100 protein-coding genes, 1 tRNA gene and 1 pseudogene (1 of these 102 running past the window's edge) are annotated in these 115,343 nt (G+C 34.1%); 48 read left to right on the top strand and 54 right to left on the bottom strand.

All coding sequences use genetic code 11. The features are described from left to right. Window positions 1-112: 112 nt before the first annotated feature. The 8 genes from Q0871_RS13640 (at window position 113) to Q0871_RS13675 (ending at window position 5,363) form a co-directional block, all read left to right on the top strand. The gene (locus Q0871_RS13640; RefSeq protein WP_299324793.1) at window positions 113-457 is read left to right on the top strand and encodes a hypothetical protein; all 345 of its coding nucleotides are present in this window, start codon (window positions 113-115) and stop codon (window positions 455-457) included. 151 nt (window positions 458-608) lie between these two features. Then, window positions 609-929 carry a hypothetical protein gene (locus tag Q0871_RS13645; protein WP_299324794.1) on the top strand — a complete coding sequence of 107 codons (321 nt, stop codon included), beginning with the start codon at window positions 609-611 and terminating at the stop codon, window positions 927-929. Window positions 930-1,156: 227 nt separating this feature from the next. Next, the gene (locus Q0871_RS13650; protein ID WP_299324796.1) at window positions 1,157-1,888 is read left to right on the top strand and encodes a YoaK family protein; all 732 of its coding nucleotides are present in this window, start codon (window positions 1,157-1,159) and stop codon (window positions 1,886-1,888) included. 117 nt (window positions 1,889-2,005) lie between these two features. Next, a complete protein-coding gene (locus Q0871_RS13655; protein ID WP_299324799.1) occupies window positions 2,006-2,683 on the top strand; it encodes a hypothetical protein in 678 nt (225 codons plus the stop codon). A 97-nt stretch (window positions 2,684-2,780) separates the two neighbouring features. Continuing rightward, complete coding sequence (locus tag Q0871_RS13660; RefSeq protein WP_299324802.1) at window positions 2,781-3,050, top strand: hypothetical protein; 270 nt, start codon at window positions 2,781-2,783, stop codon at window positions 3,048-3,050. 44 nt (window positions 3,051-3,094) lie between these two features. Beyond that, on the top strand, window positions 3,095-3,874 hold the full coding sequence (locus Q0871_RS13665) for a HipA family kinase (RefSeq protein WP_299324805.1): 780 nt from the start codon (window positions 3,095-3,097) through the stop codon (window positions 3,872-3,874). Next, window positions 3,864-4,247, top strand: a complete 384-nt coding sequence (locus Q0871_RS13670) for a DUF3037 domain-containing protein (protein WP_299324808.1) — start codon at window positions 3,864-3,866, stop codon at window positions 4,245-4,247. Before Q0871_RS13665 ends, Q0871_RS13670 begins: the two co-directional genes overlap by 11 nt. Before the next feature lie 96 nt (window positions 4,248-4,343). Continuing rightward, window positions 4,344-5,363 carry an adenosine deaminase gene (locus tag Q0871_RS13675; protein WP_299324810.1) on the top strand — a complete coding sequence of 340 codons (1,020 nt, stop codon included), beginning with the start codon at window positions 4,344-4,346 and terminating at the stop codon, window positions 5,361-5,363. Here the strand turns inward: Q0871_RS13675 and Q0871_RS13680 are convergent. Then, window positions 5,350-6,681 carry an ATP-binding protein gene (locus Q0871_RS13680; RefSeq protein WP_299324812.1) on the bottom strand — a complete coding sequence of 444 codons (1,332 nt, stop codon included), beginning with the start codon at window positions 6,679-6,681 and terminating at the stop codon, window positions 5,350-5,352. The two genes, Q0871_RS13675 and Q0871_RS13680, sit on opposite strands and share 14 nt — an antisense overlap. A gap of 421 nt (window positions 6,682-7,102) precedes the next feature. Between Q0871_RS13680 and Q0871_RS13685 the strand changes: the two genes are divergently transcribed. The 4 genes and pseudogenes from Q0871_RS13685 to Q0871_RS13700 all read left to right on the top strand — a co-directional run bounded on the left by Q0871_RS13685 (window position 7,103) and on the right by Q0871_RS13700 (window position 9,464). Continuing rightward, window positions 7,103-7,513 carry a 6-carboxytetrahydropterin synthase gene (locus Q0871_RS13685; protein ID WP_299324815.1) on the top strand — a complete coding sequence of 137 codons (411 nt, stop codon included), beginning with the start codon at window positions 7,103-7,105 and terminating at the stop codon, window positions 7,511-7,513. Next, window positions 7,476-8,174, top strand: a pseudogene (folE, locus tag Q0871_RS13690) (GTP cyclohydrolase I FolE). Before Q0871_RS13685 ends, folE begins: the two are co-directional and overlap by 38 nt. A gap of 433 nt (window positions 8,175-8,607) precedes the next feature. Continuing rightward, window positions 8,608-9,057: a glutathione peroxidase gene (locus tag Q0871_RS13695; RefSeq protein WP_367275154.1), complete on the top strand. Its 450-nt coding sequence runs from the start codon at window positions 8,608-8,610 to the stop codon at window positions 9,055-9,057. Further along, the gene (locus Q0871_RS13700) at window positions 9,057-9,464 is read left to right on the top strand and encodes a hypothetical protein (RefSeq protein ID WP_299324818.1); all 408 of its coding nucleotides are present in this window, start codon (window positions 9,057-9,059) and stop codon (window positions 9,462-9,464) included. Before Q0871_RS13695 ends, Q0871_RS13700 begins: the two co-directional genes overlap by 1 nt. A 75-nt stretch (window positions 9,465-9,539) precedes the next feature. On the opposite strand, the gene Q0871_RS13705 is transcribed toward Q0871_RS13700, so the two are convergent. The 3 genes from Q0871_RS13705 to Q0871_RS13715 all read right to left on the bottom strand — a co-directional run bounded on the left by Q0871_RS13705 (window position 9,540) and on the right by Q0871_RS13715 (window position 11,960). Further along, on the bottom strand, window positions 9,540-11,012 hold the full coding sequence (locus Q0871_RS13705; protein ID WP_299324820.1) for a cryptochrome/deoxyribodipyrimidine photo-lyase family protein: 1,473 nt from the start codon (window positions 11,010-11,012) through the stop codon (window positions 9,540-9,542). 139 nt (window positions 11,013-11,151) lie between these two features. Then, entirely contained in the window at window positions 11,152-11,436 is a 285-nt protein-coding gene (locus tag Q0871_RS13710; RefSeq protein WP_282076008.1) for a TIGR03643 family protein, read from the bottom strand. 439 nt (window positions 11,437-11,875) lie between these two features. Then, window positions 11,876-11,960: transfer RNA gene (locus tag Q0871_RS13715), tRNA-Ser, on the bottom strand. A 158-nt stretch (window positions 11,961-12,118) separates the two neighbouring features. On the opposite strand from Q0871_RS13715, the gene Q0871_RS13720 reads away from it, so the two are divergent. The 5 genes from Q0871_RS13720 (at window position 12,119) to Q0871_RS13740 (ending at window position 17,406) form a co-directional block, all read left to right on the top strand. Then, the gene (locus tag Q0871_RS13720) at window positions 12,119-13,126 is read left to right on the top strand and encodes a glycosyltransferase family 2 protein (protein ID WP_299324825.1); all 1,008 of its coding nucleotides are present in this window, start codon (window positions 12,119-12,121) and stop codon (window positions 13,124-13,126) included. Window positions 13,127-13,208: 82 nt separating this feature from the next. Then, window positions 13,209-15,125: a BatA domain-containing protein gene (locus Q0871_RS13725; protein ID WP_299324828.1), complete on the top strand. Its 1,917-nt coding sequence runs from the start codon at window positions 13,209-13,211 to the stop codon at window positions 15,123-15,125. 26 nt (window positions 15,126-15,151) lie between these two features. Continuing rightward, entirely contained in the window at window positions 15,152-16,411 is a 1,260-nt protein-coding gene (locus Q0871_RS13730) for a dihydroorotase family protein (protein ID WP_299324830.1), read from the top strand. Between the two features lies 1 nt (window position 16,412). Beyond that, window positions 16,413-16,742, top strand: coding sequence for a hypothetical protein (locus tag Q0871_RS13735; RefSeq protein WP_299324833.1), 330 nt, complete (start codon window positions 16,413-16,415; stop codon window positions 16,740-16,742). A 4-nt stretch (window positions 16,743-16,746) separates the two neighbouring features. Further along, window positions 16,747-17,406: an alpha/beta fold hydrolase gene (locus tag Q0871_RS13740; RefSeq protein ID WP_299324836.1), complete on the top strand. Its 660-nt coding sequence runs from the start codon at window positions 16,747-16,749 to the stop codon at window positions 17,404-17,406. Here the strand turns inward: Q0871_RS13740 and Q0871_RS13745 are convergent. Next, window positions 17,403-17,897 (bottom strand): hydrolase, encoded by a 495-nt coding sequence (locus tag Q0871_RS13745; protein ID WP_299324839.1) that lies wholly within the window; start codon window positions 17,895-17,897, stop codon window positions 17,403-17,405. The genes Q0871_RS13740 and Q0871_RS13745 overlap by 4 nt on opposite strands. A gap of 2 nt (window positions 17,898-17,899) precedes the next feature. Beyond that, entirely contained in the window at window positions 17,900-18,676 is a 777-nt protein-coding gene (locus Q0871_RS13750) for an MBL fold metallo-hydrolase (RefSeq protein WP_299324841.1), read from the bottom strand. Between the two features lie 170 nt (window positions 18,677-18,846). Between Q0871_RS13750 and Q0871_RS13755 the strand changes: the two genes are divergently transcribed. Beyond that, complete coding sequence (locus Q0871_RS13755; protein ID WP_299324844.1) at window positions 18,847-20,301, top strand: TonB-dependent receptor; 1,455 nt, start codon at window positions 18,847-18,849, stop codon at window positions 20,299-20,301. A 77-nt stretch (window positions 20,302-20,378) separates the two neighbouring features. On the opposite strand, the gene bcp is transcribed toward Q0871_RS13755, so the two are convergent. Next, window positions 20,379-20,831: a thioredoxin-dependent thiol peroxidase gene (gene bcp / locus Q0871_RS13760; protein ID WP_299324847.1), complete on the bottom strand. Its 453-nt coding sequence runs from the start codon at window positions 20,829-20,831 to the stop codon at window positions 20,379-20,381. 55 nt (window positions 20,832-20,886) lie between these two features. On the opposite strand from bcp, the gene nth reads away from it, so the two are divergent. Further along, the gene (gene nth / locus Q0871_RS13765) at window positions 20,887-21,549 is read left to right on the top strand and encodes an endonuclease III (protein WP_299324849.1); all 663 of its coding nucleotides are present in this window, start codon (window positions 20,887-20,889) and stop codon (window positions 21,547-21,549) included. Window positions 21,550-21,564: 15 nt separating this feature from the next. On the opposite strand, the gene Q0871_RS13770 is transcribed toward nth, so the two are convergent. The 4 genes from Q0871_RS13770 to Q0871_RS13785 all read right to left on the bottom strand — a co-directional run bounded on the left by Q0871_RS13770 (window position 21,565) and on the right by Q0871_RS13785 (window position 23,562). Then, a complete protein-coding gene (locus Q0871_RS13770; RefSeq protein WP_166637476.1) occupies window positions 21,565-21,708 on the bottom strand; it encodes a hypothetical protein in 144 nt (47 codons plus the stop codon). Between the two features lie 72 nt (window positions 21,709-21,780). Beyond that, window positions 21,781-22,362, bottom strand: coding sequence for a sigma-70 family RNA polymerase sigma factor (locus tag Q0871_RS13775; RefSeq protein WP_133673739.1), 582 nt, complete (start codon window positions 22,360-22,362; stop codon window positions 21,781-21,783). Between the two features lie 400 nt (window positions 22,363-22,762). Next, window positions 22,763-22,906, bottom strand: coding sequence for a hypothetical protein (locus tag Q0871_RS13780; protein ID WP_299324852.1), 144 nt, complete (start codon window positions 22,904-22,906; stop codon window positions 22,763-22,765). Between the two features lie 74 nt (window positions 22,907-22,980). Next, on the bottom strand, window positions 22,981-23,562 hold the full coding sequence (locus Q0871_RS13785; RefSeq protein WP_299324854.1) for a sigma-70 family RNA polymerase sigma factor: 582 nt from the start codon (window positions 23,560-23,562) through the stop codon (window positions 22,981-22,983). 243 nt (window positions 23,563-23,805) lie between these two features. Between Q0871_RS13785 and uvrA the strand changes: the two genes are divergently transcribed. Together uvrA and Q0871_RS13795 are read left to right on the top strand one after the other, a co-directional pair. Beyond that, window positions 23,806-26,586, top strand: coding sequence for an excinuclease ABC subunit UvrA (gene uvrA / locus Q0871_RS13790; RefSeq protein ID WP_299324857.1), 2,781 nt, complete (start codon window positions 23,806-23,808; stop codon window positions 26,584-26,586). Window positions 26,587-26,749: 163 nt separating this feature from the next. Then, the gene (locus Q0871_RS13795) at window positions 26,750-27,919 is read left to right on the top strand and encodes a hypothetical protein (protein ID WP_299324860.1); all 1,170 of its coding nucleotides are present in this window, start codon (window positions 26,750-26,752) and stop codon (window positions 27,917-27,919) included. Window positions 27,920-28,028: 109 nt separating this feature from the next. On the opposite strand, the gene Q0871_RS13800 is transcribed toward Q0871_RS13795, so the two are convergent. The 6 genes from Q0871_RS13800 to Q0871_RS13825 form a co-directional block, all read right to left on the bottom strand. After that, window positions 28,029-28,898, bottom strand: a complete 870-nt coding sequence (locus Q0871_RS13800; RefSeq protein WP_299324862.1) for an RluA family pseudouridine synthase — start codon at window positions 28,896-28,898, stop codon at window positions 28,029-28,031. 152 nt (window positions 28,899-29,050) lie between these two features. Beyond that, window positions 29,051-30,325, bottom strand: coding sequence for a POTRA domain-containing protein (locus tag Q0871_RS13805; RefSeq protein ID WP_299324864.1), 1,275 nt, complete (start codon window positions 30,323-30,325; stop codon window positions 29,051-29,053). A gap of 202 nt (window positions 30,326-30,527) precedes the next feature. Further along, the gene (locus tag Q0871_RS13810) at window positions 30,528-31,958 is read right to left on the bottom strand and encodes a polysaccharide biosynthesis C-terminal domain-containing protein (RefSeq protein ID WP_367275151.1); all 1,431 of its coding nucleotides are present in this window, start codon (window positions 31,956-31,958) and stop codon (window positions 30,528-30,530) included. A gap of 23 nt (window positions 31,959-31,981) precedes the next feature. Beyond that, window positions 31,982-33,253, bottom strand: a complete 1,272-nt coding sequence (locus Q0871_RS13815; protein WP_299324869.1) for a glycosyltransferase family 4 protein — start codon at window positions 33,251-33,253, stop codon at window positions 31,982-31,984. Further along, the gene (locus Q0871_RS13820; protein ID WP_299324872.1) at window positions 33,253-35,688 is read right to left on the bottom strand and encodes a YfhO family protein; all 2,436 of its coding nucleotides are present in this window, start codon (window positions 35,686-35,688) and stop codon (window positions 33,253-33,255) included. Before Q0871_RS13820 ends, Q0871_RS13815 begins: the two co-directional genes overlap by 1 nt. Before the next feature lie 32 nt (window positions 35,689-35,720). Beyond that, window positions 35,721-35,975 (bottom strand): DUF4834 domain-containing protein, encoded by a 255-nt coding sequence (locus Q0871_RS13825; protein ID WP_073246489.1) that lies wholly within the window; start codon window positions 35,973-35,975, stop codon window positions 35,721-35,723. A gap of 87 nt (window positions 35,976-36,062) precedes the next feature. Here Q0871_RS13825 and Q0871_RS13830 point away from each other — a divergent pair, with 87 nt between their 5' ends. Beyond that, window positions 36,063-37,148, top strand: coding sequence for a transporter (locus tag Q0871_RS13830; RefSeq protein WP_299324880.1), 1,086 nt, complete (start codon window positions 36,063-36,065; stop codon window positions 37,146-37,148). Between the two features lie 88 nt (window positions 37,149-37,236). Then, the gene (locus Q0871_RS13835) at window positions 37,237-38,355 is read left to right on the top strand and encodes a GTP cyclohydrolase (protein WP_299324883.1); all 1,119 of its coding nucleotides are present in this window, start codon (window positions 37,237-37,239) and stop codon (window positions 38,353-38,355) included. Window positions 38,356-38,423: 68 nt separating this feature from the next. On the opposite strand, the gene Q0871_RS13840 is transcribed toward Q0871_RS13835, so the two are convergent. From Q0871_RS13840 to Q0871_RS13850, 3 genes are all read right to left on the bottom strand, one after another. Next, window positions 38,424-39,683 carry an aminotransferase class I/II-fold pyridoxal phosphate-dependent enzyme gene (locus Q0871_RS13840; protein ID WP_299324885.1) on the bottom strand — a complete coding sequence of 420 codons (1,260 nt, stop codon included), beginning with the start codon at window positions 39,681-39,683 and terminating at the stop codon, window positions 38,424-38,426. A gap of 119 nt (window positions 39,684-39,802) precedes the next feature. Further along, window positions 39,803-40,843, bottom strand: coding sequence for a PLP-dependent cysteine synthase family protein (locus Q0871_RS13845; protein WP_299324888.1), 1,041 nt, complete (start codon window positions 40,841-40,843; stop codon window positions 39,803-39,805). A gap of 79 nt (window positions 40,844-40,922) precedes the next feature. Continuing rightward, window positions 40,923-42,980: a S9 family peptidase gene (locus Q0871_RS13850; RefSeq protein ID WP_299324891.1), complete on the bottom strand. Its 2,058-nt coding sequence runs from the start codon at window positions 42,978-42,980 to the stop codon at window positions 40,923-40,925. A 126-nt stretch (window positions 42,981-43,106) separates the two neighbouring features. Here Q0871_RS13850 and Q0871_RS13855 point away from each other — a divergent pair, with 126 nt between their 5' ends. Both Q0871_RS13855 and Q0871_RS13860 read left to right on the top strand, forming a co-directional pair. Then, window positions 43,107-43,433 (top strand): YbaB/EbfC family nucleoid-associated protein, encoded by a 327-nt coding sequence (locus Q0871_RS13855; protein ID WP_299324894.1) that lies wholly within the window; start codon window positions 43,107-43,109, stop codon window positions 43,431-43,433. A 41-nt stretch (window positions 43,434-43,474) separates the two neighbouring features. Then, window positions 43,475-43,927, top strand: a complete 453-nt coding sequence (locus Q0871_RS13860) for a thioredoxin family protein (protein ID WP_299324897.1) — start codon at window positions 43,475-43,477, stop codon at window positions 43,925-43,927. A 446-nt stretch (window positions 43,928-44,373) separates the two neighbouring features. Here the strand turns inward: Q0871_RS13860 and Q0871_RS13865 are convergent, their stop codons facing one another. Beyond that, window positions 44,374-45,474 carry an OmpA family protein gene (locus tag Q0871_RS13865; protein WP_299324900.1) on the bottom strand — a complete coding sequence of 367 codons (1,101 nt, stop codon included), beginning with the start codon at window positions 45,472-45,474 and terminating at the stop codon, window positions 44,374-44,376. 187 nt (window positions 45,475-45,661) lie between these two features. On the opposite strand from Q0871_RS13865, the gene Q0871_RS13870 reads away from it, so the two are divergent. After that, window positions 45,662-45,976 (top strand): YegP family protein, encoded by a 315-nt coding sequence (locus Q0871_RS13870; RefSeq protein ID WP_299324904.1) that lies wholly within the window; start codon window positions 45,662-45,664, stop codon window positions 45,974-45,976. Here Q0871_RS13870 and Q0871_RS13875 read toward each other — a convergent pair. Continuing rightward, entirely contained in the window at window positions 45,969-46,991 is a 1,023-nt protein-coding gene (locus Q0871_RS13875) for a low specificity L-threonine aldolase (protein WP_299324907.1), read from the bottom strand. The two genes, Q0871_RS13870 and Q0871_RS13875, sit on opposite strands and share 8 nt — an antisense overlap. Before the next feature lie 21 nt (window positions 46,992-47,012). Beyond that, window positions 47,013-49,421 (bottom strand): zinc-dependent metalloprotease, encoded by a 2,409-nt coding sequence (locus Q0871_RS13880; protein ID WP_299324910.1) that lies wholly within the window; start codon window positions 49,419-49,421, stop codon window positions 47,013-47,015. 195 nt (window positions 49,422-49,616) lie between these two features. On the opposite strand from Q0871_RS13880, the gene Q0871_RS13885 reads away from it, so the two are divergent. The 7 genes from Q0871_RS13885 (at window position 49,617) to Q0871_RS13915 (ending at window position 57,593) form a co-directional block, all read left to right on the top strand. Next, window positions 49,617-51,080 carry a circularly permuted type 2 ATP-grasp protein gene (locus tag Q0871_RS13885; protein WP_299324911.1) on the top strand — a complete coding sequence of 488 codons (1,464 nt, stop codon included), beginning with the start codon at window positions 49,617-49,619 and terminating at the stop codon, window positions 51,078-51,080. Window positions 51,081-51,090: 10 nt separating this feature from the next. After that, complete coding sequence (locus tag Q0871_RS13890) at window positions 51,091-52,038, top strand: alpha-E domain-containing protein (protein WP_299324912.1); 948 nt, start codon at window positions 51,091-51,093, stop codon at window positions 52,036-52,038. Between the two features lie 30 nt (window positions 52,039-52,068). Next, window positions 52,069-52,923, top strand: coding sequence for a transglutaminase family protein (locus Q0871_RS13895; RefSeq protein WP_299324913.1), 855 nt, complete (start codon window positions 52,069-52,071; stop codon window positions 52,921-52,923). A 62-nt stretch (window positions 52,924-52,985) separates the two neighbouring features. After that, window positions 52,986-54,087 (top strand): peptide chain release factor 2 gene (prfB, locus tag Q0871_RS13900; protein ID WP_299324915.1). Its coding sequence is split into 2 segments (ribosomal slippage): window positions 52,986-53,051 and window positions 53,053-54,087, totalling 1,101 coding nucleotides; the frame shifts between segments, so codons are not numbered across the junction. A 62-nt stretch (window positions 54,088-54,149) separates the two neighbouring features. Then, complete coding sequence (gene arsC / locus Q0871_RS13905) at window positions 54,150-54,494, top strand: arsenate reductase (glutaredoxin) (protein ID WP_299324916.1); 345 nt, start codon at window positions 54,150-54,152, stop codon at window positions 54,492-54,494. Window positions 54,495-54,581: 87 nt separating this feature from the next. Then, window positions 54,582-55,097, top strand: a complete 516-nt coding sequence (locus Q0871_RS13910) for a hypothetical protein (RefSeq protein WP_299324917.1) — start codon at window positions 54,582-54,584, stop codon at window positions 55,095-55,097. Further along, window positions 55,098-57,593 carry a TonB-dependent receptor gene (locus Q0871_RS13915; protein ID WP_299324918.1) on the top strand — a complete coding sequence of 832 codons (2,496 nt, stop codon included), beginning with the start codon at window positions 55,098-55,100 and terminating at the stop codon, window positions 57,591-57,593. Window positions 57,594-57,655: 62 nt separating this feature from the next. Here Q0871_RS13915 and Q0871_RS13920 read toward each other — a convergent pair whose 3' ends face one another. Then, a complete protein-coding gene (locus Q0871_RS13920; RefSeq protein WP_091609002.1) occupies window positions 57,656-57,829 on the bottom strand; it encodes a hypothetical protein in 174 nt (57 codons plus the stop codon). Window positions 57,830-57,999: 170 nt separating this feature from the next. Here Q0871_RS13920 and fumC point away from each other — a divergent pair, with 170 nt between their 5' ends. Beyond that, window positions 58,000-59,400, top strand: a complete 1,401-nt coding sequence (gene fumC / locus Q0871_RS13925) for a class II fumarate hydratase (protein WP_299324931.1) — start codon at window positions 58,000-58,002, stop codon at window positions 59,398-59,400. A 69-nt stretch (window positions 59,401-59,469) separates the two neighbouring features. On the opposite strand, the gene Q0871_RS13930 is transcribed toward fumC, so the two are convergent. After that, window positions 59,470-60,357, bottom strand: a complete 888-nt coding sequence (locus Q0871_RS13930) for a hypothetical protein (RefSeq protein WP_299324933.1) — start codon at window positions 60,355-60,357, stop codon at window positions 59,470-59,472. A 153-nt stretch (window positions 60,358-60,510) separates the two neighbouring features. Here Q0871_RS13930 and Q0871_RS13935 point away from each other — a divergent pair, with 153 nt between their 5' ends. Then, window positions 60,511-60,969: a GNAT family N-acetyltransferase gene (locus tag Q0871_RS13935; protein ID WP_299324935.1), complete on the top strand. Its 459-nt coding sequence runs from the start codon at window positions 60,511-60,513 to the stop codon at window positions 60,967-60,969. 10 nt (window positions 60,970-60,979) lie between these two features. Further along, window positions 60,980-61,801, top strand: a complete 822-nt coding sequence (locus tag Q0871_RS13940) for an MBL fold metallo-hydrolase (RefSeq protein WP_299324936.1) — start codon at window positions 60,980-60,982, stop codon at window positions 61,799-61,801. A gap of 131 nt (window positions 61,802-61,932) precedes the next feature. Here the strand turns inward: Q0871_RS13940 and ettA are convergent, their stop codons facing one another. From ettA to Q0871_RS13955, 3 genes are all read right to left on the bottom strand, one after another. Continuing rightward, the gene (gene ettA, locus Q0871_RS13945) at window positions 61,933-63,624 is read right to left on the bottom strand and encodes an energy-dependent translational throttle protein EttA (protein ID WP_299324939.1); all 1,692 of its coding nucleotides are present in this window, start codon (window positions 63,622-63,624) and stop codon (window positions 61,933-61,935) included. Between the two features lie 65 nt (window positions 63,625-63,689). Then, window positions 63,690-63,866 (bottom strand): CAL67264 family membrane protein, encoded by a 177-nt coding sequence (locus Q0871_RS13950; RefSeq protein ID WP_299324942.1) that lies wholly within the window; start codon window positions 63,864-63,866, stop codon window positions 63,690-63,692. 76 nt (window positions 63,867-63,942) lie between these two features. Continuing rightward, entirely contained in the window at window positions 63,943-64,914 is a 972-nt protein-coding gene (locus tag Q0871_RS13955) for a Gfo/Idh/MocA family oxidoreductase (protein WP_299324944.1), read from the bottom strand. A gap of 72 nt (window positions 64,915-64,986) precedes the next feature. Between Q0871_RS13955 and Q0871_RS13960 the strand changes: the two genes are divergently transcribed. Beyond that, window positions 64,987-66,615 (top strand): acyl-CoA carboxylase subunit beta, encoded by a 1,629-nt coding sequence (locus Q0871_RS13960; protein WP_299325215.1) that lies wholly within the window; start codon window positions 64,987-64,989, stop codon window positions 66,613-66,615. Between the two features lie 14 nt (window positions 66,616-66,629). Here Q0871_RS13960 and Q0871_RS13965 read toward each other — a convergent pair whose 3' ends face one another. From Q0871_RS13965 to Q0871_RS14000, 8 genes are all read right to left on the bottom strand, one after another. After that, a complete protein-coding gene (locus tag Q0871_RS13965; protein WP_299324946.1) occupies window positions 66,630-67,766 on the bottom strand; it encodes a carboxypeptidase-like regulatory domain-containing protein in 1,137 nt (378 codons plus the stop codon). Continuing rightward, a complete protein-coding gene (locus tag Q0871_RS13970; RefSeq protein ID WP_299324948.1) occupies window positions 67,767-69,506 on the bottom strand; it encodes a TonB-dependent receptor plug domain-containing protein in 1,740 nt (579 codons plus the stop codon). Between the two features lie 76 nt (window positions 69,507-69,582). Beyond that, window positions 69,583-71,772 (bottom strand): TonB-dependent receptor plug domain-containing protein, encoded by a 2,190-nt coding sequence (locus Q0871_RS13975; RefSeq protein WP_299324949.1) that lies wholly within the window; start codon window positions 71,770-71,772, stop codon window positions 69,583-69,585. Window positions 71,773-71,903: 131 nt separating this feature from the next. Continuing rightward, the gene (locus Q0871_RS13980; RefSeq protein ID WP_299324950.1) at window positions 71,904-73,250 is read right to left on the bottom strand and encodes a M24 family metallopeptidase; all 1,347 of its coding nucleotides are present in this window, start codon (window positions 73,248-73,250) and stop codon (window positions 71,904-71,906) included. A 97-nt stretch (window positions 73,251-73,347) separates the two neighbouring features. Further along, a complete protein-coding gene (locus Q0871_RS13985) occupies window positions 73,348-75,429 on the bottom strand; it encodes a von Willebrand factor type A domain-containing protein (RefSeq protein ID WP_299324952.1) in 2,082 nt (693 codons plus the stop codon). A gap of 93 nt (window positions 75,430-75,522) precedes the next feature. Continuing rightward, the gene (locus tag Q0871_RS13990) at window positions 75,523-76,593 is read right to left on the bottom strand and encodes an AMP-binding protein (RefSeq protein WP_299324954.1); all 1,071 of its coding nucleotides are present in this window, start codon (window positions 76,591-76,593) and stop codon (window positions 75,523-75,525) included. A gap of 4 nt (window positions 76,594-76,597) precedes the next feature. Further along, a complete protein-coding gene (locus tag Q0871_RS13995) occupies window positions 76,598-77,545 on the bottom strand; it encodes a CPBP family intramembrane glutamic endopeptidase (RefSeq protein ID WP_299324957.1) in 948 nt (315 codons plus the stop codon). Continuing rightward, complete coding sequence (locus Q0871_RS14000; RefSeq protein ID WP_299324959.1) at window positions 77,536-78,588, bottom strand: o-succinylbenzoate synthase; 1,053 nt, start codon at window positions 78,586-78,588, stop codon at window positions 77,536-77,538. Before Q0871_RS14000 ends, Q0871_RS13995 begins: the two co-directional genes overlap by 10 nt. A 45-nt stretch (window positions 78,589-78,633) precedes the next feature. Here Q0871_RS14000 and Q0871_RS14005 point away from each other — a divergent pair, with 45 nt between their 5' ends. Beyond that, the gene (locus Q0871_RS14005) at window positions 78,634-79,428 is read left to right on the top strand and encodes an SDR family oxidoreductase (RefSeq protein WP_299324962.1); all 795 of its coding nucleotides are present in this window, start codon (window positions 78,634-78,636) and stop codon (window positions 79,426-79,428) included. 2 nt (window positions 79,429-79,430) lie between these two features. Here the strand turns inward: Q0871_RS14005 and Q0871_RS14010 are convergent, their stop codons facing one another. The 9 genes from Q0871_RS14010 to Q0871_RS14050 all read right to left on the bottom strand — a co-directional run bounded on the left by Q0871_RS14010 (window position 79,431) and on the right by Q0871_RS14050 (window position 88,932). Beyond that, window positions 79,431-81,401: a histidine kinase dimerization/phosphoacceptor domain -containing protein gene (locus tag Q0871_RS14010; protein WP_299324965.1), complete on the bottom strand. Its 1,971-nt coding sequence runs from the start codon at window positions 81,399-81,401 to the stop codon at window positions 79,431-79,433. Between the two features lie 402 nt (window positions 81,402-81,803). Beyond that, window positions 81,804-82,565: a response regulator gene (locus Q0871_RS14015; RefSeq protein WP_299324967.1), complete on the bottom strand. Its 762-nt coding sequence runs from the start codon at window positions 82,563-82,565 to the stop codon at window positions 81,804-81,806. Window positions 82,566-82,597: 32 nt separating this feature from the next. Further along, window positions 82,598-83,506: a 1,4-dihydroxy-2-naphthoate octaprenyltransferase gene (menA, locus tag Q0871_RS14020; RefSeq protein WP_299324970.1), complete on the bottom strand. Its 909-nt coding sequence runs from the start codon at window positions 83,504-83,506 to the stop codon at window positions 82,598-82,600. Continuing rightward, a complete protein-coding gene (locus tag Q0871_RS14025; protein WP_073246421.1) occupies window positions 83,506-84,114 on the bottom strand; it encodes an SPOR domain-containing protein in 609 nt (202 codons plus the stop codon). The genes menA and Q0871_RS14025 overlap by 1 nt, the downstream gene beginning before the upstream one ends. A 169-nt stretch (window positions 84,115-84,283) precedes the next feature. Continuing rightward, window positions 84,284-85,120: a S1-like domain-containing RNA-binding protein gene (locus Q0871_RS14030; protein WP_299324973.1), complete on the bottom strand. Its 837-nt coding sequence runs from the start codon at window positions 85,118-85,120 to the stop codon at window positions 84,284-84,286. A 95-nt stretch (window positions 85,121-85,215) separates the two neighbouring features. Then, on the bottom strand, window positions 85,216-85,560 hold the full coding sequence (locus Q0871_RS14035) for a DUF2853 family protein (RefSeq protein ID WP_073246886.1): 345 nt from the start codon (window positions 85,558-85,560) through the stop codon (window positions 85,216-85,218). A gap of 34 nt (window positions 85,561-85,594) precedes the next feature. Continuing rightward, complete coding sequence (gene menD / locus Q0871_RS14040; RefSeq protein ID WP_299324976.1) at window positions 85,595-87,346, bottom strand: 2-succinyl-5-enolpyruvyl-6-hydroxy-3-cyclohexene-1-carboxylic-acid synthase; 1,752 nt, start codon at window positions 87,344-87,346, stop codon at window positions 85,595-85,597. Window positions 87,347-87,395: 49 nt separating this feature from the next. Continuing rightward, entirely contained in the window at window positions 87,396-88,508 is a 1,113-nt protein-coding gene (locus Q0871_RS14045) for a chorismate-binding protein (protein ID WP_299324979.1), read from the bottom strand. A gap of 1 nt (window position 88,509) precedes the next feature. Continuing rightward, window positions 88,510-88,932, bottom strand: a complete 423-nt coding sequence (locus Q0871_RS14050) for a PaaI family thioesterase (RefSeq protein ID WP_299324982.1) — start codon at window positions 88,930-88,932, stop codon at window positions 88,510-88,512. 64 nt (window positions 88,933-88,996) lie between these two features. Between Q0871_RS14050 and Q0871_RS14055 the strand changes: the two genes are divergently transcribed. Both Q0871_RS14055 and Q0871_RS14060 read left to right on the top strand, forming a co-directional pair. Next, a complete protein-coding gene (locus tag Q0871_RS14055) occupies window positions 88,997-89,641 on the top strand; it encodes an esterase (protein WP_299324988.1) in 645 nt (214 codons plus the stop codon). After that, window positions 89,638-90,195 carry a GNAT family protein gene (locus Q0871_RS14060; protein WP_299324992.1) on the top strand — a complete coding sequence of 186 codons (558 nt, stop codon included), beginning with the start codon at window positions 89,638-89,640 and terminating at the stop codon, window positions 90,193-90,195. The genes Q0871_RS14055 and Q0871_RS14060 overlap by 4 nt, the downstream gene beginning before the upstream one ends. Before the next feature lie 2 nt (window positions 90,196-90,197). Here Q0871_RS14060 and Q0871_RS14065 read toward each other — a convergent pair whose 3' ends face one another. Further along, window positions 90,198-91,127, bottom strand: a complete 930-nt coding sequence (locus Q0871_RS14065) for a hypothetical protein (RefSeq protein ID WP_299324996.1) — start codon at window positions 91,125-91,127, stop codon at window positions 90,198-90,200. A gap of 102 nt (window positions 91,128-91,229) precedes the next feature. After that, on the bottom strand, window positions 91,230-93,134 hold the full coding sequence (dnaK, locus tag Q0871_RS14070) for a molecular chaperone DnaK (RefSeq protein ID WP_299325002.1): 1,905 nt from the start codon (window positions 93,132-93,134) through the stop codon (window positions 91,230-91,232). A gap of 187 nt (window positions 93,135-93,321) precedes the next feature. Here dnaK and Q0871_RS14075 point away from each other — a divergent pair, with 187 nt between their 5' ends. From Q0871_RS14075 to Q0871_RS14085, 3 genes are all read left to right on the top strand, one after another. Beyond that, a complete protein-coding gene (locus tag Q0871_RS14075; RefSeq protein ID WP_299325216.1) occupies window positions 93,322-94,746 on the top strand; it encodes an L-serine ammonia-lyase in 1,425 nt (474 codons plus the stop codon). 89 nt (window positions 94,747-94,835) lie between these two features. Then, on the top strand, window positions 94,836-96,761 hold the full coding sequence (locus tag Q0871_RS14080) for a DUF294 nucleotidyltransferase-like domain-containing protein (RefSeq protein WP_299325005.1): 1,926 nt from the start codon (window positions 94,836-94,838) through the stop codon (window positions 96,759-96,761). After that, entirely contained in the window at window positions 96,761-97,417 is a 657-nt protein-coding gene (locus Q0871_RS14085; protein ID WP_299325006.1) for a PolC-type DNA polymerase III, read from the top strand. Before Q0871_RS14080 ends, Q0871_RS14085 begins: the two co-directional genes overlap by 1 nt. A gap of 2 nt (window positions 97,418-97,419) precedes the next feature. Here the strand turns inward: Q0871_RS14085 and Q0871_RS14090 are convergent, their stop codons facing one another. Further along, window positions 97,420-98,376 (bottom strand): phosphoribosylaminoimidazolesuccinocarboxamide synthase, encoded by a 957-nt coding sequence (locus Q0871_RS14090; RefSeq protein WP_299325007.1) that lies wholly within the window; start codon window positions 98,374-98,376, stop codon window positions 97,420-97,422. Between the two features lie 8 nt (window positions 98,377-98,384). Then, the gene (locus tag Q0871_RS14095) at window positions 98,385-99,338 is read right to left on the bottom strand and encodes a PhoH family protein (protein ID WP_299325010.1); all 954 of its coding nucleotides are present in this window, start codon (window positions 99,336-99,338) and stop codon (window positions 98,385-98,387) included. Window positions 99,339-99,467: 129 nt separating this feature from the next. Here Q0871_RS14095 and Q0871_RS14100 point away from each other — a divergent pair, with 129 nt between their 5' ends. Together Q0871_RS14100 and dnaN are read left to right on the top strand one after the other, a co-directional pair. Next, window positions 99,468-100,298, top strand: a complete 831-nt coding sequence (locus tag Q0871_RS14100; protein ID WP_299325012.1) for an SAM-dependent chlorinase/fluorinase — start codon at window positions 99,468-99,470, stop codon at window positions 100,296-100,298. A gap of 277 nt (window positions 100,299-100,575) precedes the next feature. Continuing rightward, window positions 100,576-101,694, top strand: a complete 1,119-nt coding sequence (dnaN, locus tag Q0871_RS14105; protein WP_299325015.1) for a DNA polymerase III subunit beta — start codon at window positions 100,576-100,578, stop codon at window positions 101,692-101,694. Between the two features lie 72 nt (window positions 101,695-101,766). Here the strand turns inward: dnaN and Q0871_RS14110 are convergent, their stop codons facing one another. Together Q0871_RS14110 and Q0871_RS14115 are read right to left on the bottom strand one after the other, a co-directional pair. Then, window positions 101,767-102,132, bottom strand: coding sequence for a DUF4870 domain-containing protein (locus Q0871_RS14110; protein WP_299325017.1), 366 nt, complete (start codon window positions 102,130-102,132; stop codon window positions 101,767-101,769). A 73-nt stretch (window positions 102,133-102,205) separates the two neighbouring features. Beyond that, window positions 102,206-102,634, bottom strand: a complete 429-nt coding sequence (locus tag Q0871_RS14115) for a hypothetical protein (RefSeq protein ID WP_299325019.1) — start codon at window positions 102,632-102,634, stop codon at window positions 102,206-102,208. Between the two features lie 111 nt (window positions 102,635-102,745). Here Q0871_RS14115 and mnmE point away from each other — a divergent pair, with 111 nt between their 5' ends. Next, the gene (gene mnmE / locus Q0871_RS14120) at window positions 102,746-104,143 is read left to right on the top strand and encodes a tRNA uridine-5-carboxymethylaminomethyl(34) synthesis GTPase MnmE (RefSeq protein WP_299325022.1); all 1,398 of its coding nucleotides are present in this window, start codon (window positions 102,746-102,748) and stop codon (window positions 104,141-104,143) included. 14 nt (window positions 104,144-104,157) lie between these two features. Here the strand turns inward: mnmE and Q0871_RS14125 are convergent, their stop codons facing one another. Both Q0871_RS14125 and Q0871_RS14130 read right to left on the bottom strand, forming a co-directional pair. Next, window positions 104,158-104,739, bottom strand: coding sequence for a tRNA-(ms[2]io[6]A)-hydroxylase (locus tag Q0871_RS14125; protein ID WP_299325025.1), 582 nt, complete (start codon window positions 104,737-104,739; stop codon window positions 104,158-104,160). Between the two features lie 111 nt (window positions 104,740-104,850). Beyond that, window positions 104,851-108,228: a methylmalonyl-CoA mutase family protein gene (locus Q0871_RS14130; protein WP_299325026.1), complete on the bottom strand. Its 3,378-nt coding sequence runs from the start codon at window positions 108,226-108,228 to the stop codon at window positions 104,851-104,853. A 320-nt stretch (window positions 108,229-108,548) separates the two neighbouring features. Between Q0871_RS14130 and Q0871_RS14135 the strand changes: the two genes are divergently transcribed. Together Q0871_RS14135 and Q0871_RS14140 are read left to right on the top strand one after the other, a co-directional pair. Beyond that, window positions 108,549-109,301, top strand: a complete 753-nt coding sequence (locus Q0871_RS14135; RefSeq protein ID WP_299325027.1) for a helical backbone metal receptor — start codon at window positions 108,549-108,551, stop codon at window positions 109,299-109,301. A gap of 362 nt (window positions 109,302-109,663) precedes the next feature. Then, the gene (locus Q0871_RS14140) at window positions 109,664-110,404 is read left to right on the top strand and encodes a CpsB/CapC family capsule biosynthesis tyrosine phosphatase (RefSeq protein WP_299325028.1); all 741 of its coding nucleotides are present in this window, start codon (window positions 109,664-109,666) and stop codon (window positions 110,402-110,404) included. A gap of 2 nt (window positions 110,405-110,406) precedes the next feature. On the opposite strand, the gene Q0871_RS14145 is transcribed toward Q0871_RS14140, so the two are convergent. Further along, window positions 110,407-115,343 carry the 3' portion of a PKD domain-containing protein gene (locus tag Q0871_RS14145; protein WP_299325029.1) on the bottom strand. 1,522 nt of this gene lie beyond the right edge of the window, so 4,937 of the gene's 6,459 nt are visible here — the last part of the coding sequence; its start codon lies off the right edge, out of view; it ends in the stop codon at window positions 110,407-110,409.

Consider the following 115,343-nt stretch of genomic DNA (forward strand, 5'->3'; position numbering starts at 1 on the left):
TAAATTCTTCATCAAACCTGACCTAAATAATAATTATTTATCGAATTTAGAGGTGTCCTAATAAGGGGAAGCCTACAATAATGCAAAAAAGGCTTCGTTAAAGGAAAGGATTTTGGAAATAAACAAAAATTCTATCGATTCAAAAAAAGTTGTTTTACTTAGAGATTTTGGTGGAGAAATAAAGGGGAGTTTAGATTTTACAATCAATGAGAAAAAATATTCATTGGAAAAAAATTCCAAGCTGGAAGTACTTATTCCTAGCAATTACGAATCAATAATCTGTATATCAAATTCCATTAATAATGCCTGTGGAGTTATCACATCATCACCTAATTATTCTAATTACTACCGCTTGAAATTAAATAAAAAAAATCGGGGAACATTAACTAAGATTAACGGTAACTCATCCTATTATAAAGCACGTATTGATTATTACGAAAAACGTGCAAAAAAATAATACGTTTGCTAAGAAGGCCTAAGCGTTAACACTACAACAACATGTAAGACAATTCTACTAAAAGAAATTACTATTTTGGCTGTAGAATAATTCTAAAAAATAACCACGGTTAGTTAATAAACTAAGCTCAACCAACAATTACTTGAATACCATGAGTGAATCACAACAAAATGACTCTCAAAACAACAATGGTCAAACCATTATAATTAATCAAAATAGTAATAGTAATGGAGTTGGAACCGCTGGTTTTGTATTGTCTATTGTAGCGCTAATTATAGGCTGTATCCCCATTCTGGGTTGGTTTGTATGGTTTTTAGGTCTAGTACTTTCTTTTATAGGTGTTTTTAAAAAGCCAAGAACTCTTGCCATGATAGGTTTATTCATCTCATTAATAGGTATAATTCTACTACTTTTTGTTTTTGCTAATCTTGCATTATTTGGAGCTTCATCTGCAGCTCTTGATGGGTTTTAGAATAAATTTTCAGTAAAGTCATATTAACTTGTTTATAATGAATTGATAAAAGTTGATTTACAGTAAAACAACAGTAATTAACTTTCGATTTAATTACCTTTGTATTCACAGAAATCTTGCTGATTAGTACAATTACTTCATTAAAAGTTCTCCGCTTTTAGTACATGAAGTGAATATAGTTATTGCTATTAGTCTCGTTTTCTAGTACCGATTTAATTATAAACGGAATGTTTAGACATCAAGGCAAAAGCAGAAAATTAAAGCACAATCTGCAAATTGCCACTATTTTATCTTTTGTAGCGGGCATTGTAAATGTAACGGGGTTTTTGGCTTATAACCAACTAACTACCAATGTTACTGGGCATTTTGCACTTTTCATGAACGATGTTGCTAATTTAGAATTCTGGAAAGGCACTGTTTATTTTTTATATATCTTTTCTTTTCTCTCTGGGTCGTTCTTCTCTAGCTTTCTGATTGAAAAATTTAGAAAGAATAAAAAATTAAATGTTTTTGTATTACCTACTATAATTGAATGTCTAATTCTAATAGCCATACCGCTTTATAGTGATGCTTTTGAAATCACTTATCCAGATTTAATTATCTGCGCGCTACTCTTTGCTATGGGGCTCCAAAATTCTTTCGTTACAAGAATTTCAAATGCAGTAGTAAGAACAACACACTTAACGGGACTATTTACAGATTTAGGTATTGAGTTGTCACAATTATTTTTTCCAGAAAGGCACCCAAATAGAGAAAAATTAAAATCTACTATTAAACTCCGTCTTTACATAATTTGCTTCTTCTTTCTTGGCGGAATCATTGGTGGATTTCTGTACCTGCAACTCAACTTAAAATTGAATGCACTCATTGTTGGTGCACTAATTTTATTGGGTAGTTTATTTTATGATGATTTTAGATATCAATTTATACGTACCAGAAGAAAATATACGCAACGTTGAGTTTTAATTACCCTTTTGAAACATTCAGTTATATTTTATAAAAAAGGATTGCGTAATTTTAAAAGTATTCTATAATCCTTTGAATATTAAAAAAGCTTAAACTAAAAACCATAAACTATGAAATATCTACTCTCTACATTCCTTTTCGCTGCATTATTAGTTTCTTGTAATTCATCAGATAAATCTAAATCAACATCTGCAGAAAGCACAGATGTAGACACAACAACAGAAGCCGTTGCGAAAATTGAAAAGCAATTAAAAACCATAGAAACAGATGAAGACCTTATTGCTACGGCATTAATGGCAGCACCTGCAGAAAGTAGAGCTACAAGTAAAGTAATTGGTTATAATATGGCTGGTGAGTTTGTAACTTTAAAAGAAGGTGATAGCGAATATATTGTACTTGCAGATGACCCAAAGAAAGATGGTTTCAACGCTGCTTGTTACCATAAAGATTTAGACGCATTTATGGCAAGAGGTAGGGCTTTACGTGCCGAAGGCAAATCTGCAGATGAAATTTTCGCAATTAGAGAAGCTGAAGTAAAATCTGGTGAAATTAAAATTACTCCCGGTTCTGCATTACACATTTACTACGGGCCAAATGGAGCTTATGATGTAGAAACCTCTAAAGTTGATGGTGCAAAGCTTCGTTATGTGATATACACTCCTTTTGCAACATCAGCATCAATTGGCCTACCAGAAACTCCGTCTGCACCCAATCACCCTTGGATTATGAATCCTGGTACGCACAGAGCACATATAATGATTTCTCCACTTGAAAATGAAGTAGAGTAATACAAAGCGAGTCAAAAAACGTTAACCATATATGGTAAAACGAATACTAAATTACCTCGGCTGGTTTATTGTAGCTATACTTTTAGGGTTTCTGCACATGCGCATAGTTTTGGGTGCGCCACCAAAATCTGACGATGAAAAATTCTCGTTTACAAGTATGATATATGAATGGGCTTTAGTACAAGTTGGTTCAACCGTTGGGCTTATAATAGCACTTATATTCATTCTACTAGATGTTTTTTATTTGAACAACAAACTCAAAGACAATAGCAAAGCAGCTCTTTTTCGTTTAGTAATTATTTCTTTAATGGCTGTAATTGTTGGCGGCACGCATTATATTTTAGAAAAAGTTATAGATGTTATTTAGATAGGCAAGAGTATAGATATCACTACAAACTATATCTTAGCAGTATGAATACACTTGATATTAGAACAGTAGATGTTATTCAATATTTACAGCCCTTGCGAGAGGGCGGCTCTATGCCTGCTATTGTAAAAGCTGATGATGATTTTTTGTATGTACTGAAGTTTAGAGGCTCTGGACAAGGTGAAAAATCACTTATCTCTGAATTCATTGGTGGCGAATTGGCGCGTACAATCGGTTTAAAAGTACCTGAGTTGGTATTTATGAACTTAGAAGATTCTTTTAGACAGACCGAACCCGATGAAGAAATTCAAGATTTATTGAAGTTTAGCGTAGGGCTAAACCTTGGTTTACACTTTTTATCTGGCGCTATAACTTTCGATCCTTTAATTTCTACGGCAGATGCCATGACAGCTTCAAAGGTTGTGGTCTTAGATAGTTTAATAAGCAATATTGACCGTACGGCTAAAAATGCAAATCTATTATATTGGCATAATGAATTATGGGTGATAGATAACGGAGCAAGTTTCTACTTTCACCATAATTGGGAAACTTGGGCGAGTCACCTTACCAGAACATTTCCGTTTATAAAAGACCATGTGCTTTTACAACAAGCCACTGCCCTAGAAGAAGCTGCTGCAGAAATTCAAAAATTAATCACACTAGATAAAATAACAGAGATTGTAAATAACATACCTAAAGATTGGTTGACGAGCGAATCTGATATATTAAACGCAGATGAGAAAAGAGCAGCCTATATTAAATTTATAACCACTAAGCTGTCTATAATCGATGTTTTAGTTAAAGAAGCGGAAGATGCAAGATAGACATACCTTCAAATTTGCGATAGTTAGGATCGTACCCAAAGTAGAACGAGAAGAGTTCTTTAATGTCGGAGTTATTTTATTCTGTAAACGAACAAAATTTTTAGATATTAAATATGATATTAATGAGGATAAATTAAAAGCATTTTCGCCGGAAATAGAATATGAAATACTAAATGATTATCTAAAAGCCTGGAAATTGATTTGCGAAGGAAAGGAAGCTGGCGGACCAATAGGAAAGTTAGATTTACCTGATAGATTTGGTTGGTTAACAGCATGCAGAAGTACAGTCATACAAAGCTCTACTACCCGATCTGGACTCAGTATCGACCCAGAAAAAGAGCTCGAAGATATATTTAATAAGTACGTATTGTAAGGTTAACTACTTTTTACTACTCTTATATTTGGTATATTCTATAAATAATAACATTTAATAAAGTCAAAGGCTTACCTATTTTTAAAAATCAATAATATGCAATCATCAGAACTACAGAGAATAATTCAAGGCATTCCAAAAACAGAACTTCACTTACATTTAGAAGGGAGTTTTGAACCAGAATTAATGTTCGAGATTGCAAAGAGAAACAACATTACGTTACCATACGAATCTATTGAATCGGTTAAAGAAGCATACAAATTCAATAACCTTCAAGAGTTTTTAGATATCTATTATGCAGGTGCGCAAGTACTGTTACATGAGCAAGATTTCTTTGATCTAACCTGGGCATATTTAACCAAAGTACACAGTGAAAATGTAAAACACGTAGAGGTGTTTTTTGACCCACAGACACATACCGAAAGAGGTGTAGCTTTTGATGTTGTGATAAAAGGAATTCACCGCGCTTTAGAAAAAGGAAAAAATGAATTAAATATATCTTACAAACTCATCATGAGCTATTTGCGTCATTTGAGTGAAGAAGACGCTTTTAAAACCTTAGAAGAATCGTTACCGTTTAAAGACATTATCGATGGCGTTGGATTAGATTCCTCAGAAATGGGAAATCCGCCAAGTAAATTTGAAAAAGTATTTAAAGCGTCTGCTGCACAAGGGTATAAACTTGTTGCTCATGCAGGGGAAGAAGGTCCGGCAGATTACATCTGGGAAGCTTTAGATATTTTAAACGTAGAACGTATAGACCATGGTAATCGTTGTTTAACGGACGAAGCTTTGGTTAAAAGATTGGTTGATGACAAAATTGCTTTAACCTTATGCCCTACCAGTAATGTAGCCCTAAAAGTGATACAGAAAATGGAAGAACATCCCGTTGCTAAAATGCTTAATAAGGGAATTGTGGCTACTATACACTCAGACGACCCTGCCTATTTTGGTGGCTATATGAACGAGAACTACTACCAAACTGCGAAAGCGCTTAATTTAAGCTTAGCACAAATAGAGCAACTGGCTATCAATGGTTTTGAAGCGAGTTGGTTGAGCACCGCATCTAAAGAAAAACATATAAAAGAAGTAAAAGAATACTTTAAATCGCTTTAACTGCAAGGGGAATAAATAGTTCAAAAACTGCACCATTACCAAGCGAACTTTCCACAGTAATATGTCCGTTATGTGTAGTAACAATGCGTTTTACAATGGCGAGTCCTATTCCGGTGCCTTGATATTCTTCGTCGCTATGTAATCGTTGAAAAATCTTAAAAACCTTACTTTCATATTTCTGGTCAAAACCAATACCATTGTCAGTTACAATAATATGAGAATATTGCTTGTCGTAATTTAATTGTAAAAGAGGATAATCTTCACCTTGCACAACTTTACCTGATACTTTAATTACAGGCTTCTCTTCGTTTTTGGTAAACTTAATAGCGTTTGTAAATAGATTAAATAACAACTGCTTAAACTGTATTGGTCTAACCGTAACATCACAATCTTTTGAAATTTTAAGTGCTGTTTTATGTTCCTTTAACTCTTCACTTAATACATCTTTTACATCTAAAACCAACTTTTTTAAAGAGACCGTTGTTAAACTGTTATCTATTGTTTCGGTTCCTCCATAAACTAGTAAATCTTGAATTAGATTACGCATACGAGCCGCAGATAAATCAATTCGTTCTAATTTATGTTTACCTGCAGTAGATAAATTATGAAACTCATTATCACTAATTTGAGAAATGAACATTTGTATTTTACGCAGCGGTTCTTGCAAATCGTGACTACAAATATGGTTGAATGAAGCCAAATCATTTATCATCAACTCTAACTTTATAGTCTTGATTTCTAATTGATTGGTACGTTGAAAAACTTTTTTCTCTAATTTTTTAGAGAATTTCTTCAACTTTTTATGTGCCCTTTCAAGCTCTAATTTATTCTTTCTAAGCTCCAACAAGTTAATAACTTGTTCAGACAAAATATTCAGAGATTCTTTTTGACTATCTGTTAATTTTCTAGGCTTGTTATCAATAACACACAAGGTACCTAAAGGCAAACCACTTGCATTCTTTAGAGGAATACCAGCATAAAAAACTATATTAGGATCACCCGTTACTAAAGGGTTATCATGAAAACGTTCATCTTCACGAGCATCTTCAGTCGTAAAAATGGGGTCACTACCCGTAATAGCATGCGCACAAAAGGCATCTTCAATAGGTGTTTCAGAAACTCCTAGACCGTAATTAGATTTAAACCACTGTCTTTTATCATCTAAAAGTGTAATTAATGAAATTGGTGTCTGACAAATTTCAGCCGCTAGTTTGGTAAGGTTATCATAATCTTTTTCAGGCAATGTGTCTAAAATGGAATATGAATTAAGAAGTGCAAGGCGTTCTTTTTCCCTATCATGAATTTTGGCTTTTGTCATAGTCTATCTAAGAGAAGTTGTTTTAACAGCAGCAAATATAAGGCGCATGTTACTTTTGATATGCTAAATATAATATAATAGTGGTAAAATTTTGTTGCGTGGAATATAGCCTTGAAGATTAAATGAGTTTTTATTTTGGATATTAAAGAGCTAAAAAGAATTCACTTTGTACATCCCTCTATCTCTACAATCTACAATAAAGTCCAAATTTTTAAAACAATTCTAATCTTGTTTTCTTCACTTCATTAATCAATACTATGTTTTCAACCCACAAAGATGGTATCAAAAATTTGGCTTCGAACATCACCCAACCTTCATACGTTGCAATAAATATAAATTTTGTTTAATATTTAACACAATTACTTAAACAAAATTAAATACCTTTATCACATTAAATTTTTAAAAAACTTTTCTTTAAAAAATGAATAAACTAGCCTTAGTAAGATGTGAACATTTTAATGCAGCACATAGATTGCACAATGCAAATTGGAGCGATGAAAAAAACAAAGAAGTTTTCGGAAAATGTAACAACCCAAATTATCATGGACACAACTACGAACTTGAAGTAAAAGTAATTGGGTTTTGTAATAAGGATACAGGTTACGTGATAGATACCAAAGTTTTATCTGATTTAATTGAAGAAAAAGTTTTAGATCGATTTGACCATAAAAATCTAAATCTAGACACTGAAGAATTTAAAACCCTTAACCCGACTGTTGAAAATATAGCAATAGTTATTTACGATATTTTAAAAACTGAGATTGAACCAAATTTAGAGTTAAAGATTAAACTCTATGAAACACCAAGAAACTATGTTGAATACCCTTATTAAAGAAAACAAATTAAATGGATTTTCAGAAGAGGAAATCGGTGATGATCATATTTACACAGGTCTTGAAACTCCTATGAAATCAGATGCATTTAAAATATCTGACGAAGAAAAATAGGATAAAATAGCAGATTTATTCTCACAAATAATGGATGTTATGGGACTAGATCTTCAAGACGATTCTTTGAAAGGAACACCTAATCGTGTTGCTAAGATGTATATAGATGAAATCTTTTCAGGTTTAAACCCTGCCAATAAACCTAAAGTAGCCTTATTTGATAATAAATATCAGTACAATCAAATGCTGGTAGAAAAAAATATAACCTTTTATTCGAACTGTGAGCACCACTTTGTACCGATTATAGGTAAAGCCCATATCGCATATATTTCTTCTGGTAAGGTAATCGGACTTTCAAAGCTTAATAGAATTGTTCAATATTATGCCAAGAGACCACAAGTACAAGAGAGATTAACAAATCAAATCGCTGCTGAGCTAAGACAAATTTTAGAAACTGAAGATGTAGCCGTAATAATAGACGCTAAGCATTTATGTGTCTCGTCACGTGGTATTAAAGATGATACTTCTGCTACAGTAACTTCTTTTTATGGAGGTGTATTTAATACATCAAGTAAGATTGCAGAATTACAAAATTATTTAAATTAAAAAAGCTTACTCGAACTTAGAACTATAGTGGCAAGTGCAGAGAAAAAGCTTTTACATAAATAATTAGCGTAAACTGAACAGATGAACTGATATAGCATATAACTTAATACCATTCTTAAAAGAATGGCATTAAGTTATATGCTTTTAAAAAAAAGTTAAAAAGTATAAAAGGAATAGTAACTTATTTATTGATATATTTTTGCATTAAAATGCTTAGTTCATGTTCAAGAAGAGTTTATCAATGTTAATTGGGAAATTCAAAAATAGTAAATACTGTTATTTTAAAATTCATGAATACTAGCTATTCTCAGCACAACTAATAGGGCACTTAGTATCCGATAATTTCTTTTAAAATTAAGTCAATGAAAAAATAGAAAAAGCAAAAACCGCTCCCATCGAAAAAAACATAATAGCCAAAACTTCTATCTACGACATAAAAATAAATTCTCTTGAGGGCAAATCGATTGACCTTTCTAAATTTATTGGCAACTATATTCTATTTGTAAATGTGGCTTCAGAATGTGGCTTCACCAATCAATATAAAGATTTACAAAAACTAAGTGATACCAATAAAAATCTAACCATCATAGGAGTCCCCTGTAATCAATTTGGAGGACAAGAGTCTGGTGATAGTTCTCAAATTAAAACTTTTTGTGAGCGTAATTATGGCGTAAATTTTTTACTCACAGAAAAAATAGATGTAAAAGGTAGCAAACAGCACCCATTATATCAATGGTTGACTGATAAAGAACAGAATGGTAAAACCAATTCTACTGTAAGGTGGAATTTTCAAAAATACTTGATAAACAAAGAAGGGAACTTAGTTGATTATTTTTATTCCATAACGAAACCTTTTAGTTCAAAAATTATCAAGCATTTATAATGTCAATTAATCTACTAGGTATACTTATTGATTTCGGATTAGTAGTACTCATTTGGATAGTGCAATTAATCATTTATCCGAGTTATACGTTTTACAATCATAAGAACCTAGTCTTATGGCATAAAAAATATACTAGGTTAATTGCCTATATCGTTGGTCCGTTGATGGTTGTTCAATTAACACTATCGATATACCATTATATTACAGAAACCGAACCCTATCAGTTACTAAAACTAATTTTAATAATCTTTGTTTGGGTGATTACAATGTTACAATTTGTACCACTACACAACCGTATTACCATTAATCAATTTGACGATAAAGTACTCTTATCACTAGTTCAAAAGAATTGGTCAAGAACTATACTTTGGACGGTTATACTTTTTATAGAATGCCTATTTATTTAGAATGTAAAAAGTGTAAAATTAATAAACAAAATTTAAAACTTAATTACGGCAAAAGTCTGTCAATATTATGCATTTTCACCTTAAATCGGTCTTTGAATTATTTACATGAGTTTTCAGCAGACGGTATTTTTCTTTTTGAACGGCAGGATGGTTTTTATGTTCCCAAATTTTTTCTCTTGCAACCCGTGCACTTTCTTGTAAATCTACAATTGGTAATGGATAATCTTCGCCAATTATAACTTCACAGAACGATTGTTCTAAAACTGTCATTTTCCATGGTTCATGAATGTGCACAATTGGAACGTTTGCAAGTTCTGGAACCCACTTTTTTATAAAAACACCTTCAGCATCATGTTCTTGAGAGTTCTTTACCGGATTATATAAACGTACTGTATTAATGCCAGTTGTACCGGCCTGCATTTGAAATTGAGGATAATGAATACCTGGTTCATAGTCTAAAAATAGTCTAGCCAAATGATAGGTGCCTTCTCTCCAATCTTGATCTAGGTTAAGTGTAAAAAATGAAACTACCATTGCCCTCATTCTAAAATTTATCCACCCAGTCTGTTCTACAGCTCGCATACAAGCATCAATTAAAGGATAACCTGTTACCCCTAACTTCCATGCTTTAATAAAGGAATCATTTTTTTTATGCTTTAAAAGTTCATAACCATTATTGATACACGCTGTTTCATAGCTACATTCTACCTCAAATTTTTGAATAAAATGGCAGTGCCAAAATAATCTAGTTAACATGGCTGAAAATGCTTGATTATTTTTTGTTCCGTTCGGGTGGGTACCTATAAATTGAAATGCTTGTTTTACACTTATATTTCCCCAGGCTAAATATGGCGATAATCTGCTACACCCTTTTCTACTTTCTGTTGGTTTAGAAATATGTTTCTGATAATTACTACCCCTTGTACTTGCAAAAGATTTTAAATATCGTAAAGCATTCTGTTCGCCTCCAGGTTGAAAATTACTATTGGTTTTTTCTAAATTAGTTTTAAACTCTTCTGGTAATAAAAAGGGATGTTTTAATAGCTCTAAATCAGATACCGAATACTTATTTCTAATTATAGGTTGATGCATTTTCAAGTGCCATTGTTTACTCCAATCCTCTCTATTTTTAATACCCCTTAAAATACCGTCACGTTGAAATTCGTGCCAAATTACACTGTATTTACTACAAATTTCTTTTACTTTTTTATCTCGCTGCCATGATAATTTGATTCCACTTTCGCAATAGCTAAAAAGTGAATTAACTTCAAAATGATTGTTAAGGTATTCTAGAACACTTTCGACTTCACCATAAAAGAGCGTAACACTTCTATTATATGGCTTTAAGGTTAAATTTAAAGCTAAGATAGATTTATAAATAAATTGTAAATGCCTTAAACTTGTATCTGGGTATTGAATTAGAGATGGTTCAAATAGATAGATAATTATATATGGAATACCTGCTCTTTCTGCATGAAGTAAAGGTTCATGATCTTGTGAGCGTAAATCACGTTTCAACCATACAATGTTCAGTTTTGTTTTGCGCAAGATTAATTTAATTTTTATTTACTTAAGAAGAAATAGCTACATCCTATTTTTTGTACACCTTAAATATGTAGCGACAATTAATAGTTATAAGAATCTAATAGCTAATTGAAATACTAGTTTAAGAACCTATTAAATAAATTTAACGCTTACTTATTCTATTACCCGAAATAGCTCTTTGCCGTGAACATTTAAATCGTGAGATTTCTGAACTACGCTTTTTTAAATGCTTTTGACTTGTACCACTATTAACCCTTTTACGCCATCGTTTAAAACTAGACTCTTTTAGATTGCCGCGCATTACTTTGATAACATCTTTTTCAGGTAAGTCAAACTGAAACAATATGGCCTCAAAAGGTGTTCTATCTTCCCAAGCCATCTCTATAATACGATCTAATTCTACACTATTGAATGATTTAATATCCATGGACTTTACCTGTAAATTTTATTTGTCTGTTTTCTTTTTAAATAATTTGAAAACTTTTAAAAAGTATAATTTCTTAATAAGGGATAAAATTACAAATTTGTTTAATTAAATGGAAAATATATTAAACAAAATTAAAACCACTGGCTTTCCAATAGATTAAAAACTGAATTATACTTAAATAAGAAAGACTTAATACTAAAGAGAGAAATTAGCTTATTAAGCAATTTTTGAGGATAGCATTTTTTATATAAAGAATACTTAATATCACAAACAGGCATTCACAATATGCATCCCTCAACCTCAGAACCTGATAATAAAGCTCAAATTGCAAAAACAATTTTAGGTCTTTTTTCTTTCACTCCATTTATGAAAACTATGTTTTCAACATGTCGTAAAAGAAAAAAGCTCAATATCAAAAGATATTGAGCTTTGCTCTAAGCGGAGAAAGAGGGATTCGAACCCCCGGAGGTGTGACCCTCAACAGTTTTCAAGACTGCCGCATTCGACCACTCTGCCATTTCTCCTGAGTGCCTCATCAGGTATTCCCTGAATGCGGGTGCAAATATATAAAGGATTTCTTATCTATTAAAGCCTTTTCTTAATTATTTTTCAACTCATTTATTTCTATACTTTTCAAAGGAAATGAAAAGGTTGAAATTCAGTTATTTATTACCTTGCCGCAATGGTAAATTCGCTAGTAAGCATATTGATTCCGTTTAAGAATGTTAAAGATTATTTTGAAGAATGTCTGAAATCCATCCAAAATCAGACCTATAAAAATTGGGAAGTCATTGCAGTAAACGATAATTCTAGTGACAACAGCTTACAAATTGCAAACCGATTTGCTGCTGAAGATAATCGGTTTAAAATATTCTCTAATGAAAAATCAGGCATCATAACAGCCCTTAGAAAAGCATACAGACATAGCAGCGGCAATTTTATATCAAGAATGGATGCCGATGACCATATGACCGAAGACCGCATTAAAGTAATGGTCGATTCTTTATTAAATGAAGGTCTAGGAACTCTCGCAGTTGGAAAGGTGAAGTATTTTTCTAAAGCGGGCGTAAACGATGGTTACGATCGCTATGAGAAATGGCTCAACAAGCTTACCGCTACCGGAGAAAATTTTAAAGAGATATATAAAGAGTGCGTAATACCATCGCCCTGTTGGATGGTACATAAAGAAGACTTTGACAAATGCGGAGCGTTTACGCCAAACCGTTATCCTGAAGATTACGACCTTGCTTTTCGATTTTATGAATACGGTTTAAAATGTATACCCTACTCCACTACCCTGCACTATTGGCGAGATTACTATAACAGAACATCGCGAACTAGCGAACACTATGCACAGAATTACTTTTTAGATATAAAACTGCATTACTTTTTAAAATTAGAATTCAAATCAAATGACAATTTAGTGGTTTGGGGCGCTGGTAAAAAGGGAAAAACTATTGCCAACTCGCTCGTAGAAAAGAATATTCCCTTTCATTGGGTTTGCGATAATGAAAAGAAAATAGGTAAAGATATTTATGGCGTACGACTTGAACACTACTCAGTTCTTCAAAATACAGAAAAAATTAAGTGTATTGTTACCGTAGCCAATGAAGAAGACCAGATAAGCATCAACTCTTTTCTTAAGGAATTGAATTTAAAACCCGCTGTAGATTATTTTTTGTTTTGCTAACAAATCTTCATAAAAATAATAGTTGCATTCTCACAGGCTTCTAATTTCAAAATAATTATCTTTGGCATAAGCAAAATCAGGAATGCAATTTAAATATCCAGAACTTCTTTGGGGTCTTTTACTACTACTCATTCCTATCATTATTCATCTTTTTCAATTACGCCGATTTAAGAAAACACCCTTTACCAACGTAAAGTTCTTAAAACAAGTAGTTTCTGAATCTAGAAAAAGCAGCACATTAAAAAAGTGGTTATTACTTTTTACTAGAATGGGATTATTAGCAGCTTTAGTAATAGCATTTGCTCAGCCGTTTATTGCCAACAATGCAGCACTTCAAGAAAAAGAAACTGTTTTCTACCTAGACGATTCTTTTAGTATGAATGGGCAAATTGAAAACGGCAATCTCTTAAAAAATACGATACAAGATTTCATAAAATATATACCCAACGACCAACAGTTTACCTTATTCACCAACAAGCAGGTGTTTAAAGATGTTGAAGTAAAAGATATTCAAAACGAGTTATTGAATCTTACCGTGGCTGCCGACCAATTGGGTGTTGCCGAAATTATTTTAAAAGGAAATACCTATTTCAGCGATAATGCTGCTTCTCAAAAAAACCTAGTGGTTATTTCAGATTTCCAGCAACGTATGGGAGACCTTAGCAAGGCTGATTCTACAAAAAATATCAATATTCAGTACATAAAACCATCTAACGCATCAATTACTAATACGTCTATTGATTCTGTTTTTATTGCCGAACGTTCTAATGACAATATAACATTGGTAGCCCAACTGTCTACCAATGCTAAAGATGAAACTATACCTGTTTCTTTATTCAACGATAACAACCTAATCGCTAAAACATCAGCAAAATTTGATACTAGTGGTACCGCTGAAGTCGCGTTTACCATCAACGCCAACGATATGGTTTTAGGAAAGGTAACCATCACAGATACCGGCTTGGATTATGACAATCAATTCTTCTTTAACATTGACAAGAAATCAAAAATTAAGGTATTGGCAATTGGCAGTTCTTCGGCAAACTTTTTATCTCGTATTTATACCGAAGATGATTTTGACTTTATTGCAAGTACTTTAGAAAGATTAAACTATAGTACTATAGAGAATCAAGATTTGGTGATACTAAACGAGATTCAAAAAATACCTAGCTCACTTATTACAGCGCTTAAATCATTGAGCGCTAATGGCGGTAGTTTTGTTTTAATTCCGTCAATTGATGGTGACATAGCTTCTTATAACGAATTAGCATCCGCATATTTTAATAGCAAATACTTAAACGCAGTATCACAAGAGATTGCAATTTCAGATGTAAAGACAGCACATCCATTGTTTATGAATGTGTTTGATAAGAAGGTTAACGATTTTCAATTTCCAACTGTAAAAAAATATTTTAAAATAAACTCCAAAGCACCAACAGCACTTTCTTTTCAAAATAAAGAACCATTTTTAATAGGTAATAAAAATGGCTATTTTTTTACAGCAGCAATCAGTAGCGATAATTCAAATTTTAAAAATTCACCCTTAATAGTACCTGCCTTCTACAATATGGGTATGAACAGTTTAAAGCTACCGCCACTGTATGCAACTATTAGCACTGACGTTGAAATAGAATTACCGATTACCCTACAACAAGATGATATCATTAAAATCGCCAACGAAACCAATGAGTTTATACCGCAACAGCGAGTACTACCCAAAAAAGTACAGGTCAATTTTATAGAGAACCCTAAAGAAGCTGGCATCTATAAAATTATGTACAATGAGAAAAATATTAGACACATCAGTTTTAATAATAACAGAAAAGAGAGTGCATTAATTTACACTCCTTTACCAGAAAATAACAGCGATACATCACTCTCAAATTTCTTTTTAGAAAGTCAAAAAAACAATACCATAAACGAGTTTTGGAAATGGTTTGCTATTTTAGCATTGGCATTTGTTTTAATAGAAACGCTACTTCAAAGATTCTTAAAATAAACTAGTAACGAATCAGCCACAACCCTATGAATATACTTTTAAAATCAGTTACGGTAGTAAATGGAAACGCAAAGAGTCTTCATTTAAAGAAAAGGGATATTCTTATTAAAAACGGAGTTATTGATGCCATTGAAACTACTATTGAACCAAGTGGTAAAACAAAGGTTATCAATATAAAGAACTTACATGTTTCTTTAGGATGGTTTGATAGCGGCGTTAGTTTTGGTGAGCCTGGGTATGAAGAGAGAGAAACTATTGAAAACGGATTGTTAACCGCTGCCAAAAGCGGATTTACAGATGTCATCTTAAATACAAGTAGCTATCCTAAACCAGATTCAGCTTCTGATATTGTGTATTTAAAGAGTGCAGCCAAAGATCAATTAACAGGTTTGCACCCTTTAGGCAACCTAACTGTTAAAGGTGATGGCGAAATACTCGCAGAGCTTTATGACATGAAGAATGCAGGTGCATTAGGCTTTTATGACTACAAGCACCCGATGGAAAATGCCAACCTATTAAAAATTGCATTGCAGTACGCTCAGAATTTTGACGGACTCGTATTTTCTTTTCCGTTGGATAAAAGCATATCTGGAAAAGGAATTGTAAATGAAGGTATTACCAGCACCAAATTAGGCTTAAAAGGGATACCCACCTTAGCGGAAGAATTACAGATAGCGAGAGATTTATTTATCTTGGAATATACCGGCGGTAAATTATTTATACCAACCATTTCTACAGCAAGTTCTGTAAAACTGATAGGCGATGCCAAGAAAAAAGGATTACAGGTTTTTTGTAGTGTAGCTGCTCACAACCTTGTTATTACCGATAGTGCCTTAGAAGATTTTGACACTCAATATAAAGTAATGCCGCCACTGAGAACGGCAGCAGATATAAAAGCACTTCAAAAAGGAGTGAAAAATGGCACTATAGATTTTGTAACATCTGATCACACACCATTGAATGTAGAATTGAAGCATGTGGAATTTGACAATGCTGATTTTGGCACCATAGGTCTAGAAAGTACCTTCGGTATGTTGAACGAACTATTAGGTGTTGAAGACTCCATTGAACTGCTTACAAAAGGAAGATCAGTTTTCGGAATGAAAGAGCCAGAATTAAAAGTTGGGCAACCAGCAAACCTTTCTCTTTTTACTACAGATGACGCTTATGAATTTTCAGAAGATCAGATCTTTAGCTCAAGTAAAAACTCCATCGCAATCGGCAAACCAATGAAAGGTAAAGTAATTGGGTCTATTGCAAATAATCAATTAGTATTAAATAAGTAACATGGAGAAAGTTCCCGAAATACCCGGAAAAAAAACCGCCATTGTGGCCTACCTTACAATTGTAGGAGCACTAATTGCGATTAGTATGAATGCCGATCCCAAACACAATTTTGCTCGTTTTCATACAAGACAGGCTTTCGGACTTCATATTGTCTTTCTTGCTTTTGCCATATTAAATGCACAATGGGGTAATGAGTATGGCTTTTATGGACTTTATATATTCTATATCGTACTTTGGTTTTACGCATTTTTAGGCCTATTGGCTAACAAAGAACAAGCGGTTCCCGTTTTGGGACCTTACTTTCAAAAATGGTTCACTTTTATAAAATAATATAATGACAACAGCTCCCCTATCTTTAGAACACATTATTAGACCTTCTAGCTTAACCGATAAAAAACCACCTGTACTTTTTATGCTGCATGGTTACGGTAGTAATGAAGAAGATTTATTTTCTTTCGCACCAGAATTACCAGAAGAATTATGTATAATAGCCGTTCGTGCTCCTTATATTTTACAGCCTTATGGTTATGCATGGTACGCTATTAATTTTGATGATGAAAAAGGAAAATGGAGCGATGATGATCAAGCTATTGAATCTCGTGACAAAATCAAAAATTTCATTGATGAAGCCTGTTCTACTTATGGGTTAGATGAAAATAATGTCAACCTTTTAGGCTTCAGTCAAGGTACCATTCTAAGTTATGCAGTAGCCTTATCATATCCTGACAAAGTAAAGAATATCATCGCTTTAAGCGGATATATTAATGAAGATATATTAATTGATTCTTATAAGGATAATAATTTTGACAACCTTAATTTCTATTGCTCCCATGGCGATATGGATCAAGTGATACCGGTAGATTGGGCAAGAAAAGCACCCGAGTTATTGACAACCTTAGGTATAAAACATGTCTATGAAGAATTTCCTGCAGGTCATGGTATTGCACCGCAGAACTTCTATTCTCTTAAAAAATGGATTTCAGATAAAATCTAGTTGCTTTGGGTATATAATAAGTGATCAATTAAGGTGAAATCTACACCTAGATCATCTTTTAATTCATACTTGATCAATAGCTCACCCCAATATTTACCATCAGAAAAGTCGGTAAGTATCCATTTATGATTTAATACTTTGATTTTATTAATTTTAAAATCGTTCTGCATTCCTTCATAGGGAACTAAAGGATTGTCACCTTTTTGAGCATTGGTTTCCAATAATTTATCGGCAACATAAGCTGCAGGATCGTTCAAATTTAAATGCTCGAAATATGCAAGTGCATCGTCATTGTTCTCTAAAGAGAAATACTGCATATCAAGCACCTTCAAAGAAGATCTTTGAACAGAGTCTTTCAAATTTTCAACCTTACTTTCTAACCTTGTAATTGTTTCAGCATTAGCTTTGGTCATATTACCACTGCTAACCACTAGGTATAAACAGATTAAGGATACAAATAGAAATAAGTAAAGGTATATTTTGCTCTTCATAGTTAAATAGTGATTGTTAGATTATCGAATGCCAAATGTACATTTTTTGGCAGTATTTTTTCTACTTCTTCGTGAAAACCAAGTAAGTGGCTAATATGTGTTAAGTATGCTTTATCTGGGTTAACTTCTTTTATAAAAGCAAGTGCCTCTTCTAAGTTAAAATGAGAAATATGGGGCTCTAGTCTTAATGCATTAACCACAATAACTTTAGAGCCTTTTATTTTCTCTACTTCTTTCGGTTCAATCGATTTTACATCTGTGAGATACGTAAAATCTCCCAATCTGAAGCCAAAGACCTGAAGTTCGTTATGCAAGACATTAATAGGCGTAACCTCGCTATTACCAATCTTAAATGGCTCGTTATTATTTACTAGATTGATATCAACTGTTGGTGCGCCAGGATATTTGTTCTTTTCCTGAAATATATAGGCAAAACGGGTTTTTAAAGACTCCACTACTCTTTTATGAGCATAAATAGGAATATTACCTTGTCTAAAGAAAAAAGGACGGATATCATCTAAACCAGCAGTATGATCAGAATGTTCATGAGTGTATATGATACCATCAAGATGTCTAACATTATGGGTAAGCATTTGCTGACGAAAATCTGGACCGCAATCAATAACATAGTTATAATCATCCCAAGAAAGTAAAACTGACACCCGCAGTCTTTTATCCTTTGGGTTATCACTCAAACAAACCGGATGCGTACTTCCAATTATCGGAATACCTTGAGAAGTTCCCGTTCCTAAAAATGTTACACGTAATTTGTTCATCATGTGTTACAAATTTAATTCCTTTTTAATAAAATTGGTAGTTCTAAATTATAAGATCGCTGTATTTAAAAGGGAATAAAAACAATAACCGAAACTTATACCTTTTTTTTACCGCTATTGCCCTTTGTCACAACCATTCTTTATAACTTTGTTAAAAGCTAAACAGGTAAAAAATGGCATCGGTATTAAAAAGAGATAGTGTTTTTGAAAATATTCCCTCTATTAAAGCAAAAACCCTACGTATAAATCTGAATCCGGATATATACGGAACCTTCGCAGAAATTGGCGCCGGACAAGAAACCGCACGTCATTTCTTTAGATCTGGTGGTGCCTCGGGTACTATTGCGAAAGCAATGAGTGCTTATGACAAAGATTTTAGTGATGCAATTTATGGTATTGAGACAGATGGGCGATATGTAACCCAAGCTAGATTAAAAACCATGCTTGATTATGAAATGCAATTGATGGAAGAGCGTATTAGTCGTGAAAACCACCCAGACAGATTGTTCTTTTCATATGCAAATACAGTAGCAACGATTGATTTCTCTAAACGCTACAAAGGTCACGGTTGGATCGGTATTAGATATCAATTAGACCCAACACAGAAAGAATTTGACGAAATTATTCTTCATATTCGTTTTAAGCAAAACGAAGCACGATTACAACAAGAAACTTTAGGCATTCTTGGTGTTAACTTAATATATGGTGCATTTTACAAGTACCATAAGCCAAAGAAAATGTTGAAATATCTATATGATCATATAGATAAGGATACCCTAGAAATTGATATGATTAACTTCTCTGGACCTAATTTCAAAGATGTTGACAACCGCTTAATGAGTTTACAGCTTATTAAAAATGACATGACAGATGCTGTAATGTTCGGTCCTGATGGTAATAACCTATTGCCTGCAGCCGTACTTTACAAAAAGAATATTTTAGCCTTACGTGGAAGTTTTAGACCTGTTACCAGGGTAAACTTAGATATGTTTGAAAAGTCTTATGACATTTTCATTCGTGATAAAGGTGTTGATCAAAACAATACCATCGTTATTTTTGAGATAACGCTTTCTAACTTAAAAGCATCTGGTGAAATTGACGAACAAGATTTTATGGATAGAGCAGAATTGCTTTGTTCTCTTGGCCATTCTGTTATGATTTCTAAATTTCAAGAATATTATAAATTAGTAGAGTACTTTAATAATTATACCAAAAACAGAATTGGTTTGACCATGGGTGTAAATAACCTGGTAGACATATTCGACGAAAAATACTACCGTCATTTAAGTGGTGGTATACTAGAAGCATTCGGTAAATTATTCTTTAAAGATTTACAGGTGTATCTATACCCAATGAAGAATCCAGATACTGGTCAGATAATGACAAGTAATAATGTTAAGGTTCACCCACGTATGAAAGAATTATACAAGTTCTTTAAATACAATGGCAAGGTTATGGACATCATAGATTACGAACCAGAAGTAATGCACATTTTCTCTAGAGATGTTCTTAAGAAATTAATGAACAATGACGAAGGATGGGAAAAAATGCTACCGGAAGGAATTGCTGAAATTATTAAAAAAAGACAATTGTTTACTAGAAAAACAGATGATCAAGAAACCGAATAAGTATTTGGTTATTAATACTGTAGCATCAAAAAACGCCCATTTTAAATGGGCGTTTTTATTTTATAAAATACTAGACATCAATCTAATAACTGAGCTGCATGATCTTTAGTCTTCACCTTGTCAATAACTTTGGCAACAATACCATCACCATCTACAACAAAGGTTTTTCTATGAATGCCATCGTACTCACGCCCCATAAACTTCTTTAGTCCCCATACGCCAAAAGCATTAATAACGGTATGGTCTTCATCTGCCAATAATGGAAATGGGAATTCATATTTCTCTTTAAATTTTGCCTGTCTCTTTTCAGAATCTGCACTAACTCCTAAAAGTTCATAGCCCTCAGATTGTAATTCTTTATAATTATCCCTTAAATTACATGCTTCAGCCGTACAACCAGGTGTACTTGCTTTTGGATAGAAAAAAACAACAAGTTTTTTACCAGCATAATCTTCTAATTTAATAGTATTGCCATCTTGATCTTTAGCAGAAAATGAAGGAACTTTATCACCAACTTTTAACGTATTCATAAATGAAGTTTTATAAATTTGTGTTTAAATATTTTCAATCAAAATTAAACAATTAATGACGAAAGCCGAAAAAATAGCATTTACAATTTCTACGCTTCAAGAGCTTTATCCAGAAATTCCTGTGCCTTTAGATCACAAAGACCCTTATACCTTATTAATTGCAGTTTTGATGTCAGCACAAAGTACCGATGTGAGGGTAAATAAAATTACTCCCCTCCTATTTGCAAAGGCTGACAACCCGTATGACATGATTAAATTAAGCGTGGAAGAAATACGTGAAATTATTAAGCCTGTTGGTTTATCGCCCATGAAAGCAAAAGGTATTCATGGATTATCTCATATTTTAATTGATAAACATAATGGTCAAGTACCAAAAGAACTTGAATATTTAGAAGAATTACCGGCTGTAGGTCATAAAACAGCAAGTGTTGTAGTATCGCAAGCTTTTGGTATACCTGCATTTCCTGTAGATACTCATATTCATAGATTGCTATATCGTTGGGGATTCACAAACGGAAAAAATGTGGTACAGACAGAGAAAGATGCAAAACGATTATTTCCTGAAGAAATTTGGAACGATCTTCATTTACAAATAATATGGTATGGTCGTGAATATTCACCAGCAAGAGGCTGGGATATGGAAAAAGATATCATTACAAAAACAATAGGGAGAAAAACAGTACTAAATGACTATTATAAAAATAAAAAAGCCCGCTAATTGCGGGCTTTTTTATTAATTCAAAAATGTTTCGAATTCTAAATCTTCGTATTCAAATTCAAATAAAGCTTGTGAATAGCTTAATAAGAAGTTGATTGTCTTCGGACAAACTTTGTTAAATCCGGTCTGTTCTTGGTAATTAGAGTAAATTTTTTCCATACTTCCTACGTTGTTACAATAAAATAACGCCGCAAATTTGGAAATATTGTTTATTCTAATTTCTACACCATCTTAATTGGTAAGAACTATATTGTTTTTTTCAATGATTTTTCTAAGATTAATTAAAGCATAACGCATTCTACCAAGAGCAGTATTAATGCTAACCCCAGTGTTTTCAGAGATTTCTTTGAAACTCATATCTTTATAGATACGCATTAAAAGAACTTCTTTTTGATCATCTGGCAACTCTTCAACTAATTGCCTTAGGTCAGAATCTATTTGATTTTTTATTAATTGTTTTTCAGCATTTAACTTATCATCCCCAATTACAGAGAAAATATTGAAGTCATCACTACCTTCAAACATTGGCATTCTTTTGTTTCTTCTAAAGTGATCGATAATTAGGTTGTGAGAAATTCTCATTACCCAAGGTAAAAATTTACCTTCTTCACTATACTTACCTCTTTTTAAAGTTTTAATAACCTTAATAAAAGTATCTTGAAAAATGTCTTCTGTGATATCCCTATCTAAAACCTTAGAATAGATAAAACTAGTAATACGTTGATTGTGTCTGTTAATTAAAATTTCAAGGGCACCTTCGTTACCGCTGATATAATCTTTAACTAATTCTGAGTCTTCAATTTGTAGTTTCATACGAGTTACTTTCTTTAATTGGTTAAGCGGGGGAAATCTTTTAGTTAATTGGTTTGTTTCTTATTTCTGATATAAAACTAGAGAAAAGGGTCGCTGTAGGAAAAAGTATGTTGTCAAAACACGTATTTATGATGTGAAACATCGAAAAAGTATATTTCTACACAATAAATACAATTTCAGATAGTTCGGCAGAGAAATGTAGGAAAGGTAAAAATGACCTTAAAGCCCTTTATTATTAGCCCGGCATTACTATACCTATATATAAGGTAGTATAGAAAACCTAGTTCTCTTACGAGTAATAAGTTGGCTACAAGCAGTAAATAACAGAACTAAACCCATTTAAAACCAAAAAACCCCTTAGGCAATGCCTAAGGGGTTTATATATATTTGTAGGATTATTCTAGTTCAAATTACTTTCAAACTGCAATCCGTCTACTTCAGTAATATTTAAAGACTTAGAATAAGAAAGCAAAAACTGAATTGTTTCTGGCTTAGCTTTTACCAATTTGGTCTTATTCTGGTCTTTCGTGTATAATTTTTCCATGTTACGTCTTGTTTAGGTTCATCTAAAGAACGACACATGTATGAAGATAGTAGATCCACTCGACCTGCGACCTATTAATTCGTTAAAACTATATTATTGGCCTCTACTAGCTTTCTTAGGTTAATTAATGCGTAGCGCATTCTACCTAGTGCAGTATTAATACTAACACCTGTGTTATCAGAAATTTCTTTAAAACTCATATCTTTATAAATACGCATCTCTAAAACTTCTTGCTGATCTTCTGGCAACTCTTTGATCATTCGAAGTAAATCAGAATCTATTTGTTCTTTGATCAATCGCTTTTCTGCATTCAACTTATCATCACCTAATAATGAAAATATATTATAGCTCTCTTTGCTATTATACATTGGCATTCTATTATGCTTTCTAAAATGATCGATAACTAGGTTATGTGCAATACGCATTACCCAAGGTAAAAATTTACCTTCTTCATTATATGCACCTCTTTTTAGGGTACGTATAACTTTCATGAATGTGTCTTGAAAAATATCTTCGGTTAGTTCGCGGTCACCTACTTTAGAATAGATAAAGCCCGTAAGACGAGAATTATGACGATTAATTAGAGCCTCGATGGCTCTTTCGTCTCCTTGAATGTATTTTTTTACTAATTGGGAATCTTCAATTTGTACTACCATAACGTTACTTGTAGGGTTAAAAAGCAGCCCCAGATTCTAATGAATAAGGGTCTAATGGTTAAATTCTAACTTTTAAAAGTAATGTTGCGTTATAGGCTAATTGAATTTTTATAAGATCCCAAAGATATAAAAAAATAAATACTCTTATAATAATGTGAAAATTTCTTCTACTATTTTTAGATAAACGGCATTTTTTAGTTCAGAAAAAAGGCAAAGCGTATCTTTGTTTCCTTAGATATTTGTATGCCTACACTCACCGAAGTAAATCCGAAAGAAAACATCATAATTAAGGGTGCAAAACTGCATAACCTTAAAAATATTGATGTCGTAATCCCTAGAAATAAACTTGTTGTAATTACAGGTTTGTCTGGTTCTGGTAAATCTAGTTTAGCTTTTGACACCTTGTATGCCGAAGGTCAAAGACGATATGTAGAAAGTCTTTCTTCATACGCAAGACAGTTTTTAGGCAAATTAGACAAGCCAAAGGTCGATTATATAAAGGGAATAGCCCCTGCAATTGCCATAGAGCAAAAGGTAAACTCCACCAACCCAAGATCTACGGTAGGTACAACTACTGAGATTTATGATTACATAAAGCTATTATATGCACGTATTGGTAAAACCTTCTCTCCTATTTCAGGCAAAGAAGTAAAAAAGCATACCGTTACAGATGTCGTAAATCATGTTAAAACATATGATGAGGGAACCAAACTTTTATTATTAGCACCAATAGTTATTCGCGAAGACCGAGATGCTCTAAAATCTTTAGAGTTATTTTCTAAACAAGGTTATGCCCGAATAAAGTATAATGATAAGGTTCTTCGTATTGATCAAGCTCCTGAAGATATCAGTAAAAAGTTCGACTTAGTAATTGATAGAATCATCACCAAAGACGACGAAGATTTTTATAATCGTTTGGCAAATGCTGTAGATACTGCATTCTTTGAAGGAAAGGGCGAATGTATCATTGAAGAATTGGCAGATGGCAAACAAAGACCTTTCAGCAATAAGTTTGAGTTGGATGGCATGACTTTTCTTGAGCCTAATGTTCACCTTTTTAGTTTTAACAATCCCTATGGTGCATGTCGTAAATGTGAAGGCTATGGTGATGTTATAGGTATAGATGAAGATTTGGTTGTACCTAATACTGCTTTATCTGTTTTTGAAAATGCCATTTTCCCTTGGCGAGGTGAAAGCATGAGTTTTTATCGTGATCAATTAGTAAACTCTGCTTACAAGTATGATTTTCCTATTCATAAACCTTGGTTTGAACTTTCTGAAGCCCAACGGCAATTAGTATGGGATGGTAATGCGCATTTTATAGGTCTTCATAAGTTCTTCGGCATGTTGGAAGAGAAAAGTTATAAAATTCAGAACAGGGTGATGCTCTCTAGATATAGAGGTAAAACAAAATGTAATGTTTGTAATGGGAAACGTCTACGCCAAGAAACCGATTACGTTAAAGTTGGCGGAGCATCTATTTCATCATTAGTAGGTTTGTCTATTGAAAAATTGATTGTTTTCTTTAATGAGCTAAAGCTAAATGAAAATGATGCTACAATTGCGAAGAGACTTTTAGTTGAAATAAATACAAGATTGGGATTTTTAAATAAGGTAGGATTAAACTACTTGACCATCAATAGAAAATCGAATACCCTATCTGGTGGCGAAAGTCAGCGAATAAACCTGGCAACCTCATTAGGTAGTAGTTTAGTGGGTTCTATGTACATATTAGATGAACCTAGTATTGGTCTTCACCCAAGAGATACCGAAAATTTAATAGAAGTTTTAATATCGCTACGAAACTTAGGCAACACCGTAATTGTAGTAGAGCATGATGAAGATATCATGAAAGCTGCAGATATGGTCATTGATATAGGTCCTGAGGCTGGTACACATGGTGGTGAAGTTGTGGCGCAGGGAACATTGAAAGAAATTCTAAAATCTAAATCTCTTACCGCACAGTATTTGAATGGTAAGATGGAGATTAAAGTTCCAAAAGAACGTAGAACTTCTAAAAACCATATTACTATTAAAGGTGTTCGAGAGCATAACCTTAAAAATATCAATGTCACTTTTCCGTTAGATATGCTTACCGTGGTTACAGGAGTATCTGGTAGTGGTAAAAGTACCTTGGTAAAGAAACTGCTATATCCTATTATATTAAAAGAAACAGGAGGTTATGGTGAAAAAGCTGGCCAGCATACATCTGTAGAAGGTAAATTCAAACATATTAAGCATGTAGAATTTGTTGATCAAAACCCAATAGGTAGATCTTCGCGTTCTAATCCTGTTACCTATATTAAAGCATATGATGATATCAGAAGTTTATATGCTGGACAAAAACTAAGTAAAATTAGAAACTACCAACCAAAACATTTCTCTTTTAATGTAGATGGCGGTCGTTGTGAGAAATGTAAAGGAGAAGGTGAAATTACTGTAGAAATGCAGTTTATGGCGGACGTACACTTAGAGTGTGAAACTTGTGGTGGTAAAAGGTTTAAGAAAGAAGTATTAGAAGTTACTTTCAATAATACCAATATAGATGATGTTCTTAATATGACCATCGACGATGCTATTCAGTTTTTTGAAACCGGAGAACAGACTAAAATTGTTACCAAACTAAAACCATTACAAGATGTAGGTTTAGGTTATGTAACCTTAGGGCAGTCATCATCCACCCTATCTGGTGGTGAAGCGCAACGTATTAAATTGGCATCGTTCTTAATAAAAGGAAGCACAAAAGATAAAGCACTCTTTATTTTTGATGAGCCAACCACCGGATTGCACTTTCATGATATTCAGAAATTATTGAAATCATTTAATGCCCTTATTAAAAAAGGACACTCAATTGTAGTCATCGAGCATAATATAGAATTAATAAAATGTGCCGATTACATTATTGATCTCGGACCAGGTGGTGGTGAAAATGGCGGCCAGCTATTAGCCGAAGGCACACCAGAAGAGGTGGTAAAAAGCAAAAAATCATATACAGCTAGCTACCTAAAAGAAAAATTAAAATAAAATATTTCCATAAACGAAATATTTAATTTATACATAAACCCTTGATTATCATTAGTATAATTAAGGGTTTCATTTTTTGGCACGCTGTTTGTAATACACTAAGAGAATGTAAATAATTACATTTAGAACAACTGCCTAAGGGGGCAGATCTAAACCTTATATTATGAAAAACTTAGTACTACTATTAACAGCGGTTATTTTTAGCACCACAGGTGTATTCGCTACAGGTATTATTGAAGATAAGGTTGCAAACAGCAATACTTATACATACAACAACTCATTTATTTTTATAGAAAACGGAATTACATTTTCTGTTTATCCAGATGGTGAATTCGATTTTTATATCGAAAACCAAGTATCGGGAAGAAAAAACGGAGTAACATTTAACTCTGGTTACGATTATAGTCCATTTGCTCAGTACGATGATTATGGTGCAGTAATTCAGGTAGAGAATGTACCTATCTTTTATGACTACTATGGTCGTGTAAGCGAAATTGGTGATGTAAATATCAATTATGCGAACAACAGAGTTCGTAGTGTAGGTAACATGAATGTTTATTATAACAATCGTGGTTTCTATGACTACCACACAGGGTATATCAATATATATAACAGAAGTTATGTTTACCGTCCATTTCATAGATGGTTTGTAAGACCTGCAGTTGGTTTTAGCTTTGTATTTAATAGCCCATACAGAAGATATTATACTCCTGTAAGATATTCTTACTATAGTCCTTACAGAAATAACTATAGAAAAGCATATGTAAATGTTGGTAATCAACATAGATACAATAAGGTTAGAAATAACAGATCTACTATTTATAGAAATGATAAGCGTGTTGCGGTAAGAAACAATAACTATAGAAGTAACAGAACTGTTGCTAAAAGAGATAACGGTTTAAGAACTAACAGAACGTTGGCATCTAATAATACATCAAAAGCAAATAGAAACGCTACTGTAAACAGATCAACTACTGTTAAACGTAACAACACAAATAGTGGTAGAACAACTCAAAGTAGAACAGCTACAAGAAGTTCATCTAATAATGGTACGGTAAAAAGAAGTAATAGTTCTGCAATGCGTAGCACACCAAATAGAACGGTTACTACAAGAGAAGTTTCTCGTACACCTAGAAGTACAACTGTAAAAAGAAGTACTACTACATATAAAAAACCTGTTAGCAGAAGTGCAAATACTAGAACTGCAACAAATACAAGAACTCAACGTAGTACTGTATCTAGAAAAGCGACTAGTAGTCCGTCTAGAAGTACTGTAAATAGAAGCTCTAGTTCAAGATCAGTAAGTAAAGCTCCTGCTAGAAGCTCAAGTTAAAAAACAAGTTCAGCGACTAGAAGTAGCAGAAGAAATTAAAATAAGTTTTTAGGTTGGTTAGTTGTAAAGCGCCGTAGTGATTTAATTCATTACGGCGCTTTTTCTATTCCTATAAATTTAATTGACCAGGAAAAAGTTTAGTGAATTTTTTAGGCAGTTTAGATTCAATATACATTTCTTCATTTATAACAGGGTGCTGAAACCGAAGTGACTTCGAATGTAAATACAATCCTTTCCCTTTTAATTTGAGTCCGGTTAAAAAATATGTGGCATCACCTAAAATAGGATTTTCTATAGATAATAAATGTTTTCTTAATTGATGTCTTCTACCGGTATGCGGACTAAGTTTTACCAAGTTAAGATATGAAAATCGTTCAGAGACAATTGATTCTAAAACCTCAAAAGAAGACTTAGCCGGTTTATTATCTATATTACTATGTATACTTCCTACAAGTTCCATACCTCCAATAGTTACCGCAAAATATTCTTTTTCAATTTTCTTATGTTCAAATAACTGATTCAACTTCGTTATTGCACTACTTGTTTTGCCTACCAAAAGCAAACCTGTAGTAGCATAATCTAAACGATGACAAGGTTGCGGACTAACAGCATCTACAGCTGAACTATTCTTTAAATTTTGGGCTAGTGCATTGGCTACGGTTTTAAATCCGTTACCGCTTACTAAAATTCCTGCCTGCTTATTGATTACTGCCAAGAATTCATCTTCATAAACAACCTCAAGATTCAAAACAAGTCTATTGTTACAGTTCTTTTTAATAGATTGATATTCTATAAGCTCACCACCTACTATTAACGTTGCCGTACTTGCAATTTTTCCATCTACAGAAAGCAGGTTTTTCTTTAGCGCCTTTTTCAATGCTGATTTTGTAGAAATTTGTTGAAATACCCCTACACCATATTCCTGTAATCGTTGAGGATTTGAAATGTTTTCTACTTTATGTATTTCTTTTTGGCTCATAATTATACTTCAAAGTTACAGTAGTATCCAAAGCAAATATAATTTTTATGCTTTTCCTTTTTAATACTATAATTTCTGGAGACATTTACACAAAACATGTACATAAAAAGTAAATCAAATGCAAAAAAACTATATGTAATAGTAATCAAACATTAAAAGAACTGTCCGATTCCAAAGACAAGACCACTAGTTTTAGCATTTGCAATTCCGAAACCGTAATCTATTCTTATAACGGTATTAAAAATACGCTTATGAATAAATCGTAATCCGAGACCTGGACTTACACGCACCGAACTACCGTCAAACAATTGACTGATATCGTTGCCCGGATTACGCCAAGTTCCTGCATCTAAAAAGGTATTTCCCTGTACTACAAACCATCCTTTTTCGAAAAGTGTATGCCTATATTCTGTATTCAATACAATAGAAGCCGTGCCCCTATCAACAGTATTACCAACACCTCTAATATTAATTTGATTGTCTAAAGTAAATGGTGCAAATGGAGAATCTCTATTGGTTGTATACGATAGTTTTAATCTATTTGCGAAATTTCCTTTTTTACCAACTCTTTTAAAATACTCTAAATTGTTTATTCCTATAAAAGCATTTGGTATAAACTCTGAAGCACCTGAATTAAATAAATACTCAATATTGGTTTGATTTCTAAAACCTGAGAGATATTGGTATTCAATTAAAAGGTCATTGAACTCATATTCACCAATTATTCCAATAGTACTTGCTTTTATCTGGTCTGGTACTTCTGTATTCGGTTGGTCAGGTTGTAAATTATATTCTTGATTACCAAACGAGAATCCTAATTCTGCCCTATTATGAAAGTCATGTTCGTATAACAAACTTGCCTGAAACGCTTGCTTTCTATATCTAAAATCTTCTGAAACTCCATTATTTTCTGCAAAAATAGGTTCAAAAGTTATATTGCTTTGGTAGTTGACACCTACACCTAATTTATTTGAGAATAAGAACGGAGCCTCCCAAAATACTCCGTAAGAATTAAAAACATCTTTAGAATAAAAGCCTCCTAATAATTGTCCTTGTCCAAAAAGGTTAAACTCAAAGGCAGAAACCCTAAAAGCTGATTCTTCTCCATTATTGGCTTGAGAAACTCGTAAACCCGGAATTATAGTGAAATTTTCTACTATGGTATAGGTAACTGAATATTTAGTTGCTGAGTTTTCAATGATTTTAGAATTGGCATTCGCTACACCTGGCAGTCTATTTAAACGCTCAATATCTGTAGCTATTTTCAAAGAGTCATAAACTGAGCCAGGTTTTACTTTGATCAACCTTCTTATAAAGCTTTCTTTAGTTCGCTTAAGCCCCTCTATTTCAATATTTTCAATTATAGGTTCTTGTGAAAACCCTATAAAAGATACCATTAGTGCTATTAATAAAAGAGAACTGCGCATAACATGTTAAATTTTCAAAGTCAGATTTTTTTAGACGAAGTACTATACTCATAATTACAAAAACTGCACAAATGAAAATTTTAAGTGAATAAATCTTATAAAGCTAAACTGAACATTACAAGAGCTTTAGATACAACCTTGTAGAAAAGGTTTGCAACCGTTACAGGTTAAAATTTTGTCTAAAAATGAAATGACGAGTAAATTAACGATTTAAAAATTTATGTAGAACTCCATAAACATCTTCCGATATTTTAAATTTATATAATACACCAACATAAAGTAATATCATCAATATACTTTTTATAGCAATGTTCACCAATGGATGAAACGATAATGAAAAAGATGAGAAAATTACCCCGATTACTAACAGTAAGGCAAGCACCTTTAAAGTTTCATTGGTAAAAGGTAGCATTTTAAATTTAGATTTTACATACCCTAATTTTAGCGTATTGTAAATAAAGAAAGCACTAAAACTAGCAATGGCAGCACCGTCAATACCATATTTCGGAATCAACCAAAGATTGAATACTATAGCCAATACCGCCAATAACACTCCAAAAAATAAAATAGAACGGTAGTAATCTGAATTGAATAAGATAGCATTATTATTACCTAAAAGTGCATCATATACTTTTACCAAACCTACCCAAAAGACAATCATGAATCCACCAGCATACTTGTCTGGTAGCAACTCATACAGTTCATTTAAATTTAATAATATCAGCAAAAAAAGAAGACCAGAGACTATAAATAAGGTTAATGAACTTTTTTGATATAATTGCGAAAGTGCAGAGGTATCCTTATTGTTCAAATAAGTAGCTGTTAATGGATACGTTATCTGATGCATAGATTTTGAAGGTACCGCAATGGTTGATGCTATAAAACCTGCAACTGCATAAAAAGCAACATTCTCCAATTCTAGAAAATTGTTCAGCATTACCTTATCCACCTCCATAAGTACAATTGCAGTAGATCCGCCTAATATTATTAAAGCACTATATTTTACAATAGTTTTCCAATTTTGTAGCGGGGTGAAGTTTAATTTTGGTTTGCGTAAAGAATAAGCATACAGTTTCATAATTACGGTACGCACTAAGTAAAAACCGACCAAGGCATTGATAAAAAATTCAAAATCAATAAATTTAAAATATAACAGGAGCAACAAAATGGTTTGACCAATTCTACAAAAAATCTCTTTCATAAAATTGCCGAACATAGATTTCATTCTAATTCTCGCCCAAGCATAAAAAACCTCAAAGTATGCCATTGCCATACCCGTTAAAAAGATATGCCAAACATAATCTCGAACGATACCGTTCTGTCTTGAAAGTAAATTACCGATAGCATCATTAGCTAGATAACTTATTAAAGCAACTGGTATAATTAATACTAAGGGCAGTAACAACATTAAGGTTAAAAAGGAATCTTGAGTTTTTTCGCTTTTAAAACTAGAATAGAATTTAACTAAGCTATTGGGTACACCAAATGCCAATATGTGTGTTAGCACAGCAGATACAGATAAGATTACTTGTATTAATCCGTAATTACTTGGCTGCATAAAATTGGTATACAAAAATAAGGTATTCGCTGCCCCAATTGCGAAACCAAAATAGGTTACAATTGTATTATTCAACGATTGTTTTAGTACGATACCCATTAAATATATTCGACTAATTTTCGGGTGAGTTCCCTTCTACTGTATTGCTCAATACTACCAGAACTTATCTGTAATTCTCCTTTCTGAAAATCTTGAAACCAACTTAAAAGTACATTTTTCAACGCAATATCATCAGCATAGTCAAATATTCTACCTGTTTCGGTTTCATTAACGATACCCGCAACTTCCCAATTTATAGGTCCCACACCTAAAATAGGACGCTTTGCCGCCATATATTCAAATAACTTACCAGGTATGATACCAATGGTATCTTGAGAGTCTATTTCTACCAATAATAAAACCTGCGAAGACTTTTGGTAAGCCAGCGCTTCTTGATGCGAAACATAACCTACAATTTCAATAAAATCTTGCAAACCTAATTCAGCGAGTGATGCAAGTATTTCTTCACTGACTACACCTATAAAGTGTAATTGCAAAGCATTCTTGAAATCAATATTTTCATTCACTAAATCTGACAATACCTTCCAAAGGTTCTTAGGGTTTCTACCACTTAACAATGACCCTATGTGAGAAATGCTAAATTTGGTATCTAGTGTATCACTTACTACTATATCACCGTCAAATCCGTTCGTAATGACCTTGATTGGTTTATTTGTAAGTTGTTCAAACTCTTGTTTCGTAGTATTACTGGTTACAATAATTTTATCCGCTGTATTTAAAACATCAGACTCTAGCTGCTTATGCTTCTTTTCTGCAGATGATGTCAATTTTAGTTTTTTATGATACCCTATAGTTGTCCATGGATCACGAAAATCTGCAATCCAATTTAATGTTATGGTTTGTTTTAAATAGTAACCAATTAGGTGCACACTATGCGGAGGACCAGTAGTAATTATAGTATCTATACCCTCTTTTTCTAAAACATATTTTAAAAAAGTAACAGAAGGTTTTACCCAAAATTTTCTTGCATCAGGTATAAACAGATTACCCCTAATCCACAAAAGAGCTTTCTCTAAAAAAGATTGATTCTTAGTTTGAATAATTCCAGAACTAATACGCTTTGTTTTCTTACTACTAAATATGGCCGCAATGCGATATGGTTCTTTTATAGGATGCTTATAGATTTTTAAATCATCGGGAATATCTTGTAAAAAAGATTCATCTAAAAGTGGATAATGAGGATTCTCAGGAATATACAGTACCGGCTCGACACCAAAGTCTCTAAAGTATTTTACAAACTTTAGCCAACGTTGAACTCCCGGTCCGCCAGCAGGTGGCCAATAATAAGTAATGACCAGCACCTTTCTCATTATGCTTCCTCTTCTTTTTTAGATCTCCAAAAAGAAAAACCAAATCCACCAACAATAACCAGTCCTAATAAAATAGTACTCGCTAAAGTGATTTTACTTCCTGTTACGACAACATCTGGCTCAAATTTAAATTCTACCTTATGTTCGCCTGAAGGAATTTTAAGTGCTCTTAGTACGTAATCAACTTTGAAGTAATCACTTTCTTTTCCGTCGATATAAGCATTCCATCCGTTTTCGTAATACATCTCAGAAAATACTGCAACACCTTCATTACTATTCTTAGATGTATATGTCAAATGATTAGGCTCATTATCAATTAAAGCAATTGACGCCGTAGAATCTACTTGATAAGTCAATGGATAAATGTCAGAAAACTTAGAAGAATTAACAACCGCCACATTCTTAGTATCTAAACTATCTAAAGCCATTATCTCTTCATTGGCATTTGCAACAGATTGTAATTGAGAAACAAACCAAGCATTACCATTAGCATTGGGGTTTTCAATAGGAAAAGCATTACCCTCTTGATCTTGCCTGATAACATATTTAATGTTCATCATATTTAAAACCGACAAGTTGCCATTGTACACATGAAAATTAAACAAGTCTTGCATACCGGCAGGTTTGGCTGCGTGGTAGCCCGTTATACTTTGGTGAAAATATGCTGTTTTCGCAGAATCGAATCCGTCGGTTTGATCAAAAACACGGAATACTCCGTCATCCTTAGCAATTATTTTATCTGCTGTAGTTTCTTTAAAAGGTTCTAACATTTTACGTTTAGACACAAAATTGTCATTATTTACATATCGTAAATCAACACCTACTAAATCAACCACAACCAACAAACCAATGGCAATTATCAAGAGGTTCATTTTCAATTTCTCTTTTAAATACAACCAAATCAATAACGCTGTACCTAGTGCAAAACCTAATGAGCGTAACAAATCGCTCGTATAAACACTCTTACGATCTAAACGAAGCATTTCTGGCAACTCTTCTAGACCTGTCATTCTCAAATTATCATCATTGACACCTACAAAGTGGAAAGCACCTTTAAACATGAATAAAACAACGCCTAGACCTAAAACAATTGCTGCTGCAATAGTTAAAGATTTCATTTTATCCGCTTGCGGAACTTTGTCCTTAAATAATTTATTTAAAGCTAAAATTGCCAATACCGGAACACAAAGTTCTAATACGATTTGTATGGACGATACCGCCCTAAATTTATCATATAAAGGAAAATAATCTATCATGAAATCAGTTAACGAACTAAAGTTTTTACCCCATGATAATACTAAAGACATAAGTGAACCAAAAAGTAGCCACCATTTATGCTTCCCTTTAACCAAGAATAATCCTAAAATAAATAGAAAGAATATAACAGCACCTAAATATGCCGGACCCGATGTACCGGGTTGTACACCCCAATACAATGGTAAACCACTAACAAAATCTAATGCACTTGATCTAGCCAAGCCCTTATCAATTAAATAATTATAAGATTTTGAGTTCTCACCCAAATTCTCTTGACTTGCGCCACCAAAAAGTCTTGGCACAAATAAGTTTAAAGATTCTGTAATACCATAACTCCAATTTGTAATATAGGCTTTGCTTAATCCGCCAGTATCTTCTTTTGGCGAACCATCTGGGTTTATAGTCAATTCACTTTTACCCCGTGTACTCCAATCGGCATACTCTTTAGTAGCCATTAACCCTGTAGCATTGGCAGCAATACCTAATGTAACTGCTAATACTAATAAACCAACAGATGCGAAGAAGTGTTTTAACTGCTTGTCTCTTATCGCATACACCAAATACACTACGCCCAAAATAAGCACCAGTAACATAAAATAATATGTCATTTGATAGTGGTTGGCAGTAATTTCAAGAGCCATAGCCAGCGCTGTCAAAACAAAGCCCCAGAGATATTTTTTTCTAAACACCAGAACTATACCTGCTAATAACACAGGTAAATATGCAACAGCATGTGCCTTTGCATTATGCCCTGCACCTAATATAATAATGAGGTATGTTGAAAAACCAAAGGCCAACGCACCTACAATAGCTAGTCTATAATCTACTTTTAGACAACAAAGAAGAATATAAAAACCTATAAAATACAGAAATAGGTAATCTGCAGGTCTTGGTAAAAACCGAATTAAACGGTCTAGTTTTTTAATATAGTTGTGTGGATAATTTGCTCCTAGTTGATATGTTGGCATACCACCGAATGCACTATTTGTCCAATACGGTTCTTGATCATTAGATTTTCTAAAATCGTTCTGTTCCTTTGCCATACCCGTATATTGGGCTATATCATGCTGGTACATTACTTTACCCTGTAGTACCGGGCTGAAATATGCTAATGCAGCAATTATAAAAAATACGACAACAAAAAAATGGATGAAAAAGAATTTTAAGCCTTGCTTCATTTGCTAAATAAGTAGTGTTTTGACAAAGATAACTAGTCTAGCTCTTCAAAGTCAATGTATTCACCTACTTTTTCAGAATCGTTCTTTTTCCGAGATGGTTTTTTATTGATAATAACACTTTCTTCTTCCTCTTGATTAAAAGGGCGTTGATTATCAAAAGCTTCTCTAAAATGAGATTCGGTTTTCTTAGCGGCGTAGTTCAATATTTTCGGTGCAAATAACTTCGCCAAAAATTTTAGCAAGTAATACACCAAAAGAATAATTAATATAGTTTTTAAAAAAGCCATTTATTCTTACTTAAGATATATCAAAAATACAATTATCACGTTGTATATAAAGAATCATACTATTAAAATAATTATAAAATCGTGTTCATGAATAGTCTTTTTGCCTACTCTAAATCATATCAATACGTATTAAGCTTCATTTTTCTTCTACCATTTGTAGGTATTTCACAATACACAGATGTTATTAATTCTAATAGACCTGGAGTTTCAGTAAGTGCCTATGCTGTTGGTAAAAACGTGATACAAGCAGAAATGGGCTTGTTTTACGAACAGAAAGACCATACACTATTAAATACGGAATCTAATATTTGGGGAACCGATATTTCTTTGAGATACGGATTACTATTTGAAAAACTAGAACTGAATTACGAAGGTACTTTTCAAGACCAAAACCTTACTTACTTAAATTTCGACTTGGTTGCTAAGCGTAGAGATTTTTCTAGAAATAGATTAGGATTAAAGTTTCTTGTTTATGATCCATTTAAAAACCCTGAAGCAAATAAGCCAAATCTGTATAGCTGGAGAGCAAATAACAAATTTCAATTAAAGAACCTTTTACCTGCTGTTTCACTTTACGGTGTTGCAAACTTCGTACTAGGCGACAATCCGTTTTACATTGGCGAACCTACAATATCTTACCGAGGTATGATAGCTACTCAAAGTAGATTAACACCTAGGTTTGTACTGATTACTAATACGGCGTATGACCGTATCACCACCGATGATCCAGAATTAAGTTATACAATTTCATTATCGCACGCCTTTAGAAACCCTAAATGGAGTGTGTTTGTTGAGCACCAAGGTATAGATAGTGATCGTTATTCAGATCTATTGATTCGTGGTGGTATCGCACATTTACTTAAAGAAAATCTTCAGTTAGATTTTAATATGGGTGCTAGTTTAAAAAATACACCAACTCGCATATTCTTTGGAATAGGAGGTTCGTATAGAATGGATTTTCATAAAGACAAGCTTAAACCAATTGAAGATCAAGACGCTGACCAAAATGGCGGAGCTATTGATAAGAAAGCGATGAAAAAGAAAAAGAAGGAAAACAAAGAAAAAGGAAGCGGTGCAGAAGATATCGACCTTGGACCTTCTAAAAAGCAACTAAAAAAATTAAAGAAAGCAGAAAAGAAGAAAAAGAAAGATAGTAGCGAGATAGACTTTTAACGAACCACTACTCTGCCCCATTTTTCATTCTCAACCACTTTAATTTGTTGATTAATATCACTAATATTGGCACTTCTAAAGAAGTTCAATGATCACACTACATGAAGCTAAAACAAAGCAAGACTTAAAACGCTTTGTAACTTTTCCGTTTTCGCTATATAAAAACAATACATATTGGGTGCCACCCATTATCAATGATGAGCTGGAAAGCTTTGATAAAGATAAAAATCCGGTTTTTAAAGATGCAGAAGCATGGTTCTTTCTTGCGAAGGACGGAGATAAAATTGTAGGTCGTGTAGCTGCAGTGATCAATCACCTAGAAATCAATCAACAAAACGTAAAAAAAATGCGATTTGGCTGGTTCGATTTTATTGATGACCCAGCAGTTTCAAAAGCACTTTTAGACAAAGTTGCCGAAATAGGGACAGAACACAATTTAGAATACATGGAAGGCCCTGTTGGATTCTCAAACTTGGATAAGGTTGGAGTTCTAGTAGAAGGTTTTGACCATATTGGCACCATGATTACTTGGTACAACCATTCTTACTATCAAAGTCATTACGAAAATTTAGGCTTTGTAAAAGAAAAGGAATACATGGAAAATAAGTTTCCCGCTAAAAATGCAGATCCGGCTTTGTTTACCAGACTGAATGACTTAGTAAAAAAACGCTACGGATTAAAAGAAGTAAATTTTACCAAGACAAAAGAGGTGATGCCTATGGCAGACGAAATGTTCGACCTCTTTAATGCAACGTACGCCAACCTTTCTTCATTTGTACCAATTACAGAAATACAGAAAGCATACTTCAAGAAAAAATACATCAGCTTTATAAATCCTGAATATATAAAATTTGTTAAAGATAAAGATGATAAATTAATTGCCTTTGCGATTGTAATGCCATCATTTTCAGAAGCACTACAAAAAGCGAAGGGAAAGTTATTTCCGTTTGGCTTGTTCCATTTACTAAAGGCTAAGAAGAACAGTAAAGACGTTATTTTCTATTTAATAGGCATAGATCCCGAATATCAAAACAAAGGGGTTACAGCTGTTATATTCAACGAATATCACAAAACATTTAATGAGAAAGGTATTGATATGTGCTACAGAACTCCCGAATTGGAAGAAAACTTGGCTATCAAGCAAATGTGGAAACATTTTGATCCAGTAGTGTATAAACGTAGAAGAACGTATAGAAAATCTCTCTAAAAATAGACAAAAGTAAAAAGCCCGAAATCAAATGATTTCGGGCTTTTTTAATATAATTTAATGAGCTATTATTCTCCCATTGCGGCAGCTACTGCTGCAGACAATCTTTTGTAAGTACCATTTTCTAAACGCTCACGAATTGCAGAGAAAGCTGTTAGCGTCTCTTCTACATCTTGTAATGTATGTGAAGCTGTTGGTATTAAACGTAAAAGAATTAATCCTTTAGGTATTACCGGGTAAACAACAATGGAACAGAAGATACCGTGATTTTCACGTAAATCTTTGACTAACGCCATTGCTTCAGGAATACTTCCATTAAGGTAAACTGGTGTTACACAACTAGTAGTTGAACCAATATCAAAACCATTTTCTTTTAATCCGTTTTGTAATGCATTTACATTTTCCCAAAGTTTAGTTTTAAGCTCTGGTTGCGTACGTAGCATATCTAATCGCTTTAATGCTCCTTTTACATAAACCATTGGTAATGATTTAGCGAACATTTGTGAACGCAAATTATATTTCAAATAATCAATTATACCTTGATCTGCCGCTAAGAAAGCACCAATACTTGCCATTGATTTAGCAAACGTTGCAAAATACACATCAATATCATCTTGAACACCTTGCTCCTCGCCTGCTCCTGCACCTGTCTTACCTAAAGTACCAAAACCATGTGCATCATCAACCAATAATCGGAAATTGTACTTTTTCTTAAGTGCAACAATTTCTTTTAATTTTCCTTGCTCCCCACGCATTCCAAAAACACCTTCGGAAATAACTAAAATCCCTCCACCTGTTTGTTCTGCCATTTTAGTAGCGCGTACCAAGTTCAACTCTAAACTCTCAACATCGTTATGTTTAAACGTAAAACGTTTTCCCATATGAAGACGTACACCATCAATAATACATGCATGAGAATCTACGTCATAAACGATAATATCATCTTTACCCACCAAAGCATCAATACACGACATGATCCCCTGATAACCGAAGTTTAATAAATATGCAGCCTCTTTTTGAACAAATGCAGCACATTCTTGCTCTAGTTGCTCATGAAACTCGGTATGACCACTCATCATCCTAGCTCCCATTGGGTAAGCAGCACCATATTCGGCAGCAGCCTCGCCATCAATTTTTTTAATTTCAGGAAGATTTGCCAAGCCTAAATAATCATTGATACTCCAGGTGATAACATCTTTCCCCTGAAATTTCATTCTATTAGAAATAGGACCTTCTAATTTTGGAAAAACAAAGTATCCCTCTGCTTGTGAAGCCCATTTACCTAAAGGGCCTTTATTCGCTAAAATTCTTTCAAATAAGTCTTTCATTGTTTAATTTGGATCTGTCTGTAAAAGTAAATAATTTTGATAAAAATTCATAAATTATTTATAATGCAAAAAAGTGGGCTATAAACCCACTTTTTATTTAATACTCTATTGTATAAAATTTACTTTATATATTGAATCTCTTGTGCCTCTTCAACTGTTTCAGTATTCAAGAATCCTTGATCTTCCATCCACTGATCACTATATATTTTACTCATATAGCGAGAACCATGATCAGGAAAAATACAAACTACGTTGCTATTTTCGTCAAATGTATTTAGTTCATCAAGTTGCTTAATAGCTTGCATTACCGCACCGCTAGTATACCCAACAAAAATACCTTCTGTTCTAGAAATTTCTCTAGCCGTATGTGCACTTTCAGCATCGGTTACTTTAATAAATTCATCTATAGCAGTAAAATCTGTAGCACCGGGAATAAGATTTTTACCCAAACCTTCTATTCTATACGGATAGATTTCGTTAGTATCTAATTTACCTGTTTCGTGATATTTCTTTAATACAGAACCAAAAGCATCAACACCTATAACTTTGATATTCGGATTTTGTTCTTTTAAGAAACGAGCTGTACCAGAAATAGTACCACCTGTACCGCTACACGCAATAAGGTGCGTTATTTGTCCGCCAGTTTGTTCCCAAATCTCAGGGCCAGTAGATTTATAATGCGCTTCCATATTCAGTTTATTAAAATACTGATTAATGTATATGGACCCTTTAGTTTCTTTGTGCAATCTTTTAGCCACTTCGTAGTACGACCTCGGATCATCTGCACTAACATGCGCCGGACATACATATACCTTTGCGCCCATAGAACGAAGCATATCTATTTTATCTGGAGATGATTTAGAACTAACTGCTAGTATACAATCGTACCCTTTAATGATACTTGCCATTGCAATACTAAAACCAGTATTACCTGAAGTTGTCTCTATTATTGTACTGCCTTCGGTAAGTATACCTGCCTTCTCTGCCTGCTCAATAATATGAATCGCAATTCTATCTTTAGAAGAGTGACCTGGATTGAATGCTTCTACCTTCGCGTAAAAATTACCGGTAAGATTTTCTGCTATTCTATTTAATTTAACTAGTGGTGTATTACCTACAAGTTCTAAAATATTGTTGTAAGCCCTGATCTCATTTTTCATAAGGGGGATATCAATGTTTAATTAATATATGAACGAAATTTGTTAAAATTTCTGAGGCAAATTTACTGATTTTTTTCCACTATGCGATTTTTCCCTCTAAATCTAAAAGAAATGCATATTCCTTAGCCACCTCACGTAAAGACTCAAACCTACCTGATGCACCGCCATGACCTGCTTCCATGTTGGTATTCATTAACAATATATGGTTATCAGTTTTTAACTCTCTTAGCTTAGCAACCCATTTTGCAGGTTCAAAATACTGAACTTGAGAATCATGCAACCCTGTTGTCACCAACATATTCGGGTATTCTTGAGCAATAACATTATCATAAGGAGAATACGATTTCATATAATCGTAATAGTCCTTTTCGTTCGGGTTACCCCACTCATCATATTCGCCCGTAGTAAGTGGTATAGAATCATCTAACATAGTTGTCACAACATCTACAAAAGGTACAGCGGCAATAACCCCGTTATAAATATCTGGTTGCCTATTTATGATTGCCCCCATTAATAAACCACCAGCAGAACCGCCCATAGCATATAAATGACTGGCACTTGTCATTTTTTTCGCAATTAAAAATTTAGAACAATCGATAAAATCTGTGAACGTGTTTTTCTTTTGCAACAACTTCCCAGTCTCATACCATCTGCGCCCTAAATATTCTCCTCCTCTAATATGAGCAATGGCAAATACAAATCCGCGATCTAGCAAACTCAACCTAACGGTAGAAAAATAAGGGTCAATGGTTGAACCGTACGATCCATATGCATATTGCAAAATAGGTGTGTTTTCATCTAAAACAATATCTTTTCTGTACACAAGTGACATTGGTACTTTTACACCATCTCTTGCGGTTGCCCATAAACGCTCTTCTTTATAATTATCTTTATCGAACAGACCACCAAGCACCTCTTGTTCTTTTTTGATTTCCTTTGCCTTAGTTCTCATATTAAAATCAATAACAGAACTTGGTGTTGACATAGAGTTATAGGAGTATCTCAAAATCTCCGTATCAAAATCAGGATTACTACCTACATAAGCTGTGTATGTTTCACTTTTAAAAGGTAAAAAGTACTCTCCAGTACCGTCCCACTTAATAATTCGAATTTTATTAAGTCCGTTTTCACGTTCAGAAAGCACATAGTATTCTTTAAAAATATCGATGTCCTCTAAGAGAACCTCTTCACGGTGGGCAATAAATTCTTGCCAATGCTCAGAACTAGTTTTCTCTTCAGAAGTACGCATCAGCTTAAAATTCTCTGCTTTATCCTTATTCGTTAAAATATAGAAGCTATCCTCATAATGAAAAATAGTATATTCTAACCCTCTTTCTCTAGGTGAGAATACTTCAAACTCCCCATCAGGATTATCCGTAGAAAGAATTTGAAATTCAGAAGTCAAAGTACTAAATGAGCCTATTACCAAATACTTTTTAGATTTGGTTCGGTATACGAATGTGCTAAACGTATCGTCCTCTTCATGAAAAATTAAAACATCTTCAGATGTAGGTGTACCTAGTTTATGTTTGTAAATTTTATCAGAACGCAGCGTAACAGGGTCTTTACGCGTATAAAACAGCGTTTGGTTATCATTTGTCCAAACACCACCACCAGTTGTATTCTCTATTTTATCATCTAAAATCAGCCCTGTTTCAAGATTTTTTATCTGAAGTGTATACTGCCTTCTAGATACCGTATCTACCCCAAAAGCCGCCATTTTATTATCAGGACTAATAGCTATACCCCCAAGACTAAAATAATCATGACCTTTTGCCATATCATTACAGTTGAATATAATTTCTTCGGCAGCCTCTAAATTTTCCTTAAATCTAGAATACAAAGGGTATTCCCCTCCTATTACGTAACGGGTGCTGTACCAATATTCATTTAGTTTATAAGGCACGGAAGAATCGTCTTCTTTAATTCTACCCTTCATTTCTTGAAATAGAGACTCTTGAAAATCTTTGGTATGCTTTGTTAAAGAATCGTAATACGTATTCTCTGCCTCTAAATATGAAATAACATCTTTATTCTCCTTATCATTTAGCCAATAATAATTATCTAAACGAACATCATCATGTTTAACTAATTCTTTGGGAATTTTTTTCGCCTTTGGCGGATGCTTAAGAGTCATATGAACTTCTTTATTAAATAAGATGGCAAAAATAAGACTAATTCATAGACCCCCGTTTTATTAGCTTGAAAAACTGAAATACTCCTATTTTTAGTACTTTTACAACCTAAATCTAATAATGATATTATGTTTGGAGATATGATGGGTATGATGGGAAAACTTAAAGAGACCCAAAAAAAAGTAGAAGAAACTAAAAAAAGATTAGACACCGTAACATTAGAAGAAAAATCTAGTGACGGTACAATATCAGTTATCATAACTGCGAACCGAGAAATTAAGAAAATCGTAATAGATGACAGTCTTTTGCAAGACAAAGAGCAATTAGAAGATTATTTAATACTAACTTTAAACAAGGCTATAAAAAATGCAACTAACGTTAACGAAACCGAATTAGCAGCTGTTGCTAAGGACGGAATGCCCAATATTCCTGGCATGGATTCGTTATTTAAGTAAGATTGGCAAGTTATTTGTAGTTAACCTTTTAAATATTAATTATGAAGTATATAATATTATTATTCATGATTCCACTAGTGGCTTCTGCACAAGCAGATTTTAATAGTGTAGATGATTCTAAATGGCTTACCAATTATGATTCTGCTATTTCAAAAGCGAAAAAGCAACATAAAAATGTACTAGTATATTTTACAGGTAGCGACTGGTGCCCGCCTTGCAAAATGTTAAAGACCGATTTATTCGATACTAACGAATTTCAAGAATTATCAAATAATTACATACTTCTATATATTGATGTTCCTAGAAATAGAGATTTAATATCAGAGAAGCAAATGGTTCACAACAAAGAATTGTTGACCAAATTAAATAAGAAAAAAGTATTTCCGATGTTTAAGGTTATAGATGCCAAAGGAAATGAATTAGATAAATTATCTGGTTATAGCATGAACGGTGTTATAGATTCTCATCTTAAGCTTTTAGAAAAGAACAAATAATTTTAAATAATTACCAATATATAAAAAGGGCTTACATCATGTAAGCCCTTTTTATTTTTATATACTTATGTGTAATTAAAATTAAATAATACATGGTATTTACATAACTAACATCTACAGTTAAATAGATAACCTCAGCAGTAATACCCATACTCTTTAACAACTACCTTCATTAGCACCCGTAACACTTTACCCCATTTAAAGCTAAATTCATATAAGGTTAAAAGCAAGATCAGCAATTGCTTAGTAGAAATTAGAAGAAGAATAGTTTATCTCTCTATAAGATTAGCAACAACCCCTATTATATCTTGTAGCATCAATATTAAACATAGCTACGCAAGATATATACTCTTAACAGAACTGATTAGATATAAAAAGCAGTAAGTTTTAAGCATAAAAAAAGGGCTTACTTTACGTAAGCCCTTTTTCACTAAATAACCTATTTACTAGTTATTAATTAATCTAAATTGAGTTCTTCTGTTAGCTGCGTGCTCTCTTGCAGTACAAGAAACACCATCGCTACATCTGTTTAATAATTTAGTTTCACCGTAACCATTAGCTACTAAAAGACTAGAGTTAACACCTTTAGTGATTAAGTAATCTGCAACCGCCTTAGCTCTTCTTTCAGAAAGGTTTTGGTTAGATGCAGCTCCACCTTGAGAATCTGTATGAGAAGCTAATTCAACTTTAACACCAGGGTTTTGAGCTAATACAGGTAATAATCTGTTATCGATAATACTTTTTGCTTCAGAAGTTAATGTTGCGCTACCAGATTCCCAGTTAATAGGTAAAGCTTGGTACTCAACTAATGCACATTCTACTTCTTTCCAAGTAGTCAATCCACCTTTTTCTTTTAAAACCTCTTTAGAGATAGTAGTAGTCTTAGCAGGAATCAATTCTTCAACTGTATAAGCATCTTTATCTAAAACTGTTTTAGTAATTTCTCTGTACTCTGCAGGAATAATTTTCTCAACAACTTGTGCAGGAGAAATTAATACTGATTTAGTATAAGATCCATTTTTAGAACCTAATGGAGAACTTGTAGTAGAAGCAGCATTTGCAAGAACTTGAGTTGAAACTGTCTCAAATTGTGCAGGATACCCTTTGTAACACCAGTATCTACAATCATCAGGATTACCTGACTCACAATCAGGAGCAGCAACTCCTAATTCCCATTGTGCATAGGCTGGCTTTATTTCTAATGTTTGTGTGCTAGGAGAAAAAGAAGCAGGGATCACCTGTAAAGAATTTCCACCTCCTTTAGATACATACGTTACAGTTTCTGTTCCCCACTTAGCAGGAACTACTGTTAGTACTTTTTCTTCTTCTCTCACTAATACACGTTCTGTAATTGTTTTGAATGTAGCAGGAACCGTTTTTAAAATCTTGTAAGACGGATTTGTTGTAATTGTTGATGACTCGTTTACATAAACATCTGGAGTTGTACAACGAACATAACATTTACCAGGTTCTGGATTTGACGGCAAATCTTGTGCCATTGCAAAAGAAGCTGAAAATGCAACTGCTAGAAATAATACTTTTTTCATTTTGATAGTGTTTAAAATTAATAATTGGTTATTTGAAATTATTTATCTGAGGTTTCCTGTTTAGTCGTTTCATTTTAGTGTCGAACTCTAATTTGAAACCGACTGGGTTAACGCCTCAATAATTAAGACACACTATTATTTAGAAAGTCACTAAAAAGCAGAGAAAATATTATTTATCTTTAGTCATATGATTAAAATTAACAAAAAGGAAGACGGGTTTTATCAGTTCATTTTAAAGTCTGATAATGGTAACACCCTATTAAAGAGTGTATCGTTCTATACTGAGAACGAATTAGATAACACTTTAAAAGATATAAAAGCGCTGAAAAACGCGAACGGTAAATTTTTTGAACGCAGAACAAATACCGATGGGAAATTTTTGGTGGAATTAAAAAATTCTACAGGAAAAATAATCGGCTCCAGCGGACTTTACTCCTCTGAAGCCGGTATGGAAAATGGAATATTGAATATTTCTAACAGTATTGACTTAGGTATTAAATAGTAGCCAATTGCTTTAATAATTCATCGTGCATGTTATCTGTGTAATCTAAATGGGTCACCATTCTCAATTTACCTTGACCCATGCCAATGATTAAAATATCTTTTTCTTTTAAGGTATTTACAAATTGATCACTGGTCATATAAGATTCATCTATTTCAAAAATGACAATATTTGTCTCTATAGGCTCAACCTTTTTTATGAAAGATTTTGATGCTAATACATTTCCAATCTCTTTTGCCTTTTTATGATCTTCTGCCAATCTATCGACATTATTATCTAAAGCATATATTGCTGCGGCAGCCAAAAAGCCAGACTGGCGCATACCACCACCAAAAATTTTACGAATTCGTAGCGCCTTATGCATATGTTCTTTTGTGCCCAACAACAAAGATCCGACCGGGCAACCCAAGCCTTTACTTAAGCAGACACTTATAGTATCGAATAACCGACCATATTGTAATGCCGTTTCATTCTTTTCTACCATGGCATTCCATAAACGGGCACCATCTAAGTGATATCCTAATTTATAATCATCGCAGACTTTTCTTATTTTCTGAAGCTCTTGAAAATCCCAACAAGTACCACCACCTTTATTTGCGGTATTCTCAACACATACTAATGTTGAAAGCGGACTATGATAAAAATCTGGCGGATTAATAACCGACTCAACCTGAGCAGCCGTCATGGTACCTCTATCACCATCGACCAACCTACATGAGACACCACTATTAAAACTTACACCGCCACCTTCATAATTATACACATGAGCATATTTGTCACATATCAATTGTTCGCCTGGTTGTGTATGTAATTTTATGGCAGTCTGGTTCGTCATAGTACCACTAGGAAAAAACAACGCAGATTCCATTCCAAAAAGTTTAGCAGCTTTTTCCTCCAAAGCGTTTACAGTTGGGTCTTCTTTAAATACATCGTCACCAACTGCTGCAGACATCATAGCATCTAACATACCTTGCGTAGGCTTAGTTACCGTATCACTGATAAGATTAATTATCATAAATAAACTATAAAAATTGAATTAATGAAAACAACTCATTCCAATAGGCGAACCATCAGGAATCTTAAGCGAAGGTATCACTTTGAACAATTCTGGATGCTCACTAAATGTTTTAATTCTCTTGACCATTTCTGCACTAATTGCATTTGACTCAGAATCTTTAACAAATTGAAAACTCAACTCTTTTAATTTTTGAGCTGCTATCGCATTTACTTGTGGATGCACATTTGCATGACCCGCCAAATTCATAAGATGAAATAACACTCTAAAATTAATGGTGGTCTGGGCTTCGCTCAAATAAGCATCTTTCTGCTTCTTATTAATAGTCGCTGCAATCAATTTATCTAAAACCTCATCTAAACCAACATTATCTGTATCAATTGCTTTTTGCTGAATTAGTCTTGATGCTTTCTCTGGATGTAACAAAAACTTCAGTGTCATATCCGATGCAGTTTCAACAGCTGACAATGCATCAAAAGAAACACCCGTTTTACCATTAATAGATTCTCTTGTTCTTGGCGTACCAAAGGCACGTGGCGGAAACAAGCTTAACTTATCTTTAGGTATAGAGATCTCACTGGCATCTAAAGTTTTTAAAACAACTTTCAATGCTTCTTCTTGCATTGCTTTATCTGCAATAGCAACAACTTCTTGTCCGTCACCTTTTATAGCATAGTTATATTCTAATCCGCCAATAACTTTAGCAACACCTTCCGTTTGGTATCTATGAAAAAAGTATAACGGCACAAATACATCTTCTAAAACTGAATATGGAGTACCATCTTGAATATTATCCGCAGAAAAATTAGCTATAGCCACTTTTCGCAGCTTCAACATATCATCTAATTCTTTACTAACATCAGTTCCATTATCCCATAAATGAGCCAATACATGAGCACTACCTTGTGGTCGTGCATCTTGATCGGTAATATAACGGAGTCCGTCTGCCTTGGCTTTATCTAAAATTTTGTTTAGACCATCTTTTTCATTTTCATCTTCATTAAAGTTCTGATACGAATAAGCTACTGTTACCTTATCCCAATCCCCTATTCCAACTTCATAGGCTTTTGCAAAATCAACTTTACCATCAATTAATGAAAACTGCGGATGAGGATAATCCATAACAGATGCCTTGTTAGTTGTACTTGCCGCATAATTATGCGCAAATCCTAAAGTATGACCAATTTCATGAGCTGACAGCTGACGAATACGCGCAATGGCCATTTCTAACATTGGCTGGTAGTTATCATCTCGCTCAGCAAAAGGCTTGTTCATTAATGCTTGGGCAATTAAGAAATCTTGACGAATTCTTAAACTTCCTAAACTTACATGACCTTTCATGATCTCGCCAGTTCTAGGATCTGTAATACTACTACCATAGCTCCACCCTCTGGTTGAACGGTGCACCCATTGAATAACATTATATCGAACATCTAAAGGATCAGCATCGCCTGGTAACATTTTTAATTGAAAGGCATCTTTATAGCCTATTGCCTCAAAAGCTTGGTTCCACCAACGACCACCTTCTAAAAGTGCAGAACGTACGGGTTCTGGCGTACCATTATCTAAATAATAAATAATTGGCTCAACCGCTTCACTAACTGAAGCTGTAGGATCTTTTTTCTCTAAACGGTGTCTTCTTATAAATTGCTTTAAAATGTTTGACTCAACGGGAGTCGCATAATCATAATAATTAAAAGGAGAAGAACCTGATCTTGGGTCAAACACACGTTTTTCATATTTATCATCTGGCAACTCTATAAAAGAATGGTGTTCTGCCACGGTAACCAAATTAGCATTTGGGGCTACACTTCTTATATAAGCTCCTTTTGCTTCACCCTTAAAAGTCATGGTAACATCAAACTCCACATTTTTAGGAAAAGCTTTGGTTCTATCAAGAGCAAATGCACTTTTAGATTTATCTAGGCTATACGAACCTTGCTCTGTTCTTTTTAAACGGTTAGAAACACCGTGAGCATCTTGCATTAGAAAATCGGTAATATCAATAACATACGTACCGCCTTTCTCTTCTACAATAGGAAAACCGAATAAAACTGATTTAGCAAATGCCTGTTCTACAGATTTACGCTCTAATTCATTATCGGTAATCGCCCTATATTTCATATTCGGCTGAACCAACAATAGTTTGTTACCAGCTTTCTTAAAAAATACTACTTGCTCATCTCCTAATTGACCACGATCTAAACCAATATCATTACTACCGATACCACTACTTAATGAGTAGACATATAAAAATTCTTCATCTAAATTATCGACTTCTAAATAAATTTTGTCGCTATCGCCATCATAATAAAAATCATAAAGACCTTCGTACTTGACAAATTTTTTCTTTTGATCACTAAACTGTGCTGATAACATATTAAAGGATAGTATTATCAACCCAAACAGAAGCATATAATTCTTTCTCATTCTCTTATTAGTTTTGTTTAAAAGTATAGAAAAACTTACGAATGAAAAACATGTAGAGTAAACTAAATTATAAATACTGTACTTGTTAAAAAAGCTGTCGAATTATTACAGAATAAAGAAAAAAACTATCGATTATTATAAAAATGTCATTTGTTTATTGTGTTTTATCATGTACCTTTTACAAAAACAATATCTATGGCCAACATTGAAAATCAAATATTCTCTTCTTATCAAAGAAACCCAGATTTGTATGATGAAATATATGATAAACAAGGAAAAGTAAAAGAAATCTACCAAAAGCTTTTCGAAATTTATGGAGAACATACGATAAGTGATTATGTCAATTTAAATTCTAAGGCAAAATCTTCTTTTTTTAATCAAGGAATTACATTTCAAGTTTATGGCGATAACGATGTACAAGAGAAAATATTCCCCTTTGATTTATTTCCTCGTATAATTGATCATAAAGAATGGGATATTATAGAGCGTGGATCCATACAAAGAAGTAAGGCCTTAAATTTGTTTTTATGGGATATCTATCATGATAAAAAAATACTAAAAGATAAAATTGTTCCATTAGAATTAATTACTTCATCTGCTAACTACTTAGATCAGATGAACGGCATAAATCCTCCAGGTGGTATTTATAATCATATTTCTGGTATTGATATAATTAAACATAATGATGGCAAATATTATGTATTAGAAGATAATATTAGATGCCCATCTGGTGTTAGTTATGTAATATGTAACCGTACAGCCCTTAAAAAAGCTCTTTTTGGAGTTTTTAATCACTACCAAACCCATTCAGTTACTAATTACGCAGAAAATCTATTAGACCTTCTTGAATCAGTAAAACCAAAAGGTGTAGATGTACCAAATGTTGTTGTAATTACACCTGGCATGTACAACTCTGCATTTTATGAGCATTCGTACTTAGCAAAAACAATGGGTGTTGAATTAGTAGAAGGTCGTGATTTATTTGTAGAGAACGATTTTGTTTATATGAAAACCATAAAAGGACCTGAGAAGGTTGATGTCATCTACAGACGAATAGATGACCAATTTATTGACCCTTTAGAATTTAGACCAGATTCAGCTCTTGGTGTACCAGGATTGTTTGCTGCTTATAAAAAAGGAAACGTCACCTTAGCAAATGCCCCAGGAACTGGTGTCGCCGATGACAAAGCTGTGTATACGTACATGCCACAAATTATTAAATATTACTTAGACGAAGAACCAATACTTAATAATGTTCACACCTATCATTGCAGTAGACCAGATGAGTTGAAATATGTACTAGAACATATTCATGAACTAGTTATAAAGCCAGTTGATGAGGCAGGTGGTTACGGTATATCTATAGGTAATAAATTAACAAAAGCAGAGATTGAAAAAGTAAAAGTAGAAATAAAGGAGAACCCTAGAAAGTATGTGGCACAGCCAATTATGTCATTAAGCGTTCACCCTACTTACATAGATGAAACTGAATCTTTTGAACAACGCCATGTAGATTTACGAACATATACCGTTATGGGTAAGGACAAAGAATTTGTTTTAAAAGGAGGATTAACTAGAGTAGCATTAAAAAGAGGAAATTTAATAGTAAATTCTTCTCAAGGTGGTGGTTCAAAAGATACATGGGTATTAAAAAAATAATTAAATAAATATGCTAGCAAGAGTAGCCAATAATTTATTCTGGATGGGACGTTATATTGAACGTTCAGAACATGTAGCACGTTATTTAAACGTGAACTATTTTTCATCATTAGACGCGCCTAATATAAAATCACAAGATAGACAGTTTGTTTTAAGATCAATGCTGTTCATGCTCGGCGACCCCGAGGAAGATGAAAGTAAATTTTTGAAAGAACAAGATGTGTTATACAGTATCGGTTTAGACCCTAATAATCCTTTTTCGATTATAAGCACAGTAAAACTAGCTAGGGAAAATGCAAATAGTGCTCGAGATTTAATATCTACAGAGCTATACGAGGCAATTAATAAATTTTATCATTTTGTACTTAATTACCCAAAAGAAGTTTTTGTAAAGAATGGGCTTCATGACTTTACAAGTAATATAGCAGAAATGACAGCAATATTACGTGGTAAAATAAGAGGGACGTTATTGCATGATTCTGTCTATGCAATTATTATGATGGGCGTAAATATTGAGCGGGCTACGCAAATTACCCGAATGATAAATTCTAAATACAACGATGCTCTTTTATCTCAAGGAAGTCATGGTGATAAATTCAGTAAAAGTTTTGAATGGACAACACTCTTAAAATGTGCAGAATCATATGATATGATGCGTAGATTTTATAAAAAAACACCTACTAGTATAACTACCCTAGAATTTTTGATTTTAAATCCTAATTGCCCTCGGTCAGTTATGAATTCATTAAATCAAGTAAACGAGCATGTAAGAATGCTTAACCCTGAAAAACGATATAACAATGATTCAACCGCATTCTTAATTGGCAGGGTCAGAGCAGAATATGAGTTTAAATATGTTGAAGAAATAGAAAAGGATATTAAATCATTTATTGAAGATATTTTAGATAGCCTAGTCCAAATAAGCAACAAAGTTGATGAAGAGTTTTTTAGCTATTAAGACCATTTATTAGGGGTATCTTTGATTACTATGCCAAACCAATATAAAATAACTTATAGTACAGAAAATACGTATGAGAATTGGGTAAATAATGCCTATTGGCAATTTCTGATCATTCCTATGGAAAATAATACCCAGCATCATATCGATGTTGAATTTTCTAATTCATTATTTGCTGTAAATGACTTTTCAATAAACGGATATGGTTTTAAAACTATACGTGTTCATCCTAAGAAAAAATTCAAAAAAATAAATTTTGAAGCACAGTTTAGTTTTATAAAAGACCATATAGATCCCTTTAATTTTCCTTTAGACATAAATGATTCTTTGGCATATAAAGAAATCAAAGAGTTAACCTTTAAAATTAATTTCGAAGCATTTTTAAGAAGTACAGTACTAACCAAGTTACCAAACGACTTAGACTCGATATTTCATTTTAATTTATCGAATACGATTTTCGAAAATCTACAAGAGTTAAACAAATGGACGTTTAACAATTTTCAATTCAAAGCTGGTGTTACTAAAGTTGATTCAAAATTGACTGACATAATATCAACCAAGCAAGGGGTTTGCCAAGATTTTACACATTTATTCTGTGCTATAGCAAGACAGAATGGTATACCAACAAGATATGTGTCTGGATACTTGAATCAAGCACATGGCCTTTTAGGTGATTCTCAAATGCATGCTTGGGCAGAGTGTTATATTCCACAGATTGGATGGAAAGGTTTTGACCCCACTAATAATGTTTTGGCAAACACAAACCATATTAAAGTTTGTCATGGTAAAGACTATAACGATTGTTCGCCTTTAAGAGGAATAATTTATTCTCATGGAAAAAACAAAACTACACATACTGTAAAGGTTCACAGTCAAGAACAGTAATTCCAAAAAATCGTTGTTTACAATCAACAAAAGAGTATTATTTTTACCCAAAATAAAATTTTATGAACGTAAGTATAGACCACTATAAAGGTCTTATAGATCGCCTTGGTGCGTTAAGGAGGTATCTTTGACATTGATGCCAAATTAATAGAAATAGAGAACGAGCAAGAAAAAACATTAGCACCTGATTTTTGGGATAATCCTCAAGAAGCGCAGGCACATATGAAGTTTATCCAATCTAAAAAACAATGGGTAGACGATTATAATGCGGCAGAGGTTTTGATTGCAGATTTAGAAGTACTCATTGAATTTCAACAAGAAGGAGAAGTTACAGAAGCTGAGGTTGAAAGCCAATATCAAAAGGCTTTGAACACCTTAGAGAAGATGGAATTCAAGAATATGCTTTCTGAAGAAGGTGATGAATTACCAGCAGTACTTCAAATTACCGCAGGAGCAGGTGGTACTGAAAGTTGCGATTGGGCTGCTATGCTTATGCGCATGTACATGATGTGGGCAGAAAAGAACGGTTATAAGATTAAAGAACTTAACTATCAGGAAGGTGATGTTGCCGGCATTAAAACGGTTACATTAGAAATTGATGGCGAGTATGCCTTCGGATGGTTAAAAGGTGAAAACGGCGTACATAGATTAGTACGAATATCTCCGTTCGATAGTAATGCCAAAAGACACACATCTTTTGCATCGGTATACGTTTACCCTCTGGTAGATGATAGTATAGAAGTAGATGTGAATCCTGCTGACATAACTATTACCACCGCTAGATCTAGTGGCGCTGGTGGACAGAATGTGAACAAGGTAGAAACCAAGGTGCAATTAACCCACCACCCTACAGGTATTCAAATTTCTTGTTCAGATAGTAGAAGTCAACACGACAATAGGGCTACGGCAATGAAAATGCTAAAATCGCAATTGTATGAGATAGAACTGCGTAAGAAAATGGAAGCACGACAAGAAATTGAGTCTTCTAAAATGAAAATTGAATGGGGCTCACAAATTAGAAACTATGTCATGCATCCTTACAAATTAGTAAAAGATGTAAGAACAGGTGAAGAAACAGGAAATGTAGATAACGTAATGAACGGCGATATTGATCAGTTTCTTAAAGCTTTTCTAATGATGATGGGTCAGAGAGATGAAGAATAACATTAAATATCCCAATTCATTTATTTAATGAATTGGGATTTCTAGTATTAAAATTAAATAGAATGATTAAAATATACCATAATTCTAGATGTAGTAAATCTAGAGAAGGACTTAAATTACTTGAAGATTCTGGCAAGACTTTTGAAGTAGTAAAGTATTTGGAAGATATACCAACAAAAGAAGAACTAAGAAATGTAATCAGTTGTTTAGAAATTAAACCTATAAATCTGGTTCGAAAATCTGAAGCAATCTGGAAAGAGAAGTTTAAAAACTTACCCTTATCTGACGAAGAATTAATAGACGCCATGATTACATATCCTAAATTAATAGAACGACCAATTGTAATAAATGGCAATAGGGCCGTTATTGGCAGACCGGCATCGAACATAGATTCTTTAATTAATTAGAATTCACTATAATTGCTTAGAGAATTTTCTTAACAAACAATTAACCATTTTCAGTTAAACCATAGTATAACTTTATAATCTAATTATATGAAAAAAGTAATAAAATGTAGCAATATAAAAGTATTAGTGTTGCTATTAATTCTATTAGGAAGTTCTGAAATTTGCGCACAATACGGTTATGGAAATAACGGTTATGGATCACGTGGCGGCTACGGTTATGGTAATCAAAGAAGTTCAATACCTCAAGCCCAAACACCTGCCGAACCACCAAAACCTAAAACTGCCGAAGAACTGGTTGATGATGAAATGCCAAGAATTTCTGAAGCGATTGCACTAAATGAGTTTGAACAGGCTGTATTAAGCTCTGTTTTAAAGAAATATGTACAAGAGCGTATAGAAGCCCAAATATTAAAGCTTCCGCCAGAAAAAATGGCTGAAGTATATGAGAATATTACTAAAAGGCAAGATGAAGAATTAAAAGCTGGCTTGCCATTAGAAAAGTATGAAGCTTTTGTTGCACTACAAAAAGATGGTGTTTCAAAAACTATCAAGAAGAATAAAAAGAAGAAAAAAGACAAACGAAAGAAAACTAAAACTAACTAAATGAAACAACTTTTCCCTTTACTCCTACTCCTAGTACTATCATTCAATTACACATATAGTCAAAGACCGGGAGGAGACCGGGAAAGAGGTCCAATTATTATTACAGGTAAGGTTATAGACAAAGATGACAACTTACCTCTAGAATATGCTACACTAGTACTACAAAGTGTAAATAACCCAGATCAAATTACTGGTGGCATAACAGATATAGATGGAAACTTCAAGGTAGAAACTACGCCTGGTAAGTATAATATATCCATCGAATATATTTCATACAAAACATATAAACTACCTAACCAAACACTAACTGCCTCTAAAGATTTAGGCACTATTAAACTTGCTTTAGACGTTGCTCAACTAGAAGCTGTTGAGGTCGTGGGCGAAAAAACCACCGTAGAGGTTCGCTTAGATAAAAAGATATACAATATTGGTAAGGATTTAACCAATAGTGGCGCTACTATTACAGACGCCTTAAATAATGTACCTTCTGTTGATGTTGATGTTGAAGGAGCAATTAGCTTACGAGGAAATGAAAATGTTAGAATATTAATCAACGGTAAACCATCTGCACTTGCTGGTTTTGGCTCTACCGATGCCTTAACACAATTACCTGCAGATGCTATTGAAAAGGTTGAGGTCATTACGAGTCCGTCTGCACGATATGACGCTGAAGGTACCGCTGGTATTTTAAATATCGTTCTTAAAAAAGAGAAAACACTTGGTTTTAATGGTTCAGTAAATACTACCATAGGCTACCCAGTAAATAGCGGTATTTCTGTAAATGCAAATTTACGTACAGATAAGTTCAATTTATTTAACACTACCGGCTACAACTACAGAGATGCACCGGGTAATGCTTTTTATGACAACACATATTCTTCTGGCACATATGATAGAATAATTGAAGACAGAGAGTATAATAGACTTCGCAAAAGTTTCAATACAAATTTAGGTTTAGAGTATTTCTTAACCGAATCGTCTTCTCTTACTGGTAGCGTATTTTATAGAACATCTGATAGTGAAGATGAAACTGGTAATACTAACCAAAGGTTTATCAATAATGCTTTAAATAGTGAAACATTTAGAACTGAAGATGAAAATGAAGATGACGAAAACTATCAATTCTCATTAAATTATGTAAATGACCTTGACGAAGACGGTCAAAAATTAACGGTAGATCTTCAGTACTCTAAAGGTAACGAGGATAAATTTTCTATCATTCAAGAAAATAATACATTACCGAACGATGATTTAATAGTATTAGAAAATGTTTACGAAAAAGAAACTGATAATGAATATTTAGTACAGGCAGATTACGTACTTCCTATGGGCGATGCGCAGTTTGAGGTTGGTTACAGAGGCACTTTTGAAGAAACAGGAACCGATTACCGTTTAGACTCTTTAAATCAAGTAACAGGACAGTTTGATATCAATGAAGATCTTACCAATTTATTCACCTATACTGAAAATGTAAATGCACTATATACCCAATATGGAAATAAATTTGGAAAATTCTCTTTTTTATTAGGACTTCGATTAGAGAACACGCAATTAAAGGGTGAACTGACTTCTCTTTATGACACTAGCGAATTAGAGGATCAATTAGGTGTTGATGTAGAAGCCAATTTCGACAAAAACTATTTAGGTCTTTTCCCTACTGTGAACTTCATTTATGAACTGGCAGAAAATGAAAACATTTCTTTAGGCTACAACAGAAGAATAAACAGACCTAGAGGTAGATTTGTTAATCCTTTTCCTTCTAGATCTAGTAGAACTAATATTTTTCAAGGTAATCCTGATTTGAATCCAGCATTTTCAAATGCTTTTGATGTGGGTTATTTAAAAAGATGGGATAAGATAACTTTAACTTCCTCTATTTATTACCAAAGGGAAACAGACTCGTTTGAGAGAGTTCAAGAAGAAACCGGACAAACAACCACTGATGGTATAGAAATCATCAGATCAATTCCTATAAACCTATCTACTAACGACAGAATAGGGGTAGAAGCAGGTGTGTTATATAGTGCTGCTAAATGGTTGCGTTTAAATTCTAGTTTTAATTTCTTCCAATTCTCTACAGAAGGTGACTTTAACGGTGTTGATTATGGTACAACCAATACTAGTTGGTTCGCAAGATTTAGCTCTAAAGTTTCATTACCTGCAAAGGTAGATTGGCAAACGAATGCTTTTTACAGAGGTCCATCTTCTACAGCACAAACAGAAAATGGAGGAATATTCTCATTAAACTTAGCATTCAGTAAAGATATTTTGAATGATAACGGCACGCTATCTCTAAATGTAAGTGATTTATTAAATTCTAGAAAAAGAAGCTCTTATACAGAAACAGAGTTCTTTACATCTGATAGTGAGTTTCAATGGAGAAGACGACAAATAACAATGGGCTTTGTATATCGTTTTAACCAACCTAAAGAAAGAAATAGAAAAGGTAGAGGTGATGGTAATAACGAAGATAACGGAGAAGAAATTGAAGGATAGATAACAGGTACAATAAGACATAAAAAAGGAGCCAATAGGCTCCTTTTTTTATACTTTATTATTTATGCTTCTCTTGCGGCTTTCTTCTTGTCTCGTCTTTCTTTCAATAACTCTATAATGTTACCTCCTAACCAGTAAGGAACAACAAATAATAACAAAAACATCATTAGCCAAAAACCAATGGTTAATATGGTTAAAAAAGCTAAAAATCCTAAATATTGGTCAAAATCAAACATATCTTATTACTTATATATTGCAAAGATACCATAAACGAATTATTTTTTGCAAACGTTCTGCAAAATTAATTTCAATAATCTCAACAATGTTGGTACAATTAAAATAAATGTAAACCTTATTTTTGAAGTTATAAAATAAGTTAACTTAAGATTCATTAAAATATACTATTATGAAATTTAGAATCGAGAAAGATACTATGGGTAATGTCGAAGTTCCCAAAGACAAATATTGGGGAGCGCAAACAGAACGTTCTCGTAACAATTTTAAAATAGGTCCAGTAGCCTCAATGCCATTAGACATTGTTTATGGTTTCGCCTATTTGAAGAAATCAGCAGCTTATGCTAACTGTGAGCTTGGTGTTTTAGCAGCGGAGAAAAGAGATTTAATTGCGCAGGTTTGCGAAGAGATTTTAGAAGGTAAGCTTGATGACCAATTTCCATTAGTAATATGGCAAACAGGTTCTGGCACACAAAGCAACATGAACGTTAATGAAGTTGTTGCAAACAGAGCTCATGAAATTGCAGGTAAGGTAATCGGTGAAGGCGAAAAAACGATTCAGCCAAATGATGATGTAAATAAATCGCAATCATCAAATGACACCTTTCCAACAGGTATGCATATTGCAGCTTACAAAAAAATTGTAGAAGTGACGATACCTGGAGTTACTCAATTAAGAGATACATTACATAAAAAGTCTATCGAATTTAAAAATGTAGTTAAGATAGGTCGTACCCATTTAATGGATGCCACTCCCCTAACCTTAGGTCAAGAATTTTCTGGCTACGTTTCGCAATTAGATCACGGTCTAAAAGCTTTGAACAATACGCTTGCTCATTTAAGTGAATTAGCACTTGGCGGAACTGCAGTAGGTACCGGATTGAATACTCCAGAAGGATATGATGTTTTAGTAGCAAAGTATATTGCAGAATTTACAGGCTTACCTTTTATTACTGCAGAAAATAAGTTTGAAGCACTTGCTGCACATGATGCAATAGTTGAAAGTCACGGTGCATTAAAGCAATTAGCTGTTTCTTTAAATAAGATAGCCAATGATATTAGAATGATGGCATCAGGACCACGTTCAGGTATCGGTGAAATCATTATTCCTGCAAATGAACCAGGTAGTTCTATTATGCCAGGAAAAGTGAATCCTACGCAATGTGAGGCGCTTACCATGGTATGTGCTCAAGTTATGGGTAATGATGTCGCTATAAGCGTTGGTGGTACACAGGGTCATTATGAATTAAATGTATTTAAACCAATGATGGCTGCCAACATTTTACAATCGGCACAGTTAATTGGTGATGCTTGTGCTAGTTTTGAAGAGCACTGTGCTGCTGGCATTGAACCAAACCATGAAGTTATAAAGCAATTATTGAACAACTCACTGATGTTGGTTACCGCTTTAAATACTAAAATAGGGTATTACAAAGCTGCAGAAATAGCAAACACTGCACATAAAAATGGTACAACCTTAAAAGTAGAAGCAATCAATTTAGGTTATGTTTCTGCAGAAGATTATGACGAATGGGTAAAACCAGAAAATATGGTCGGTAGTTTAAAAGACTAAAACCAAACTAATAGAAATAAAAAATGGCGACCCAATTGGTCGCCATTTTTTATATGTAATAAGGTAGTCTTACTTCAACATGAATTTAGAAGTACCCAATAATTTTAATTGATCGTCATAAACGTTCACCATGTAGTTACCATCTTTAAAATCACCAGAAGGCTTACTAATATAATCACATACATCTAAAGACTTGTTCTCAAAGTAAAAACCAGTTTGCTTACTATAAGTAATAGAAGCTCCGTTATCGTTAGTCATAGAATTACTACCACCAAGAACATTACCTTGAGGATCTAAAACCTCTATAAAAAATTCTCTATCTCCAGCTTGTGCAATTACGTTATCAGCAACAGTAAAGCAGATTTTAAACTTGTCAGTTGCTTTAGCTCTTTGTGTAGAAACTAATTTACCACTGTTACGTTCTTTTACTGCATCAACATTGAATTTAGATAAGTTCAACGCAGAACCTTTCTCAACAACTTGTGCCAAGTTTGTGTTTTGCACTACTAAAGAATCATTAAAAACAGTTTGCTTTTCTAATTCAACATACGTACTATCACGTTGCATAGAAATCATAGAGTTAGAACGAGTCAACGAATCAACTTGCTTCAATAATTGTTGTCTTTCAGCTTTAAGAACACCAACTTGTCTTCTGTACCTAGATAAAGATCCAATATCAGCTTTCATTGTTTTTACAGAGTCAATATACTTTGCAATATTATCTCTTGCACTTACCAACTCTTCGTTAGTTGCATTGCTTTCTAAAATAGCCTTATCATATTCAGATTTTAAGCTATTTAAATCTTCTACTACCAATTCTTTCTCTTTCGAAAGAACAACTTCGGTCTTCTTTTTATCTTGGTAAAGACTTACTGTGTAAATGATAGTTCCTAAAAGCACAACACCTAAAAGAGCGGTCAAAACTTTTAAGCCATTGTTGTTTTTTGTTTCAGTCATAATTGTAAATTTAATAAAGTGTCTGTTTGTTCAGTTTATATACGTGGTAATTCAAATTTTAGATTTTTTAATGTTAAAATAATTTCTAAACCTTGGCAAGGACCATATAATATGATATAACTTAGATGACATCTATAACATTAACTAGAAATCATGCTTAGCATAGTACCTTACGAGGCTAAATATACTCAAAAGTTTAAAGACTTGAATATCGCTTGGATTACTGAGTATTTCAAGGTTGAAGCGAAAGATAAGAAGTTATTAGAACATAGTCAATCTACTATTATTGATAAAGGCGGATATATCTTCATAGGATTATGGAATAATGAACCTGTAGGATGCTTTGCTTTAATAAAAAAGACCCATAACCGTTTTGAATTAGGTAAGATGGCGGTTGACAAAACTCATCAAGGATTACAGATAGGGCAAAAAATGTTAGCCCATGCTATTAATTTTTCTAAAAATAAAAACTGGGAAACACTTGAATTATACTCTAGCACTAAATTAGACACTGCGCTGCATATATATAAGAAATTCGGATTTATAAATGTTCCTCTAGAAGATAATTTAGAGTACCTTCGATCCGATATTAAAATGGAACTAACACTTTAAACATAACATAATGAGAATAAAAGAATTGCTTGTTTTACTATTCGTTGTAACAATGGCTTTTTCATGCAAAGAGGTGAAAAAATCTGATACCGTAATTGACACTTCTGAAGAATTGGAAGAAAATAAGTCAGTAACTGATATCATCAAAGAGCGCAAAGCTGATGAAATTGAGATAATACCTATAGAACATGCAACTGCAGTAATCGAATGGAACGATGTTGTTATATACATTGACCCTACCGGAGGAGCTACCGCTTTTGAAGGTCAAAAAAATCCGACTTTAATACTGATTACAGATATACACGGTGATCATTTAAATGCGGAAACGCTAGATGCTTTAGATACTTCAAATACCACATTTGTAGTACCACAAGCCGTTGCCGATGAATTACCCGAAAAATATGCATCGCAATTAGAAATTATGGAAAACGGTACTAGCAAAAAATTAGCCGAAATTACGATTGAAGCTATACCTATGTATAACCTAAGAAAAGAAGCGCTTAAATTTCACACAAAAGGTCGTGGCAATGGTTATGTTTTAAATATCGATAATGAGCGAATCTATTTTTCTGGTGATACTGAAGATATTCCTGAAATGCGTTCTTTAAAAAATATTGACAAAGCTTTTGTAACTATGAATTTACCATATACCATGACGGTTGAAAGCGCTGCTTCTGCAGTATTAGACTTTAAACCGAAACAAGTATACCCATATCATTACAGAGGTAAACCAGATGTTAGCGATGTTGCAAAATTTAAACAACTTGTAGATGCCGGAAATCAAGATATTGAGGTAGTACAATTAGATTGGTACCCTAATGACGAATATTAATGTTAGCTGTTAGCTGTTAGCTGTTAGCTGTTAGCTGTTAGCTGTTAGCTGTTAGCTGTTAGCTGTTAGCTGTTAGCTGAAAATAAAAAAGCCCGCAATTGCGGGCTTTTTCTATATAAATACTTTATTAATTATCTAATTAATTTTTTATACTTGATTCGTTTCGGCATTAAATCTCCGCCTAGTCGTTTCTTCTTATTCTCTTCATAATCAGAGAAAGAACCTTCAAAGAAGTATACCTGAGAATCACCCTCAAAAGCTAAAATATGTGTACAAATACGATCTAAGAACCATCTATCATGCGATATTACTACTGCACAACCTGCAAAGTTCTCTAAACCTTCTTCTAAGGCACGTAATGTATTTACATCTAAATCATTGGTAGGCTCATCTAATAGAAGAACGTTTCCTTCTTCTTTTAATGTCATTGCTAGGTGTAAACGGTTACGCTCACCACCAGATAACATATTTACCTTTTTATTTTGCTCACTACCCGTAAAATTAAATCTACTTAGATAGGCTCTAGAATTCACCTGCTTACCGCCCATCATTACCATCTCTTGCTCATCACTGAAATTCTGCCAGATGGTTTTTTCAGGATCTATATTAGAGTGACTTTGATCCACATAAGCGATTTTAGCAGTTTCACCGGTTTCAAATTCTCCTTTATCGGGAGTCTCTTCACCCATGATCATTCTAAAAATAGTGGTCTTACCAGCACCATTCGGACCAATAATACCAACAATACCAGCTTGTGGTAATTTAAAGTTCAAATCTTCGTAAAGTAATTTATCATCAAAAGCTTTACTTACGCCCTTTGCCTCAATTACATTAGTACCCAAACGAGGTCCGTTCGGAATATAGATTTCTAGTTTTTCATCAAGTTGCTTTTGATCTTGACTCATTAACTTATCATAATTATTAAGACGAGCTTTCTGTTTTGTCTGTCTTCCTTTTGCACCTTGACGTACCCATTCAAGCTCTCGCTCTAACGTTTTCTGTCTTTTAGAAGCCGTTTTACTCTCTTGAGCCATTCGTTTAGATTTCTGATCTAACCAAGAAGAATAGTTTCCTTTCCAAGGAATACCTTCTCCCCTGTCCAATTCAAGAATCCAACCGGCAACATTATCTAAGAAATATCTATCGTGGGTTACGGCAATTACAGTTCCTTTATATTGCGCTAAATGATGCTCTAACCAATGTACAGATTCTGCATCTAAGTGGTTGGTAGGTTCATCTAATAATAAAATTTCTGGTTCTTGAAGTAATAGTCTACACAATGCAACCCTTCTTCTTTCACCACCAGACAATACTGAAATTTTCTTGTCAGGATCTGGCGTACGCAACGCATCCATCGCAATTTCTAACTTGGTATCTAATTCCCAAGCATTTGCAGCATCAATTTTATCTTGTAACACAGCTTGTTGATCCATCAACTTCTGCATTTTATCAGGATTCTCATAAACCTCTGGAAGACCAAACATGTCGTTTATCTTATTGTACTCGTCAAGAATAGCTACAGTCTCCGCTACACCTTCCTTTACAATCTCTAAAACGGTTTTGTTTTCATCTAGTTCAGGTTCTTGCTCTAAATACCCAACATTATACCCTGGTGAAAAAACAACATCTCCTTGAAAGTTTTTATCAACACCCGCAATGATTTTAAGTAAAGTAGATTTACCAGAACCGTTTAAACCTAAGATACCGATCTTGGCACCGTAGAAAAAACTTAGGTATATGTTCTTTAAAACTGGGGTATTCGCATTTTTATAGGTTTTCGTAACTCCTGACATGGAGAAGATTACCTTCTTATCGTCTGACATAAAATTATAGTGTTTATTGAAAATTAAAGCCGATCAGAAGAATTCACTGCCGGTTCTAAAACATATTATACTCTACCTTTTAAAGCATTAAACACCCAAGCAATAGCAAAAAAGCCAATACCTACAGATGCAAAACCCCAACCAGCAACATCATCATAGCGAAAAGCACCTAATGCAATTAGGGCAAGACCTACAAATATCATAATAATAGTAGCCCAAGAGAGCACAGTATTCTTATTCATTTTCGATTCAATTAAAATTTAAGCGAACGTCAAATATCGTAAATTTTAAGACATTTATCCAGTATAAACCTTGCTATTATTCAAAAGGAAACACAATTCCCGTCAATTTACGAACAGAATCCATTATCTCAATTAAATCTAAACTATTTTGATGGCTCCATATTTCGCTCTCTTTCTTACCCAAATTCAAACAATTTTGTACCTCCTTAATTTCATGAACATAGCCTTTTCCCAACTTACCAACTTCATTAGAAGTTGATTCACCATCTTTTTCTATAGTATACCCTGTAGTTTCATGCCATCTTGGATGTATAAATATAGAACCCTTATTTCCTGCTATTTCAGCTTTCTTTTCAGAATCAGAATTGAGTCCGCTATATAGAATTGTCTGAGCATTATCATAATTAAAAATCATACTACACTGTATCTCTACACCTGTTTTATAAAAATTGGCAGAGGCCTTTATATCCTTTGGCATACCTAACATTAAATAAGCTAAAAATATGGGATAGATTCCAATATCCAACAAAGAACCACCTGCAAGATCCGGATTCAATAATCTTCCTTTTTCATCCCTATCCAGGCCATAAAAAGCAAAATCTGCATGTAAATAAGCTACTTCACCTATAGCTCCATTATCAACTAATTCTTTAACCTTTTTAATAGTGGGGTTAAAACGTGTCCATAATGCTTCCATCAGAAAAACATTATTTTCTTTGGCTACAGTAACCATTTGCTCTACTTCGCTTTTATTGACACCCATTGGCTTTTCACAAAGTACAGCATTACCTGCTTTCATTGCAGCAATACTTAAATCTGCATGAGAAGTGTGTGGTGTAGCTAAATAAATAACATCTACGGTATTACTATTAAACAACTCTTCATAACTGCCATATGCATTTGGCGCACCATATTCACCTGCAAAATCTTGTGCTTTCTCTAAGCTTCTTGAAGCTACAGAAACTAATTTACCGCCATTTACCAAGGCTAAATCTTTTGAAAAACTATGAGCAATGTTTCCTGCCCCTACAATACCCCACTTAATCATACTTTTTGTTTTTGTTGCATGAACACCAAAATTAACTCCTTATCTTTATCAAAAGAAAAGAAATTATACAGAATGGATTTAAAATTCAATCAAAACGAAGATAGGAATAAGTTGTTATTATCAGACCTTAGAAGAAAGCTTAATGAGGTTTATTTAGGCGGAGGAAAGGCCAAAATAGCCAAGCAGCACGACCAAGGTAAAATGACAGCTAGAGAACGTGTTGATTATCTTTTAGACCCAAAATCCGAACAAATAGAAGTTGGTGCTTTTGTAGGTGACGGCATGTACAAAGAGCATGGTGGATGCCCTTCTGGCGGCGTCGTTATTAAAATTGGATATGTACAAGGCAAGCAATGTATCGTTGTTGCCAATGATGCAACAGTAAAAGCCGGAGCATGGTTTCCTATTACCGCAAAGAAGAATTTAAGAGCACAAGAAATAGCTATTGAGAACAAACTTCCAATCATTTACTTAGTAGATAGCGCGGGAGTTTACTTGCCGTTACAAGATGAGATTTTTCCTGATAAAGAACATTTTGGTCGCATATTTAGAAACAATGCCATCATGAGCAGTATGGGTATTACCCAAATATCTGCGGTTATGGGCAGTTGTGTTGCCGGTGGTGCTTACTTACCTATAATGAGCGATGAAGCGCTTATTGTAGATAAAACCGCTAGTATATTTTTAGCTGGTAGCTACTTAGTAAAAGCTGCTATTGGTGAAAGTATCGATAATGAAACGTTAGGCGGAGCAACCACTCATTGTGAAATTAGCGGAGTAACGGATTATAAAGCGAAGGATGATGCAGCTGCTTTAGATACCATAAAGAATATTATGGATAAAATTGGTGATTTCCCTAAAGCAGGATACAACCGTAAGAAAAGTTTGAAGCCAAAAGAAAATCCGGATGATATTTACGGAATACTACCGAGTTCTAGAGCTGAGCAATACGATATGATGGAAATCATTAAGCGATTGGTAGATGAATCTGATTTTGAAGAATATAAAGCTGGCTACGGTCAAACCATTCTTACTGGTTATGCACGTATAGATGGATGGGCGGTTGGTATCGTTGCCAACCAAAGAAAAGTTGTGAAAACTGCAAAAGGTGAAATGCAATTTGGCGGAGTAATTTATTCTGACTCTGCAGATAAGGCAACCCGTTTTATAGCGAATTGTAACCAGAAAAAAATTCCTTTGGTTTTCTTGCAAGATGTTACCGGATTTATGGTAGGTAGTAAAAGTGAACATGGTGGTATCATTAAAGATGGTGCAAAAATGGTAAATGCGGTTAGTAACTCCGTAGTACCAAAATTCACTATTATTATAGGTAATAGTTACGGTGCTGGAAATTATGCCATGTGCGGTAAAGCCTATGACCCAAGATTAATCGTTGCTTGGCCAAGTGCTGAACTTGCCGTAATGGGTGGTAACTCTGCTGCAAAGGTATTATTACAGATTGAAAAGGCATCTTTAAAAAAGAAGGGTGAAACCATTACCAAAGAAAAAGAGAAGGAACTTTATGATAAGATCAAGCAACGATATGACGATCAAGTATCTCCATATTACGCAGCCTCTAGATTATGGACAGATGCCATTATAGACCCAAAAGACACCCGTAAATGGATATCAATGGGTATAGAGGCTGCCGACCATGCACCTATTGAAAAGCCTTTTAATATGGGGGTTTTGCAGGTATAAGCATAAAAAAGAAATTATTCTAATTGCAATATCGCATTGGCAAACTGCTGTTTACCTATTTCTACTAATACTTTTTTATACCTACTTTTTGAAAAAATAAGTATGTCGTTCTTTATTGCATGAATGGTATACCTTCCAGAATGATCAGAAGAAGTGACTTCTTTGGTTCTTTTATTATATACAGCAACATTAGAAATCATTTTACCTCCTGAAATGGTAAAGCCTGAAACCGTTCTTTTTTTTAACTTAGCCTTTTCTATTTTAGTTTCATACTTTCTTGCCTTTTCTTGGCTTACCAAATAAGTGGTTTCAACGTAAAATGCCATATTCACATCTGAAACTTTTTCCCATTTCCCTTGACTAGCATATCTACGAAAAGAACCAGAATTACCATCAGATGCTGCTAAAGCCAACGCAAAAGGCTCATTACCAAAACGTTTTACCAATTCTAAGGAAACATAAAAATCATTTTCAATATAAATTTCGTAGGGTTCTAAATCAATTTTTACCAATAATTCATTTCTAAGAAGCGTGTGAAGTATATTTTTAGTAGATGTGTTCAAGTTCTTGCCAGGTTCATCTCGATTATAGTTAACGTCATAAATATTAGCGCGAAGCAGTAAACTATCTGAGTTATTATTCAAAACCTCAAATTCTATCGATTTTAATTTTCTTGATACTTTATTGGCAACAATTCGGGTAGCGAGTTCCCCACCCAACGCATCATCATCTTTCCAATAACCTAAATATCCATTTCCATTACTACGATATCCTATCGATTCTACAATTGGCACTAATTCCTTGTCTGATACCACCACTTCATTCAAAATAATATTAGCAGGCGGCATTTCTATTGTTGAATTTTTATTCCATACAAACTTTGCATTCGCAACGCTTATTTCAATTGTTTGATAACCCAAAGACGAGATTTGGATAATATCAGTACTTAGTATTTTAGTATCATTCAAATACAAATAGAATAAACCTTGTTCATCAGAAACTGTTCCCATTCCTTTACCAACCACACCAATATTTACAAAGGGTAAAGGCTGTTTTGTGGTTTTATCTACTATTAGACCTTTATGGGTATCCTGACCAAGGGCGGAGCAAATAAATAAAATAAAAAAAAAGAATTGAAAGAATATTCTCATTTAGTTGGATACAATACTGCTCGCATTAGAAACCGTGAACAACTGTTGGTTTACATTTCTTATATTCAATTTAAATACCTTAACCTCTTTACGTTGAGAAGCACTACCGTAATTATGGTAAATAGTAGCTTTTAAGTAGGACGGTGTTAAGCTTTTATTACCAAGATACTTAGCATTTATTTGCCAAGTTCCACGTAATGAATCATCAATAAGATATTCTTCTGTTGAAAATCCTGATATTTTTTCATTCTTTATTCGGTTAGCATCAGCAAATAGAGAATGTTCACTTTTAAAATAGTTACCCTCTGGATTAACAAATTCAAGCTCAAATTCAGCTTCACTATCGTTCCATTCAAAAACCAAGCGAGTACCATCGAACTCATCATCTAAAACAATATTTTTTAATTCTTTGTTAGATAAAAGTTCTTTCCCTTTTAAGGCAATTAAGTTATTGAGTTCGCGCTCCATAATAATACCTAAGTCCTCCTCGGCTCTTAAGAAACCTTGCTCTAACAAATAACCATATCGCGCGTAAATACTAGCTGCTTTTTGGAATTCATTGATTTCTATATAACTTTCTGCCATATTTAAATAAGACTGTGCATAGTTAGCTCTCAAAGTAAAAACCTCTTTGTATATTTCATTAGCTTTTTCTAATCTACCTTCTGCTTGATAGATATAAGCCAAAGACTTTAACGCTAACGGATTTTCATTAAATAACCCCCTATTATCTTGAATAATTTCATCTGCAAAATCACTATTTTTCCAACGTTGAGAAAAATAATCATAAGCATCTAAAACATAATTATAAGAGCTGCCATACATCTTTACTTGATCCTTATATAATTCAATAGCCTCACTTTCGGTAGTACTACTTAACAATATATTTAAATAAGTAGGCTTATCTAACTTAAGATCAGAACTGCTTAAAGCAGAATTATCATATTTATTATTTCTAAGCTTAGCTTGATCGTACGGTTTATCTGAACCTGGTTCTGGAAAATAGTTTGCACCTTTTGTATTAATAACTACAACACCACCATTGGCAGCCCCGCCGTACTTAGTTACTGCTCCTAAACCACTTATGACAGCAATTCGTTCAATATTCTCTACTGCAATAAAATCAGGATAATCTTGCATAATTAAACCATCTACATCATAAATTACAGGAAAAAAACCAACGGAAGACCCCCTTAAATAGATTGCAGAAACATTCGGATAGACACCTTCTACTCGAATGCCCGGCACCCTATAACGTATAGCACTTGCTAAATCTATAGAAACAACGTTCAATTCTTTACCATCTATTATTCTTACTGCAAAACTGGTTATATCCTTATCAAGGATACCAAATGCAGTATTAATTAAGTTTTTATTTGTAGCATACTCCCCTCTTAATTGTTCTTGGCTTTTTATGACCGTTTTCTCAACGGTAACCTCATCTAACATATTAACTTCAGGATTTAATTCAATATTTAAAATACGGGTTACATCTTCCACCAAAATTTCCACAGTACTCATACTAGGGTAGCTAAATGTTAAAGATTGCCCAGGTAATGCTTTAACCTGATATGTACCATTTACATCAGATTTTACCGTTTCATTAGTTTCTACAACTTTGACGACTGCATTGACCAATGGAGTTTCTAGATAGGTTATTTTACCTGTTATACTGTTTTTCTTTTCTTGAGCGGAAGAAAATGTACATGCTAAAACAAAAAGAACGATAATTTTTTTCATAAGAGTCCGGATTTATTTTCAATAATATTTTAAGAAAAATACTACAAACAATATGCCAAAAATGTTATTTACACTATCAGATTTTTAACGAAACAACTTTTTTATTATCATTTTCATTGGTAAGATGTAAAATAATTTTCTCTTCTGATTGTGATGGATATCCAAAATTGGTATATACGGTACATAAAAGAACAAGAGGCATAGTACTTTCCTGATCAAGATTACCAATGTACGTGGCATTTATAATCCACTCTCCCTTTATATCTTCATAAAGTTCAAATTCTTCCATAGCAAAACCAAGCTCTACTTCATCTTGTATTCTTTTGGCATCTGCAGAGGTAGTATGCTCCCAATTAAAAAAACGATTTTGAGGATTTACAAATTGAATTTGAAATTCAGATTTTGGGTTACTCCATTCCACTAAAAGCCTCACGTTCATTTTAGAATTGGAAAAATATTTTTCTTTTACTTTGGTAACATCTAACTGTGATCTATCTCTAAAAATTAAATTCTTCAACTCACGTTCTATTGACTTTTGAATCGGTTGAACATTTAAATTTCCATAGGCTCCGCCATTCTCTAAATTAATGAGCATATCAAGTGCTTCTTGCTTTTCACTTTTTGCAAGTTTTAATTTAGCTTCAGTAAAAAATGGTTGCAGTGCTAAAGGCTTTAGCTCGTTCAATTGGCGATTTAATAAAACTGACACCTCATCAAAACCTAAATATCGCATTGCTAATTCCGTAATTCTTAAATAAGCTTCATTCTTTGGGTCCTTCTCCCAAAAATTGGAAATAATCTTTGCCGCTATATCTTTATCAGTATCCTTAAAAAAAGAAAAAGCGTCTAAATAAAATGAATCGTCGGTTTCATTGAAGTTTCGAAGTATTAAATATTGATCATACGCATTTTCTAAATTAGTCACATTACTTAACGCCTTTAAAATTGGAGATTTTTCAGTAGTTAAGTTTACGTTAGGGTCATAAATATTGTTGGTTGCCAATGCGGAATTAGAGCTTCCATTATTTCGTTTTCCCGCTGATTTTGTTGTAATTAAAATTACACCATTAATGCCTAGAGACCCATATCTATTGGTAGCCGACAAACCTTTTAACACAGTTATATCTGCTACGTTCTCTGGGTTAATAAAAGATGCATCTGCTCTGAATCCGTTAGAAGAATTTGATTGTTGAATTGGCATACCATCTACCACTACCAAACCATACTTGTTACCCAATAGTGTATTATTATTTCTTCCTGTAAATTGAGTCAGATCTTGGTCAGGACCAACATTAACATTTGAAAACCTACCTTGAATCGATTGATTTAAATCTGTTTGGATTGGTGTAATTTCTTCATCTCCCATAGATTGAACCGCGTAACCGATACTCTCACTATTTTGTAGACCAGTAGCTATATTTATAATATTTTCAGAAAATGTATCTAAACGTCTTTCTGATACAACAACTTCATCTAGAGTCATTACATTAGAATCTAAAAAAACATCTACATTCGAATTAAAATAGCCTATGGGAACTGTCTTCATAGTTCTATCAACTCTGCTGGTAATTAATATAGAATCACCAGGTACGCCAACAATAGTAAACTGTCCATTTTTATTTGTACGAAAAACCTCTGTAGCACCTTTGACCCTTAATTCAATATCACCTGACGGTATATTATCTATGTAAACTGTACCATTTACATCTTTGGCAGAAGAAGTACTCTGTATGCTATCTTTGTTAATATTGGTTGGTAAAATAGCCGCTAAATCCATCAACCTGCCTTTACCGATTAGAGCCGAGCTCTCTAAAAATTTCTTATTTCTATTAGCAACCGTATTAATAATTATATTCCCTTTTTTTATTGGTAGAATTGACCCTGGATCAAGTGTATTGCCATCAGTAAAATAATAAACGGTTTCATTAGATATTCTATTCTTAAGACCAGCATAAATAGTTGCTCCATCTGCTTTAATATTAGAAAGTTGTTCTTTTAACTCTAACCAATCGCCATTGGTAATAACAATTTTTTGCTCTGTTACGTTAATATTAAAGACTAATAATTGTACGGTTAAGTTGGGGGTACGCTGAAAAATTTTATCTAGAATTTCAAATTCTTTTTCTAAATCTCGTTCAATCATCGAAAAAGAGGAATCCCAACAAATAGTAATATTATTTGAATTGTTCTGCGACCAACTTCTTATATTGATTAATATGAAAAATAGAAAAAATAGAAATTTAGAAGGTTTTAAATTTAAAATCATGATTAAATCTTATTTACAAAATATCGTTGTACATTCTAAAGATATAAATAACAGTTAATTAACAAACACCTTCCAAAATAAAAAATAAGAATTTTATTACATAGGTAATTAACAACCCTACAAATCAAAGATTAATTACCTTGATGCTCTTTTACTCTTGGTATCAACAAAAGTTCTGTCTGTCTACCATTAATATACCTAAAACCTTCTTCACCATAAAAACCGGCTTCTTCAAGCATAATTCTAATATCTCTGTTCCATTCTGGTATGTTAACCGTGGTATTTAATTCAATAGCATACACAGTGTTTGGATTCAAACCATAATTTTCACCGTCGTCACGCATAACACCGCCTTGGGAATCCCACATACCAATTGTTGTACCTGCAGAATGACCATATAAGCCAAGTGGATGCGTATATATTGATGGTTTTAATCCTGCTGTTTTAGCCTCCTTCAATGATTTTGCTAGAATATCATTACCAGACCTACCTTTAATCATATTACTTGTCAAAAAATCTTGTACCCTATTACCATCTTTTAATCCGTTTACTAAATAACTTGGCGCAGAAATTTCTTCAGGCTTCAGCACATATGCCAATTCTTGGCAATCAGTGTTTAGACGTAAGTACGTAATTCCGAAATCGCAATGCACTAAGTCTCCAGGTAAAATGACCATATCATCTGGCTTATCTGCAAAGGAGTAGAATTTGCTCGCATTATCCTTTTCACTTCTTTGTACATCTACAGTTGGGTGAAACCAAGTTTCCAATCCTAAATTCGTCACTTTTTGACGCATCCACCATACCACATCTGAGGTTGTAGTAACACCAGGCGTAATTACTTTCTCAGAAAAAGCTTCTGCTATAATATCGTGAGTAATATCTACTAATTGGTCGTAAATAACCATTTCACGCTCAGACCTTGTTTCGATCCAACGAACAGCTAGTTGCTCTGCTGAAGTCACTTTTGAAGTATATTTTTTAGGAAGATTTGCCATGAACTCTTCATAATCTGTCTTTACCAAGCCATCTGCAATATTGTGGTCTGTAGAATAATTGAGTCCGATTTTCTTCGGATTTCTTTCCTCTATTAATTGCATTAATCGTGTCCACTGATTTGGCTCTTTCTCCTTATCCCAGGCAGAAACAATATTCTTACCTACATTATAACGGGCTACAGCCAACTTCTCAATAGTATTCTTCGCTTTATCTCTGTAAAACAATAAAATAGTTCTTCTACGAGCATTCAACCACGTAGCCGGAAGCATTGTCTTAATTACAGGGTCTTCATTGTATTCCCTTGAGATAACCACCCACATATCTAAATCTGCGGCATCCATAAGTTCAGGCAGCAAATTATTAAAACGGTCGTCTAAAATTTCATCAATTACCTGTGCTCTTTCTTTTTCATTTAGAATTTGCTGAGCGTAAATTTCCCCTATAAAAATTAGGCATACAAAAAGGAATAGTTTTTTCATGAGTGTTGTTTGGTTTAAGCCCTGAAAATACAAAATAACACACATTAGAAATAAACTATTCCTCTAAAATCAATTGATTTTTACAATCTGAATGATATCAATAGTTGTCTGTTACCAATTTCTCATCAATGCTTTTAACCAACCTAATAAATTCTGCTCTATATCCATTTTTATCTTCACCTCTACCGTTCTCTGCCAAAACAATGACGTCATTAAAAGACGCTTTATTTATAAACGCGGACTTTCTTAATTGCTGACCGAATAAAGCAACGGCTGCAGAAAATTGAAAGTCTTTAGACATTTCTTGAGTATTCGAATTTTGAACATGAACCAATTCAATACTTTTATTGCCATCTGGCTTTTTATATCTAAATTTTACCGTGAACAACTCATCAGAAAACCTAGTATTGCTAGTAGCATTGGTATACTTTAATTCTGGTATTTCTTTATCATATTCTGATGTTACTCCTATCTCTATTATCTCATACAAAGCGGTCACCTTATGCCCACTTCCTAATTCACCGGCATCTTTAGTATCATCAATAAAATCTTCATCTGCCAATAATCTATTTTCATAACCTATTAATCTATACGATTTTACTTTAGCAGGATTAAACTCTACCTGTAATTTTACATCTTTTGCAATGGTAAATAAAGTACCACCAAACTCCTTACCAAATAATTTTTGCGCTTCTTGCATAGTATCTATGTACCCGTGATTTCCGTTCCCCTTATCTGCTAAAGTTTCCAACTTAGAATCCATATAATTACCCATTCCGAAACCTAGCACAGAAAGAAACACTCCCGATTCACGTTTTTCAACAATCAAATCTTCCATGTCTTTGTCGCTAGACAGCCCAACATTAAAATCTCCATCTGTTGCCAATATCACTCTATTGTTACCATTCTTCTTAAAATATTTCTCTGCCAATTTGTAGGCTAATTGAATACCTTCTCCACCAGCTGTAGAACCGCCAGCCTCTAAATTATTTAAAGCGCTCATAATTTTCACTTTATTGTTACCAGATGTAGGCTCTAATACAACACCGGCTGCACCAGCATAAACAACAATAGATACCCTATCTTTTTCTCTTAACTGATTTACTAATAGTTTAAATGCGGATTTTAATAGTGGCAATTTGTTATCTGATGACATAGAGCCAGAAACATCTATTAGAAAAGTAAGATTAGATGCCGGTAATTCTTCATTCAAGTATTCTTTACCTTGCAAACCAATACGCACTAATTTGGTGTCTACATTCCAAGGAGTCTGTGCTACCTCGGTGTTTACAGAAAAAGGATGCTCATTTGTTGGTTGTGGATAGTCATAATCAAAATAGTTAATCAATTCTTCAATCTTAACTGCATCTACAGGAACCTCTTTTCCATTATTTATGAACCTTCTAATGTTACTATACGCTGCTTTATCAACATCGATTGAAAAAGTGGATAGCGGGTTTACAACAACATTATGAAACTGATTTTCAGTAATTTGTGCATAATTCTCATCTTCTTCAATAACATAATTACCATTTACGGTTTGTATTACAATACAGCCATATTTGGCATCAGCCCCATACAAACTCTTCGCTTCAGAAGCTTTAAGTTCTTTTCTACTATCAACATCTTCACCTTTAAGACTTTGAACAATTGAATTGTATTGCCTTTCAATTTGAATACCATCAACTATATATAAAGGGCTTTTCTCTTTAATTCCAACTCTTTTATTTTCAACAGCACGTACTCCACCTATTTGAACGCCGCTTACGCTACCTTGCAAGGTTCTACTAATATTGGATTTAGGAGATTGCATATTAATCATTGCAACTGAACCCGTAACATGACTAATCTTTTGAATACCATAGCCAGTTACCACCACTTCTTCTAACATTTGAAGATCTTCTTCAAGTGACACATTAACAACCACTGAATCTCTGATCTTTACAATCATATTTTTACATCCGATATAACTAAAAACCAGTTCATCATTTTTTGTGGCAATTATAGTATAAGCACCATCAAAATCGGTTTGAGTACCATTTGCAGTTCCTTTTACAATAACATTTACACCAGGCATAGGATTCCCTGCATAATCAGAAACAGTACCACTAATTTTAACTTGTTGCGAAGACAACAGCATACTACTGAGCAGAAAGAATAGGAAAGTTGCATTTTTCATAATAATTGGTTTAAAGTTTGAGCAATAAACCTATTAAGAAGGAAGCTTTTTAAAAACGAAGAATGAGTGAACTCTACTTTAGAATGAGGGAAGTTATGACTTCAATAAGGTCATGGTTTCTTTCCGCTTAACCTTTCCGCTATCGGTACGTAAGAATACCGGAATGGTTTTAATTTGACGTGGCACTTCGTACTTAGACAAAAGAGTACTTGAAGTAATTTTATTCAACACATCGTTTTCATTCACTACACCTTCAATAACCAGCACTAATTGCTCCCCTAGTTTTGCATCTGGTAAAGAAGTTATGAAAAAAGGTTGATCAATACTATTCGAAAGTTTAGCCTCTATTTGCTCTGGGCTAAGTTTAATTCCGCCAGAATTAATTACATTATCAAATCTGCCCAACCATTTGAACTCCCTCTTAGAGACCAATTCAACGACATCATTCGTAGTAACCGTATCATCTGAAATCTTTGGAGCATTAATTACCAAACACCCTCTGTCATCTTTAAATATTTCTATATCTGGTAAGACAGAAAAAGGCATATCATTACTTACGCCCTTATTCAAAGGTTTAACTGCAATATGCGTTATAGTCTCTGTCATACCATAGGTCTCATAACTAGCATTGGCAATAACTTTTATTTCCTTTCTTAAAGAAGTAGAAATAGGAGCGCCACCAATAATCAACTTAGGTAGCAATGAAAGCCTCTGCAAAGAATTTGCAACTTGCAAGGGAACCATTGCTCCAAAATCAAAAGACCTATTAATTCCTTCTAACGGATTTGAAGTAGGTTCCACAAAATAAATATCTAACCCTAACACCATAGCTCTAACTAACATCATTTTACCAGCAATATAAGTTGCAGGTAAGCACAACAATGCAGAAGACCTAGGTAATAAATTAAAATAGATGCCTGTTGCCAAAGCACTATTCTCCATATGGTTCTTCTTTAAAACAATTGTTTTTGGAGTACCCGTAGAACCTGAGGTTCGTACAGAAATGGTAGGTGAATCATCTATCCAATCTATAATGAATTCGCCAATCTGCTTTTCAAATTCTTCCCCTTCCTTAATTAGACTATAGCTTACCTCTGATAAATCATCAAAAGAAATAAATCTACCATGAATGGAAAAACTTGGGTGTACTGAAGCTTTATACATTGTACTAATTCTCTAGCTTTAAAAACTCCTCTTGAGACAATACCTTTCCGGCTAATTTTTCTTTCCAGTTGGTCCAGTCATACTTTTTTGAAAAGATTAATAATAGAACAGGGAATACCACAAAAACGGGCACTAACATATCCCAACCAAGCACTGGCTCTGAGATATCTCTATATAAAGAATCTACACTAAATGCCGTCCAATCTGCAGTAACTAAAAGCGCAGCAGTTAAATTATTAGCAGCATGAAAACCTATAGCTAATTCTAAACCTTCGTCCATTAAGGTTATAATACCTAAGAAAAAACCGGTACCAATATAAAACACTAATATTCCGTAACCTAACTTATCAACTTCGGGGTTCATTATATGCATTAACCCAAAAAGCAATGAAGTAAATACCAACGGAAACCATCTATTCTTTGTGATTATACCTAAACCTTGCATCATATAACCACGCATTAAATATTCTTCCATACTTGTCTGTAACGGAATCAATGCTATTGAAATAATCGCCAAGGTTATAAAAGGAACCAATTGAAAGTTATATTCATAATTTTCAGGAGAAAAATAAATATCAACAAAAACAAAAATTACGGATATCGAAGCCCAGAGAAGAAATGAAAAAGCAACTCTTTTCCAATCTACTTTTGATCTTGATGTAGTTAAACTTTTAATTGATTGTTTATGTAAATACTTTACTACAAGAAAAATTGCTATTAATGCAAATACAAAAGTTATGAGCATTAAAAAAAGAAAAGTATTTGACCCCACTAACTCTGACATTAAGCCCATGTCACTTTTCATTAAAGCAGACATTCCGCCCTCTTTCATTGCAACAGCTGCAACTAAAGGAATAGGACCTAAAGCTTGCCACACTATAAAAATCGCCAAAATACCCACAATATATCTCCAACTATCAACTAAACCTTTATACGCCTGTTCTATATACATAAACTTTCAATTAATTTTGTATTCCATTTTTTAGAGCTGTTATAAAACAAACCTCCATTATTAACCTCTAACGGGCTCTCAATATTATTCGTAAAAAGAGAACCAGTGCCTAACCCTTGTGGCATTTCATTATGTAGCGTTGCCGTCCACTGCGCAATAGCATTTAAACCAATATTACTTTCTAACGCGCTGGTTACCCACCACCCTATATTATTCTTTTCTGCAATAGAAATCCATTCACTGCTTCCTGCAAAACCACCAACCAAACTTGGTTTCAAAATTATATATTGTGGTTGTATAATTTGTAGTAAAGCTGCCTTTTTTGTTACATCAACCACACCAATTAATTCTTCATCTAAAGCAATTGGCAAAGGCGTATTACTACAAAGCCTTTTCATTTCTTCAGCTTGCCCTTGTTTAATAGGTTGTTCTATAGAGTGTAAATCAAGTTTAGATAAAATATCTAGTTTAAATAAAGCTTCCTGTGGTGTAAATGCCCCGTTGGCATCTACCCGTAATTCAATCGCTTCTTTTGAATAACGTTCTCTAATAGATTTTAGCAATGCTATTTCAGTATCAAAATCAATAGCACCAATTTTCATTTTTATACAAGAAAAGCCATTCTTTAGTTTTTCTTCTATTTGTTGATGCATAAACTCCTTATCACCCATCCAAACCAATCCGTTAATGGATATTGGTTTTTGGTTATTAAAAAAAGTAGAATCAAAAAGATGAAAAGAATTTTTAGAACGGAGTGACGTAAAAGCCTGCTCTATCCCGAATTGAAGACTTGGAAAATCCTGTAACTGCTTTAGCAATTCGGTTTCTCCTAAATTAATGTTTTGTGCTACCCAAGCACATTTTTCTTCGTATTCAGGAACATCATCAAAACTAAGACCTCTAAAAAGTCCGCATTCACCAACACCCCATTTTCCTTCTTTTTGTAAAAAAAGAAACCAAGTTTCTTTGGTTCGTAGAATTCCTCTAGAAGTTCCGCTAGGGTTTTTAAAATTTAAGAGATACTTTTTAAATGTTGCCTTCATATAATCATTCAAATTTAACTATATTTTAAGTTTAAATACGACGGAATGGCTAGTATAGAAAATAAGGTGATTTGGGTAACAGGAGCATCTTCTGGAATTGGAGAGGCATTGGTATATCAATTAAACGAACTTGGAGCAAAAATTATACTTTCAGCAAGAAGAGCAGATGTTCTTTTAGAAGTAAAAGGTAAATGTAAATTTCCTGAAAATGCAGCTATACTTTCTTTAGATTTAATAGCATTCGACTCACTAGAAAGCATAACCGAAACGGCTATATCAATCTACTGTAAAATAGATATTTTGATTAATAATGGCGGACTAAGTCAACGTTCACTTATCATTGACACAAAATTTGAAGTGTATCAACAAATGGTAGATGTTAATTATCTGGGTACTATTAAGCTTACAAAACATTTACTTCCCTATTTTATAGCTCAAAAAAGCGGTCATTTCGTTACTGTTACCAGCTTAATGGGCAAATTTTCCTCTCCGTATCGTTCGGGTTATTGTGGTGCAAAACATGCACTACATGGCTTCTTTGATGCCTTACGTATGGAACATGAGAAAGATAATGTAGACGTATCAATAATTTGCCCAGGATTCATACAAACAAATGTTGCAAAAAACGCATTAACAGGTGATGGATCTGCTTTACAAAAAGAAGATAACGCCACAGAAAATGGAATGCCAGTTAATGATTGTGCAAAAGAAATTATCTCTGCAATTGAAAAGAAAAGATTTGAAACCTATATTGGTGGAAAAGAGAAATTCGGAATTTATCTTAAAAGATTCTTCCCTAAACTACTACATAAAGTGGTTATGAAAAGTAAGGTTAGATAATCTTATTTAAAATTAAACCAAAAACGAACTCCGTCTTGTGTTTTATCAGTATTCATTGAAGTCTGAAGCTGGTTAGCCAATCTACTCATTAAACGAATACCCATAGAAGAACTTGCTCGTTCATCTGAATCTTCAGGTAAACCAATACCATTATCAGTGTACTCAAAGAAACCTTCTTGACCAGCTATTTTTCGTAGATGGATGTATATTTTACCATCGCTATCATCATTCGGAAAAGCATATTTAAATGAATTAGAAACCAACTCGTTTAATATAAGTCCGAACGGAATTGCCCTATCAATATCCAATTCTACACCTTCGGCGTCGATAGTAATATTAATGCTATGTCCACCTTTTTTATAAACCGACTGAATGCTATTGATCAAACTTTCAATATACCCTTGCATCTCAATAACAGATAGGTCATCATTTTGATACAGTTTCTGATGTATTAACGCCATTGCTTTCACACGACTCTTACCTTCTTCCAATGCAGCAATTGCCGCCTTGCTACGGGTATTTTTAGTTTGTAAACTCAACAAACTAGAAACCATTTGCAGGTTGTTTTTAACCCTATGGTGAATTTCTTTTAATAAAGAATCTTTCTCTACTAATGAGTTTTCAATGATGAATTTCTGTTCTGCAATCAAACGCTGGTTTTTGATACTCTTTAAGTAAGCGTATACTAAACCTGCAAAACCAATTAGTGTAAATATCAAGGATACGAACACCAAACTAATTTTATCATCTCTTGCCTTAATATCTTTTCTAGATTCTTCTAACTGAGCTTTCTGTTGCTCCATCGTTTTTCTAGAATTCTCTAAATCTTGTGCAACGACAGAAGTTAGTTGTTGATTTTTGATATTAGATGCCAATGCATCAATAGAATCTCTAATTCTGATATTCTTTTTAAGGTAAACGGTAGAATTTTTAAAATCGCCAGTCTTAAAATAGTAGTCGGCATAAATTCTATTACGCTTTAAAATATTATCGGACTTTATAGGATTAAGATCATCGCTTAAATAATCTGTTGCTTTGGCGTAATCATCTAATTTCAAATAACATTCTGCTAAGGCAAGTGTATTCTCAATAATATCTGAAGAAAATTTACTTTTATTATATTTTTTGATGATGTCTCTACTCTCTTCTAAAAACGGAATAGCCTTTTCATATTCACCTAGCTGCACGTGACTTTTACCAATATTACCTATAATCAATCCGTTTAGAATTCTGCCATCTGCAATTTCCTTATCAGAATGTTGGTTGGTAACATCACTTAGAAAAACCTTTATAAGTCCTTCTGCTTTCTTAAAATAACTTAATGCAGTTGATGTAGACTTATCTAATCTTAAATAATTACCAATGGTGTTGTTATAAATAGCCTGACCATAGTAATCATCATCTTTAAGCACTTTTTTCTCTTCGACCATGTAATCACGCATAGCCTTTCTATACTGACCTAGACTCGCGTAAATATCATAAAAGGCAACGTTATCAGTTAATCCTAACTCACGTTTTACCCTTCTAATCTCAATTTGCTTGTCGTATAACTCAAGCATAGCATAATTGTTATCTAATATGCTTAAAATAGTCTGCTTGGACTCTACATCTAACTTTAATATATTATCATAAAGTGGTCTTGCAATTGCTAGACTTCTCTCGTAGTTACCCAAATCATAATAAATTTGAGATTCTATTAGTTGATAGTTTCGTATAGAAGTCGAATCTTTTGTTTTTTCAGAACTGTTTAAATAAACCTTTACAGTATCTAACCAATCGTACGGAGAATTATGATTGTAGCGGTTGGGAGTATTAAAAAAGAAAAACGAACGTAGTTCACCGTTTTCTAAATCTTGAAATTGTTTGTAATAATCCTCATTCTGAGTTTCTACATCATCTTGCGCAAAAACAAGGCACGTAAATACACTAAAAATTAAAGTGCACATTAATCTCAAAATAAAAGGTTTTTTCATATCTCAATAAAAGCAGAATCAAACTTATTACTTATACTCGATTCTACTAAATTTTTGTTGTGAGCCATCATTATATGATTATCAAATAACCTAAAGCCCAAAAAGCGTGTTCTACGTACTTTTTACTATTTAATTAAAAATTGAAGCTTAATTTGGTTTAAAATTCAGATTCTAGACAAAAGCGCTTTAATTTCTAATATTTCAAAATTATAAATAAGCCATACGTATTAGGATTATTTGTTGTGTAACCCTCTATAATTGTTGTGAAACGAATTTAGAGCCTATCACTATGTATTTCATCGGTAAAAAGATACACTTTATCGATGAATAAATGCATTTCATCTGAGGTAAAAGCAAAAAAAAACACCTTAAAAAGGTGTTTTTTTAATATGATAACTCGGATTAAGAATTCATAGCCGAGATAATAAATTCTTTAAAATCTTTAGAAATTGGTATCAATGTATTATTGATCATAATATCTTTTGAATTGATGGCATCAATATGATCAACATTTACAATGTATGATTTATGTGCTCTATAAAACTTGTTCTGTGGTAACTTCTCTAAATAATCTTTTAACGGAGAACGCACCAAAAACTTTTTATCTACAGTATTTACTTCTAAATAGACATTGTCAGCTTTGATAAATTGAATATCACCAAATTGTATTCTGTAATAAAGATGCTGCTTCTTAACGAAAATGGAATCCTTTAAAATCGAATTTGATAATGGCGCATCTTCGGTATTACTTTCAGGTGCTACACCCTGGCTGGCATTTTGCTTTCCGTAAATAAAATTTGATAAAGCAATTTCAATAGACGTATAAAGATCTTGTTGCTCAAAAGGCTTAACCAAATAACCGTTAGGTTTTACTGTTTTAGCATTTTCTACCGTTGCACGATCAGAGTTTGATGTTACGAAAATAAAAGGAATATCGTAATTCTCTCTAATATGTTTACCCAAATCTATACCCGTTTTATCTGAAGCTAAAATGATGTCGATAAGAACTAAATCTACCTGTTGGGTTTTTAAAACTTCAACAGCCTGTTCGTAAACAATTACGTTGTCGACTATTTCATATCCTATTTCCTCTAGCATAGATTGCATATCATCAGCGATGATTACATTATCCTCAACAATTAGAATTTTTATGGGTTGTTCCAAGGTTTAAATTGGTTTGTGGGTTATACTCAAAATTACAAAAAATAATAATAACTAATAAAAAACAACAAGGCGATAAAAAAGGTACTTAAAGCCAATTTTTTCAGCTCTGGATCAAGTTCTGCCTCGTTATTTATGCTAGCTACTTTTCTTAAATGAATAAACACCAGAAGGTAGCCTGCAAGACATACATAACGTATTTGTAATCCATTTGTTGTAAGTAAAAAACAAAACAGACTCAAAAACGAAATAATTAACAGTGCATAGTGATATTTTTTCGCCTTAGCCAAACCCATTTTAACCACCATTGTATTCTTACCAACTACAGCATCAGATTTTATGTCTCTCATATTATTAAGATTAAGAACACCTACACTTAATAACCCTACAGAAACTGCGGGTAGCACTGTCATAAAAGATATTGCTTTGAGATACAAGAACATAGACCCTAAAACACTGACCAATCCAAAAAATATAAAAACAAAAATATCCCCAAGTCCGTTATACCCGTAAGCAGATTTACCTACGGTATACTTAATAGCTGCCCAAATTGCGAAGGCACCCAATAATAAGAATAAAACAGGATATAGAATATCTTTTAAACCGAAAGAAGTTATTATTAAAGCTACAATAAGAATTGTATTTATTACAATACTGATATAAATACCAGATTTTAATTGCGCTGCGGTTAAAAGTCCGCTTTGCAGAGCTCGTTTTGGTCCTACCCTATCATCACCATCAGTACCTTTAACACCGTCACCATAGTCATTTGCAAAATTAGAAGTAACCTGCAATCCAATGGTAGTTAAGATTGCCAGAACAAAAATACTGACATTCGTTACCCCATGATAAGCTGCCATAGCAGTACCTACAAGTATACCTGAAATTGATAATGGAAGCGTTCTAAGTCTTGCAGCGTTGAGCCAAGCTTTAACTTTTGTCACTAAAAAGGATCTTCTATTTGAATTCTTTTACCGTCTTGGTAAGAAGCTACGAAAGCATCACCAAAACCTATATCAACCAATTGTTTTCTAAAAGATTGAGCTTCTTCTAAAGTCTCAAAATTACCTAATGAATAAGAGTAAAAAGGATTGGTTTTAACAAAGAGTGTATTTGTCAAAGCTTCAGAAGCCAAAGTAACATTATTATCTACGAAAGATTTTACTTGTACCGAATATATTTTTTCTTTCTGTAAGAACTCTTTAGCCAAGTAAAATTCTTTAACAAGGCTTAGCTCTTCATTCTGTTCCTTTAAACTTTCTAAGCGGGTTCTAATAGCATCAACACTATCTATAGAAGTTAGCACTAAATCATTAGAAGCCTTTCTATTAAAACCGCCTGAACTTGAAAGACCTGCTGTAAATGAGGTAAATGCCAAACCACCAATTAAAAAAAGACCTGTGATTCCTGCCAAAATATTACGCTGAATCTTACTCTTCTTTAATTCTTTGTTCTTAAATTTTATTTGGTCTAATAAACGTTCATTGATAATTTGTGCTTTATCAACGTCTTTATGTAATTCTAGTAAATCGCTTTCTTCTATAAAGGGCATATACAGGGGTAATTTTTACGCTTAAAACCTAAATGTAAGTTAAAAATTGTTAATAACTTTTTAATTGACACAAAAATAAAATTAAAAGTAACTTATCACAATAAACACGATGATTATTTGAGATATTCTGTTGAAAATCAAATAACAAAGAATTTTCCTACAAATTTATTTAGTCATCTAAAAGACTGATACCGTCAGATTCAATTTTTATTTTTCTGTCTTTATATAAGGTACCTAAACCTTTTTTAAATGTTTTCTTACTCATTTGAAAAACATCTCTAATTTCTTCTGGTGCAGATTTATCATGTAGCCCTAAAAAACCACCACTTTCAACTAACACTTCATATATTTTCTTAGCAGCAGGTTCCAAAACCTTTGTTCCTAATGGCTGAAGAGAAATATCTAATTTATTGTCTTTTCTAATGGTCTTAATACAACCAGGTATAACATCGCCAATATTAATTGGTTTGAAAACTTCGTTAAAATAAACTAGCCCTTTGTGCTTTTCATTTACGATAACCTCCCAACCTAAATCGGTTTGTCTAGTAACTACTAAATCTACCTTATCCCATTCTTTAAGGTCGATAGTATCATTACTTAAAAATCTGTCCAGCTTATTTGAAGCAACCAATCTACCAGAACGTTCGTCTAAATAACAGTGAACCACATACCATTGCCCTTCTTTCATCTTAACACGTTGCTCACGAAAAGGAACTAAAAGATGTTTCTCAAGACCCCATTGCATAAACGCACCGAACTCATTAACCTCAGCTACTTGTAATAACCTAAATTCACCAAGCATAATGTCCGGCGCTAAAGTAGTTGCAACAGGTCTTTCATCATAATCCAAATAACAGAAAACTTTAATTTTCTCTCCTATTTCATATTCAGTTGGCACATATTTATTTGGTAACAATACATCATTTCCTTCTTCATCACCCAAAAAGAGCCCAACACTAGTGTCTCTTAAAATCTCAAGGTTGTTTATACGTCCTAATTCTATCATATTGCAAAATTACATTTTATATATTAAAAATCTTAACGTAAAAAAAAAGACCGTCACCAAAAATGGTAACGGTCTTTAATTTATTTGACATCTGACTATTTATCGTAAACAGATGCTTTTTTGAAATGTTGACAAAGCTTGTAATAGATAACAGCTCTATGCTTGTTTCTGTTAGAAGAACCGTATTTGTCCATAACAGTTGCAAGTGCTTCATCTAATTTAGCATTATCAGGAAGACCTAACTTTTTGATTAAGTAATTGTTCTTTACAGTATCCAATTCTTTTTGATCACTACCAGATACTTTAGAAGCATCGATGTTGTAAATAGATGGTCCTAGACCAACAGTTACTTTTTTAAGCAAGTCCATATCTGCATCTTCACCAAATTTATCTTTGATGTCTGCAGCATACTTTTCGATTAAATCGTCTCTTTTACTCATGTTAAATGTGTTATAATTAATGGTTAATACACTACTAAGATATGAAACGAAAATAATCAATCAAAATTTTATCGTTTTTTAATGTAGGCGTAGTAATTTCCAGTAATTGCGGATGACCGGTTTCATTAAAAAACGTACTTAATTCTTCTTCAAGTTCTTCGGATGAATTTGCCGTTCTATAATTGAAACCATACATAGTACAAAGATGCTCTGCAGATAAGGAGTGTCTTGTTTCAAAATAAGTTTCAAAAACATCAGAATTCTCCTTCCCCGGAAGTATTCTAAAAATTCCACCGCCATTATTATTAACAATAATAATTCTAAAATTAGGCTTTAAGTAACTATTCCACAATGCATTACTATCATAGAAAAAGCTAAGATCACCTGTTATAAAAAGTGTAGGTGAGCTACTTACCAAAGATGCGCCTATTGCAGTAGATGTACTACCATCAATACCACTTGTACCTCTATTACAAAACACTTTTAGTGTAGGGTTAACATTAAATAACTGCGTATATCTTATAGTAGAACTATTTGCTAACTGCAACATATAATCATTAGGCACAGCTGCTAAAATATGATTAAAAGCTAAAAAGTCTGAAAACGGAATCTCTTTTAAATAATCATCTCTTTTGAGCTCATATTTCTCTTTTACCATATTCCAATGAGAAAAATACTCACTTTTTAGACTTGTATCGCCTAAATACATTTCACTAAAAAAATCATTAACTGAAATTTTAATATGTTCTTCTAAACAGAAAAAAGTATCGTTTGCAAATTGACCACCAATATGCCAATGATGTTCTGGTGTGTAATTTCTTAAAAAGGCTTTTACTTTTTTAGAAACTATGAGTCCGCCAAAAGTGATCAATACCTCTGGCTTCAATTTTTCGAATTCCAATTCAGTATCGGCATGCATTTCTATGGGTGCAACTAGCGAATCTATACTATTAAAAAAATTAGGATGATGAATATTCGATGTAGTTTCTGTTAACACTATAACACTAGGATCATTAGCTAGCTTTTCTAAAACCATATCTTTAATAGCATTAGATGCATTCACCCCTACCAATACCATTTTATGAACAGAAGTATTCCAAATATTTCTGTGCTGCTCTAAATCAACAACATTAACTACCTCAGCAGGTATCGCACTAATTTGCGGAGATATTGTAGGTGCAGATACTGTTTCATACAAAGGCTCTTCAAAAGGTGCATTTATATGAATAGGAGTATTAGACCTCAGTGAAATTTCAAGAGCCAGGTTCAATTGACCATCATTATAATTCTGCACTTCTTGTTGCACATCATTTACGGCTCTATCTGAAAGCCACTCAGGTTTGTATTGTAAAACCTTTTTAGTAGCATGATTGACATCTTGTTTTAGATTGGCTGAATATCCTATATGATTTTCAAATACATTTCGCTGGTTAATGGTTTGTCCATCTCCTATTCCTAATTTATACACAGGTCTGTCAGCAGAAATAACAATTAACGGAATATTACTAAAATATGCCTCGGCAACCGCTGGGTAATAATTTAAAAGCGCACTACCAGATGTACAAAGCACTACCACTGGCTTTTGCAATTGTTGCGCCATACCTAAAGCAAAAAAAGCGGCACAACGTTCGTCTACTATGCTGTAACAAGTAAAAAAAGGATTCTCTGCAAAGGCTATAGTAAGCGGCGCATTTCTAGACCCCGGCGATATCACTATATTAGAAATATTCTTTGCCTGGCAATGTTGAACAATAGATTGTGCGGTAGGTATTGCGGAGTATTTCATGTAATTCAAAAATACGACCAAAGCGGGTTATTACCCAAAAGTTACTAATCTATTTACTGCCTAGAACACGAAACATCGTGTTACTTTTTAAAGCAGTTTCTTCCCATTCCTTCTCAGGAATAGATTCAGCGGTAATACCGCCGCCCACATATATTTCGGCTTTATCTTTAAACAATTGCATACAGCGCAGGTTTACATAAAGTTCTGAAGTTTTCATCACACTTCTGTAGGCACTGTTCTCTTGATTTTTTCGGTTTCTATTTCTAGATAGCTCTGATTTCATATTTAGTTCCCCAAGAAATCCCGAATAAAAAGTTCTATTATAGAGTTCGTTTTCTAAAATAAACTTCTTTGCATTTTTCAACGGACTTCCGCAAACAGCAGGCGTTGGGTGGAGCGCCTTTAATACATTACCAAATTTATTCGGGGCAAAAGTACCTTTCATTTCTGTACGAAGATGCCAAAGTTGACCTGCCTTAACAGACTCGCGTTCAGAACTATTTAGAGATATAACTTTATCCTTTAAAGTATCAAAAATATAATCGGTAACTAATTGTTGCTCGTGTAATTCTTTTTCCTCCCAATTGGGAGCATCATTACCTACAGAATTCTGAGTACCTGCCAAAGACATTGTTGTAAATTTAGAACCACTGCTTTTTACTAAAATTTCTGGCGTAGCACCCATCCAAGTTCCTATTTTTGGGTGATACCAGAAATAACAAAATGCCTTTTCATATACACTAAGAATTCGCTGGTATACTTCAAAGTAATCGTCTTTACAATCAACTTCGATTTTTCTTGACAATACTACTTTATTGAAATTGCCTTTATCGATTTCATCAATAGCATTCGAGATCAACTTAGTATATCTCGATCTTTCTTCGGAATTGTTTTTAAGTGAATTATTCTCTGCAGACAGAGCTTCATGAGATAAATTCAAAGGCACCTTTTCTACAGCATCCATTTTCAATAATATAGCATCTGAATTCAAATCGAACGGAGCAAAAATGAATCCGGTTTCAGTGAAATCAATAACCTTATGAACGGCATCGTTGTTTTGAAAAACGCCGACCAATTCATTCTCATTAGGTTTGCTATACAATACAAACGGCAACTGCTCTTTCAAGCAATTTGCAGCCCGATCAAAGAGTTCTTCTACCATATTATGCTTTTGGTAATGTAATAGTGGTTAATTTACAAAGAGAAACCAATTGATCATCTTCATTAGTCACCCTAATTTCCCATAATTGGGTAGTTCTACCTTTGTGTAAGATGGTAGCTCTTGCATAAACAAACCCTTCTTTTACACTTTTAACATGATTTGCAGAGATTTCTAAACCTCTAACAAAGAATTTATTACCATCTAAAAAAACATAAGATGCCGCACTACCCACACTTTCTGCCAATGCAGCAGTAGCCCCACCATGCAAAACGCCGTCTGGTTGATGCACTTTAGGTGTTACTGGCATTTTGGCTAACAAAAAATCTTCTCCTACATCTATGTATTCAATATCCAAGGTTTCCATCAAGGTATTCTTAGAAGTTTCGTTACAAATCTTCAGAATTTTTTCTTTGTAGTCGTTCATCCTTTTTTTTGTAAAATTAAGCATTACATTACCAAAAGAAAAGCAGAACCGAAATCATAGATTAATGGAGCAACAAATAAAAAATGTCACTTATAAAACTACCAACACCTATGAGACTTTAAATGAATTAACTAACCAAACAAAACGAGTTTGGATTGTTTTTCATGGCATAGGTTTCTTAAGTCGATTCTTTCTTAAATATTTCAACGAGTTACCTAAGAATGAAAATTACATCATTGCACCACAAGCTCCTTCTAAATACTATTTAAAAAATGAATATAAGCATGTAGGTGCAAGTTGGTTGACAAAAGAAAACACGGCACTTGAAACAACTAACCTTTACAATTATTTAGATGCTGTTATAGAGCATGAAAACCTACCTCTGGATTGTGAAATTGTTTTCTTCGGATTTTCGCAAGGCATTTCAATAGCGTTAAGGTATTTGGCTTATTCTAAAATGACCTGCTCAAAATTGATTCTCTATGCAGGCGGAATACCCACAGAATTAAAAAAATCAGATTTCACCCATTTAAAAAAGAATACTGAGATTATTTCAGTTTTTGGAAACAAGGATCAATACCTTACACCAGATAAATCAACAGTAGAGAACAACAAGCTTAAAATTCTTTTTGGGGATAATGTTCAATATATCACTTTTGATGGCGGACATGAGGTTAAAAAAGAAATTATAAATCAACTGGCAGAATGAGCAACACACCAACTTTAGAAAATGAACGGGTTATATTGAGTCCGCTGACAATAGACAATTATGAAAAGCTTATTTCTATTGCATCACAAGAAAAACTAGTTCAATACTCCCCTTCTGACATTGCAACACCTGCAAGTTTAAAAAATTATGTAGAAACTGCATTAAAACAGCAAAAAGCTGGCACTAGCATACCCTTTATTATTTATGATAGAAAGAATAACGCATTTGCAGGGTGCACCCGTTTAATGCATATAAATTTTAAAAATAAAGTCCTACATATTGGCTCTACTTGGATTGGACGAGAATTTCAAGGCACTGGATTAAACACCCAAATGAAAGAATTAATGCTAGCATATGCTTTTACCACCATGAATTTTGAAAAAGTAGAATTTCGTGTAGATGAAAGAAATGTTGCTTCAAGAAAAGCAGTTGAAAAATTAGGCTGCATCTTAGAAGGTATTCTACGTAAAGATGTTTACTTGCTAAATGGTTTTAAAAGAAATACCTGTTGCTATGGTCTTTTGCGGGAAGAGTGGCAAAGCAATCAGAAATAGCCTTATTCATCAATCCCTTTAGTCTCAATTGGGTAGTATATAATTTTTCTAGTGGTATATGTATTATCAGGCGTTACAATCTGCTTGATCCAATTACCAACTTCAGAATTATCATATTGATAAATGTATTCTTTCTTAATAATACCAGCACCTCTTTTTGCAATTTCAGAAACTAGCATTCCCTTTTCGTCATATTGGTAACTAGTACGTGTGGTTGGCTCAAATTTCTTCAATTGCGAATTGTATTCAAATTCTTGTTGTGCCATTAGTTTACCATCCATGCTATACACTTCTTCATAAGCATCATTCTCTTCACCATTTAAATACTCTTTTGTTAAAACAATTCTTTGAGCAGCTTTATTAATCGGTTTTAGCGTAGATGTGCGAATAGATTTCACTGGAGCATCGTTCAATAGATAGGTAACGGTATTCTCGCCTTTAAACTTCTTGTGCTCTATAAGCGTAACGTCTGTACCGTTATTATTGGTTCTTTGAATGCTTATTAAATCTCCAAACTCATCATAGCCATATATGTACTCATCTAAAAACGCTTTTTCATATGAGAAGATACGTTCTTGTATTTTTAAATTATCGGTAGAATCAATTTCGTAAAAATGTGCGATAGAAGTACTGGCATCAAAAACACCATTTCTATAAGATTCTGATCGTTTTTCCAAAAGATCATCATTACTATACTTATAATAAACAGCATCATAGTCTTGTTCATTATATCTTGTAACTGATTTTGTTAAGAAACCCTTTTTATCAAAGTCATATTCTTCTTTACCATAATCAGTACTGACCAAGCAAGATTTCACATCTCCCATTAAGTCAAAATCCTCAAGAGTGAAGATTTGAATTTCTTGTCCTCTGACGGTAGAAAAAGCTATTATAAAAACCGTTAAAAAAATAAAATGGTATTTCTTAGTCATACTGCGAAATTACTTTATTAATAATAGGGACAAAAGAATATCATATAAAAGTAAAAAGGGACGGTATAAACCGTCCCTTTAATCTAACAATTTAAAGTTATATTACTTAACCTCTTCGAAGTCTACGTCTTCAACGTTATCACCTTCAGAAGCACCACCGTCAGCAGTTGGTTCTCCTTGAGGAGCTCCACCACCTTGTGCATCAGCTTGCGCTTTGTACATTTCTTCAGATGCTACTTTCCAAGCTTCATTGATTTTATCTAAAGCTGGAGAGATAACTGCAAGGTCTTTACTTTCATAAGCAGTCTTTAACTCTGTCAAAGCATCTTCAATTGGTTTTTTCTTATCATCAGATAATTTATCACCAAATTCAGTTAATTGCTTTTCAGTCTGGAAAATCATTCCATCTGCCTCATTCAACTTATCAGCAGTTTCTTTCGCTTTTTTGTCAGACTCAGCATTAGCTTCCGCCTCTGCTTTCATCTTCTTGATTTCCTCATCAGTTAAACCTGAAGAAGCTTCAATACGAATATCTTGCGTCTTGTTAGTTGCTTTATCTGTAGCAGATACTTTAATTATACCATTTGCATCAATATCAAAAGTAACTTCAATTTGTGGAGTACCTCTTTGTGCTGGTGGAATACCATCTAAATGGAATCTACCAATAGTTTTATTATCGTTTGCCATTGGTCTTTCTCCTTGCAATACGTGAATTTCAACCGATGGTTGGTTATCAGCAGCAGTAGAGAATACCTGAGACTTTTTAGTTGGTATTGTTGTGTTAGACTCTATTAATTTAGTCATAACACTACCCATAGTTTCAATACCTAAAGAAAGAGGTGTAACATCTAATAACAATACATCTTTTACATCTCCAGTTAATACACCACCTTGTATTGCAGCACCTATAGCTACAACCTCATCTGGGTTAACTCCTTTTGAAGGCTTTTTACCGAAAAATTTCTCAACAGCTTCTTGTACCGCTGGTATTCTAGTAGAACCACCAACTAAGATAATCTCATCAATATCACTATTTTTAAGACCTGCAGCTTTCATTGCGCTTGCACATGGCTCAATTGTTCTTTTTACCAAATCAGCAATTAATTGCTCAAATTTTGATCTTGTCAAAGTTCTTACTAAGTGCTTTGGTCCAGAAGCAGTTGCAGTTACATACGGCAAGTTAATTTCTGTTTGAGCTGAAGATGACAATTCAATTTTGGCTTTTTCAGCAGCTTCACGTAAACGTTGAAGAGCCATAGCATCTTTTCTAAGATCCATATCTTCCTCAGATTTGAACTCATCAGCTAACCAATCAATAATTTTTTGATCAACATCATCACCACCTAAGTGAGTATCACCATCAGTAGCTAGTACTTCAAATACACCATCACCTAATTCTAAGATAGAAACATCATGTGTACCTCCACCAAAATCAAATACTACAATTTTTTGCTCGGTATCTTTCTTATCCATACCGTACGCCAAAGATGCAGATGTAGGCTCGTTGATAATACGCTCAACAGTTAAACCTGCAATCTCACCAGCTTCTTTAGTCGCTTGTCTTTGAGAATCATTAAAGTAAGCAGGTACAGTAATTACCGCACGAGTTACTTCTTGTCCTAAATAATCTTCAGCCGTTTTCTTCATTTTCTGAAGAATCATTGCTGATAATTCTTGTGGAGAATATAAACGACCATCAATATCTACTCTTGGTGTATCATTATCTCCTTTAACTACTTTATAAGGTACTCTATCTGCCTCTTTACTTGACTCAGAATACTTGTTACCCATAAACCTTTTAATAGAATAAATGGTTTTTGTTGGGTTAGTAACCGCTTGCCTTTTTGCAGGGTCACCTACTTTGATCTCACCACCTTCAACGAAAGCAATCACTGATGGCGTTGTTCTTTTTCCTTCTGCATTCGGAATTACTACTGGCTCGTTACCTTCCATAACAGAAACACAGGAGTTGGTAGTACCCAAATCTATTCCTATAATCTTACTCATTATTATATGTTTTAAATTAAGTGCTTTATTTTACAATCGTTTTGTAAATGACAAACAATATGCCAAGCAAGAAAAACTGACATGATGTCATTATTATCTTTAACTCCTGCTTAAATATGCCAATTTTGTTTCATAAAAGGTTCTTTAAACATTGTACCTTAGCCTACAAAATACATCAGGTTTGGAGATAGAAAGTATTAGTGTTTTTGATATGTTAAAGATTGGCGTGGGTCCTTCTAGTTCACATACTCTTGGGCCATGGCGTGCTGCCGAAAGATGGCTGGCTCGTTTGAATTCTAAAAATAATCTTGAAAAAGTTGAAGAAGTAGAAGTACACTTATATGGCTCGCTATCTTTAACTGGTAAAGGTCATGCCACTGACTATGCTGTTATGTTAGGTTTATTAGGTACCGATCCAGAATTAGTGCCAATAGACTCCATTGATTCTTTAATCAACACTATAAAGAATGAGCATGTGCTACATTTAGATGGTACTTATAAAATTACTTTCGATCCGAAAAAACATATTGTTTTCAATAGAAAATTTCTTCCCTTCCATGCCAACGGATTAAAGTTTCAAGCAAAACTAAAATCTGGTAAAAAGATTTCTAAAACTTATTATTCCATTGGTGGCGGATTTGTTATTAGTGAAGAACGAAAAAATGCCAAACGCAAAGTTGACATGTTCAATAAGTTTCCTTTTCCAGTACAAAAAGGAACCGAGCTACTCGATTTTTGTAATAAGGAGGGATTAAAAATATCAGAACTAGTATTACAAAATGAAAGGTCATTACGAGATAATGAGAAAATAGATTACGAACTAAATCGCATTTGGTGTACCATGTTAGAATGCATGTATACCGGATGCCACACAGAAGGTACGTTACCTGGTGGATTAAATGTGAAGCGACGTGCTTTTGAAATGCACGCTAAGCTAAAAAGTGACTTACCCTACTCCACACACGAAGAATGGCTGCAGACCATACGACAGACAGAAGTAAAATTTCGCCAAATATTACAATGGGTAAGTTGTTTTGCATTAAGTGTAAATGAGGTAAATGCATCTTTAGGTCGTGTTGTTACTGCGCCTACAAATGGCAGCGCGGGAGTGATACCTGCTGTATTAATGTATTATATGGTCATTGAAAACCATGCAGGTAATTTTGAACATGTAAAACAATTTTTATTAGTTGCAGGCGAAATAGGTAGTATTTTCAAAAAAGGAGCTACCATATCGGCAGCAATGGGTGGCTGCCAAGCAGAAATAGGCGTATCGTCAGCCATGGCTGCAGGTGCACTTACAGAACTATTAGGTGGCACGCCCGAACAGGTACTTATGGCTGCAGAAATTGCCATGGAACATCATTTAGGACTCACCTGCGATCCCATCGGCGGTTTAGTTCAAATACCTTGTATAGAACGAAACTCTATGGGTGCCATAAAAGCTATTAATGCTGCAGAGCTTGCATTGGGTTCTGACCCTTCAGCAGCAAAGGTTCCATTAGATAAGGTAGTGCAGACCATGTGGGAAACCGCAAAAGACATGAGTTCTAAATACAAAGAAACCTCTGAAGGCGGATTAGCGGTTGGTGTTTTCTTGAGTGATTGTTAATTTTTTTTCAAAACGAAGCTGCTTTTTATCTGTAGTTGTATAAATGGATGTCTTTTTTTTTATAAGCAATATTCCGCTAACTTTAATTTATGAAAAACCTGATTTCTGAAAGGGTAGCCGATTTTATAAAAAATTACCCTCCTTTTAATGTTCTTGATAGTAAATCATTATTTCAGTTAGCTGAACAAGTACTTATTGTTTATAAGGAGAAGAACAGTGTAATCTTTACGGTAGACGAACCTCAGCATTCACATTTTTATTTAGTTCATAAAGGCGCTGTTACTTTAAACAACCCTGCTACTTCGAATATTCTTGACTATTGCGATGAAGGCGACATATTTGGATTACGCCCTCTTTTTGCCAATGAAAATTATAAGCTTGAGGCTAGAGCTCATGAAGAATGCATTCTCTACGGAATTCCTATTGACATATTTAAACCTATTGCAAAGCAGAACGAAGAAGTAACTATTTTTCTAATGGAGAGTTTTGCCTCCAACACCCGTAATCCTTATGCTAAAAGCCAAAAAGGACAACTCTTTGATCATGAAGGTGATGGGGAAGAAGAAATCAATAAAGAAGTCGTATTACCAGATTTACAATTAGCCAGCTATTCTAAAAAATTAGTGACCTGTTCAACAAGAACCACTATAAAAAAGGCTGCTGATATCATGTCTAAAAAGAAAATTGGTTCTATTATAGTGGTAAGCAAAGATTTACCTGTAGGTATTATAACTGATAAAGATTTTAGAAATAAAGTGATATCAGGTGAACAACCTATTACCGCTTCGGTAAAATCAATAATGACAACGCCCGTTATAACTTACCCAAAAAACCTTACTATTACCCAGGCACAAATGGCCATGATGAAGAGTAACATCAGCCATTTGATTATAACTGAAGACGGTACACCTAATTCAACTGCATTAGGTATTTTATCTAAGCATGACGTAATGGTATCCTTGGGCGATAATCCCGCTGTATTGGTAAAAGCGATAAAACGTACCTCTCGTATTAAAAAAATAAAGCAGATTAGAAAGAGCGTGATGGTACTGTTATCTGGATATTTAGAACAAAATATTCCTTTAGGATTAATTGCTAAGATTATTGCAGAACTAAATGATACATGCATTAAACAAATAGTGGAAATTTCTATTGCTAAGATGGATACACCACCACCGGTGAAATTTGCATGGTTGGCTTTAGGAAGTCAAGGTAGAAGTGAGCAGCTCTTGCATACAGACCAAGATAATGCTTTAGTATTTGAAGATGTACCAGAAGAAGATTTACCAAAAACCACCACTTACTTTCTAGAACTTTCAAAACTTATAACCAAAGGATTAAATACTATAGGTTATGAATACTGCCCAGCAGATATGATGGCTTCTAACCCTAAGTGGTGCTTAAGTCTAGAGGAATGGAAAAACAAACTATCGTACTGGATCGGTAATCCAGGACCGAATGAGGTATTGATGTCCTCCATATTTTTCGATTATAGTTTAGCATTTGGTGAGCGCAGTTTGCTAGACAAGATGTCTGACCATATTTTTAGAACCGTTCAGAATTATCCTATTTTCTTAGTGCATTTGGCAAATGGAGCATTACAGAGTCCGTCACCAACAGGATTCTTTAGACAATTTGTTGTAGAACAAGACGGACAACACAAAGATTTTTTCGACCTAAAAAGTAGAGCATTAAGACCATTAATAGATGCTGCTCGCGTTTTAATACTATCGCATTCTGTAAAAGCTATAAGCAACACTTGGGAACGTTATGAGAAATTAGCAGAACTTGAACCCAATAATAAAGAGTTGTACTTGGCGTGCTCTTATGCCACCAAGGCATTATTGAAATTTAGAACAAGACAAGGATTGGCTAACCATGATTCTGGACGCTTTATCAAACTAGAGCAATTGACCAAACAAGAAAAAATGAAATTAAAGCGCACCTTCAAAGCAATTAAAGAAATTCAAGAATTGATCACACTCCGTTTTAAGGTCACTAATTTTTTAGGATAATGGGATTATTCAAAAGAACACCTAAAAATTTACCAGATTACTGGATAAAATATGCCGAACTTTTTAAAGAGTCTCTGAGTAAAAATTTTAATGATTTAGTATTTGTAGTATTAGATACAGAGACAACAGGTTTTAGTTTTGAAGATGACCGTATACTATCAATTGGCGCTGTAAAAATTAATAAAGAAACCATTTCAGTACAAGAAGTATTTGATATCTATTTAGAACAAGAAAAATTTAATAAGGAAACTGTTCATGTACACGGACTCTTAAAAAACGGACAACGAGAATGCATTAGTGAAGTTTTAGCTTTAGAGAAATTTCTTGAATATGTTGGCAATGCTATCATTGTAGCACATCATGCTGGTTTTGATATGGGAATGCTCAATACCGCTTTGCAAAGAAATGGTTTACCTAAACTAAAAAACACAATATTAGATACGGGAGTTATCTATAAAAAAACGCTGATTAAATCTTACTTAGTGCAACCAAAATCTAATTATACATTAGATGAACTTGCCGAAAAATTTTCTATTTCAAAAAAAGACAGGCATACAGCATTAGGCGACGCCTATATTACAGCCGTCGCCTTTTTAAAAATCATTTCTCGCTTAAAGGAAAAGAAAAATTTCTCGCTTAAATATTTACTTAGATAGTCTTAAAGACTCTCCAAATAATTCAAAACATTTCTATTGATACGGTCATTAATATGGGTAGTATCAGCCTTTATAAATGGCTCACCTGTTATGTGCTCGTAAAGTTCAATGTAGCGCTCAGAAACCGATTCGATATACTCATCAGTCATCTCAGGTACAGTTTGCCCTTCTAAACCTTGAAAGTCATTAGCAATCAACCACTGCCTTACAAACTCTTTAGAAAGTTGTTTTTGAGGTTCGTCAGCATCTTGTCTGTTCTGATATCCTTCAGAATAAAAATATCTTGAAGAATCGGGAGTGTGTATTTCATCTATCAATACAATTTTGCCCTCTTTAGTTTTTCCGAATTCATATTTAGTATCTACTAAGATCAATCCTCTATCTGCAGCAATTTCTGTTCCTCTTTGAAAGAGTGCATAAGTGTACTTTTCCAATACGGCATAATCTTCAGCAGAAACTATTCCTTTACTTAAAATATCTTCCTTAGAAATATCTTCATCATGATCTCCCATTTCTGCCTTAGTTGCAGGGGTGATAATCGGACTCGGGAATTTATCATTCTCCTTCATACCGTCGGGCATTGCAACGCCACAAAGTATTCTTTTGCCTAGTTTATACTCTCTAGCTGCATGACCAGATAAATACCCACGAATGACCATTTCAATTTTAAATGGTTCACAAGCTACACCAACAGCAACATTAGGATCAGGAGTAGCAGTTAACCAATTAGGAACAATATCTTCGGTAGAAGCCATCATTTGAGTCGCAATTTGATTTAGAATTTGTCCTTTATAAGGTATACCTTTTGGCATCACTACATCAAAAGCAGACAACCTATCAGTCGCTACCATGACCAACATATCATTATCTAAAGTATATACAGATCTCACTTTGCCTTTATAGACATTCTTCTGACCTGGAAAATTGAATTCTGTTTCGTAAATAGTATTATTTGACATGTATAATTTTAATTGTGGTGTTCAATAGTTTTATAAGCTTCTATCACTTTCTTAACAAGTTTATGGCGAATTACATCTTTATCATCAAGATAGATTACTTCTATACCTTCAACATTCTGTAAAATCAACAAAGCTTCTTTCAATCCTGAAACTGTTCTTCGTGGTAAATCAATTTGCCCAGGATCTCCAGTTATTAAAAACCTTGCATTTCTACCCATCCTGGTTAAAAACATTTTCATTTGAGCATGAGTGGTATTCTGAGCTTCATCTAAAATAACAAAGGCATTATCTAAAGTTCTACCGCGCATAAATGCCATTGGTGCAATTTGTATTGTTCCATTCTCTATATAATGCACCAACTTTTCTGCGGGTATCATATCCCTTAGAGCATCATACAAAGGTTGCATATAAGGATCGAGCTTCTCTTTTAGATCACCTGGTAAAAACCCTAAGTTCTCGCCAGCTTCTACAGCAGGTCTTGTTAATATAATTTTCTTTACTTGCTTTTCTTTTAAAGCCTTTACGGCAAGAGCTACACCTGTATATGTTTTGCCTGTACCAGCTGGTCCAATGACAAAAACCATATCGTTATTTTTGGAAGCATCAACCAAACGCCTTTGGTTGGCAGTTTGGGCTTTAATTAACCTACCGCTTACACCGTGAACTAAAGTTTCTCCACTGTTCTTTGATGATTTAGATTCATCACCCTCGGAACTTGTTAAAATTCTTTCAATGCTGTTTTCGTCTAGTTTATTATACTTTATGAAATGTTGGGTTAGTAAATCGAACCGTTTTTCAAACTCTTCTAAAAGTTCTTCATCTCCAAAGACTTTGATCTTATTACCACGGGCAACAATTTTCAATTTCGGAAAGTACTTTTTTAATAAATCAATATGTTCATTTTGCTGCCCAAAAAACTCTCTCGGGCTAATTTCGGTAAGTTCTAGAATTATCTCGTTCAAACAGTCAGTTTTATTATGATTTATAGTTAGCGAAGATTAGTTTCTAATCGCTGTTTTTTGTTTAATTTTGTATATCAAATTTAAGCAAATTTTAAGTTCGACTAACCAAAAACATATCAACATTGCTGTATGGCAATAATCACCCTAACAACAGATTTCGGATTAAAAGATCACTTTGTAGCCGTATTAAAAGGCTCCATATATACAGAATTGCCCGATGCCAAAATTGTTGATATTTCGCATGACATCATGCCTTTCAACATTCAAGAATGTGCATACATTCTATCTAACTCTTACAATAGCTTTCCAAAAGGGACTATTCATATTGTAGGTATTGATTCTGAAGAGACACCAGATAACAAGCATATTGTAGCACTTGTAAACGGGCATTACTTTATTAGCGCAAATACCGGTGTCATTGGGCTCATTACCTCTGAAATGACTCCAGAAAAAGTATTTGAAATAAATTTACCAGACTCTATTGCTAACTCATTTCCCGTATTAAATGTTTTCATACAAGTTGCGTGTCATATAGCTCGTGGCGGCACATTAGAACTAGTAGGCAAACCATTTACAGAATTAAACGATCTTAGAGAATTTGCTCCAAGAATAGTAGAAGACGGCAAAAAGATTATTGGCAGTGTTATCTATATTGATAACTATGGTAACGTTATCACAAATATTCGTAAAAATTTATTTGACGCCTATCGTAAAGATCGTAATTATACCCTTATTGCACGTAACCATAAATTAAACAAAATTCATAAAGCTTATAATGACTTTATAGATTATAGCTTAGAAAAAAACCAACGTAAAAGTGCAGGTGACCTTTTGGCTATATTTAATTCATCAGAATATATTGAATTGGCAATCTATAAAAGTAATCTTACCACAGTTGGTGGTGCCTCTACCTTATTAGGCCTAGGTTATAGAGATACCATTATGGTAGATTTTGAATAGTGAAGGCAAATTGAATTTCATTAAAATTTAAGCGTATTTTTAAATGATACGAAATCAGCAAAAGTTAATAACTAATGGTCAATTACAAATATTAAAAGCTTAAGTTAGTAATACTTAGTGTTATACACTACCTTGACCGACAACAAACTGTTAATAAGTTTGTTTCCTTAAAAAGGGCAATTAAAATATCTTTGTTGGTAACGAAAACTGCCAACAATAAGGAGTTTAAACCTATTTTTCTTGTGAATTCAAGATTAATATCAATAAAATTTAAAGAATGAAATTTATAGTTTCAAGTACCTATTTGCTAAAGCAACTTCAAATATTAGGAGGTGTAATCAACAACAGTAACACGTTACCAATTTTGGATAATTTTCTGTTCGATTTGCAGAAGGACAAACTGACCGTGTCAGCTTCCGATTTGGAAACCACCATGAGTTCGGTTATAAAAGTAGATTCTGATAATGAAGGTACTATTGCAGTACCGGCAAGATTGCTTTTAGAAACTTTAAAAACTTTCCCTGAGCAACCACTTACTTTTGTTGTTGAGGATAACAATACAGTAGAAATTAGTTCTAACCACGGTAAATATGCCTTAGCATACGCTGATGGTGCAGAATTCCCTAAAGCGGTTGAATTAACTAGTCCAAGTTCTACTACATTACTTGGAGACATTTTAGCAACTGCTATCAACAAAACAATTTTTGCTGCTGGTAATGATGATTTAAGACCTGTAATGAGCGGAGTCTTTTTTCAGTTCTCTCCAGAGAGCTTAACATTCGTTGCTACAGATGCACATAAATTGGTAAAATATCAACGTACAGATGTAAGAGCTTCTCAAGTAGCTGAGTTTATTATGCCTAAAAAACCTTTGACTTTATTAAAAGGTATATTAGCAGGTAGTGAGTCTGATGTACTTATCGAGTACAATGATAGCAATGCAAAGTTCATCTTTGAAGAAACCGAACTAATCTGTAGGTTAATCGATGGTAAATACCCTAATTATGAAGCGGTAATACCAAAAGAGAATCCGAATAAACTTACTATAGCTAGAAATCAATTCTTAAGTTCAGTAAAAAGGGTTTCAATTTTCTCTAATAAAACTACACACCAAATACGTTTAAAAATAGCTGGTGCAGAATTAAATATCTCTGCAGAAGATCTTGATTACTCGAATAAAGCAGAAGAAAGACTAACCTGTTCGTACCAAGGTGATGACATGCAAATAGGGTTTAACTCTAGATTTTTAACTGAAATGTTGAACAATTTAGGGTCTGATGAAGTTTCTCTAGAAATGAGCCTACCAAATCGTGCAGGTATTCTTACCCCAACCGATGGTTTGGATGAAGGTGAATTTGTAACTATGCTAGTAATGCCTGTTATGCTTAACAGCTAGTAATTAAAATCTATTAACTAAAAAGGGTCAGTTATTAAACTGACCCTTTTTTTATTGTTTATTGTGTAATTACTATATAAACCGTATAGTTCCAAAATAGCTTGGCAATTCGCCATTACTAGCTTTTATTGCATTTACTGCAGGCATTACAATTGATAAAATTCCTGCGAATATTAATAATAAGATTCCGAGTCCGAATAATAAGATTCCGGGAATTCCGATTACAAGATATAAGATTAAGGTTAACTGAAAGTTAATTACCGATTTACCGTGCTCATCCATACCTATAACAGAATCTTTAGTCGTTAGCCAAATTACTAGCGGTACTATGAGTCCGCCAAATCCTGTTACAAAATCTAAATATTGAGATAAATGAGTAATGACCAACAAATTACGGTCTTCACGAACAACTACTGCGTTTTTATTAACTAGTTCCATTTTTGATTGATTTAGTGATGAATACTACAAATAAGACGCATAAAGTCGCGAATTGTTACAACTTTTAAAGAAATTATAGTTTTCTATTCAATTTTGTAAGCTTCTCTTGTTCCTTCATAATCCTCATTTGACTCTTTGCAACCTTATCTTCTATTTTCTGAATATTTACAGGAGAAAGCGTTCCTTTTAGTTTTCCTTTTTCAAGCTGACCTTTCAATTTTGTAACTTTATTTTCTTCTTTAGAAATAGATTTTGCTTTAGAATCAATTTGCTTTTGAAGCTTATCTTCCTTCTTTTTAGCTGCATCTTTTTTCTTTTGTTCAGCAGCTTCCTTCTTTTCTTTCTTAGCTTCGGCTTTTGCTTTATCTACTTTCTCTTTCACTTGTTCCATTTCTTTTTCCTGAGCTACAGTAATTTCACCAGTAGTTTCAGGGGCGTCATCTTGAGCAACAGCTAATGAACTAACCAATACAAACGCCAACAATACAAATACTTTTTTCATTTTTTAATTACATTTTATACTATGTAAAATTACTATATAATTATACACTGAAAACAAAATCCAATTAAATTAAGAAAACTACAACAGTTAATAATTGATTATTTTTGCAGCATGATTCAAAACGATACCATAATAGCATTAGCAACTCCGGCAGGTGCAGGAGCCATTGCAATTATTAGACTTTCAGGCGCAGATGCAATTACTATTGCTTCCAAGCATTTTGAATCAGTTTCAGGTAAAATTCTTGTAAACCAAAAAAGCCATACCATTCATTTAGGATATATTAAGGACGGAAAAAATGTATTAGATCAAGCACTAATATCCATTTTTAAGGATCCACATTCGTATACTGGAGAAAATGTGATAGAAATATCTTGCCATGGTTCACCATATATACAACAACAAATTATTCAGCTATTTCTTAGAAATGGATGTAGAACAGCAGATGCAGGTGAATTTACCCTAAGAGCCTTTTTAAATGGTAAAATGGATTTGAGTCAGGCTGAAGCAGTTGCAGATTTAATTTCTAGTGATAATGCCGCTAGCCATCAAATAGCTGTGCAACAAATGCGTGGCGGATTCAGTAATGAAATTAAACAACTTCGAACAGAGTTATTAAATTTCGCATCTTTAATTGAACTAGAACTCGATTTTTCTGAAGAAGATGTAGAATTCGCGGATCGTACTCAGTTTAAAGAACTACTTACACGTATTCAAAAAGTATTGCAGAGCTTAATAGATTCTTTTGCAGTAGGAAATGTAATTAAAAACGGAATTCCAGTTGCTATTGTCGGCGAACCTAACGTGGGCAAATCAACACTTTTAAATGCATTTTTAAATGAAGAGCGCGCATTAGTATCAGATATTGCAGGTACCACACGTGATACCATAGAAGATGAAATTTCTATAGGCGGAATAGGGTTTCGATTTATAGACACCGCAGGAATTCGCGAAACACAAGATGTCGTGGAAGGCATGGGTATTAAGCGGACTTTTGAAAAGATAGAACAAGCCCAAGTAGTTTTGTTATTGGTTGATGGCTCAAAACTATTAGCCGATGACAAAAAACTGAAGAATATCGTCATCGATTTTGAGAAGATAAAAAATCAGAATCCGCTAAAACCATTAGTCTTATTGGTTAATAAAGCAGATACCCTTTCTGAAGATGATAAGAATAAAATTGGCGCATATTTAGACGACGTAAAATATTTATCTGCAAAAACAGGCGAAGGCGTTGAAGAGTTACAGAACAGCCTTTTAGAATTTGTAAATACCGGAGCACTTCGCAATAATGAAACTATTGTAACCAACACCCGTCATTACAATTCATTACTTAAATCACTTGAAGAAATAGAAAAGGTACAGTTCGGAATGAAAGCAAATCTTTCAAGCGACCTTATGGCAATTGACGTTAAAGAAGCATTGTATCATTTGGGAGAAATTACCGGTCAAGTAACCAATGATGAATTGCTAGGAAACATTTTTGCTAATTTTTGTATCGGCAAATAACCACTGTAAAAATATCAACCATGAATGGTCTCATCTTTTCCATAGTTTTTAATCACTTCTGCTTCAAACTCAACTAACTCTTGCCAGCGTTTGTCGACATCAACATCTTGACCATATTTACGAGCAAAGCCAATGAAAGTAGTATAATGACCCGCTTCGCTTACCATTAAATCATAATAAAACTTAGATAATTCTGGATCTTTAATTTCCTCTGAAAGTAGTTTGAAACGTTCGCAGCTTCTGGCTTCTATCATAGCAGAAAATAATAGCCGATCTACCATAGACTGTAATCGACTACCACCTTTATTCATGAATTTGTAAAGCTCATTTACATAACTATCCTTACGTTCTCGACCTAATGTATAACCGCGCTCTTTAATAATATCATGAACCATTTGAAAATGCACCAATTCTTCTTGCGCTAACAAAAGTAAATCAGTAACTAAATCTGGGTATTCAGAATTTAGCGTAATAATAGTAATTGCATTCGTAGCCGCCTTTTGTTCGCACCATGCATGGTCCGTTAAAATCTCTTCTATATTCTTTTCTACAATATTGACCCAACGAGGGTCAGTTGCTAATTTTAAATGAAGCATGGGCTATTTATTTTTGTAAAAATAGGAGTCAATGAAGGATATGCAACCATCAACATCCTATATATTTCAGAAATCAGAAATTATAGCCTGATTTTTATCCTTAAAAAACAACTACATATTTCTACGATACTGCCCTCCAACTTCAAACATGGCGTGTGTAATTTGACCTAATGAACAATATTTAGTTGCTTCCATTAATTGCTCAAAAGTATTCTCATTATTCAGTGCAATATCCTGCAAAGATTTCAAAGATTCTTCTGCGATAGCTGCATTTCTTTTCTGTAAATCTTCAAGATTATGAATCTGTGCTTTCTTTTCATCTTCGGTTGCACGAATAACCTCTTCTGGTATTATAGTAGGAGACCCGTTAGATGACAAGAAAGTATTCACCCCAATTATTGGCAACTCCCCAGTATGCTTCTTCGTTTCATAATACAAACTCTCTTCTTGAATTTTACTGCGTTGGTACATACTTTCCATTGCTCCAAGCACTCCGCCACGATTTGTAATTCTATCAAACTCAACCATAACGGATTCTTCAACCAAATCGGTCAATTCTTCGGTAATAAATGATCCTTGCATCGGATTCTCATTTCTTGCCAACCCAAGCTCTTTATTAATTATCAATTGTATAGCCATTGCCCTTCTTACAGAATGTTCTGTAGGCGTGGTAATTGCTTCATCATATGCATTAGTATGCAAAGAATTACAATTATCATAGATGGCATAAAGCGCTTGTAATGTGGTTCTAATATCATTGAAATCAATCTCTTGCGCATGTAAAGAGCGCCCTGAAGTTTGAATATGATATTTCAGCTTTTGAGAACGTTCATTCCCGTTATATTTCAACTTCATCGCTTTTGCCCAAATTCTTCTTGCGACCCTACCAATTACCGCATATTCGGGATCAAGTCCGTTACTAAAGAAAAAAGAAAGGTTGGGTGCAAATTCATCAATATGCATTCCTCTAGAAAGGTAATATTCTACAAAAGTGAAGCCATTGGCAAGTGTAAAGGCCAACTGACTAATCGGGTTCGCCCCTGCTTCTGCAATGTGATAACCAGAAATAGAGACCGAATAAAAATTACGGACTTTCTGATCTATAAAATACTGTTGTACATCACCCATTAAACGCAAAGAAAATTCCGTAGAAAAAATACAGGTGTTCTGTGCTTGATCTTCTTTTAGTATATCTGCTTGTACCGTACCTCTTACTTTCGATAATGCATCTGCCTTTAGTTTAGCATATACATCTGCTTTTAAAACCTGATCACCAGTCACCCCTAACAGAAATAAACCAAGACCATCATTACCTTCTGGCAACTCACCAGCATAGGTTGGGCGCTTAGCTCCTAACTTCTTATAGATGGCATCAATCTTTTTATTAACTTCAGTAGTTAGTCCGTTCGCCTTAATATACTTCTCACATTGCTGATCAATAGCGGCATTCATAAAAAATGCGGCAATAGTCGCCGCAGGACCATTTATAGTCATAGAAACCGAGGTCGTCGGTGCACATAGATCGAACCCTGAATATAATTTTTTGGCATCGTCCAAACAGCAAATACTAACTCCGGAATTACCAATTTTTCCGTAAATATCTGGTCGATAACCTGGGTCTTCACCATAAAGTGTCACCGAATCAAATGCTGTAGACAAGCGAGCTGCCGGTAATCCTTTAGAAACATAATGAAAACGTTTATTCGTTCTTTCTGGTCCGCCCTCACCAGCAAACATTCTGGTAGGGTCTTCCCCCCGCCTTTTAAAAGGAAATACACCTGCCGTAAAAGGAAATTCCCCTGGTACGTTTTCCTGTAAAGACCATTTCAATATATCTCCCCAGCCTTCGTACTTAGGCAAAATTACTTTTGGTATTTGTGTTTGCGATAAAGATTTGGTCGTTGTTTCTACCTTCACCTCTTTACCCCTAACAATGTAGGTGAAAAAATCTCCTTCATAATTAGCCTTCTTCTCATTCCACCCATCAATTATTTTTTGATTATGTGGATCAAGATCTAATTGCAATTCTTGCTTCGCGGCTTCAATAGCACTTAACACATCTTCCTTATCTCTTAATATTTCAGAAGATTCTTTAAGACTGAATAGTTTTTGGGCGACCGCTTTTTGATATTCAGCCCTTTCATTATAATCACGAATAGTATCAGTTATTTCAGAAAGGTATCTTGTTCTTTTTGGCGGAATGATGTAAATCTTCTCAGACATTTCTCGAGAACTTTCAAAAGTTGATTTGAAGTCCTCAGCGGCAGTTTTATCTACTAAAGTATCAATAACCGCCCTGTACAACTGATTCATGCCCGGGTCATTAAACTGGGATGCAATAGTGCCATAAGCTGGAAGTTCTTCTGCAGGAGTATCCCACAACAGATGATTACGCTGGTATTGCTTTTTCACATCTCGCAATGCATCTAAAGCCCCTCTTTTATCAAACTTGTTTAACGCAATTAAATCGGCAAAATCGAGCATATCAATTTTTTCTAATTGTGTTGCCGCACCGTATTCCGGAGTCATGACATATAAGGACACATCTGAATGCTCTGTAATTTCAGTGTCAGACTGACCTATACCCGAGGTTTCTAGAATAATTAGATTAAAACCGGCAGCTTTAGTAATATCTACGGCATCTTTCACATATTTTGATAAGGCTAAGTTTGACTGGCGTGTAGCCAAAGAACGCATGTATACCCTATCATTAAAAATAGCGTTCATTCTAATACGATCTCCTAATAGTGCTCCACCCGTTTTACGTTTAGATGGATCTACAGAAATTACTGCAATCTTTTTATCCTCAAAATCAACAAGAAAACGACGCACCAATTCATCTACTAACGATGATTTACCAGAGCCACCTGTTCCTGTAATTCCTAATACGGGAGCTACTTTTTTCGTTTCAACCTTTTTTCTGATAGTATTTAAAACCCCTTCATACTTTTCAGAAAAGTTCTCTGCAGCAGAAATCAATCTTGCAATATCGGCGTAACTAAGTTGTTGTAATTCGCTTAATTCTACATTAAGCTGCTCTCCAACTGGAAAATCACTTTTTTGAATCAAGTCATTGATCATACCTTGAAGTCCCATGGCACGACCGTCATCCGGAGAATATATTTTCTCAATACCGTAGGCATGTAATTCTTCTATCTCTTCAGGTAGAATTGTTCCACCACCACCACCGAACAACTTAATTTGCGATGCTCCTCTCTCCTGCAACAAATCATACATATACTTAAAGTATTCTACATGTCCGCCTTGATATGAAGTAATTGCGATTGCCTGCACATCTTCTTGAATTGCACAATCAACAATTTCTTGCACAGATCGGTTATGACCTAAATGAATAACCTCACAACCTGTAGATTGTATAATTCTCCGCATAATATTAATGGCAGCATCGTGACCGTCGAAAAGGGAAGCCGCTGTAACAATACGTATATGGTTTTGAGGTTTATAAGGAGTTTGTGTGATATCGTTCATTTCAAATGCTCAATTTAATCTTTAGTAACCTGATTTTTTCCACGTGATGAATTAATTACGCTTCAATTAATAGTCGTTAAGTACATTAATGACCTTATAAATATTGATGTTACAACAACAATTTTCGGTTGATACGAAAATAAAGATTTTAATTATCATTATTTCAATTTTCTTCAATTCTGAGCTTAAAATTTGATTGATTAACAAATATTTATCTGAAATTTACCGAATTGATATTTTTAAAATCATGTATTGATTTTGTTTACTAAAACTTCACCTAAAAAAAGGGCAGATGTACGACTCTTATTACTGCTGTAATCATGATATATAATGTTCAACTAGGAAATCAAATCAGAATTAATTCTACACCCTCTAGAATAGTTTCTGTTGTTCCCTCTATTACAGAATTATTGTTCGATCTAGGATTAGGCGATAAAGTAATTGGTTGTACCAAATTCTGTGTACATCCCAATAAACCTTATCTCACGAAAAGTATGATTGGTGGCACAAAGGATTTGAATATGGAAAAGATTCTAAAATTAAATCCTGATTTAATACTGGCTAACAAAGAAGAAAACAACAGAGATCAAATTGAATCTCTAGGTGCATCTGCTCCCGTCTGGATTAGTGATGTCAAAACATTTGATGACTGTCTTAAAATGATAGAACAAATTGGGCAAATAACTTCGAGCTCTAAACGAGCGACGGAAATCATTAATCATCTAAATAATACATTAAAACCAAAAAGACCATCAATAAAAGTGGGCTATCTTATTTGGAAAGACCCCTATATGACCGTGGGTGGCGATACCTATATTAGTGAAATGCTAAACAGGTGTGGGTATATAAACGTATTTGCTAACCAAAATCGATACCCGATTGTTACCTTAGAGGAAATAAATGATTATAACCCCGATGTAGTCTTATTATCATCTGAGCCCTACCCTTTTAATGAAGAACATCTAAAAACCATTAAGAGCGTTTTAAAGAATATAGAAGTTAGACTAGCTGACGGAGAATTCTTTTCTTGGTATGGCTCAAGACAGCTAAATGTAAAGCCTATTGAATCTTAATTTATATACTAATGAGCTTAATCTTTTAATTACTATAAATTATTTACAATTTTCTATTTGAGTAGCTCCTTTTAATAATCCAATCCAACTAATAAAGTTTATGAATTTTAAATAGAGCACCATCTTTACCTAGCTACTACTCAAGGCTGAGATAACCCTAGAGGTTTAGACAATTTAAAAACTATTTCTTAGCTAAAATAATAGCGCAATTTTATAGTTATCAAGTTAGAAGATGCTGGTATAGTTCAAAACTAACAGTTCTGTCATTATACCTTGTGCAAGCACTAAAAATTGGTAACCTTAATAAACACTAACTTTGATATACACTGCATCTGCAGTTAAACAAAATCTAATTTTAATTTATGTTCAGCTTTTTCTCTAAAAAACATTTTTTAATAGATCATCTAGAAGGGTTTATCGATATCCATAATCACATATTACCAAGAATAGATGACGGCGCAAAAACTGTTGAAGATTCTATTGAACTAATAAAAGGTTTTAATGAATTTGGAGTAACAGATTTTATCTGTACTCCGCATATCATGGAGAATTACTATCCTAACAATCCTAACACGATTAACGGCTCATTATCGCTACTCAAGAATGCTTTAAAAATGAACAATTTAGAGCATGTAAATGTAGTGGCTGCAGCAGAGCACATGATCGATTCTGGTTTTGAAAAAATATTAGAAGATAAAGATATTATGCCTCTAGCAAAAAACTATCTTTTAATAGAGATGTCATACTTACAGGCTTCTATTAATTTTGACAGTTCGGTTGAAAAAATAAAAAGCGCTGGCTTGTTTCCAATTTTCGCGCATCCAGAGCGGTATGCTTATTTTCACAATAAGTTGAAATCACTAAATAAGATAAAAGATAAAGGTGTATTTTTTCAATTAAACATGCTCTCTTTAAGTAACTATTATGGCAAAGATGTAAATAAAGTAGCAACACATTTGATTAAAGAAAACTTAATTGATTTTATTGCTAGTGACACTCATTCAATCAATCACATAAATCATTTAAAAACGATTACAGTAAACACGGCTTTATTAGATTTATTATTCCCAATTATCACTAAGACAATTTATAGTTTTAAATAGTATTACTTAATTAAAAGTTCTTTCTGATATCTATTTCCATTTACATCTAAAATGTTAACAATATAGAATCCTTCTGTAAAATCATACAAATTGATAATCATATCAAAGTTACTTTGTAATCCATCTGGTAAAATACTTCTTATCAATCTACCTGTTATATCATAAAATTGAATTTCCTTAATTTGAATTTCATCTTTATTATTTAATGTAACAATATCAAAACTAGGATTAGGATATAAATCAAATGATATCGACTTTGTATTCATTAAACTCTTTGAAGTATTTGAGTTTATCTTTTCTAATCTTAAGTTATCATAATATACCGTACCCGCATTCTGCGAGGCGTAGTTCGTAAAGAGCCAGATATCTAGCGTGGTCAGGTTTGCGGGCACTATAAAAGTTCCGCTATAATTGCTCCAACCGCTACTGTACGTATGCGACAACAATGCAGTGTTCGCACCGTTGTTCTGATTGACCTCTATTCTAGGGACTCCCGTGCTCCCTTCCGCATCCAATGACAACGATAGCTCGTCGCCAGCATCTATGCCCAATATATCAAGGTCCAAAGACACCCGGTAACGCCTCCAAGGCTGACCGTTGTCAATATTCGATATCTCAAGGGCACAGTCAGATCCGTTCGTAACTATCGAGGTTCCCAATACCGTATCGGGACCGCCAACCATACTGCCAGATACCAATGTTATTCCTTCAATATCGTTCGTCAGGTAATCTGCGCAAACCAAAGGCGCACTGCCGTCTATCGCCTCGACCTCAAGGGTACTGACAGAGGAATTTCCATCTTCATCGGTTACCGTTAAGCTTGCAGTATAAATACCGGCATCTACATAATTATGTTGAGAATCTGAAAGGTTCGAACCAACACCGTCACCAAAATCCCAGGTATAGCTAACTATACCAACATCGTCGGTAGAATCGCTTCCCGTAAAATTGACGGACAAAGGAATATCTCCGCTCAAAGGGGTTCCCGAGGATAAGGATATAGGGGAATCCGCCGATGGTTCTACAATGATTTCTACCGTATCGGTACTCATCAGTCCTTCGGCATCCGTTACCGTTAGTATCGCATTGAATGTTCCTGCCATAGTATAAATATTTGAAAGCTGGATGCCCGTACCGGTACTGCCATCCCCAAAATCCCAAGAATACGAAACTACACCACTGTCATCTGAAGAGGCCGAGCCGTTAAAGTCGACTGTCAAAGGTGATGCCCCCTGCACAAGCGAAGCTGTAAGTTCAGAAATTGGTGGCAAGTTCACTTCCACCTTGGATAAATTGATTATACTTAGATTGTCGTAATAGACCGTCCCCGCATTTTGTGAGGCGTAGTTCGTAAAGAGCCAGATATCTAGCGTGGTCAGGTTCGAGGGCACTATAAAAGTTCCGCTATAACTGTTCCATCCGCTACCGAACGTATGCGACAACAAGGCAGTGTTCGCAACGTTGTTCTGATTGACCTCTATTCTAGGGACTCCCGTGCTCCCTTCCGCATCCAACGACAACGATAGCTCGTCGCCAGCATCTATGCCCAATACATCAAGGTCCAAAGACACCCGGTAACGCCCCCAAGGCTGACCGTTGTCAATATTCGATATCTCAAGGGCACAGTCAGATCCGTTCGTAACTATCGAGGTTCCCAATACCGTATCGGGACCGCCAACCATACTGCCAGATACCAATGTTATACCTTCAATATCGTTCGTCAGGTAATCTGCGCAAACCAAAGGTGCACTGCCGTCTACCGCCTCGACCTCAAGGGTACTGACAGAGGAATTTCCATCTTCATCGGTTACCGTTAAGGTTGCCGTATAATCGTCCGCATCTACATAATCGTGTTGAGGATCCGAAAAGTTCGAACCAACACCGTCGCCAAAATCCCAGGTATAGCTAACTATACCCACATCGTCGGTAGAGTCACTTCCCGTAAAATTGACGGACAAAGGAATATCTCCGCTCAAAGGGGTTGCCGAGGATAAGGATATAGGGGAATCTGTCGATGGTACTACAATGATCTCTAACGTATCGGTATCCATCAGCCCATCGGCGTCCGTTACAGTCAGCAAGGCATTAAAAGTACCCACGTTCTCATATATATGCGAAGGTTGGATACCAGTACCTGTACTGCCATCGCCGAAGTCCCAATCATAGGAAACTATACCCGTATCGTCAATCGAGGAAGACCCGCTAAAATCAACGGTCAATGGCAATACTCCAGCAATTGCCGAGGCAGTAAGTTCTGATATCGGCGCATCGTTGGCAACGACATCGGATAAATTTATAATCGATAGGTTATCGTAATAGACCGTACCCGCATTCTGTGAGGCATAGTTCGTAAAGAGCCAGATATCCAGCGTGGTCAGGTTTGCAGGCACTACAAAAGTTTCGCTATAAGTAGTCCAACCGCTACCGTACGTATGCGACAGCAATGCAGTATTCGCAACGTTGTCCTGGTTTACCTCGATCCTCGGTACACCAGTACTTCCTTCCGCATCCAATGACAACGAAAGTTCTTCTCCCGCATCTATACCCAATAAATCGAGATCCAAAGATACACGGTAACGACCCCAAGGTTGACCGTTATCAACGTTCGATATCTCAAGCGCACAGTCCGAGCCGTTCGTGACTTCCGATGTGCCCAATACAATATCCGCCCCGCCGGAAACACTACCTAAAGGTAAAGTGATTCCAGGGAAATCGTTCGTTAATCTATCGCCGCATTCCAAAGGGAAATTGCCATCGATAGCCTCAACTTCAAGACTGCTCGTCGAGGAATTACCGTCGTCGTCGGTGACCGTTAAAGTGATCGTGTAAATACCGGCATCGACATATTCATAATGAGGGTCGGTCTGATCAGAGGTACCGCCATCACCGAAATCCCATGCGTAGCTGATTATGGAAACATCGTCGCTCGAACCGCTACCCGTAAAGTCAACAGATAAAGGAACCTCCCCGCTCAAAGCGGAACCGAGGGATATCGATATCGGCGAACCCAACATTGGTTCTACTAAAATCTCCACCTGATCCGTATCCGTCAGCCCACCTTCATCCGTTACAGTCAGCACGGCATTAAAAGTACCCACGTTCTCATATATATGCGAAGGTTGGATACCAGTACCTGTACTGCCATCGCCGAAGTCCCAATCATAGGAAACTATACCCGTATCGTCAATCGAGGAAGACCCGCTAAAATCAACGGTCAATGGCAATACTCCAGCAATTGCCGAGGCAGTCAGTTCTGATATCGGCGCATCGTTGGCAACGACATCGGATAAATTTATAATCGATAGGTTATCGTAATAGACCGTACCCGCATTCTGTGAGGCATAGTTCGTAAAGAGCCAGATATCCAGCGTGGTCAGGTTTGCAGGCACTACAAAAGTTTCGCTATAAGTAGTCCAACCGCTACCGTACGTATGCGACAGCAATGCAGTGTTCGCAACGTTGTCCTGGTTTACCTCGATCCTCGGTACACCAGTACTTCCTTCCGCATCCAATGACAACGAAAGTTCGTCTCCCGCATCTATGCCCAATAAATCGAGATCCAAAGATACACGGTAACGACCCCAAGGTTGACCGTTATCAACGTTCGATATCTCAAGCGCACAGTCCGAGCCGTTCGTGACCTCCGATGTGCCCAATACCGTATCCGGACCGCCGACCATACTGCCAGATGCCAATGTTATACCTTCAATATCGTTCGTCAGGTGATTAGAACACCCATCTGTTTCATCAACAATAATTACCTGTAAATCAAAAACAGCGGTACAACCATTTGCCGTAGTCATTACAAATTGACCTTGATTAGAGATATCAATCAAACCATTGTTTCTTTCAGGATTACTTCCTTGGTACACCCCAGTATCTATTTTATATACATATTCCGAGCTTCCACCTGAATCAAAAGTAGGTCCGTTTTCTTGGGGTGTAGTAATATAATATTGACTATTTGGTGCTATGGCTCTTATATATATATCTCCACCTTCCTCAATAGTTAATGTATTCCCTGTTTGCCAATGACCACTTACCCCAATTCGGTACTGAGCTATAATGTCTTCTGTGGCACAGATTACTACGTCTGGGTTACCTGTATTGATTCCTTGTTGGTAGTATTCTTTAATTTCAGATTCACCCAAAACTTTATTAAAAACCTTAAGCTCATCAATTTTTCCATTGATTTCATCTGTAATACCACTACCGTTGGCATAGCTAGGTAAATTGGCAGCAGTTCTTTTATCATAAAATCCAGAGGAAGTAAAATGTGATTGTAGGCTATTATCATCTTTAAAAGGAATCGTACCGCTCAATGCTTTCCACGATATCAACTTACCATTGGCATATAATTTAGCAGTTTTACCATCATAGGTAGCTGCCATATGCACCCATGTATCCATTGGTGTGCGACCAGCATAAAGGTCTACTGGACCATTATTGGTAACAAAAGCCCATTTGTACATGGTATTGTGAAAACCAAAAAATAGCGTACTCACATAATCATGGCTGAAAATACCAACATTTGGTAATTTCCCCGTAATTGGTGATGAAGTGCCTCCTGTTGAATTTCGATAAGCCCAAGCCATAACTGTAATTTGGTCATCTAATGTTTGCAAAGATGGAGAGCTCTGAATATCAAGGAGTGCATTGCTACTATGTTCAAATCCATTGAACTCTATAGCACCTCCTATTATTCCCGAGTTCCAGCTATAATTGCTTCCACTTGAAATACTATTTCCATTATCATCATGCTCTACAATTGTAGAATTATTATTATACATACTACTATCCACTGCATTGCTTCCACTACCGTCTTCAAACTTCATGTCTACAATTAAATTTTCATTAGTTATTTGTAAAGGAAGCGCTGAACCAATTTTAATTGTAGCTGCCTTACTAGGCACCCCATTATTGTCAATTCCAAAAAGCA

It is taken from the genome of uncultured Maribacter sp., assembly GCF_947500985.1.
Classification (GTDB): domain Bacteria; phylum Bacteroidota; class Bacteroidia; order Flavobacteriales; family Flavobacteriaceae; genus Maribacter.

Excerpts from the sequence above, each read along its gene's own strand:
- Q0871_RS13645 (WP_299324794.1), top strand. The coding sequence starts at position 609 with ATGAGTGAATCACAACAAAATGACTCTCAAAACAACAATGGTCAAACC.
- Q0871_RS13650 (WP_299324796.1), top strand. The coding sequence starts at position 1,157 with ATGTTTAGACATCAAGGCAAAAGCAGAAAATTAAAGCACAATCTGCAA.
- Q0871_RS13655 (WP_299324799.1), top strand. The coding sequence starts at position 2,006 with ATGAAATATCTACTCTCTACATTCCTTTTCGCTGCATTATTAGTTTCT.
- Q0871_RS13660 (WP_299324802.1), top strand. The coding sequence starts at position 2,781 with ATGCGCATAGTTTTGGGTGCGCCACCAAAATCTGACGATGAAAAATTC.
- Q0871_RS13665 (WP_299324805.1), top strand. The coding sequence starts at position 3,095 with ATGAATACACTTGATATTAGAACAGTAGATGTTATTCAATATTTACAG.
- Q0871_RS13670 (WP_299324808.1), top strand. The coding sequence starts at position 3,864 with ATGCAAGATAGACATACCTTCAAATTTGCGATAGTTAGGATCGTACCC.
- Q0871_RS13675 (WP_299324810.1), top strand. The coding sequence starts at position 4,344 with ATGCAATCATCAGAACTACAGAGAATAATTCAAGGCATTCCAAAAACA.
- Q0871_RS13680 (WP_299324812.1), bottom strand. The coding sequence starts at position 6,681 with ATGACAAAAGCCAAAATTCATGATAGGGAAAAAGAACGCCTTGCACTT.
- Q0871_RS13685 (WP_299324815.1), top strand. The coding sequence starts at position 7,103 with ATGAATAAACTAGCCTTAGTAAGATGTGAACATTTTAATGCAGCACAT.
- Q0871_RS13700 (WP_299324818.1), top strand. The coding sequence starts at position 9,057 with ATGTCAATTAATCTACTAGGTATACTTATTGATTTCGGATTAGTAGTA.
- Q0871_RS13710 (WP_282076008.1), bottom strand. The coding sequence starts at position 11,436 with ATGGATATTAAATCATTCAATAGTGTAGAATTAGATCGTATTATAGAG.
- Q0871_RS13720 (WP_299324825.1), top strand. The coding sequence starts at position 12,119 with ATGGTAAATTCGCTAGTAAGCATATTGATTCCGTTTAAGAATGTTAAA.
- Q0871_RS13725 (WP_299324828.1), top strand. The coding sequence starts at position 13,209 with ATGCAATTTAAATATCCAGAACTTCTTTGGGGTCTTTTACTACTACTC.
- Q0871_RS13730 (WP_299324830.1), top strand. The coding sequence starts at position 15,152 with ATGAATATACTTTTAAAATCAGTTACGGTAGTAAATGGAAACGCAAAG.
- Q0871_RS13735 (WP_299324833.1), top strand. The coding sequence starts at position 16,413 with ATGGAGAAAGTTCCCGAAATACCCGGAAAAAAAACCGCCATTGTGGCC.
- Q0871_RS13740 (WP_299324836.1), top strand. The coding sequence starts at position 16,747 with ATGACAACAGCTCCCCTATCTTTAGAACACATTATTAGACCTTCTAGC.
- Q0871_RS13745 (WP_299324839.1), bottom strand. The coding sequence starts at position 17,897 with ATGAAGAGCAAAATATACCTTTACTTATTTCTATTTGTATCCTTAATC.
- Q0871_RS13750 (WP_299324841.1), bottom strand. The coding sequence starts at position 18,676 with ATGATGAACAAATTACGTGTAACATTTTTAGGAACGGGAACTTCTCAA.
- Q0871_RS13755 (WP_299324844.1), top strand. The coding sequence starts at position 18,847 with ATGGCATCGGTATTAAAAAGAGATAGTGTTTTTGAAAATATTCCCTCT.
- bcp (WP_299324847.1), bottom strand. The coding sequence starts at position 20,831 with ATGAATACGTTAAAAGTTGGTGATAAAGTTCCTTCATTTTCTGCTAAA.
- nth (WP_299324849.1), top strand. The coding sequence starts at position 20,887 with ATGACGAAAGCCGAAAAAATAGCATTTACAATTTCTACGCTTCAAGAG.
- Q0871_RS13770 (WP_166637476.1), bottom strand. The coding sequence starts at position 21,708 with ATGGAAAAAATTTACTCTAATTACCAAGAACAGACCGGATTTAACAAA.
- Q0871_RS13775 (WP_133673739.1), bottom strand. The coding sequence starts at position 22,362 with ATGAAACTACAAATTGAAGACTCAGAATTAGTTAAAGATTATATCAGC.
- Q0871_RS13780 (WP_299324852.1), bottom strand. The coding sequence starts at position 22,906 with ATGGAAAAATTATACACGAAAGACCAGAATAAGACCAAATTGGTAAAA.
- Q0871_RS13785 (WP_299324854.1), bottom strand. The coding sequence starts at position 23,562 with ATGGTAGTACAAATTGAAGATTCCCAATTAGTAAAAAAATACATTCAA.
- uvrA (WP_299324857.1), top strand. The coding sequence starts at position 23,806 with ATGCCTACACTCACCGAAGTAAATCCGAAAGAAAACATCATAATTAAG.
- Q0871_RS13795 (WP_299324860.1), top strand. The coding sequence starts at position 26,750 with ATGAAAAACTTAGTACTACTATTAACAGCGGTTATTTTTAGCACCACA.
- Q0871_RS13800 (WP_299324862.1), bottom strand. The coding sequence starts at position 28,898 with ATGAGCCAAAAAGAAATACATAAAGTAGAAAACATTTCAAATCCTCAA.
- Q0871_RS13805 (WP_299324864.1), bottom strand. The coding sequence starts at position 30,325 with ATGCGCAGTTCTCTTTTATTAATAGCACTAATGGTATCTTTTATAGGG.
- Q0871_RS13815 (WP_299324869.1), bottom strand. The coding sequence starts at position 33,253 with ATGAGAAAGGTGCTGGTCATTACTTATTATTGGCCACCTGCTGGCGGA.
- Q0871_RS13820 (WP_299324872.1), bottom strand. The coding sequence starts at position 35,688 with ATGAAGCAAGGCTTAAAATTCTTTTTCATCCATTTTTTTGTTGTCGTA.
- Q0871_RS13825 (WP_073246489.1), bottom strand. The coding sequence starts at position 35,975 with ATGGCTTTTTTAAAAACTATATTAATTATTCTTTTGGTGTATTACTTG.
- Q0871_RS13830 (WP_299324880.1), top strand. The coding sequence starts at position 36,063 with ATGAATAGTCTTTTTGCCTACTCTAAATCATATCAATACGTATTAAGC.
- Q0871_RS13835 (WP_299324883.1), top strand. The coding sequence starts at position 37,237 with ATGATCACACTACATGAAGCTAAAACAAAGCAAGACTTAAAACGCTTT.
- Q0871_RS13840 (WP_299324885.1), bottom strand. The coding sequence starts at position 39,683 with ATGAAAGACTTATTTGAAAGAATTTTAGCGAATAAAGGCCCTTTAGGT.
- Q0871_RS13845 (WP_299324888.1), bottom strand. The coding sequence starts at position 40,843 with ATGAAAAATGAGATCAGGGCTTACAACAATATTTTAGAACTTGTAGGT.
- Q0871_RS13850 (WP_299324891.1), bottom strand. The coding sequence starts at position 42,980 with ATGACTCTTAAGCATCCGCCAAAGGCGAAAAAAATTCCCAAAGAATTA.
- Q0871_RS13855 (WP_299324894.1), top strand. The coding sequence starts at position 43,107 with ATGTTTGGAGATATGATGGGTATGATGGGAAAACTTAAAGAGACCCAA.
- Q0871_RS13860 (WP_299324897.1), top strand. The coding sequence starts at position 43,475 with ATGAAGTATATAATATTATTATTCATGATTCCACTAGTGGCTTCTGCA.
- Q0871_RS13865 (WP_299324900.1), bottom strand. The coding sequence starts at position 45,474 with ATGAAAAAAGTATTATTTCTAGCAGTTGCATTTTCAGCTTCTTTTGCA.
- Q0871_RS13870 (WP_299324904.1), top strand. The coding sequence starts at position 45,662 with ATGATTAAAATTAACAAAAAGGAAGACGGGTTTTATCAGTTCATTTTA.
- Q0871_RS13875 (WP_299324907.1), bottom strand. The coding sequence starts at position 46,991 with ATGATAATTAATCTTATCAGTGATACGGTAACTAAGCCTACGCAAGGT.
- Q0871_RS13880 (WP_299324910.1), bottom strand. The coding sequence starts at position 49,421 with ATGAGAAAGAATTATATGCTTCTGTTTGGGTTGATAATACTATCCTTT.
- Q0871_RS13885 (WP_299324911.1), top strand. The coding sequence starts at position 49,617 with ATGGCCAACATTGAAAATCAAATATTCTCTTCTTATCAAAGAAACCCA.
- Q0871_RS13890 (WP_299324912.1), top strand. The coding sequence starts at position 51,091 with ATGCTAGCAAGAGTAGCCAATAATTTATTCTGGATGGGACGTTATATT.
- Q0871_RS13895 (WP_299324913.1), top strand. The coding sequence starts at position 52,069 with ATGCCAAACCAATATAAAATAACTTATAGTACAGAAAATACGTATGAG.
- arsC (WP_299324916.1), top strand. The coding sequence starts at position 54,150 with ATGATTAAAATATACCATAATTCTAGATGTAGTAAATCTAGAGAAGGA.
- Q0871_RS13910 (WP_299324917.1), top strand. The coding sequence starts at position 54,582 with ATGAAAAAAGTAATAAAATGTAGCAATATAAAAGTATTAGTGTTGCTA.
- Q0871_RS13915 (WP_299324918.1), top strand. The coding sequence starts at position 55,098 with ATGAAACAACTTTTCCCTTTACTCCTACTCCTAGTACTATCATTCAAT.
- Q0871_RS13920 (WP_091609002.1), bottom strand. The coding sequence starts at position 57,829 with ATGTTTGATTTTGACCAATATTTAGGATTTTTAGCTTTTTTAACCATA.
- fumC (WP_299324931.1), top strand. The coding sequence starts at position 58,000 with ATGAAATTTAGAATCGAGAAAGATACTATGGGTAATGTCGAAGTTCCC.
- Q0871_RS13930 (WP_299324933.1), bottom strand. The coding sequence starts at position 60,357 with ATGACTGAAACAAAAAACAACAATGGCTTAAAAGTTTTGACCGCTCTT.
- Q0871_RS13935 (WP_299324935.1), top strand. The coding sequence starts at position 60,511 with ATGCTTAGCATAGTACCTTACGAGGCTAAATATACTCAAAAGTTTAAA.
- Q0871_RS13940 (WP_299324936.1), top strand. The coding sequence starts at position 60,980 with ATGAGAATAAAAGAATTGCTTGTTTTACTATTCGTTGTAACAATGGCT.
- ettA (WP_299324939.1), bottom strand. The coding sequence starts at position 63,624 with ATGTCAGACGATAAGAAGGTAATCTTCTCCATGTCAGGAGTTACGAAA.
- Q0871_RS13950 (WP_299324942.1), bottom strand. The coding sequence starts at position 63,866 with ATGAATAAGAATACTGTGCTCTCTTGGGCTACTATTATTATGATATTT.
- Q0871_RS13955 (WP_299324944.1), bottom strand. The coding sequence starts at position 64,914 with ATGATTAAGTGGGGTATTGTAGGGGCAGGAAACATTGCTCATAGTTTT.
- Q0871_RS13960 (WP_299325215.1), top strand. The coding sequence starts at position 64,987 with ATGGATTTAAAATTCAATCAAAACGAAGATAGGAATAAGTTGTTATTA.
- Q0871_RS13965 (WP_299324946.1), bottom strand. The coding sequence starts at position 67,766 with ATGAGAATATTCTTTCAATTCTTTTTTTTTATTTTATTTATTTGCTCC.
- Q0871_RS13970 (WP_299324948.1), bottom strand. The coding sequence starts at position 69,506 with ATGAAAAAAATTATCGTTCTTTTTGTTTTAGCATGTACATTTTCTTCC.
- Q0871_RS13975 (WP_299324949.1), bottom strand. The coding sequence starts at position 71,772 with ATGATTTTAAATTTAAAACCTTCTAAATTTCTATTTTTTCTATTTTTC.
- Q0871_RS13980 (WP_299324950.1), bottom strand. The coding sequence starts at position 73,250 with ATGAAAAAACTATTCCTTTTTGTATGCCTAATTTTTATAGGGGAAATT.
- Q0871_RS13985 (WP_299324952.1), bottom strand. The coding sequence starts at position 75,429 with ATGAAAAATGCAACTTTCCTATTCTTTCTGCTCAGTAGTATGCTGTTG.
- Q0871_RS13990 (WP_299324954.1), bottom strand. The coding sequence starts at position 76,593 with ATGTATAAAGCTTCAGTACACCCAAGTTTTTCCATTCATGGTAGATTT.
- Q0871_RS13995 (WP_299324957.1), bottom strand. The coding sequence starts at position 77,545 with ATGTATATAGAACAGGCGTATAAAGGTTTAGTTGATAGTTGGAGATAT.
- Q0871_RS14000 (WP_299324959.1), bottom strand. The coding sequence starts at position 78,588 with ATGAAGGCAACATTTAAAAAGTATCTCTTAAATTTTAAAAACCCTAGC.
- Q0871_RS14005 (WP_299324962.1), top strand. The coding sequence starts at position 78,634 with ATGGCTAGTATAGAAAATAAGGTGATTTGGGTAACAGGAGCATCTTCT.
- Q0871_RS14010 (WP_299324965.1), bottom strand. The coding sequence starts at position 81,401 with ATGAAAAAACCTTTTATTTTGAGATTAATGTGCACTTTAATTTTTAGT.
- Q0871_RS14025 (WP_073246421.1), bottom strand. The coding sequence starts at position 84,114 with ATGCCCTTTATAGAAGAAAGCGATTTACTAGAATTACATAAAGACGTT.
- Q0871_RS14030 (WP_299324973.1), bottom strand. The coding sequence starts at position 85,120 with ATGATAGAATTAGGACGTATAAACAACCTTGAGATTTTAAGAGACACT.
- Q0871_RS14035 (WP_073246886.1), bottom strand. The coding sequence starts at position 85,560 with ATGAGTAAAAGAGACGATTTAATCGAAAAGTATGCTGCAGACATCAAA.
- menD (WP_299324976.1), bottom strand. The coding sequence starts at position 87,346 with ATGAAATACTCCGCAATACCTACCGCACAATCTATTGTTCAACATTGC.
- Q0871_RS14045 (WP_299324979.1), bottom strand. The coding sequence starts at position 88,508 with ATGGTAGAAGAACTCTTTGATCGGGCTGCAAATTGCTTGAAAGAGCAG.
- Q0871_RS14050 (WP_299324982.1), bottom strand. The coding sequence starts at position 88,932 with ATGAACGACTACAAAGAAAAAATTCTGAAGATTTGTAACGAAACTTCT.
- Q0871_RS14055 (WP_299324988.1), top strand. The coding sequence starts at position 88,997 with ATGGAGCAACAAATAAAAAATGTCACTTATAAAACTACCAACACCTAT.
- Q0871_RS14060 (WP_299324992.1), top strand. The coding sequence starts at position 89,638 with ATGAGCAACACACCAACTTTAGAAAATGAACGGGTTATATTGAGTCCG.
- Q0871_RS14065 (WP_299324996.1), bottom strand. The coding sequence starts at position 91,127 with ATGACTAAGAAATACCATTTTATTTTTTTAACGGTTTTTATAATAGCT.
- dnaK (WP_299325002.1), bottom strand. The coding sequence starts at position 93,134 with ATGAGTAAGATTATAGGAATAGATTTGGGTACTACCAACTCCTGTGTT.
- Q0871_RS14080 (WP_299325005.1), top strand. The coding sequence starts at position 94,836 with ATGAAAAACCTGATTTCTGAAAGGGTAGCCGATTTTATAAAAAATTAC.
- Q0871_RS14085 (WP_299325006.1), top strand. The coding sequence starts at position 96,761 with ATGGGATTATTCAAAAGAACACCTAAAAATTTACCAGATTACTGGATA.
- Q0871_RS14090 (WP_299325007.1), bottom strand. The coding sequence starts at position 98,376 with ATGTCAAATAATACTATTTACGAAACAGAATTCAATTTTCCAGGTCAG.
- Q0871_RS14100 (WP_299325012.1), top strand. The coding sequence starts at position 99,468 with ATGGCAATAATCACCCTAACAACAGATTTCGGATTAAAAGATCACTTT.
- dnaN (WP_299325015.1), top strand. The coding sequence starts at position 100,576 with ATGAAATTTATAGTTTCAAGTACCTATTTGCTAAAGCAACTTCAAATA.
- Q0871_RS14110 (WP_299325017.1), bottom strand. The coding sequence starts at position 102,132 with ATGGAACTAGTTAATAAAAACGCAGTAGTTGTTCGTGAAGACCGTAAT.
- Q0871_RS14115 (WP_299325019.1), bottom strand. The coding sequence starts at position 102,634 with ATGAAAAAAGTATTTGTATTGTTGGCGTTTGTATTGGTTAGTTCATTA.
- mnmE (WP_299325022.1), top strand. The coding sequence starts at position 102,746 with ATGATTCAAAACGATACCATAATAGCATTAGCAACTCCGGCAGGTGCA.
- Q0871_RS14125 (WP_299325025.1), bottom strand. The coding sequence starts at position 104,739 with ATGCTTCATTTAAAATTAGCAACTGACCCTCGTTGGGTCAATATTGTA.
- Q0871_RS14130 (WP_299325026.1), bottom strand. The coding sequence starts at position 108,228 with ATGAACGATATCACACAAACTCCTTATAAACCTCAAAACCATATACGT.
- Q0871_RS14135 (WP_299325027.1), top strand. The coding sequence starts at position 108,549 with ATGATATATAATGTTCAACTAGGAAATCAAATCAGAATTAATTCTACA.
- Q0871_RS14140 (WP_299325028.1), top strand. The coding sequence starts at position 109,664 with ATGTTCAGCTTTTTCTCTAAAAAACATTTTTTAATAGATCATCTAGAA.